The organism is Belnapia arida (assembly GCF_016773205.1).
Lineage (GTDB): Bacteria > Pseudomonadota > Alphaproteobacteria > Acetobacterales > Acetobacteraceae > Belnapia > Belnapia arida.
In genome coordinates this window covers 1-112666 of sequence record NZ_JAETWB010000015.1, presented here as the reverse complement: position 1 = coordinate 112666, position 112666 = coordinate 1, and the positions used below count along the sequence as shown (strand labels likewise).

Genomic DNA, 112666 nt, shown 5'->3' with positions numbered 1-112666 from the left:
GGGTGGAGCAGTACAAACTGCTCAATACTAGGGAGCAGAGCCGCAGTCTTGGGACGATGGCTCGGAGCGGCAGCGGCGATGGCGGGAGTGACGCCGGCAGCGGGATGAGGCGAGGAATGGCGAGGCGGCGTGCTGCGGAGCGTGGCGCCTTGAAAAGGAACGCGAGCAGCGCCGAGCGTGGCAGCACGCTCAGCGCGAGCAGCAGTATGGCGGATATGGTGCTGGCTACGACTATCAGCGCGGCTGGTGACCGTTGGCCCCGCCGTTAGGCAAAGGTTGGAACAAGTGAATAGCCGCTTTGCTCCGCCCAGCGGTTGGGGCATCCTTCTCGGAGATTAAGGGAGGACATCAAATGGCAACCGGCGCCGTGAAGTGGTTCAATGCCAGCAAAGGGTTTGGCTTCATTCAGCCTGACGGTGGCGGCAAGGATGTGTTCGTGCATATCACGGCCGTGCAGGCTGCTGGATTGCAGGGCCTCAATGATGGTCAGAGGGTCAGCTACGAGGTTGTTCGGGAGCGTGGGAAAGAAGCGGCAGCCAACCTGAAGCTCGCTTGAGGCGGCGTCACCGCGGCTGTTCACCCATACTTCCGTACCGATGGTGGTGCGCTTGAATGTAGCATGGCACGGTCCCAGCCGCCGCCCGGCAGCGTTTGACGCAAGCCGACCAGCCTGAGGAAGTGACGCCGAACCCTTTCGAGGTTTAGCCCCAACTCAGCCCTGGAGCCGTTCCTGCACTCGGATCACGCTGCGTCAGAGCAGCCTCCGGTGGCTATCTCAGAGGTGGGAATGACGGTTGGCCAGACGGCTCAATCGGGCCGCACGGAAGTGGGTCCTTGCGTCGCAGCCTTTTCACCACTGCGGGCGCGCCATTCGCTTCAGGGAAGCGATCTGCCGGAAGACCTCGTGCCGCGGCTGGGCGGGGCTGCCGACCACAGTGGCGCCCGCGGGCACGTCCGACATTACGCCTGATTGCGCTCCGATCCGCGCTCCTTGTCCAATCCTCAGATTGTCCAGCCACACCCGCCTGTCCGCCAATCTGTACGAAGTCGCCGAGCACCGCCGAGCCCGCGATGCCGACCTGCGCCACCACGACGCAGCACCGGCCGAGTTGGACGTTGTGTACGATCTGGACGAGGTTATCGAGGCGTGACGCGGCCCCGATTGTCGTGTCGCCAGTCGAGCCCCGGTCGATGGTAGTGTTGGCGTCGATCTCCACGTTGTCGCCCAGGACCACCCGCCCGGGATGGGGGACGGAGAGGAAGCCGGACGCCGTGGGAGCGAAGCTGAACCCCTCTTGGCCGATGCGGGCGCCGGGGTACACGTAGACCCGCGCACCCAGCAGCGCATGGCTGAGACTGGCGTGCGCGCCGACCCGGCAGTCAGCGCCAATCACCACGCCTTGGGCGATGGTGACTTTGCAGCTACGCCGACCGCGCAGGACGGCCAGTTCGCCTCATCGTATTGGCTGGTTGCGAACGGCTACTCAACTACTACCGCCGCTTCGGCTTTGAGATCGCGCGCTCAGCCGAGAACGACAGTGACAGCACGGAACTGGCATGCCCGCCGATAAATTGTGGCGCCTTTAATTAGGGCAGGCGACCGAATCCCGCCAAGCTACGGGAATGCCATGCTCTTGGAGTGACCATCGGTCGGACACCGCCATGCCGCACCATCGACCAGTTTGCCACCCCAACGCCTGAGGCACCATTGAGACCACACCGTTGACGTTGGATGCCTCTGCTAACATCCCGCGAGGGAGTTCCCAGTCCGGGTCAAACTGCCGGCCGCTGCTCAGCTATACGTGCCCCCAAACCTGATCCAGCAAGGCACTATGGCCGTGCCTTGGGGGGTGCTTCCTGCCACTGACTTCGATGACCTCAAAACTCTGGTCCTCTTCCCAGGCACAATACTCGTGCGCCCGTGTCATGCGGACGATGGTAGCTATATCAGGGTAGGCAGTGGTGCCGTCCGTTGTGACGCGGCTGGCAAAGTTGAGGGCCAGTTCGAGGGTAGGGAAGTATCTCTCACGAGGAGAGCCCTTCCACTCGACGACGTAGATGACCGCAAACCGCTCCTGCACTGGACTGCTCCCCTTGGGTATCTTGGACAGCGCCATACAACGCTCGAAGATACGCCGCCCGAGTAGGTTGGCTTGCATGTACAACAAATCGTTGAGTGGCTGGGTGATCACCTCTCCAACAGATTTCGTCGCTTGAGAGCGGCTCCATAGCCAGCGTCACGCTCCGGTCGTGCCGCAGCCACACCCGGATGCCCATATGGCTTTTGGAACTCGGCTCGGCTGGTCGCCAGTACCGTCGTTCGGCGTCTATAGGCGATCTAACGAGCCATGCCGGCCAAGACCGCGGCACCCTGTTGCACGAAATGCACCGTGATGATCCTCGGGCATCCCGAGACTACGGTGTACTCCATCGTGCAGTGCTCACGTCTGGCAATCTGCCGAAGGAGAGCGACGAGTTCGGACACGTCGCCTCCACCGTATGCGAAGGAGAGGCAATCCGCTTTCCGTGCGGCCTCCCTAAGTCTCGACATCAGCAACATGCGACCTCGCGTTCAAGCTGCACGGGTCTGCAGCCCACGGGTCAGCGTAAGCTCGCCTGATTGCCACATACATTCTGTGACCGCATCAACTCACCGTGGAGTGGTCACCCTTGTGTGCTTTGCACTCCACCGTGCGCGATCGCTGGCGCTACATTTTCGACGTGTGAACGACAGTGAACATCTCGCAGTGAGCAGCGCGATCGAGGGATGACGATGCAGGCTGCCGGGAGCAGAATCATCCGGCTCGTGCCACCAAGGTGCGGCGTGATGGGGGCCTCGCTCCGGGATGATGTCTCGTCTTGCGCTCGCCATCCTCGTCGCCTCAGTGGATGCCGCTACGGCGGGCAATGAAGCAATGCCATGGTGGCAGCACCGGAGGCTCGCCCAGCCCATCCCGATGACGGTGGTCGGCACGCAGTCGGTTGACGTTGGAACAGCGTCAGGGTTCTTCAGCAGCCTTGCTAGTATGGGCTTTGAATGCACGGCGGAGGACATCACCCGCTGGCGGCTCCGACGTGTCCGGGTTGAATGCTCCGGCAGTGCTGAATCTTTCCGTTACGAGGGCGGCTTTCCGGTGAGCTATGGCTCTGTAATGTTCGATCGCGTTCACCGCGACGGGCGGCTGCTAGGCGGTGCCGAATTGATAACCCACGTCAACACCGTCATCGATCACCGAGACAGCAAGCAGGACCAGTTGGCCGTGCAATCCTTGAGTGCCGATGAAGGTTCCGGGAGATAGTCAGATCGCGCTCCTGATGCGCCATCCCTCGGCACTCCCGCCAAGGACAGGCGACACCATCAGCCCGGGGTATTCGAGCGGCTGTGAAAGGCACGATCAGTGCTTGAAGCGATATTCCGATGGTGCGCCGCCTCAACCGATTAGCAACCTGTAGACCACGGCGCCGGAGGAAGGCGCCGTGCCCGCCGACTGGTGCATAAAGTCCGGCAGCTGATAGCGTGAAGGCCAAGGCAAGTACGGGCGCGAGGGAATGGCCATGGGACCGCGGCAGGAGCACATTCGCATGATGGCTCTCTACAACCAGTGGGCCAACAGCCGCCTCTATGCCGCTGCCGGGCAGATCGCGCCTGAAACCCTAGCCGAGGACCGCGGCGCCTTCTTTGGCTCCCTGCTTGGGACGCTCAACCACCTCCTCGTTACCGATAGGCTGTGGATGAACCGATTGGAAGGGGAAAGCCCCAGGAGCATCCGGCTCGACGAGGTGCTGCATCATCACTTTGAGGACTTGCGCGCGGCGCAGGTGGCGCAGGACCAAAGGCTCGTGGATTACGTCCACGGGTTGAGCGAGAAGCGCATTTCTGAATCCCTCGACTACGCCACAAGCAGCGGTGCGCCGCATTCACAGCCACTCCACCACTTACTCACCCACCTGTTCAATCACCAGACTCACCACCGCGGGCAAGCTCACCACCTCGTCGGGCTAGCACTTGGGCGCGACAAGACGCCTGTCCTCGACCTGCTCGCCTACCAGCGCTCCACAGCGCCCGTGTCGGGCGCTGTTGGTGGGCCAATTTCGCCGCCGCGATTGCGGCCCGATGATGCAGGAGTGAGCGCTGTCGAGACTCCACCGACCGGCCATGTTGTCACTGACGCTTATGCGGAAGCTGCCGACCCGGCCGGAGAGGTACGAAGCACCAAGCAGGTTCCCGCGCCCGACAGTCTCGGTGGATAGCCAGGATGACCTGGGATGCCGGCTGCACGCTGGCTAAGGTGCAACGAGCCACGAGGTGACGGCTGCGGACCCCGAGGCGTGCCCCACGACCCTCACGGCCCGGCACGCCCTCCACCCGGTATGATTACTCATCGCGGTTCCGCTCGACAGGTCCGGGGCCTCGGGTTCTCTACTGGTCCAGTCCGCGGCTACCCCGCCCGCGTTAACCTGAAGGACGTGGGTGACCTCCGCGATGCGTTGGGTTGCTGAGAACTCCTCATCGACCGTTAGGCTGGCGATAAATTCGCCACGGGCCTTCGCCTCGCTCTCAGCCTCAATGATCCGCTGCGCAGGCTCATCCCTGTGCTGGTTGGGGTAGGCGATCACCCGCACGATACCAGTGACGACGAAAGAAGCCATGGCGGCATACCCTCCGGTCAAGGCCTGACTGTGCGGAGCCCAGTCCTGCCATGTCCACGCCAATTATGGCGAATACGCTGATTCTGCGTATGAAAGGTTTGCGGGTCGCACGGCACAGACAACGATTTGAAGGAAGGGGACGGCCGGGCTGTCCCGAGCGGGATATGGTGGGGCGCCCGTCAAGGGTAAGCCGTCGAACGGCCCACCGGGCTAGCCCTTGGCTGTCACGACGACAGCGGCCTGGCCCATCATTACGGTGGGAGGGCTCGGCGTGATCTGCCTCTCACGCATGATAAATAGCACCTGCTCATTCGCCTGAACCGCGTTCTGTCGCGTGTCAAACAGGGATACTGCCGTTGCCAATTGGCGTTCGGCCTCGGTACGGGTTCAGATGGTAAAACTCGGACCAAGGTGGAAGTTCGCGCGGCCGTTGGCGGCGGGGACAGTAGTTCGGCAGCCTCTCAGATCATGCCGCTTGATTCTCCTTGTTTGGAGAGCGCCTCGGCTGCTCTAGACACATGAGCCGCGTGCGATCGGGATTGAACTGGCGTACAGAGTATATTCGCAGGTCTAATGCAGGCAGGCGCGGAGAAACCGAGCGTTGAAAAATACGAACTACACGCCACCTTCGTGTTCGAGTGCGGCTCAGTTTGTCACCTTTTTCAAAAGGTGAATGATACCATCTCCACAAGTTCATCACTTCGGCGTTTATCAATACCAAGTACTCTAACTTTCCTAGCACTAGTCCGCATCGTCCGAGGTGAGCCAACAGGGCAACATCGTCCAACCACTTCGGGCGAACAGCTTACGCGTCTCCCACCCTCAAGGAGAACCTGCGTGCAAAGCCCACTACCGCACGGCGCCGTCCCCAGCGCCGCTAGAACAGTTGTGCGGACCTCTGCCATGAGTGCGGCGATGCGACTGTCTGTCGTGACGGCCCTTGGGATATTTTTCTTGCTTGCTACAGCGATGAACCGCGGAAGCGAAGCCGCCACGCAACGCCAAGCGTCCGCCGACAGCCATCGCCAACAGCGTGGCATAGCGCACCGACCACAAATGCGTGCTCCTGCACGGAGCGCGACCCGATCTATGTCTGGCCGACGCGCTGCCGCAAAAAACAACCTCGTCGTAGCGAACCATCGTAGTCGAACCCGCCCGGTGGCAGCGTCCCCGCCCGAGGCCGATGCTGCCGTGCTCTCGTCCATCAGCCCGCACGTCCTCGTGGCGTTGCAGAGCGCTGGGGGGAGGCGCCGGGACAACCACGTACTGCTTTTTGCCCTGGCATGGCGGGAGAGCCGCTGCGACCCAGAGGCCCAGAACCCAGCTTCCACAGCGCGCGGGCTGATGCAGTTCACTCGGTCGGCGTGGCTTGAGGCAACCCGGGACCATGGAGAAGCCCACGGCTTGGCCTCCTATGTCGTCGTCCTAACTACCAATCCCGACACCGGGGAGATCACAGTCCGCGATCGGCGCTTGCTGGCTGAGCTTTTGATGTTGCGGGACGACTCACGCCTGTCCGCCGCGCTGGCGATGGCGCGCTTGGAACGCGAGAAGGCCAACCTTGCAGTGATCCTGCGGCGGCCCGTGACCCATGCTGACCTTTACATGGTGCATTTCCTCGGCGCGGATGGTGCGCGCCGATTTCTGCGCGAACTCGCTCGCGCGCCCTCTCGGCGAGCATCTGATGCGGTCGATCTGGATTCGGTCACCGCGAACCGAAATGTGTTTATTGCCAGCGATGGCCGCCATTATAGTTTGCTTGAGGTCTACAGCGAGGTACGGAACACCCTTCGGTCACAGGGCGTCATCTACGCAAGGCTACTTGAGCAATTGAACGAAACAGCGGAGGTGGCCAAGGTGGCGTCCGTCCGCTGACAGGTCGAGGCCCACCCCTACGACCTCAGGCTTCCGGCGGTTATGATCCCCTTCTGCCCGTTCCAACAGGCAAGTGGCTGTCGTCGATCATTTCAGCCCATCGCCGCAGCCTATACTCAACCGCTCGTCCGGCGATGTTGCCCGCACGAAGGGGCGAGTGGGTCATCGAGAGCGACGTGATGGGCCGGGAGCCCGAGACCGAACACACCCTTTAGTCGAACTAACTATGGTTGGCACACTTTGCGGCATCCTGCACAGTCCAGAGGACTACGATAGCAGGAGCCCCTTCAATGCCTCGTCGATGTACTTCACATCCACCGGGTTCAATCCCGGACCTCCGGCGCAATGCCCCCAGACAGAGGGAATGATGCGTAGCTCCGCATTGGGCATGTGGGCGACCTCGTACTGGCTATCTTCGGGAGGGAAGTAGAGGTGCGTTTGTCCAGGCATGACCAACGCTTTGGCCGTGATCGCGCCTAGCGCCCGCTCGAAGTCGCCTCGATAGGTCCGATTGGCCGAGATATCTGCGTGCTGCCACGTCCACAACATGGCTAAGAGGTTGTTGGCATCACGCGGCAAGAACAATCCCTCCCAGAAGCCGGTAAGGAAATCTTCCAGCGAGGCGAAGCCCATTCCCTCCATGTCCAGCCGTTCGCGGTAGAATGCTTGCGAGAACCCCCAACCCGCATAGACCCGCGCCATGGCGCGCAGGCCCTTGGTGGGCTGGCGCTCGTACCAACCACCTTGGAAGGCGGCGTCAGCGGTCAGCGCCGCCTTCACCCCCTCAAGGAACACGAAGTTGTGCCGCGAGGTTCGGGCAGACCCGCAGAACGGGGCAATGCACTCCACCATTTTGGGATAAGCCACTGCCCACTCGAAGGTCTGCTGTGCGCCCATCGACCAGCCAACCACCAGCCGCAACCGATCGATTCCAAACACCTCGGTCATTAACCGATGCTGGCAGGCCACATTGTCATGGACCGTCACGCCAGGGAAGCGAGCGCGGTCCCAGGGCGGGGGAGTGTTGCTAGGCGAGGAGGACAGGCCGTTGCCGAACATGTTGGGAACCATAATGAAGTACTTCTCTGGATCAAGCGCCATCCCAGAGCCTATCAGCCACTCATTTTCGGTATGCTGCCCAGAGTACCATGTGGGATAAACGATGGTGTTGTCTTTCGCGGCGCTCAGCCGCCCGTAGGTCTTGTAGGCCAGCTTGGCCCCACGCAGTGTCAACCCGGATTGCAGGACGACATCGCCCAGTTCAAGCACCTCATGATTAGACACGACCTTCTCCTTAAACACCGAGGTTAGCGAGCCCTTCTGCAACCCCATCGGGAAGTTGGCCAAGCAAGCAGTGCTCACCGTCGTTGTGAAGCATCTCGCCAGTGATAAATCCTGTTTCCTCCGAACACAGCAGGACCAGACGATGGCGGCACGGCGTTCCTGTTGGAGCCACTTTCTGACCGCAATGCGGTGGCCGCGGAACCGCCGAACCACCCTCCCAAGGCATGCCAGTTCCTTCCGCATAGCCTCGGCTACCGCCGCCCGCTAACGAGCCTGACCTCCACGACGAACTCGGTCGGCCTGCCCGTGTCTGTGGACGGCCAGTGCGGTCAGGCGAAAAGCAGCGTACAGCTTGGCTGCGTCCGCGTTATACATAAACTCGATTTAGAGCCAGTAGACTTGCTCGACCCCAGCAAGACCGTCATCGCGCATCGGCCTTTCCTCCCGTTATCTCTATGACCCAGCGATAGCCTCGACGAGGCGCCCAGAGTCCGACACCCACCCAAACAGCAGTTGGATGGTCAGCAGCGACGCTTCGTGGTTCGTCCGCTGCTGGTCACTGGCGATCGGCTCTGCCGTGCAGTCGGCGAGCACGACGCAGTGGTAGTCGCGGAACATCGCATCCCGGACCGTGGACTCAACGCAGACGCTCGTCGTGCAACCGCTGACGATGAGATACTTTATATTCCGATCAGTCAGCACCTTGTCGAGGTCGGTCTGAAAGAACCCGCTGTAGCGGTGCTTGGGGATGATCACATCGCCTGCCTGCGGGGCGAGCCGTGGCAGAATGTCGGTGTCCCACGTGCCCCTGACGAGGATGCGGCTCGCCCGGCCATCGGGCGCGGATACCTCCTTCCCCACCCCCAACCGTGCGTGCTTGATCGAGTGTGGTGACCCAGGTCCCCCGGTGTCTGCGAGGTCGGGGCTATGCTGCATCTTGAGATAGACGATGGGAAACCCGGCACTGCGCGCAGCGGCCAAGACCTGCGCCGTGGGCTCGACCACCCGCTCGATCGGGGTGATATCAATGCCTGCCCGGTCGAACATGCCGCCTCGAGCGCCGAAGTCGTTCTGCATATCGACGACCAGAACGGCGCATCGCCTGCGATCGATCTCGATGGGCTCGGGCTCAGCATCCAAGACTACCACGGCGTGTCTGGCTTGCATCGGCTTCCCCCGTGTTCAGCGCATTCCGGCACCAGCCCAGGCCGTCACGGCGGAGGAGCGCGGAGCATTCGCATTGCCGTGGAGATGCACCGCCTCGACCTTCTTGCGAACTTTCCTTAGTAGCACGGGCGACAGCGACCGAAAGCAGACGCCAAAGGCTAGCGCCTCGCTAGGTTCCAGAGATCGGCGAAGTTGGCGTACCTTAACGGATGATGATCTCCACCTTTCAGATTTTCGAAGACTAGCTTCGCGCAGAGGCCAGCGAGAGTATCGGTCGCTTGACGCCTCCCTCCGCAGCGAGACTTTAGTATCTCCCACGTCAACAAAGCACGCGGGAACTACATCCGAAACGGCACACGCGGACGTTGTGGGTGGCGTGCTAGCGGCTTCCGTCTGACACTACATTGTGCCCGCGGCCAGCCGTTCGGATTCCTCCGCCCTTCCCATCACCGTTGACCCACACGACATTGGGGGAGCAGCATTCCTTGCTCTGCACCGGGGCAGGGAGAGGCGCAATGTACATCAGCATCGCCCGCTACGCGGGCATGGCCGGGAAGATCGGCGAGGCGGCGTCGATGGTCCAGCAGGGGTTCGTCCCGATGCTGAAAGGCCAGCGGGGCTTCCTCGGTTATGCGGCATTCGCCAGTGAGCAGGGCGATATCGTTGCTCTCCACCTCTGGGAGAGCGCAGAGGCGCTGACGAATAGCCGGGAGAAAATTCGCGCCTGGGTGACCAGCAATCTCACGGGCTTCGACGAGCCGTCCGAGCGCTTCAACGGCACGATCGGGCCGCACGCAATCGTGGCACCGCAGAGCGGCGGCCAGGACCAGTCGCTCTACTGCATGGTGCGGAAGGCCGAGAACATCCCCGGCCCCGACAGCATGGTGCCGGTCGCCAAGGAGGTGGTCGCCGCCACCCAGAGGATTCCGGGGTTCCGCGGGGCCTACGCCTCGCGCTCCGCCGACGACCAGACACGCGAGGCGACTGTCCTGTTCTTCGACAACCGCGAGCACGCACAGGCGGCGCACGAGGCCGCCCTTGCGGTCATGCACAAGCACCTTCCGGGCGCCACCGTGCGGGTGGCGGCTTCGGGAGAAACTTCCGTGCTGGCGATGGCCTGACCGCCCCACGGCCGGGACGCCCGCGCCGCCGCAGATGTCACCATTCGAACTTGATACCCGTCGATTAGGAGTTCGATGGCTGGCCTGACACCAAGGGCCTCTCGACTATGCCCGTGCCATGGGGGACGTGATGACTCAGGACGACAAGGACGAGGAGGCAATTCGGAGAATTGTCGCGGAGATGACCGACACTTTCAACAGACACGATGCTAAAGCAGCCACACGCATGTACGCGCCGGACGCCGACTTCGTGTCCGCCCGCGGGGAGGCAGCCACGGGGTTAAGGAAGATCGAGGAGAAGCTGGCGGCCATCTTCGCCATGAGGGCCGGTGGCGCCGTCCTGACGACGCTGGACGTGAAGGTCAGGTTCGTCCGGCCGGACGTGGCGCTCGCCCATGTCCTGAACGAGCTTGGCGGGCTCGTGGCCCCGGACGGGAAGAAGCTGCCTGCGCACAGGGAACTGAGCATCCGGGTGTTTGTGAAGGACAATGGGGCATGGCGCGTCGCGGCTTTCCACAACACGATGCAAAGGCCGTTCGAGGCGCCCGCGCAGAAGGGATAACGGCGCATTGGGGACGCAGGTCCGCGCATCTCTTGCGTCTCCTGGCCCATCGCCCCGGTTAGCCACGACCAGCGAATATCGTGCAGGACGGCCAAGAGCACGCTTCCGAGCACGACATCGCCGACCACCTCGCCGCCGAGCAATGTCCCGCACCCTGCGCACACGTCTCGCCGTGACGTGGGACCAACTATGGAATCAGGATGCCAGGGCTGTTGTTCTCCCGGCTCATCGCGCGGTAAGTGTATTTGAGGATCAGTCTGCACCTCAAGTAGCGAAGGATCACGAAGCAAAATACATCACACACGCAATCGCTGTTGTTTTCGTCACCCCCGGGAGCGTACTGTCTACCCCTTACGACGAACAGAACAACAAGCAAGAAGCCTCTTGCCTGAATTGCGCACTTTGATGCGCCGACGCTTCCCGCAAGCTGAGCCTTGGCAGGTCGTTTGAATGCGGCCGGTCCGAACAAGCGCCTACCACCCTTCGGGTCACAACTGATCTCAGGGTGTGATTGCCAAAGCGACACTTCGGCGCACTGGCTATTGGGCCGGTTCTGGTCATCAGGACAGAGGAGCGAAGCGATGCCTCGAATTCATGTCCCGCGGCGGGAATTCCTAATCAGCGGCAGCGCTGCCTTCGCTGCGCTTACGTTCACCTCGGCGTCGTTTTCCGCCAAAGCCTTTCCAATGCGGCAAGGCGAGGAGGTCATTCCCTGGGCTGATCAGCCAGGACCACATGCCCGACCGCAGGTGGTCCCTAGGCAGCTTCGATGGGAAGAATTCGATACCTTCATCACGCCGAATGATCGCTTTTTCCTTGTTGGCCACTATGGATTTCCCGGCATCGATCCGCAGGCATGGCGGCTGAACGTCTCCGGCTACGTCACAAAGCCACTGACCCTCACTCTGGGTGAGATCAAGACGAGGCCACGTCACGAAGTGGTCTACACGATGGAATGCGCCGGCAACCACGGTTTTCCCTTCATGAATGGCGTTATCGGCACCGCGAAATGGGCAGGTACACCGCTGGCGCCGATCCTTGAGGAAGCCGGCATCCATCATCGCGGCATCGAAGTGGTCTTCTACGGCGCGGACATTGGTGAGGAGAAAATCCGCGACGTTTCGGTGCGAACCGCCTTTGCTCGCAGCATGTCCGTGGAGGAGGCAAAGTCATCCGACCTGCTGCTCTGCTACGAGATGAACGGACAACCGCTGCCACAGGAGAATGGCGCTCCGGTGCGGCTGATTGCGCCGGGTTGGTACGGGGTGGCGAACGTGAAGTGGCTGTCCCGAATTGAGGTACGGGACAGCCGCTACATGGGCCGCTTCATGGGGCGGGACTATGTGACGGTGCGGGAGGAGGAGGTCAGTGGCCAAAAGATCGCGGTAGAGACCTCGGTAGGCCGAGTACTGCTGAAATCTGCGCCCGGTCGAGTGACCCGGCAGGGCGGAGACTACCGCATCGTTGGCGCTGCTTGGGGCGGTGAGGTCGCCAAGGTAGAGGTGAAGATCGACGCAGGCTCCTGGCAGGCGGCGACCATCGACCGCAGCGAGGCTTCGGACTTTACCTGGAAGCCATGGCATCTCGACTGGTCCACGCCACCGCCAGGGGAACACACCATCACTTCACGGGTGACCGACGCCGCGGGTCGGGTCCAGCCCGCAATGGATGATCCGTTGATCACCAATAAGCGCACCTACTGGGAGAGCAACGGGCAGGTCACCCGGCGGGTAAGAGTGACTTAGGCGCATGTAGGTCGTCTGCTAGCAGCACCGAATTTCAACCCGCTTCTGCCTCCTGACGTATACGATTGCGGCAAGAAGATGATCAGCCTCCTCCGATACCGTGCAAGGAAGGGTGACATGCGAGTACTGGTGGTCGGCGCCGGGGCTTTGGGCGGCTATTTTGGCGGTAGGCTAGTCGAAGCTGGGCGCGACGTGACCTTCCTCGTGCGGCCTCATCGAGCCGAACAGATTTCACAACATGGCCTGCGGATCGAGAGCCAGCACGGCGACGCCGACCTGAGGCCCCGCACCGTGTTGACGGGTGGCCTGGACGGCTCGCACGACTTGATCCTGCTCGCCGTGAAGGCGTACTCGCTCGACGCAGCCATGAACGACATGGCGCCCGCGGTCGGCCCCGGCACGACGATCGTCCCCGTTCTCAACGGCATGCGCCACATCGACCTGTTGGCTGAGCGCTTCGGCGCGGGCCGGGTCCTCGGCGGCACCGCCGTCATTGCCGCGGCCCTCGGCCCGGATGGGCGGGTCGTCCAGGGAGCCATGCCCAACCATGACTTGATCTTCGGCGAGGTCGCGGGCGGCGTCTCGGACCGGGTGCGGGCCGTCGCGGCGCTCTGCAAGGAGGCTAAGTTCGCGGCGCGGGCTAGCGAGGCGGTCGTTGGGGACATGTGGCAGAAGTGGGTCGGGCTGGCGGCCCTCGCGGGGATGAACTGCCTAATGCGCGGCGCCGTCGGCGACTTCCCTGCCGCCCCGGGCGGGCGAGAGGCGGCTTTGGCCCTCCTCGCCAAGTGCAGGGCCACGGCCTCGGCGGCCGGGCATCCGCCGCGCCCAGAGTTCGTGGAGTTCGCAGCGTGCCTGCTAACGCGGGAGGGCTCAACACAGACCGCCTCGATGCTGCGCGACATCGAGGGCGGTGGTCCCACGGAGGGTGAGCACGTCCTGGGCGACCTCGCGGAGCGGGCGGAGCGTATGGGGGTGCCCACGCCCGTCCTGCGGCTCGCCCGCTGCCACGTCGCCGCCTACGAGGTACGCCGCGAACGCGAGCGGACAGCGCCATAGCGTGTCCGGCGGCCTTTTGCGGGTAATCCACCCTCCGCCCACTTCACCATCAGTCATTCATGGTGACGGGTGCGCCCGTGGAGGGAGGTGCGCGCCGCTCCTGCCGACGTGCGCTCATCCTCGGCACCTTCAGTGAGGGATGCGGCCTGCCGCTTCAACGTAGCCCACCCGTCGCTCCGGCGGTACCGGGTGCTGCCCCGCCACCCGTTCCAGAAGCAGGTGCGCGTCCTCGTCCAGCCCCGCCCTCACTGCGGCGTCGAAGAATAGCTGCTCAAGCACGTCCTGCTGCGCGTGGCTGCCGCCCAGGCGGTACATCACCCCGAGCGCCGGACGCATCGCCTCTACCGCGACCGCGTAGTCGCCCCGGCGGTGCGGCAGAACCGCCTCACAAACCGGGATGGCAGCATCGCGCAGCACCACCGCGTGGTCGCCCCGGTTCGCCCGAGCGGCCTCGCGCATCGTCCCCAGCATACGGTCCGCCGCCGCCCACCGCCCCGTCGCGGCGAGCGCCATCATCCGGTGCGGCAAGGTGAAGGGCGAGAGGTGGTCGCCGACCCGCGCCTCCGCCTTGTCGGCCAACTCCACCCAGCGGTCTCCCACCGCCACACTGCGCAACTCCAAGCGGAACAACATCGAGGCGGCGTTCTGCGCATCGACGATGAAGTCCGGCATTGCCTGCGCGAGCGGCGAAGCGAGGTCGCGGAAGCGTCGGTCATAGAGGCCCAGCGCCTCCCCGAACTCTCGCCGCTCAAGGTGGTACATCGCACGGTGCCACCAGAGGTGGTGGGTGATGGCGTTGCCCCCTCCCAGTGCTGCTCCAACCCGGAGAGGAACCGGATGCCCTCGCCCCGGCGGCCCTGCATTTCCATGACGTGCGCCACCGCGTGGGTGGCCCAGAGGTTGGCCGGGTCCAGCATCAACGCCTCGCGGCCGGACGCCTCGGCGACGACCTAGCTGCAGCACTCCTCGTGGGCGAAGGCGCGGCTGGCCAGTACGGCGCCCCAGCCCGGTACAGAGGCGGACCAGCGTGGCAGAACCCGCTCTACCCCGGCCAGCATCCGCTCCGGCATGCCGGACCAGAAGGCGACGAAGTGGTGCATGCGGAAGGCCAACACGTCGCGCGGGTGTTCGGCCAGGATGTCCTCCCACGTCGAGAGCGCCCGGCCGACCTCGCCGTCGATCCAGAAGGACAGCGCCTCGGCAGGCGCCCGCTCCCGCGGCGTCGCACGCGCGAGGTGGCGCCGGGCCTCGGCCAGCGCCTCGCGGGAACGCGGGAGGAAGGCCCCGTCGTAGGCGGTCATGGGCAGGTAGCCCCTGAGGACGTGGGCCATGCCGAACTCCGGGTCGGCGGCGAGCACCGGGGCGATCCGCTGAGCGGCGTTGGCGCGGTGCATCAGGTAGCCCTCGACGGCGTGGTCGAAGGCGCGCGCCGCCTCCTCGAAGGCGACGGTGACGGCGTGGTCCTGGGCGTCCCTCGGCATGGCCAGTCCTCCTTTCTCGCTTCTGGGGCCAGCGTGTTTCCCGCGAGCAGATTGAACCCTTACCCGTGCCTCACGGGACCATGCCCCATCCCGACCGCAAGGACCCAGGCGCCGCCAAGCACCATCGCGGCGCCAAGCGCCCTTGCGATCCACCTACCCCTGGGCGCCAGCTTCTCAGCCAGGACGGCCAGCGTGATGGCCGCGACCCAGAGCAGGTTCATCACCCCGCCGACGAACAGCAGTGCCATCAGCGCCCAGCAGCAGCCCATGCAAAAGGCCCCATGCTCGACCCCCATTCGGAAAGCGCCGCCCGGCCCAGCGCGCCAGCGGCCCATCACGAAGGCGGCCGGGGAGCGGCACAGCCCCAGGCAGGCGTCTTTGAGCGGCGTCCACTGGTAAAGCCCGGCGGCGATCAGGATCGCCCCGCCCAGGATCGGGCTCGCGGCGGCCATGTGTGGGGAGAGAAGCGCGGCTCGGTCCAGTGCCCACTGCAAGATCGTGGCCGCGAGGGCGAAGGCGGTCCAGACAGCAAGGTAGCCCGCCACGAAGATGCCAACCGACGCCACACGGTGCCCCTGCTCACGGCTCCGCCGGGCGAAGGTAGCGAAGAACAGAATTATGGGCGCCGCAGCGGGGAGCATCATGCCCACCATCATCACCGCCCACATGCCGAGCATCATGCTGAAGCGGGCCGCGCTCCAAGGCACGGACCGCAGCATGTCCATCGCACCCTGCGCCATGCCTGGCATGTCTGGCGCGTCGGCAATCCCGTGCATGCCACCTGCCATCATGGCGAGGTAGGCCCAGGACAGGCCGATTAGGCCCGCAAGCGCGGCTAGGACCGGAAGACGATCCCAGGACAGGGCGACTTCAAGCGCGCTTTGGCGGGCCATCACGGGCGCTTCGGGATACCGCTCTGGGTCAGGTGGATGCGGGCGAACTGGCCGTAGCTGTCTTTGAAGGCCAGCTTTACTCCGCCGGTCGCCGTCGTTGAGCCACTGCCGTACTCGGCCTCGCTGTACTCGAAGCCGCTGCGCAGGGAGACGCGGACACGATGGTCCTGACCGGTGAAAGGGCTCTTGATGGGCGTGCCGGTGGACTCAATCACACCCGGCACGACAATCCGCCCGTGGCAAGCGGCGGGGTCAATCTCGACCTCTATCTTGGTGAACACTGGGTCGAGCACGTTGCTCATCGTGGTCGAGAACACCTGAAAGACGGTGGCGCCGGGCTCAGTCTCCCGCCCGTGCAGTATCTCGACCAGCGCCTTGCGCTGGTCCGCATCGGCGCGCTCGTCGATAAAGAACTGCTGGGCGCCATTGCCGAGGTGAATTGGGCCGGGCCAGCCATAGGTGCCAACCCACGCGAGCCCATCGAGGCGCGTGCTCCCGAAGTGACCTCGCTCGATGCGCATGCCGGCGACGGCGCGGCAGGTGCCGTCCGTCGGCAAAGCGTTGAACTGGCATGGGCAGCCCCAGGCGCAATTGCAATTAGCGTACTCTGGACCCTCGATACTCCAATCGACGTATGCCATCGTCACGAGCCTCCAGCATCCGCGGCTGTGCCCGGCCTAGGGTTTCGAGTCCAGGCGGCCAACTCTTTTGCGGACTACACTAGAATTCTTGACCCACTAAAAGCACGCGGGAACTATGTCCGAAACGGTACACGCCGCCGTTGCGGGCAGGAACGTCTTAACGGCTCCGATCTGCAAGGTGCTGTCTGCCAGTTGGCCATCCAGCCCGTTCGTGGATGTCTGTCACCCAGCCGCCGTAGCGCCTTTGTGGCCAAGAACAGTTCATCGATGCCGCGCGTCCCGCTGAGACGATCCATGAGGAAGATGCGGGTTTGAATGAATCGCGTGGCCGTGACCGCGGACGCATGCGGTGACGATGCAGGATGGATCGACCGGGGTTTCCGAACTGTCCCACCCAGTGGCGCCGCATGGCATCACCACACGCGCAAAGTGGAACCACGGGAGGGAGGCAGCGCAATGGAGTTGAAACACGAGTTCATGCTGAGTGCGCGGCTTGAACCGCCGCTCGCGTTTGGCGCAGGGCTACGAGGCGATCGCATCTTCTTCCACGCTTTCGACGGCAGAGTGGAGGGGGAGCGCCTTCACGGCACCCTTCTGCCCGGTGGAGGCGACTGGCTGATCGCCCACCCGTCTGGCTGGGGCATCCTCGACGTACGAACGCAGATAAGGACCGACGATGGGGCGCTGATCTACGCCCATTACCCTGGCCTGATCGAGATGAACACCGCCTTCGCGGCGGCCTTCGCCAACGGCACGGCGACACGATTTGAGGACCAATACTTCCGCACGACACCGCGCATGGAGACCGGCGACCCCCGTTATGCCTGGGTTAACCACTCGCTGTTTGTCGGCGAAGGGCGCGTGATCGAGGGGTTGGGGGTCGAGTACCGCGTCTCCCGAGTTACGTGAGCAGGCTGCCAACGGCGAGGCGTACGACCTCATAGTTCACTTGCGTCCGTTGCCATTAAGGGAACTTCGCTGCCCGCGGCGGTTGGCCCCCAAGACAAACAGAAACGCGCTTCGGAGGTGTACGCGATGTGGAATTCCAGCCGCCGCACAGCCATGTCTTTCGGTCTGACAGCCGCCGCCTTGGCGGCACCCCGGTACGGCGCAGCACAGAGCGCCGGGACAGGCTCCGCGGAGCAGCGGCTTAGGGAGCGTGCCATCGAATTGCCACGGGTGGCTCCCGTCGCGGGCGTCAACAACGTCCCGTATGTCCGCACGGGCAACTTGATATTTCTTTCCGGCTTGGGGCCGAATAGGCCCGAGGGAGGGTTGGCGACAGGCAAGGTTGGGCGGGAGGTGAGCGCCGAGGACGCCTACGGGCATGCACGGCTGAGCGGATTAGCGCTGCTGGCCGTGCTGCGCGGCGCGGTGGGTAGCCTTGACACGGTGAACCGAGTAGTGAAGGTGCTGGGTATGGTGAACGCCACACCCGAGTTCGCCGACCACCCAAAGGTCATCAACGGCTGCTCGGACCTGTTCATCGAGGTATTTGGCGAGGATCGAGGGCGGCACGCGCGCTCGGCCGTAGGGATGGCGTCGCTGCCCTTCAATATCACAGTCGAAATCGAAGCGGTATTCGAGGTTGCATAAGCTCGGCTGCCGCTGCGGGCTAGGTGTCCTCAAGTACTGCATCAGCGCCCCCCGACCCGCAGGAGAAGCGGAGCTACAGTATGCGAAGTAACTCACCACCGCCGGTGCGGTGTGGGACGAAGAAGCCTGCGTTGCGGTGCGCCGAGGCACAAGCACGCCAACGGCGTGCACGAGGCACCGCTGGCGATCACGGACAAGCATCAGCGAGACGTTGGCATCCGGTTCGCGGCCTCGGGACAGACCGCCGTCCTGACGACGGCATGACCGCATCCAGGCTGGGCGGGCCGTCGTTCCGGCCGAGCTTCGGCGTAGGGGAGACGATGATGGTGGATACGCTCGGAAGGCGCATGAAACTTGGGGTGCTCGTGCCCTCAACCAACACCTCCGTACAGCCTGAGTACGATGCCATGCGCCCGCCCGGCGTCACCAACCACGTCCGAGGGTTCCGCATCCCCAATGCCCCGACCCGGACCGACGCGGAGTTCGCGCAGCAGTTGGAGAACATGCGCGCCACCATGGTGGATGCTATGGACGAGGTGCTGACCCTCGACCCTAGCCATATCATCCTTGCCACCGCAGCCGAGTCCGCGGGCGGAGTGGAAGGTGCCAAAATCCTTCGAGAGAGGCTTGAGGCCAAAAGCGGCGGCGGGTCGGCGTAACGCTAGGCGCCGACGCTATCCTGGCAGCGCTCGGTCGCTACGGCGGAGTTCGGCGGATCGGGCTTGTAACACCTTACATGCCCGTCGATGACGAGCAGGCCCGCCGCTTCTGCGATGACTGCGGCTTCGAGGTCGTGCGGGTTAAGGGGCTGCGGTGCGGTGGCCCAGTGCTGATCGCGCACCTCGGAAGCTACACTGCGGGACGCGATCGCCGAGGTAGACGGTCCGAACGTGGACGCCATTGTGCAGGTTGGCACCAATCTGCCGATGGCACGGGTGGCAGGCATAGCCGAGTTCTGGCTGGGTAAACCGGTTGCCGCCCTTAACACGGCCACCTACTGGCACGCGCTGCGGCAGTGTGGCATCGACGACAAAGTGCAGGGTTTCGGACGACTCCTGGCCGAGTTCTGAGATGGCCGGGCCGAGAATAGCACCGCGGGGCCGAGTGGCATGACCGCTGACATCGGAGCGCCCCGGCGGCGACAACCGTGGTGACGGACTATGGAGGACGCCTGCCCCTAAAAGACAGCATTCACACCGGCACGACGTGCCGCACCCAGACGTTCGGCTCGATGTAGACGGCGTGGTTCTGTTCGAGCGAGACATGCACGGGCACGAGGGCGTTCGGCACGACGACAGTGCCGGTGGCAGTGAACTGCAATCCGGTCCAGCGCTGCCAGTCGGTGATCGTCCCTGGGACCACCATGCTGGTCGGCGCAACCTTTACAATTTGGCCTCCCGCGCGAACATGCACCCGTAGCCAGGGGTCGGCGGGCAGCCCATCGGCGCCCGTGCGGCCTGTGTACTCCTCCATGGGCACGAATGGCTCCAAGTGCTTCATCGTGGGGCGCACGGGCGCGAAGATGTGGCCCAGGCCGAGTTCGGCGGCCCGCTGCCGCATGGCGTCGAGAACCATACGCGAGGCGCCCCTACCCCGGTGCGAGGGCAGCAGGGTGATCTCCAACGCGCTGAGCGCATTCGGCGCCCGACCAAGGGCGCGGTCGGCATGCGCCCATCTGACCACGCCATCCCAGCCCGCATCCGGCAGGTTCTCGCGGCCAGGAATTCCGAAGGCGAAGGGCACGGCAAAGGCCCGTCCCACCGCCACTTCGGGCCGGGCGGGATCAACCACGGCAAAGGCGGTGTCGAGGCAGGCGTCGAGGTGCGGCCGAGCGAAGAACAAGTCGGCAGCGGGGTCCTCTTGCATGAAGGCGGGCCAGAGCGCCATGAACACCTCCGAGAACACCTGCGCTCGCAGGTCGGGGCGGCCACGCAGCGGCACGAGTTCGAGCATCCAGCCCTCCTGCGGGGATGGTCGCGGTTCCCCTCGGGACCATACTAGGCAGCGCGAAGGCGCATTCGGTAACCATATCTGTTGATCCAGGGGGAGCGCAGCCAACGCTGCTATAGGAACGATGGTAGTGTCCCAAGCCCGTCAGCGGCGCTCGCCCATGATCTGCTTTCCCTCAGCGACCAGCAGGGTCGATCAGCGGTCGCCGCTCTCGATCGTCACTTCAAAGCAGTTCGGCGAGGTCAATGACCGGGCGCTGCGGCCCAGTGGAAACAGCGCTACAAGCACCGTCTCACCATGCAGGCCAGCTTTGCGATCCCGGGCGGGCTGCTGGGGAGCGCGCCTGGATCACGACCTCCGACCGGCGCCGGCTGCTCGGTGGTCGCGTCCTCGTGGCCAACTAGGCCCCTCCCTAGGCAATGTCGGTGCTGGCAAGATAGTGCGACATCCACATGCTCCACCTTGGTGCTGTCGCGCCGTCAGTCTTCAGCGACAAGGCTCCGGTACCCCGGGTGCTGTTGGATGAACCGTGCCACAAACTCGCATTGCGGGACCACTGTCGCGCCCTCAGTTCGAAGGACATCCAGCACACCGCCGACCAGTTTGGACCCGACGCCCTGCCCGGACATCTCCTTGGGCACCTCTGTGTGGATCAGCACGACCCGTTTGCCGATCCGCCGGTACTCAACGAAGGCGATGGCATCGCCGCTGCCGATTTCGAACCTGCCCAGACCGGGATTGTCTCTCACGACCAGCATCGCCGCTTACGCCTCCAACCGTGCCCTAACCGCCCCGCTGCGCGCGCTCTCCGGGCACAACGTCCCAATCCCCGGCTGGTGCCCTGCTGGCTCAGGCTTCGGTGGAGAACCTGATTAACCACTCCGATGACATCGCCTCAGCAGGCGATTGCTAGCTCAGTGGCACCCGCGGATACGGACGCAGCTTCATCCCAAACTACTCCGGGAGTATCGGCCCGGAGGAGATGGAGCACCGAGGCATTCCGCACCGCGGCATACGTGGCCACGCGATCCACGGAGAGGAAGCTCCACCCGCTGGGCTAATCTGTCCGCCGCATGTCGGGCGAACCGTAACTTTGCCTGACACACATCCCTCCCCTGCCCCACGGCTGACTTGGTACGCGGCCTGCACGCAGACCCATGGCACCGCCCCATGCCGCCGAACTTGGGGTTTGCAGCGAGCGACGTGATGGGAACGCGGGGTGAGGCGGAGCCCGCGACGCCTTGCCCCGCGAGGGCCTTGGCCCGGTTCCCCTCATGTCTGCTCGTGCCGGGTGGAACCGCGCCCTCCGCGGTTCCACCCCGGTAAGTCCACCACCTCCCTCACCCCGTCATTCAGCTATGTGGCGCGTCACCAATGGGATATGGCGTGCAATTCGCGGCACATGGCTTGGCCGCGAAATCCGCTCCATTGGGGCCGCAGGCCCCAGGTCAGGTGGTGCATGGATGCGGTACCGCTCAGCAACAAATGGACATGGAGGTCGGGTCGCGCTCGGCCGTGTCCGGGCTCTGCCCGGCTCCAGCCTACGCCCGACCCATGCCTGACCTCGCGGCCAACAGGCACCTGCGGCGCCCTCGCTTCTCCGCGCGCCTGCGCTGCGCTCCGTCGCGCATCGGCGCGTGCCCGGTCGGTCAGGCGGCTTCGCTGCATCTGAATGGTCGATTTCTCATCCACTAAGCAGGTATGATGCAGGTGTGGCCGCGAAGCGGACGCGCATCTGCGCAGCCGGTCGGATAAATAGGTCACGAGCTATTCTTATATAGACATGCGCCGGACGCGTTATCCGGCGCCCATTCATTTCAGCAGATCGAAACCCGCGCTGCTTGTGCAGCGGGCCTATTGGAGAGATGACGTGATTCGAGTTGAGGTATACGGCGGTTCGCCGGGATGCGGGAAGACCAATGAGTTGCTGGTCGAGATGACCAGCGTGCCGGGCCGCTATGTATTCGCGCTGCCGACGACGGAGTTGATCGGCGAGAAGCTGCTCGACCTCTTCCGGGAGGCAGCGAAATCCGGCACCGATCCGGTGATCCGGCCCATCCACAGCCGGGCCGAGGGCAGGCGCTCACTCGGTGTCACCCGCGAGATCACCGATGCCATAGATGAGTACTCACCACTGCCGCACGTCATCCTCGTCATCACGCACGAGGCTCTGATGCAGACCGACTTCACTTGCGCCGAGGGCGGGCAGTGGCATATGCGGATCGACGAGGTTCCCTCGGCGGCCGTCGCAGGTGAGTTTCGTATCCCAAGCTCTGCGCGGTTCTTCGAGGCATCATACGCACTCTCGCCGACCGAGGAGGCAGGTTGGCATCGCGTGTCTCTGGCCGGCAACGCCCCAACGATGGCCGACGTGATGGCGGATGATCTGGTCAAGAATTTGGCAGCCTTCCACAAGAGGTCCAAGTCTCCACAGGGCGTGTTCGTGGATGTGGCGGATTGGCGCGATGCCCGGGATCGCGGTCGGACAGTGCGTTGGTGGTCAGCGTGGACCCCTGCCGAGTTGGCACCCTTCGCTACGTCGGTCATCGCAGCATCGGGTTTCTTTCACAGCATCACCTGCCTTGCGACCCGGAAGTGGTTTGGCGACAAGGTGGAGTTCGTGCAGCGGGATTTCGGCGCCACCGCGCTCCGCACGAAGCCGAAAGTTCGCATCCGCTACTTCACACACGGCCACCGCGGCTCGACCGAGTGGTGGTTCCCTAAAGCTTCTAAGAAGCACTCGAATGGCAAGCGTTGCCTCGCCGCGGTCTGCCGTCACCTCGAAGGTGTGAGTGACCTCGGCTATTGGAGCGGCAACGCAGAAGTCGTCAACTATTTCGAGGAACGCCTACCCGGCGAGCAGGTGCGGCCCAAGGTCGCGGGCTCCAATCAGTATCGGCACCTGACCTCGTGTGCCTTCATCTACAGCAGCAAGGCGGGTCCCGAGGACGCAATCCTACTCGGCGTATTCGGGCTGACGCGGGACGAGGTGGAACGTGCCCGCGAGCAGGAGGACATCTGGCAGTTTGTGATGCGCGGCGCGATCCGCATGGCCGAGTTCGATGGCACCTACACGGTCTACCTCTATGATCTCTGGCAGGCTGAGGTGCTGGCGCGGATGCTCGGCGAAGCTGGTATCTCTGCTGATGTTACGCTGGAACCTGTGGATGAGGCCGGCATCCTCGATGTGCACCGCCCGAAGCCGGGACCAATGCCGGGCGCCAAGGCCGCTGTAGCGGGTATGGCATTCGAGCAGCAGGAGGAAGAGCGCCGCGCGGCCGATCGACTGCGGAAGCAGCGCCAGCGCGAAAAGGATCGGGCCGCGAAAGCTGCCGAGGGAACACTGCGCGCCCGTGGCCGCCCAAAGAAGTCGGGCGAGCCGGAGGTGCGGCTATGACGGCTATCATTATTCAAAGCGGCTGCTGATGCGAAAGTTGGTCGATGGTGGGGATGAGTAGGAGTATTCGTCGCTAACCTTTTTGTTTGGTCTCAGCGGGTGGCCCGAGGATCAGGCAGGCTCCTCTCCATCCACCAGGGTCCCGATCAGCCGCAGCAACTCCTGATGCTCGGGGCCATGCCCGCCCCGGGCAAGGAAGGCGCCGATGCTGATATCGCTGCTTCTCCCACCGGACGGCAGGTTAGGCTCGTGCCTGACGAACAGCCCATCCGAGCCGGGGTCACGGATCAGCGACCAGCGGTCGCCATTCGTGCTGCGGTAAAGCTCCCTGGCTTTTAGGGACATGGTTGCTCCCCAGCGTCCCCGATCAGACCATAGCCGTTGGGCTGTGCTGCCATCAGGCCGCCCTCGCCTCCTCGCGGTAGGCTCGTTCCCAGAACTCCAGGGCACGTCCCTCTGGGCACCCCTCGCGTTCCCACAGGAAGTAGGCACGTTCCCGCAGGTAGTGCTCAGGATCATGCTCCCTGGCCAGCGGGGCGCCTTGTTGTATGTCCTGGGGAGTGCCGGGCAGGTACGACGATCCCCTCCCAGTTTCAGCCGCCATACGGTCATCGCTGCTGGCTGCCTGCAAAGCCTTGCTGACCGCTTCCTTGGCTGCCCTCAGCAGAGCGGAGATGCGCTCTGCGACCGGCTCTGGGTCCTGCGGCACATCGCACCGACCGCGGTAGATGATCTGGTGGCCAGAGCCGCGGCGCCGATGGAACTCGACGGTGAGGGCTATCGAGCCATCGGCGACCACCAAGCTGCGGTAGAGGGCAGCCCCATAGTCGTCCAGGGGCGCCACCCAAGTGAACCAATCGGGAGGCTCCTCGGACGAAGGGCGCCCAATCTCCCACCAGATAGGATCGGGAGGTGTCGCAGCCTGGAGCGGGGGTAAGGACAAGGCCAGACCTCCGGTTTGTTTGTAATCTAACCTTAACGTCAAACTGCCAAGAATGGGATGCCTGCATCCCCCCTCAGCCCTTCTCGACCAATCACGCCTCCGTGGCGGAGCATGGCCGGAGCGCTTGGCCATCACTCGGCAGGCAGCAAGGCCTGCGGCCAAGGATTTACTCTTGAGACACTTTCCTGTGCGAGTTGGCTGCCACCGCTCGCGCCACCCATATCACTGGGGTGCCTGCCCGGGGAGCAATCCGCGATGGCCACAAATGCCGCCGCCACATGGAGTAAGAAGCGGTGCTGAGCGAGGAAGCTTTTGATTTCAAGAGGTGCTTCGGCGTGCCTGCGGAGCATGCTCTCCGACGATCCGATCTCCCATTGGGAGCCCGAGGGCTGCTGGCTCCCAGGCGATGGGAGCATGAGGAATACGACGGGGACGGCAATCTGGTCGCCGTCTACGAGAGTTGGGCGCGCAATGGCGACAGCCTCGGCTTTGTAAAGTACTCGCCCTTCGGCTGGGTGCTCAGCATCTCCGGCCAGTCGCCGCGCTTTCCACCTCCCAAGCCGCGCCCCCAACTGGGGAAAGCAGCGTAGCTTAATCGGGATTGCCCTGGCCGCCTCACTACCGCCGCGGGTGGCGGGTAGGGATACCCAGCCCCGCCCTGCGGCTCGTCCTCTGTCACTGCTCGGCCGGAAACGGGAAGGTTTGATGAACCGACGATCATTTCTGTGCAGCCATAGCTAACGCTCGGCGTTGGCCAGTGGTCCTGGGAAGCGGGATGTGGAATCGGGTTAGAATGGTGAATAGGGAGCAAGGCGGGGTTTCAGGGCAGCCATCAAGCGAGGTGCCGCCAGCAGAGAGTAGTCACGGAGTGCCAGCAGCCGGCAGGCACGAAGTTGCTTCTGGTGGCCCGGTAGGCGGCCCCGGATTGTGCAGTTGGCAAGAGGCCACGGTTGCTCGCCCTGGCCTGGACGACCGCGGCGGTGTGTTCTTTGCCGCCGTCGAAATGACACGCATGCCTATGGTCATGACGGACCCATGCCTGCCAGACAACCCAGTCGTCTTCGCCAATGCTGCCTTTCTCGACCTCACAGGCTATGTGCGCGAAGACATCCTGGGGCGCAACTGCCGTTTCCTCCAAGGCGCGCTCACCAGCCAGGACACGGTAAGCCAAATTCGGACCGCCCTGGCTGAGCGGCGCCCGATCGCAGTCGAGATACTGAACTACAAACGGGACGGCACCCCCTTCTGGAACGCCCTGTTTATCGGCCCGGTCTTTGGCCCAGATGGCGAACTCCTGCACTTCTTCGCGTCGCAGTTCGATGCCACGCCACGTCATGACGTGGAGGATGCGCTGCGGCAGGCGCAGAAGATGGAGGCGATCGCGCAGTTGGCGGCCGGGCTGGCGCACGACTTCAACAACACCCTTCAGGTCGTGCTTGGCAATCTCAAGCGCGCTGAGACACGCCTGCCGAATGAACCTGAAGCATTGAAGCCGCTGGAGCGCGCACGGCAGGCCGCCCGACATGCGGCGACACTCACCCAACAACTCCTGACTTTCGCCCGAAGAACACGGCTCGAAGCGCGTCCGGTTATCCTCAACACGGTGCTGTCAGAGATCGGTGAGGTGCTGTCGCGTACCCTCGGCGACGGACTGGAGCTACGCTATGACCTCGACCCACGTCTCCCGCCATGTGCCGTCGATCCAGCCCAAGTGAAGGTGGCCTTGCTGAACCTGCTGGCGAATGCGCGTGACGCCATGCCGAGTGGCGGTCGCGCGACCATACGAACTGGGACAGTGATGCTGGACGAAGCCGCCGTCCTTGCCGGGAGCGATGGAGTGAAACCCGGCCGCTATGTCGTGCTGAGCGTCGAGGATGAGGGGCCAGGAATGCCGCCAGAGGTTCTGGCGCGCTCCACCGAGCCGTTCTTCAGCACCAAGACTGGCAAGCGTGGCCTTGGCCTCGCAACCGTTCATGGTTTTGTTCGCCAGTCGCGCGGGCGGCTGGACATCGCCAGCATGCCCGGCCGTGGAGCCAGGGTGTGCATGCTTTTTCCCCTGGCGCTGAATGACACGTCGGACGCACCGCAGCCCTTCAACGACAGTGAAGCGTTACCTGACCACAGTCCGGACGGCACCGCCACAATCCTTGCCGTGGACGACGACGCGGGTGTGCTTGAACTCGCGGTGCATCAACTGACAACCCTTGGCTACCGGGTACTGTCGGCGCGGAGCGGGGAGGAAGCCCTGGAGGTACTGGGGCGAGCAGGCAGGCAGGTGGACCTGCTGTTCACTGACATCTCCATGCCGGGCGGCATGAACGGCCTTGTGCTAGCCGAGCAAGCGCGAGCGCTGTGCCCCGACCTCCGAATTCTCCTTGCGACCGGCTACAGCGATGACCTTGTGGTGCAGCAAAGGCCGGCACGGGCCGCCGCAGTGCTCGGCAAGCCATACAGCCACACTGACCTTGCAGACCGTGTGCGCGCCGCCCTGAAAAACCGCAGCGGTCGGCGTTCCGACCCGGGGCCGGCACAGGGGGCCTGAGTTAGACCAGCCCCTCCACTTCACCTGCTCAGCAAGCATTTGGTGCGCCCCGGCCCGAGAGCGAGCTATCCCCGTGGCCGGCAGGCAGACCGTTGCTACGGTCCATGATGAACGGGCACAGCGACCGGCTGCCGACCGAGCGCAACTGGAATTGTGCTATCCTTTAGTCGTGACCGGGTTTTGGTCAATCCCGCAGTCGCAGCTTCCATGGTCTTACGGCCTTTCGCTATCAGCGCTTCCAGTCGTCGATCCCCGGATCACCTTTCGGCGCTGGCCTACTGGTCACTCCTCAGAAAGCGAAATCGTCGCCAGCATCCGCCCTGCATCGTCCCAAAGTTCCGACCGCTGGCCGTCTAGCATCTTGCCTGCCCGGACCTTCGTTGTGAGAAGACTGCGTGCGGCAGCCAGAGCCTCCGCCCGAACGGCTTCGAAGCTGCAAAGCTCACACCTGCACGGTTCTTCAATCGGTCGATCACCATCGTGCGGCTTGATGATGTATCCTGCCATATCCAGAAAAGAGTCCGTCTACCGAAAGTTCGATACGACGCTACGCGAACGGCCGCACGGAAACTGCGTTCCCGCGGGGTTGATTTGGCCCAAACCGGTCGAGGACGGATTGCCAACAAACTATCTGCGCCGAGGTTCGCCATCCGAAGCAAGGATGGCATCATCATCTCGGATGGATCAGCCCCACCACTTTGCAAACGACAGGCCCTACTTCACAGAAAACTTGTCACGGTTCTGCCAGCGTCTTCCAAACTGGACGAGCAGCGCTTGGCCAACTGCCCAGGCATCTTTGCCACAGTGATAAAGGCGCGTGGAACCTTGGCAGGGTTCTGCTTGCCCCTCCTCGTAGATCAGCCAAACCCAGGGCGTCGGTGGACGGGCTTCGCGCTGCGCTTTAACAAAATACCGCCGCGGCGCAGGGCTCCCAAGCAGTGGATCAGTCTGCGATTTATTCATGAGGTATCCGGGGGGGGTTACTGGCTCCTTTGGCCGCATCGCGTAACTGGCTATAAAGTTGCTCCTTGGGATCGCGGGACCGGCTTTTCTCCTATAGCCTCTCATGATCGCACAGCCCCGAATTTGCGGATCGGACGGCACCGCTTTGTCGTAATCCAGCCAGCAAAGCCGGCCCTGCCGTCGAGGATTGTGCGCCGCCATTCCTTAGCCCGCGTACTGTCAGGCCGCACCGTATCCGCCTGCCGAGACCCGAGCGCGGCAGACCACGAGGCTGACGCCAACTCCCACCAAACTGCATGAGTCTACGCCAGCGGCTCAGCCATGGCCGCTAGGTGGTGCCAAGACGCCTCATAAGCGGGAGGGAGCAAACCGGCCCCGGCCAAAAGGTCCCTCGCCCGCTCAACCCCTTCCAGCGCTCGCATCTACTTAACCACCTTATGGTTGCGGTTCTGGTAAAAAGCGTGGCTGGAAGGATGATTAGAAACGTAGGGTCGGGCGCACAGCCCTACCGGCCTCAGAGCGGCATTGCTGGCATGCTGTGGTCCAGCACCAAAGCCAAGGCAGCAGCTAGTAGAATTACAGCAATCCCAACGAGTAATCGGTCCAGTGCGGTCATGATTGCCACTCCTGACCAGATCATCGCAGAACCGAGGATTTTAATGCGATGCCGTTACGGTGAGTGTCTGCACCGTGATCCCAGTGCCAAGACATCCCTGTTTTGAACTCCGCGAAATCTCTTGATTCAGCGCGCGGTCGGTAGCCATGGCTTGGGCGAACACAAGGGGGGTTTTCCCATCAGTCGGAACGATCCAACTTAAATGCGTTTTCTTCTTCGTCCGCGACAGGCGGAACACTGGCAGAAGCACCCATGACGCCGCCCCTTCCTGCGCCTGAGGTCTGCGTTCGACCGGGCGAGGTCATCGAGCGCCCGTTGCAGTTAGCAAGCGCCCCATGAAGGGTCTCGACGATCAGTGAGATCATCCCCGCCGACAGCGGTGAACAGCGCCAGTCCGACAATATCCGCCTAGTGTTGCGCAGCTAGGCTGTCTATTGCCGGCAGATAGAAGTTGGCGGTCAGAGCCGTCGAGAACACGGTGGCAAATAGCCCCGCGGCATGGTCGAACAGGGCAGCGGAGAGCAGGACGCCCATGAAGGCCAGCAGGTAGAAGTAGCCTTGTGGCAGGATAGGGTCGGCCGACCGGCGCAGCAGGAAGACGGCCGCAACGATGGCGACAGTTGTGGCGTAGCGCGCCCATGTCGGCCAGCGTCGCGTATGTGAGATTGCGGCGTATGTGTGATTTGTTGCAATCAGCCCGGTGGCTTGGGCTTAAACCGCTTCATTACGTACAGGGTTAGTACCGCGAAAAGGCATATGACTGCGGCAACATCGTAGGCGGCGAGCCCCACCGAAACTCCCATGGCACCCGTAGCCCAAAGGCTAGCAGCCGTTGCCGTGCCATGCACCTCGCCATGGTCCTTCAGAATGGCGCCACCGCCGATGAAACCCATACCGGTGATCACACCCTCGACGATCCTCGCCATGGCCTCAGGCTCCCCTCTGGTGATTCCCTCTGTGGCTTGGATGAAGCCACAAGCGGCAATCGCCACTAAGGGAAAGGTCCGCACCCCAGCGCTACGATCTTCTTGCTCACGGTTCCAGCCGATCAGGAAAGCCATCGCATAAGCGATAGAGAGATCACGGATATGCGGCAGGAAGGCCAATTGCCGGATGTTGGGGAGAAGATCGAATGGGTCCATGCCTGGAGTGTATCGGAAGGAATTTGGTAAAATTAGTTTTGTCAGCGATTTGAACTCAATGGACAGGGTTTTGCAGGCCGGCAAGGTAAAACCAGCGTTTTCACATCCTGAAGTCGGATGGAGAGGCAGCGGAAATGGGCTAGATAGCGCACCGCTCAGCCTCAGGCAGAATTGTTGGCGCAGTGTCGCTACCTCGCTTGCGGTCCGGTGATGCAGCAGGAAGTGCTATCAAGAGTCCATTGACTGGCCATATTGTCATTGACGCCTATGCGGAAGCTGCCGACCCGGCCGGAAGGGTAAGAAGCACCAAGCAGGTTCACGGGTTCGACAGTTTCGGTGGAGAGCAAGGACGACCTGGGATGTCGGCTGAGCGCTGGCTAAAGTGCGCCGAGCTAAGAGGTGACGCCTCTAGAGTTCAGGGCGTGCCCCACGCTTTCATTGCGTGGCGCGGGAGCGCAACTCGGCCAGCAACACTTCGCGCGCTCGCCAGGGCGGTGAGAGCAGGTGCGACGAAACTGCGGCATAGTGGCCAGCGCCTTCTCGCCGCCTCTCTCCGAACGCCTACGCTGGAGCTAATGCGGGGTGTTGATCGTGGCTTCTGGCCAAAGAAGCGGTAACAGCGGACATGATCTCACCGCGGCTATAAGGCTTCCTTACGATAATCATTTCAGTAGGTAGTAGCCTATTGCTCAGATCGCCAGCATGACCTGTGGTCAAAATCACCGGAAGCTTCTGAAAGCGCATACGGGCGACCGCCGCAAAGTCCAAGCCATCCATGCTGCCCGGCATGGAAAGGTCGGTGAGGATCAGGTCTGCCGCGACACCGCTCCCCAACAAGGCAAGTGCGGCATCGGCATCAGCGGCCGCGACGACGCGGTAGCGCAGGTCCCGCAGCGTCTCCACCAATGCCGTACGAACCAGGGGGTCGTCCTCTACGACCAGCACCGTCTCGCTCGATCCGGCTTCGGTGTCTGCGGTGGCGAAGGATGGCTCAGGGGTGAGCCGCACAGGCCGGGTGGTCCTGGGCAGCAGGATGGCGACCTGCGTGCCCTTACCCGGCGCGCTCTCGATGACGGCGGTGCCGCCTGACTGGTGGGAGAAACCGTGTATCTGCGCGAGACCAAGGCCGGTGCCTTTGCCCGGCCCTTTGGTGGTGAAGAACGGCTCAAAGGCCCTACGGCGTACGTCCTCCGGCATGCCAGGGCCGTCATCGCTGACTGCGATCCGGACATAATCCCCGTCCTGCGGCCATCCCCCGGGGGTAGCCTCGATCCGCTCAGGGTGCAACGAGATGACGATGTTTCCCGCAGCCCCGCCGATCGCATCCCGGGCGTTGATGACAAGATTGAGCAACGCGGATTCCAACTGGCTCACATCTGCGAGGCAAAGCCCGATGCCCCCCTCCGGCACGTCCGTGTGCAGCATGATCCGCTCACCTACCGCTCTGGCCAGGAGGTCGCGCATCCCGGTAATCACATCAGCCGGATCGAGAGGACGTGGATCGAGGCGCTGGCGGCGGGCAATGGAAAGTAGCTGGGAGGTCAGTCCGGCGGCCTTCGCTCCGGCCTCAAGGGCGTTGCCCGCAAGACGCGCCACATCGAACTGCTCTTCGCCAACCCGACGGCGGATTAGTTCGAGGTTGCCGGTCATGGCTTGCAGCATGTTGTTGAAGTCATGCGCAATGCCCCCCGTGAGTTGGCCGATAGCCTCCATCTTCTGCGCTTGGGCAAGCTGTGCCCGCGTGATCTCCAAGGCTTCTGCGACTTCGCGCTGCTGGGTGATGTCGCGCGTCACTTTAGCGAAGCCGATGAGCACCCCGTTCTCCCAGATGGCATCGACCACCACACTGGCCCAGAAGCGGCTCCCATCCTTCCGAAGGCGCCATCCCTCGCTGTCGTACCGTCCCTCCTTTGTGGCGATCTGCAATGCGCGCTCGGCCGCGCCTGTGGCGCTGTCCTCCTCGGTGTAGAAGCGCGAGACGTGCTGGCCAATGATCTCCAAAGCCGAGTAGCCCTTGATGCGCTCAGCACCGGGGTTCCAAGTGGTCACTATTCCATTCGGGTTTAGCATGTAGATGGCGTAATCGGCGACGCCCTCCACCAGCAACCGAAAGCTCCGCTCGCTTTCGGCCAGCGCCGTCTCGGCCCGCTTACGCGCCGTGACATCGACAAGCGCCGTGATGAGGTGGGTTGGCATCCCGTCGGGTGCGCGTTCCAGGCGTGATGAGACTAGGACATCGAGCACCGCGCCATCACGCCGGATGAGACGGCGAGGTGTATCCCGAAACTCCGCTGCGGCGGAGAACACCGCGGGAAGTGCCGCCCGCGTTGCCACGCCGCCATCCTCCTGAAACTCATCAACCAACCGGCCGATCACCTCCATCCGAGAGTACCCAAGCAGGTCGAGCCAGCGATCCGACACCTCGACGATCCGCCCTTCGGCATCGAGGATGTGCAACGGCACGGGTGCGCCGACGAAGTTTGCGCGGTGACGCGCCTCGCTCTCACGCAGAGCCTTGTTGGAAGCCTGCATCAAGCTCGGTGATGGCAAGGCGAGCGCCCTCGGCATCAGCGGCCAGAGCGCCATCGCGGTCACTACAGAGACCAGGGCGGTAGCTGCTTTGATGACACCTTCCGCACCGTAGGCTGGTACCCAGAGCGTCAGAAGATCAAGCCAATGACCGGCGCCGCAAAGAAAGATGAAGGCGGCAAACATCCACAAGACCGGTTTGAACACGAGATCGCGGCGACGCTGTGCGAACCACAGCAATGCCCAAGGAATGGAGAAGTAGGCGAGCCCGATGGCGATATTGGACAGCGCGTGCGTCCAGATCAGCCAGGGTTCCCAAAGCAGGCAGAAGCCGTGCGGCGTCAAGCCGGCAGGGTCGAACATCCAGCGGACAAGTTCAGACAAACGGCTCTGCCCTAACCCAATCACGGATGGGGAACACCAACAGCCCGTTGGAAGCGGACTTACAGGAGTTCCTATAATCCGGAACTCGGGTGCATTGGGCCGTGCAGCGCTCAAGGGCAGCAACCTGTTCGACCAAGGCCACAAGTCCTGCGGCATCACTGCCGCCATACTCGATCGTGATCTCGGCTGTTCGGTGGGCGCCCATGCGGAGCCGCCACAGGAGGGAGTTGCGGGCATCTTTCAACATGGCTCTCTCCTCGCAAGGGGTTGTGGTTTTGCAGGGATACACAACCTTAGATTGCATAACTCACGATCGCGTGCAACGGCTTTGCGCGAGAATGTTGGTTGCGAATCTATGTCGTTTTATAAGCTAGAGGTTGTGTACAATCCTACGCTGAGCCGGACAGGAGAGTGCAGCGATGCCCTTGCGGGTGCTCCTAGCTGAGGACGAGGCGCTGGTTGCCATGGCGCTCGCGGATTGGCTCGAGGCCGAGGGCCATCTGATTGTGCTGGCCGCCGATGGAATGGAAGCCCTGTCGGCCTTCCGAGAGGATGACAACTTCGACGTGCTCGTAACCGATCTTCGTATGCCACGCCTTGGGGGCGAGGCACTGATCCGGGCCCTTTGGGCCGAGCGGCCCTGGCTTCCGGTTCTTGTGGTGACTGGCTCAGCCCCTCCTGGCGGGGCCAAGGCACTGCGCCACGAAATAGGGCGTGGCGGCTCTCTCGCCTTGCTGCACAAGCCGATTGATTTTTCTGCTTTGGCGGACGCGTTACGTTGCCTAACGACCTCCGCGCCTGTGTAGGAGCCTTGAAGTGGCTGGGCAGCGTAGGTCGCGGTAGTGCTTCGGAAACCGCCATGAGCCAGAAGGAGCACTTACTCAGCGATTTGAGGGCTATTGCGCCTTTCCCGCGGAGCGGTGCTGGCGCTTCTGCCCAGGCTCAATGCCCTTTAGGTAACAACTTCAGTGGCGATGCCGCTCTTCCGCCCAGGTCCGCGCGTTAGAGAGCACGAAGGCGGAATACTCGCTTGGTCGCCCTCTCCCCTGCCCTGCTCTGCCGTACGCCACGATCCCTACGCACCTTCCACATCGCTTTCAATCGCCCGCTCCGTGTTGCACCGGGTTCACTGGACGCCATAGCTTAGTGTCCCGCGTTGAAGGCCACGTTGGCTTCCTCGAAGAGACGCATGTTTTTGGCCACGTCGTAACGCTCCTCCCGCAGTGTCTCGGGGTCCCATTCACTGCGTTCGATGCTGAAGAAGTCCCCGCCATAGACATGGATGGCCCCAGTCAGGCGGGGAATGGGATTGGTTACGGAGTGGATGATGTCCCGGCCCAGAACAGTGCAGTCTCCCGTGCGTAAGGCCTTCGCGCCTGCCGCCTCGATCTTGCGGTCCTCTACTCGGCGCCAGAAGATGTTGTCCTCGCAGCCCGTGTATATACCGATCACCGCCCAGATGCGATGATCGTGCGGCATCAGGGTCATCTTCGGTCCCCAAACGATGTTGAGGATCGTCAAGTCCGGGGCATGGTAGAGCTTGTGCACGCCTGCACGGCGGGGTTCGCCAAGACCGGCCAGGACGCTGCCGGGGTCTGATACAGCGCGCGCCACCACCTCGCGGACAGCGCGGTGTCCACCATGGTCCTGAACAAGCGCTGTGCGGCAGTCAGCCGCGAACTGGTCAAGGTCAAACATTGGCCTGCCCTCCCGCGCGAGCGCTAAAATTTGGCGAAGATCAGCGCCCCGGCTGGCAGCTAGCCTAAACCTCTCTGAGCCTCCGCAGCATGCGGGAACTACACCCGGAACGGTACACGCAATCGTTGTGCCGCCAGGGACGAGTACCTTGGCTTATCGAGGGACGAGGCTAATTACGGAAGGTCTCCCCCGTGTGAGCCTGCTCTGCCGCTGGGAGAAGATGCCATGCTGGCCAACAAAGCATCGTTGAGCCGCGTGATGGAACTGGCACACGCATTCTCGGGATCAAAGGCGTCGTTTGCCGCAGTTGAATTGAGGGTCTTCGCCGCTCTCGCTAAGGCCGGGCCGCAGGACGGTGAAGCTCTGCGCGCCGTCTCGGCATTCACCCCCAGGCTGCGCGCGACTTCTTCGACGCTTTGGTCGCACTCGGGCTTTTGAAGCGCCGTGAGGATGGCTGGTATGCCAACACGCCCGAAGGCGACCTCCACCTCGACAGGCGCCGGGAGACCTACCTGGGTGGCGTGATCGGACTGCCGGACCGGCGGAGCTAAACCCTTTGGGCTCACTGGCCGAGCCTATCCGAACCATCGTGCTTGGTCAGCGCATCCCGTTTCATTCGCGCGAGGGCGCCGCGCTGGCGACGCTCTGGTGGCATCGGGAAGACGACTGCGTATGCCTCAATCTGCTCCGACTGCCATGTGGAGCGCGACTTTGCTCAGCGCCCACCGCGGTGGTGACTAGTGACTACTAATCCCTGAGAACGACAGTGGCGACGTGACGCGCGGAAACCCGGGAAATGCTTATTGCTCTTCCGGTAAAACTCCGCTCGCCCGCCGTTGACAGGCCGGAGCGGAAGCTCCCACCTTACTCCCACCATCCCAGCCGGGGCCGAGGAAAGTAAGCGGAATCAAAGATGCGCCGGTTTTTTTGCTGCGAATCCAACCGCCGGAGCCATCCTTCCCCTCCCTTGCCGAGCCTCCCCGCCCGCCCTATCGGTGGCGAATGGACACGCCCCGCATTGGCCATAACGGCGGCCCGCCGCTCGATCCCGAGGAAAGCTGGCGCGGCTATGTCTGGCGCCGCGCGCACAAGCGCGCCTGGAAGACGCCGCCGCGGGAGATCGCGCTCCGACGGCTCGCCCGGGCCGAGGAGCCGGGGATGAGCTACAAGGACTACACGCTGGAGATCCTGGAACGCGGGCGCTACCTGTGACCGAAAGGCTGTGGTTTCGGCTCGCCGTGGCAGTGGGCGGGCTGGTGCCGGTGCTGGCCGGGCTCGGTGGGATGCTGGCGGGGCCGGCGATGTTTGGGGCCGAGTCCGGCCTGGATGAGGACAGCCACCTGCGCTACCTCTCCGGCCTGTTGCTTGGCATTGGCCTCGGCTTCTGGAGCACGCTCGGCGAACCGGCCCAGCATGCGGGGCGGTTCCGGCTGCTGACCGCGATCGTCGTCCTGGGCGGGCTCGGGCGGCTCTACGGGCTGATGGTGGGTGGCCTGCCCGGGACGCCGATGCTGGTGGCGCTCGGCATGGAGTTGGTGGTGACGCCGCTGCTCTGCCTCTGGCAGGCCAGGCTTGGGCGATGAGGCCGGCGCTCGCCGTCGGCCTTGCGGCGCTGCTCGCGGTCGGGTTCTTCTTCCGCCACCAGATCGGCGATGGCTTCACCTTGCTGCTGGGCGACCGCCATGATGCGGTGATCGAGCTTTCAATCCTTGAGCACTGGGTCAGCGTGCTGGCCGGACGCTCGGCCTGGGATCGGACGGACTACTTCTTCCCGGTGCCGGGAACGCTCGGCTACAATGACGGCTATCTTGTCTTCGGTCTGCTGCAGGCCGGGTTCCGGGCGATGGGGGCCGACCTCTTCCTCGGCGGCGAGCTGGTCAACATGACGATGCGGCTGGTCGGTTTCCTCGGCACCTATGCGCTGGGGCGGCGGGCGATCGGGCTGCGCTGGGGCTGGGCGCTGCTGGGTGCGGCGATCTTCACCATCAGCAACAACCTCTATATCCGCGGCAGCCATGCGCAGATCTTCAGCGTCGGACTGGTGCCGGTTCTGGCACTGCTGCTGCACGGGTCGGTGGTGGCGCTGCTGGAGGGGCGGCGGGGGGCGCTGCTGGGCTGGGGGGCAGGCTTCGCTCTCGGCGTCGCCGCCTGCCTGATGACGGGCTTCTACATGGCCTGGTATTTCGCCTGGTGCGGCGGGGTGATGCTGCTGGCCTGGCTGGCGGTCGCGGGGCGGCCGGCGCGGCGGCGGCTTCTCGCTGCGATGAAGGCGCAGGCATGGCCGCTGGCGGCGATCGGCGTGCTGGCCGTGGTTGCGGAGATTCCGTTCCTGTCGCTCTACCTGCCGAAGGCGGCGGAGACGGGAATGCATCCTTGGGCGGACGTGCTGAGGCACGTTCCCTCCCCACTCGACATCATCCATGTCGGCGAGGCGAATTACCTCTGGGGGTGGCTGGTGCGGGCGTTGAACGGCGCCTTCCGGCCCGGCTTCCCCTTCTGGTCGGAACTGATGACGGGGATGCCGCCGCTGCTGCTGCTGACCTTCGCCGCGGCGCTGCTCTGGCTGTGGCGCGGCGGGGGCGAGGCGCCGCCGGGACGGGTCGCGCTGCTGCGGGCGTTGGCCATCGCCGTGCTGGTGACCTGGGCGCTCACCTTGCAAGTCGGCGGCGTGACCGGATGGTCCCTGGTCTATCGCGTCGTGCCCGGGGCGAAGGCGGCACGCGTGGTGGCGCGCTACCAGCTCTTCCTCACCCTGCCGGTCGTGCTGCTGGCGATGGCGGTGCTCTCGGCCGAGGCACGGCGGCTGCCGCGGCTGGCGGTCGGCCTGCTTTGCGTCCTTCTGCTGGCGGAGGAGGCGAACGGCTATGCGCCGCTCTTCCTCGACCGGCCGCTGGAGGCGGGGCGGCTGGCGGCGGTGCCGCCGGCGCCGGCGGAATGCCGCGCCTTCTATGTCTCGGCGGCGCGGCAGGAGAGCCGCTTCGGTGAGGAGGTTGCGAACCCCTACAACCACAATACCGAGGCGATGCTGGTGGCGGCCGTGCGGCATGTGCCGACGATCAACGGCATCTCCACCTTCAACCCACCCTTCTGGCCGGCGGCGATACCGGAGGATCCGCGCTACATCGAGCAGGTGCGGGCCTATGCGGCGCATTGGCAGATGACGGGACTCTGTGCGCTCGATCTGCAGCGCTTCACCTGGAGCGGGCCGGAGTAGCTTGCGCCGGGCGCCGCGCTTGTCCATCATCCCCGCGGGAGATACGACGCACCGGCTGACACCGTCCGCCTGACGCCGCAAGGCGCGGGCAGCACGAGGTTCGCGCCATGCCTGCTCGACACGAGGTTCCCGCGACGCCGGATGCGCTCACCTGGGGTGCGCTCGATGCGCCGCTGTTGCTGACCGTCGACTCCGGCGATGAGGTGACGATTGCCGCCATGCCGGCCGACGGCCTGGCCGCCTTCCCGCCCGATGCGGCGCTGGTGCCCCAAGCCTATGATGCCGCGGTTGAGGCGGTGCGGCAGGGGCCGGACACGCATTTGGTCAACCGCCCCATCTTCGTCCCCGGTGCCGAGCGCGGCGACGTGTTGCAGGTCGACATCCTCTCGGCCTGCCAGAGGAGTTCACCGCGCACGAGGCCATCCACCCGCGCATCGACCGCGCGGCACCTGCTGCCTGCCCGGGGGGCTGGAACTGCCGCTCGATCCCTTCCTCGGGGTCATCGACGTGGCGCCGCCGGAATGGGGCTGCTGCTCCACCGATGTCCCGGGCGCCTTCGGCGGCAACATGGACAACAAGGGGCTGAAGGCGGGCACCACGTTCTATCTGCCGGTCTGCAACGAAGGCGTGCACATGTTGCTCGCCAAGCATTACCTTTGACGCGGGATCGAGGAGAACCAGAAGCATGCAGCGCAGGACATTGATCGCAGCCGCCGGCGGACTCGCCGCGCCGCTCGTCTTCCGCCATGCCGCGCTCGGCGCCGACCCCATCAAGGTGGTCAGCATCCATGACGCCTCGGGCGGGCTCGACATCTACGGCAAGCCGATGATCGCCTGCGTCGACTTCGCGGCGGAGGAGATCAATGCGGCGGGTGGCCTGCTCGGGCGGCCGGTGCAGGTGATTAACTACGATCCGCAGTCGAACATCCAGCTCTACACGCAATTCGCCACTCAGGCGGCGACGCGCGACAAGGCGGCGGCGGTGCATGGCGGCATCACCTCCGCCTCGCGCGAGGCGATTCGTCCGGTGCTGAAGCGCTACAACACGCTCTACTTCTACAACACGCAGTATGAGGGCGGGGTTTGCGACCGCAACTGCTTTTGCACAGGCTCCACACCGGCGCAGAACGTGCAGCGGTTGGTACCCCACATCATGCAGAAATGGGGCAAGAAGGTCTACATCGTCGCGGCCGACTACAATTACGGCCAGATCACCAGCAAGTGGGTGACCAAATTCTTCCGCGAGGGAGGCGGGGATGCGGTGGCGGTCGACTTCTTTCCGCTCGACGTCACCAATTTCGGCCCGGCAATCCAGAAGATCCAGGCGGCGAAGCCGGACGTGGTGGTTTCCGCGCTCGTCGGCGGCGCCCATGTCTCCTTCTACCGGCAGTGGGCGGCGGCGGGTATGAAAAGCCGCATTCCCATGGCCTCCACCACCTTCGGCGGAGGGAACGAGAGCCTGCTGCTGTCGCCCGAGGAAGGCGACGGCATCGTTTGCGCCTTTTCCTATTTCCAGGAGGTCGACAGCCCGGTGAACCGGGCCTTCCTCGATAGGTTGAGGGCGAAGCTCGGCGCCAATACGCCTTATCTGGGCGGCGAACTCGCCATGCGGAGCTATGTCGGCATGCAGCTCTGGGCGGAGGGCGTGCGGAAGGCGGGCAGCATCGACCGGACGAAGGTGATCGAGGCACTGGGCTCGGGCATCAGCGTCGACGGGCCACCGGGAAGGACGACGCTCGATTCAAAGACCAACCATGTGACGCTCGACGTCTACGTGGCGGAGGTGAAGAACCGCGGATTCAACGTGCTGCAGCATTTCCCCAACTCGCCGCCTTCCGATACGCAATCGGTTTGCGATCTGCAGAAGGAGCCGAACGCCAACAGGCAGGTGGTAGTGGACGTCAGGATCTAGCGATGGACCTCGCCCTCGCCACCGGGATCCAGGCGCTGAGCGGCATCGCCACGCTGCTCCTCATCAGCCTCGGCCTCGCCATCGTCTTCGGCATGATGCGGGTGATCAACCTGGCGCATGGCGAATTCCTGATGCTCGGCGCCTACAGCGCCGTCCTTGCCGTGCAGGCAGGGGTCAATCTCTGGGTGGCGATGCTGGTGGTGGCGCCGCTCTGCGTCGGGCTGCTCGGCGTGCTGGTGGAGCGGCTGGTGATCCGGCGGCTTTACGGGCGCATGGTGGATACGATGCTGGCGACCTGGGGGTTGTCGCTTGGGCTGGTGGGCGCCGTCACCATGGTCTTCGGTAATACGGTGGCGGGGTTCTCGGCACCGCTCGGCAGCGTGCAGATCGGCGCCTACAGCACTTCGGGCTATGGGTTGTTCCTCATCGCAGCGACGGCGGTGCTGCTGGCCGCGGTCTGGGCGGTGCTGCGCTTCACGCAGGCGGGGCTGATCGCACGCGGGACGATGCAGAATGCCGGCATGGCGGCAGCGCTCGGGGTGCCGACGGAGCGGGTCTACGCGCTCTCATTCGCTGCCGGCGCAGCGGTGTCGGGGCTGGCGGGGGCCTTGATCGCGCCGATGTCGGGCGTGGTGCCGACCATGGGCACAGCATATATCGCGCGCAGTTTCATTACCGTCATCACCGGGGGCGCGGCGATGCTGGCGGGGACGAGCTCGGCAGCGGGGCTGCTCGGCAGCGTCAACACGCTTGGCACCTTCGCCACGACGCCGGTGCTGGGCGAGGTGCTGATGCTGGTCGTCGCCATCGTACTGCTGCGGCTGCTGCCGCAGGGCATCACCGGGCGCTTCTTCCGGCGGTCGCTGTGATGGAAGCCCCAGGGACGGAAAATCGCCGCGCCCTCCTGCAGGCTGTGCTGGCGCTGCTGGCGGCGGGCTTTGCTGCTTGGTGGCTGCCGCAGGTGCTGGAGCTATTCGCTGTCATCAATGCGACGGTCTATATCGCGATGGCGCTGTTGGCGCTTAGCCTCGCGCTGGTCTGGGGCTTCGGCGGCATCCTCTGCTTCGGGCAGGCGGCCTTCTTCGGCCTTGGCGGCTATGCCTATGCCGTCGCGGCGCTGAACCTTCCGGACACGACCTATGCGGTCCCGGTCGCGCTCGGCGTGCCGATGCTGGCGGCGGCGGCGCTCGGCTATGTGATGTTCTACGGCAAGGTCAGCGATGTCTATATGGGCGTCATCACCCTGACGGTGACGCTGATTCTTTTCAACTTCATCAACTCGACCGCGGGCGACGAGTGGCGGATCGGCGCGGCGCCGCTCGGCGGGTTCAACGGGATTCCGGCGACGCCGCCGCTGAATGTGCCAGGCGATCCGGGCACGGTGCTGGCGCCGGAGCAGGTTTTTGCCGTCGCCATCGGCTGCCTCGCCGGTTGCTATGCGATCTGCAAGCTGATCCTGCGCAGCCATTTTGGCCGGGTCGTTGTCGCCATCCGCGAGAACGAGTTGCGGGCGGCGCTGCTCGGCTACGATGTGCGGCTCTACAAGCTGGCGATCTTTGCCGTCGGTGGGTTGATGGCGGGCCTCGCCGGGATGCTTTTTGCCAACTGTGTCTTCGTCAGCCCGACCATGTTCTCGCTCGCCTATTCCGGGCAGGTGATCATCTGGGTGATGGTGGGTGGCGTGGGCACGCTGCTCGGGCCGATCGTCGGCGCGATGTTGTTGCAGGCACTGACGGCCTGGGCGGGGACGCTGCCGGGGGTCAATCCGAGCCTCATCCTCGGACTGGTGCTGGTGGTGGCGGTGCTTGCGATCCCGCGCGGGTTGCAGCCGACCCTGACCACGCTGCTGCGGAAGCGGGCACCATGACCGCGCTGCTGGCAACGGAGGGGCTGACGATGCGCTTCGGCGGCGTCGTCGCGGTCGACAATGTCAGCCTCATCGTCGAGGAGCGGGAACTGCGCTGCCTGATCGGGCCGAACGGGGCCGGCAAGAGCACGTTCTTCCGTTGCCTCACGGGACAGTACCGGCCGAGCGCCGGGCGCATCCTGTGGCGGGGGAAGGACACCACCGGGCTCGAGCCGCACGCGATCGCGCGCTTGGGCATCGGCATCAAGACGCAGGTGCCCTCGCTCTTCGATGGCCTCAGCGCCATCGAGGGCGTGACGCTGGCGGTGCGGCGGAAGCATGGGGAGCGGGAGGCGCGGCGGCGGGGGATGGTGGCGCTGGAACGGCTCGGCATCGGTGCGCTGGCGGGGGCACAGGTCGGGTTGCTGGCGCATGGGCAGCGGCAGCTCGTGGAGCTGGCGACGGTGGTGGCGCCGGAGCCGGACCTCATCATCCTGGACGAGCCGACGGCGGGGATGAGCGCCGAGGAGACGGCAGGCACGGCGGCGCTGATCCGCGAAATGAGCCGCGACCATGCCGTCGTCGTCGTCGAGCACGACATGCAGTTCATCCGGGCGATCGCCGGTGGTATCACCGTGTTCCATCAAGGGCGGGTTCTCGTCGAGGATTGCGCCGCCAAGGTGCTGTCCGACCCGCGCGTGCATGACGTCTATCTCGGCCGCCCGCCGGCGCCGCAGGTCGTGGTGCCGGCATGATGCAGGTCGAGGGCCTGGTCGCCGGCTATGGGCGCATCGGCGTGCTGCATGGAGCGTCGCTTGCCGTCGAGCCGGGGAGCTGCGTCGGCATCCTCGGGCATAACGGCATGGGGAAGACGACGCTGCTGCGCGCCATCACGGGGCTGCTGCCCTGCAAGGGCGGGCGCATCCTGCTCGATGGGCAGGAGATTCAGCGGCTGCCGCCACATGAGCGGGCTCGGCGCGGCCTCGGCTATGTGCCGCAGGGACGGCAGATCTTCCCGGCGCTGTCGGTGCTCGACAACCTGCGCTTCGCCGTCGCGGCCAAGGGCGGGCGGGATGGCCAAGTGGTCGAAGAGGTGCTGGAGGAATTCCCCGAATTGCGGCGGCTGCTCGACCGGCTGGGCGGGGCGCTCTCGGGTGGCGAGCAGCAATTGCTGGCGCTGGCGCGGGCGCTCTGCGGGCGGCCGCGGCTGCTGCTGCTCGACGAACCGACGGAGGGAATCCAGCCCTCGATCAACGCGGCCATTATCGAGCGCATCCATGCGCTGCGGCGGCGCGGGCTGTCCGTGCTGCTGGTCGAGCAGAATCTCGACTTCATCCAGGCCCTGGCGGACCGCATCCTACTGATCCAGCGCGGCCGCATCACGCGGGAGATCCCGCCGACTGCGCTCGGCGATCCTGCCCTGGTGCAGGAATTCGTGGGCACGAGCGCCTGACCCAAGAACGAAGGAGGACGGCCATGCCGCTGGGAACTTTGAAGCTGCCGGGCATCGAGGAATGGCGCAAGGTCGCGGGCGAACTGGGCCTGAGTCTCTCGGATGACGATCTCGCGCAGCACCGCGCGGCGCTGACGGGCAGCTTCGCCGCCTACAACCTCGTCGACCAGATGCTGGACGAGATTCCGGAGGTCACCTTCCCGCGGACGCCGGGCCGGCGGCCGGGCGCCGAGGAAAATCCCCATGGTGCCTGGTATGTGAAGAGCACCGTGCAGGGCGCGTCCTCGGGCAAGCTCAAGGGCAAGACCATCGCGCTGAAGGACAATATCTGCCTCGCCGGCGTGCCGATGATGAACGGCGCCTCGACGCTCGAGGGCTATGTGCCGGATGTGGATGCGACGGTCGTCACGCGCATTCTCGAGGCAGGCGGCACCATCGCTGGCAAGACGGTCTGCGAATATTTCTGCTTCTCCGGCGGCAGCCATACCAGTGCGCCCGCGCCGGTGCACAACCCGCATCGCATGGGGTACTCGGCAGGCGGCTCCTCCTCGGGCAGCGCGGCCGTCGTCGCGGCGGGCGAGGTGCCGATGGCGCTCGGTGGCGACCAGGGCGGGTCGATCCGCATGCCGGCCTCGTTCTGTGGCATCTACGGCATGAAGCCGACGCATGGGCTGGTGCCCTACACCGGCATCATGCCGATCGAGCTGACCATCGACCATACCGGGCCGATGACGGCGACGGTCGAGGACAATGCGCTGCTGCTGGAGGTGCTGGCGGGGCCGGATGGGCTCGATCCGCGGCAGTACAGCACGGCGCCGGTGCCGGCCTATCGCGACCTGATGCGGGGCGGCATCGCGGGGATGAGAATCGCGCTGATCGAGGAGGGCTTCGGCCATCCGCAGTCGCAGGAGAAGATCGACGCGCTGGTGCAGGAGGCGGCGGAGCGGCTGCGCGGGCTCGGCGCGACGGTGGAGAAGGTCTCGCTGCCGATGCATCGGCTGGGCGCGGCGATCTGGCTGCCGGTCGCGGCCGAGGGGGCGACCGTGCAGATGATGCATGGCAACGGCTTCGGCTTCAACTGGCAGGGTCTATACGTCAACTCGCTGCTCGATGCGCACAGCAACTGGCGCGGGCGGGCGGATGAGCTGTCCGACTCGCTGAAGAACACCATGCTGCTCGGGCATTACATGGTGACGCGGCACCGGGGGCATTACTACGCCAAGGCGCAGAACCTAGTGCGGCGGCTGCGGGCGGCCTACGACTCCGTGCTGTCGCAATACGACCTGTTGGCAATGCCGACCCTGCCGATGGCGGCGACGCCGCTGCCGGCTGCCGATGCGCCGACCAGCGAGATCATCCAGCGTGCCTTCGAGGTGCTGCCCAATACGGCGCCCTTCGATTGCACGCATCATCCGGCCATGTCGGTGCCCTGTGGCCTGGCCGACGGGTTGCCGATCGGGCTGATGCTGGTCGGCAAGATGTATGACGAGGGCACGATCTACCGCGCCGCTGCCGCCTTCGAGAGCGGCGTCGACTGGAAGAGTCTCACGGCCTGAGGCGGGCGACTGCGTCGCCGGCGAGGAATGCCGCCTCGCCGGCGACGAAGCAGGCCAGCACACGCGGCCCTGCCGGGTCGACGATGACGACGTCACCGCGCATGCCGGGGTGCAGTGCACCTCGATCCGTCAGCCCCGCCGCCGCGGCCGGGTTGGCGGAGACGAGGGTCCAGGCCTCTGCGAGGCTCAGCCTGCCGCGGCGGGCCATGGCGAAGGGGGCTTCGAGCAGCGCGGGCCAGTGATAGTCGCTGGCGAGGATGGTGACGAGGCCGCGCTCGGCGAGCGGAGCGGCGCTGGCCCAGCCGAGATGGCTGCCGCCGCGGACGACGTTGGGGGCGCCCATTACCACCGCTTCGCCATGGGCGCGGGCATCGGCGGCGACGGCCTCGGCCATCGGGAATTCGCAGAGGCGGGCGCCGAGGTCGCGGTAAAGGGCGCGGTCCTCCAGCGTCGCGTCGTCATGGCTCAGCATGGGAATGCCGGCGGCCGCCGCCGCGGCGGCCATGCGGGCGCGGGCGGCGGGCACCTCCGGTCGGCGGGCGGCGACGCGCTCGATCAGGTCGCGGAATTCGTCGGGGGAGAGGCCGGCGCGGCCGGCATACTTCGCCAGTTCCTTGGCATTGCCCAGCTTCTTCAGGATGGACGGCGTATGGTCATTGAAGCCGAGCAGGTGGATGCGGCCGGCGGCGATGCCCGCCAGGGCATCATCGAGGGCGTCGAGATTGTCGGCTTCGAAGCGGCAATGGACGCGGAGGTCGAGGGGGAGCGGCCCGACCTCGTCCAGCGCGGCCATGAGCGCACGCCACATGCCGAGCGAGCGAAGGCCGGGCTCCCAGGACAGGGTGACGCCGAGGAAGGCGGTGGTGATGCCGCAGGCGAGGAGCTGGGCGGCGGTGTCGCGCAGCGCGAGGGCGGGCGGGAAGCCGATGCCAGGACGGGGTTGCAGCGCGCGCTCATGCGCATCGCCATGGATGTCGACGAGGCCGGGCAGCACGAGCAAGCCGGTGGCGTCGAGGCGGCGGGCGCCGGCGGGCGGGACGGCGGCGATTGACTCGCCGACGAGGGCGAGGTCGCCGGCGGCGAAGCTGCCGCCCCGCAGCACCTCGCCACCGGTGACGTGCCAGCCGGACATCTCAGCTCTCCGCTACGATCTGCACGCGACCCGAGGCATAGCAGCCGAAGCTGACCTCGACCGGCTGGCCCTCGGGGTCGAGGTTCAGGGCTTCCGTCACCAGCACGGGGCGAGTGCGGGATTGCTCGAGCAGGGTGGCCTCTTCCGGCGTCGGCATGCGGGCGGTGATGCGGGTTGCCTCGCGTCGGAAATCGGGGATGCCGAGCCGGGTGAGGACCCTGGTGATGGAGGCTTCCTCTGCCAGGAGGCCGGCAATGCCGGGAAAGCGGGTGGCAGAGAACCAATGGGTGCCGATGGCGATGGGGCGGCCATCGACCAGGCTCAGCCGCTCGGCGACGACGACGGGGCGGCCGCGGCGAAGGCAGAGCTGCTCGGCGATATGGGCCTCGGCGGGCACTTCCTCGATGCGGAGCATGCGGCCCTGGGGCTCGCGGTTCTGCCGGCGGATGGTTTCGGAGAAGCGGGTGCGGCGGCCGACGGGATAGTCCAGCACATCCTCCGCGACGAAGCTGCCGCGGCCCTGCTCGATGCGGACCAGGCCGCGCCCTTCCAGCTCCTCCATGGCGCGGCGGACGGTGTGGCGGTTGACTGCGAAGCGGGCGGAGAGCTCGGCCTCGGTCGGCAGACGGGCACCGGGGGCGAGGTTCCCGCTGGCGATCTCGCGCTCCATCGTGCCGGCGATCTGGCGCCAAAGGGCGACGCCCTGGCCGCGGGCGAGGGTGGCTGTCGTGTTCATGGAAGTTTCAACCATGGGCCTTGCCTGGCGTGTATTGTAACAAGCACCCTAGATGGCTGGACGTCTACTTGTCTAGACTTTATGATGAAGCTTATGTCCGATAACGCAATGGTAACCCAGGCGGCGCGACGCCGCTGGATGGGCGTGCTGGCCCGGGCCGATGCGGATGCCATCGCAATCCGGCTGGCGGAGGCCCCTGCCCTGCCCCGCCATATCCGGCTGCGCGGCCCGGAGACGGGGCTGGTGATGGCCCGTGGCCGGCAGGGCGGCGATGGGGCGCCCTTCAATCTCGGCGAGATGACCGTGACCCGGTGCAGCGTGCGGCTGGCGGATGGGGCGGTGGGCCATGCCTATGTCGCCGGCCGCGATGCGCGGCAGGCGGAGCTGGCGGCGGTGCTGGATGCCGCATTGCAGGATCCGGTACGGCGCCCAGCGCTGCTGTCGGCGGTGATCGAGCCGCTGGCCGAGGCGCAGGCCGCGCGGGTCACGCGCGAGGCGGCGAAGGCGGCGGCGACGCGGGTGGAGTTCTTCACCATGGCGACGATGCGATGAACGGCCTGACCCCTGGCTTCGCCGATCCGGTGCCGGATGCGCAAGCCTGTTTCCGGGCGCTGTTGGACGCGATGGCGCGGCCGGGCCGGGTGCAGCGCCTGGCGGCCCTGCCCGAGGCCCCGGCACCGCTGGCTCCGGCGGCAGCCGCGGTGCTGCTGACGCTGGCGGATGCGGAGACGCCGGTCTGGACCGATGCCGGACCGGCGGCCGAGGAATGGCTGCGCTTCCATGCCGGCTGTCCGCTGGTGGCGGAGCCAGGGTCGGCGGGCTTCCTGCTGGCGGCGGGCGGGCTGCCGACACTGACGGCGCTGGAGGCGGGGACGGAGGAGGAGCCGCATCGCTCCGCGACCTTGATCGTGCAGGTGGCGGGGCTGGAGCCGGGCGAGGGCTGGCGTCTCACCGGGCCCGGCATCGAGCGGGAGCACCGGCTGCAGGTGGAGGGGCTGCCGCGCGGCTTCCTCGCCGATTGGGCCTCGAACGGAGCGCGGTTTCCGCGCGGGATCGACCTGATGCTGTGCGCCGGGAACAGGCTGGTGGCGCTGCCGCGCACCACGCGCATCGAGGAGGCCGGCTGATGGCCTATGTAGCGGTCAAGGGCGGCGAGCGGGCGATCGAGGCGGCACATGCCTGGCTGGCCGAGGAGAGGCGGGGCGATCCGGCGCTGCCGGAGTTGAGCCTCGCCCAGATCGAGGCGCAGCTCGGCCTCGCCGTCGACCGGGTGATGGCGGAGGGGGCCTGCCATGATCGGGGGCTCGCCGCGCTCGCCATCAAGCAGGCGCGGGGCGACCTGATCGAGGCGGCCTTCCTGCTGCGTGCCTATCGCACCACCCTGCCCCGCTTCGGCGCCAGCCAGCCGGTCGAGACCGGCGCGATGCGCATCCGGCGGCGGATCAGCGCGACCTACAAGGAGTTGCCGGGCGGCCAGGTGCTGGGGCCGACCTTCGACTACACGCACCGGCTGCTGGATTTCGCCCTGGCCGCGGAAGGCAGCGTGCCGGCGCCGGCGCCGGAGGCTGCCACCGACTCAGCGGCGACGCCTCAGGTGACGGGACTGCTGGCCCAGGAGGGCCTGATGGCGCCGGAACTGCCGTCCGAGGCAGAGCCGCGCGACCTGACGCGGGAGCCGCTCGACTTCCCCGCCGAGCGGCCGCTGCGGCTGCAGGCGCTGGCGCGGGGCGATGAGGGCTTCCTGCTCTCGCTCGGCTATTCCACGCAGCGGGGCTACGGCAACGCGCATCCCTTCGTCGGCGAGATCCGCATGGGCGCGGTGACGGTGGAGTTCGAGCCGCCGGAGCTCGGCTTCCCGATCGAGCTCGGCGAGATCACCGTCACGGAGTGCCAGATGGTGAACCAGTTCGCCGGCTCGAAGAAGGAGCCTCCGCAATTCACCCGGGGCTACGGCCTCGTCTTCGGCCAGGGGGAGCGGAAGGCGATGGCGATGGCGCTGGTCGACCGGGCGCTGCGCGCGGCGGAGCTCGGCGAGCCGGTGGAAGCGCCGGCGCAGGACCAGGAATTCGTTCTGTATCACTGCGACAATGTGGAAGCGACGGGCTTCGTCGAGCATCTGAAGCTGCCGCACTACGTCGATTTCCAAAGCGAACTGGAGAAGATCCGGCTGCTGCGGCGGGAGGCCATCGGCGAATGACGGCGCTCGGCTACAATTTCGGCTATCTCGACGAGAACACCAAACGGATGATCCGCCGTGCGCTGCTGAAGGCGGTGGCGGTTCCCGGGCATCAGGTGCCCTTCGGCGCGCGGGAGATGCCGCTGCCCTATGGCTGGGGGACGGGCGGCATCGCGGTGACCGCCAGCGTCATCGGCGCGGGCGACCGGCTGAAGGTAATCGACCAGGGGGCGGACGACACGACCAATGCCGTCTCCATCCGGCGCTTCTTCGCCAAGGTGGCGGGGGTCGAGACCACCGAGCGGACGGGCGAGGCGACGATCATCCAGACCCGGCACCGCATTCCGGAGACGGGACTGCGCGAGGGACAGATCCTCGTCTACCAGGTGCCGATGCCGGAGCCGCTGTTCCGGCTCGAGCCGCGCGTCGCCGAGACGCGGCGCATGCATGCCCTGGCCGATTACGGGCTGATGCATGTGAAGCTTTATGAGGATATCGCCCGGCATGGCCATGTGGCGATCAGCTACAACTATCCGGTGCTGGTCGGCGGGCGCTACCTGATGTCGCCTTCGCCGATCCCAGCCTTCGACAACCCGAAGATGGACCGGATGCCGGCCTTGCAGCTGTTCGGCGCGGGGCGGGAGAAGCGCATCTATGCTGTACCGCCCTACACGTCGGTGAAGAGCCTCGATTTTGAGGACCATCCCTTCCGGCCGGTGCGGGCGGATGCGCCCTGCGCCCTTTGCGGCAGCCGGGAGAGCTATCTCGACGAGGTCGTCGTCGATGACAAGGGCGGGCGGATGTTCGTCTGCTCCGACACCGACTACTGCAACACCCGGCAGGCGGCACGGGAGGCGGCGGAATGAGCGCGCTGCTCGAAGCCTCGGGCCTCGCGCTGCGCTTCGGCGCCGTGCCGGCGCTGGACGACGTCTCGCTCGAGGTCTTTCCTGGCGAGGTCGTCGCCATCGTCGGCGAGAGTGGTTCCGGCAAGACGACGCTGCTGCGCGTGCTCTCCGGCATGATGCGACCGGAGGCCGGCGAAGTGCGGTACCGCGACCCGGAGGGCGGCCTGCATCTCGTCCACGACATGGGCGAGGCAGCACAGCGGCGGCTGCATCGAACGGATTGGGGCTTCGTCCACCAGAATCCCCGCGATGGGCTGCGCATGCGCGTCTCGGCGGGCGGGAACATCGGCGAGCGGCTGATGGCTGTCGGTGCACGGCATTATGGCCAGATCCGCGCCGAGGCAGACGAATGGCTGCGGCGCGTCGAGATCGATCCGGCGCGGATCGACGGCATGCCGGCGCTCTTCTCGGGCGGCATGCAGCAGCGGCTGCAGATCGCGCGGACCCTGGTGACGCGGCCGCGGCTGGTCTTCATGGACGAGCCGACCGGAGGGCTCGATGTCTCGGTCCAGGCGCGGCTGCTCGACATGATCCGGGCATTGGTCGCCGATCTCGGGCTCGCGGTGGTGATCGTGACGCATGACATCGCGGCGGCGCGGCTGCTGGCGCATCGGCTGCTGGTCATGCGACGGGGGCAGGTGGTGGAGCATGGGCTGACCGACCGGGTACTCGACGACCCGCAGCATGAATATACCCAACTGCTCGTTGCCTCGGTGCTGGCGGCATGAGTGCTGCGATCCGCACCGAGGGGCTCGGCAAGTCCTTCACCCTGCATCTCCAAGGCGGGGTGCGCATCCCCGTGCTGGAGGACGTCGAACTTTGCGTGGCGGCGGGGGAATGCGTGGCGCTGGCGGGGCCTTCGGGAGCCGGCAAATCCACGCTGATGCGATTGCTCTACGGCAATTACGGCGCGGGGGCGGGACGCATCCTCATCCGCCATCGCGGCGCGGAGATCGATCTCGCCGCGGCCGATGCGCGGCTGGTGCGGGAGGTGCGGCGGGAGACGCTCGGCTATGTCAGCCAGTTCCTCCGCGTCATCCCCCGCGTGCCGACGCTCGACATCGTTGCCGAGCCGCTGATGGCGCGGGGGGCGGTGCGAGAGGCGGCGCGGGCGCGGGCGGCGGAGCTGCTGGCGCGGCTCAACCTGCCGGCGCGGCTGCACGGTCTGCCACCGGCGACCTTCTCGGGCGGCGAGCAGCAGCGGGTGAACCTTGCGCGCGGCTTCGCCCCTGGCTACCCGGTCCTGCTGCTCGACGAGCCGACGGCAAGCCTCGATGCCGGGAACCGCGCCGTGGTGGTCGGGCTGATCCGCGCCGCCAAGGCCGCGGGTACCGCCGTGATCGGCATCTTCCATGACACCGAGGTGCGCGACCAGGTCGCGGACCGCCTCTACGAGGTCCAGCCCATGCCGGTTGCCGCCTGATGTCGGAAACCATCCTCACCAACGCGCTGCTCGTCCTGCCGGAGGATGTGGTGCCCGGCACGCTGGTGCTGCGCGGCGGCCTGATCGCCGATGTGCAGCCGGGTCGGACCGTGGCCGCTGGCGCGGTGGATTGCGGAGGCGACCACATCATCCCCGGCGTGGTCGACCTGCATACCGACAATCTCGAGCGACAGGTGCAGCCGCGGGCCAATGCGCGCTGGCCGAGCCGTTCCGCCCTCCTGGCGCATGACGCGCAATGCGCCGCAGCGGGTGTCACCACCGTCTTCGATGCGCTCTGCCTCGGCGATCTCGGCTTCGACCCCGGTCGGGTGCAAACCTTCTACGAGGGCGTGGACGATCTCGCCGCCCTCGTTCCGACCGGGCTGCTGAAGGCGGAGCATCTGCTGCATCTCCGCTGCGAGCTGCCCGCCATGGACATGGTGCCGGCGGTGGAGAGCGTCGCCGATCATCCGCTGGTTGCCATGATCAGCCTGATGGACCATTCCCCGGGCGTCGGCCAGTACCGCGACATCCCGCGCTACCGTGCCATGCGCCAGCGGCAGAAGCAGATGACGGATGCCGAGGTGGATGCCCGGATCGCCGAGCTGCTGGAGCGCCGCGCCCGGCTGCGCGAGCCGCAGCGGCGCTGGCTGCTGGACCGCATCGCCCACCGCGACCTGCCGCTCGCCAGCCATGACGATGACGACGTGGCCGAGATGGCGCGCAACGCGGAGGACGGCATCCGCATCAGCGAATTTCCGGTGACGATGGACGCCGCCTGCGCGGCGCGGGAGCTTGGCGTGACGGTGATCGTCGGCGCGCCGAACATTGTCCGCGGCGGCAGCCATTCGGGCAATGTGGCGGCGGCAGACCTTATCCGGGCCGGTGCAGTCGATGCGCTGGCCAGCGACTATGTACCGGCGGCGATGGTGGAGGCGGCCTGGATTGCTGCGGCGACCACCGGCATCTCCCTGCCCCGGGCGGTCGCCAGCATCACCGAGGGTCCGGCACGGATGGCGCGGCTGGACGACCGCGGGCGGCTGGCGGCGGGGCTGCGGGCCGATCTGGTGCGTGTACGGGCGATGGAGGGGCTGCCAATGGTCCGCGCCGTTTGGCGCGGGGGGGAGCGCGTGGCGTGATCGGCACGCCGATGCCGGAAGCGCGGCTAGCCCTCTACTGGGCGCCGGAACCGGAGGATCCCCTGCACCGGCTCGGCTCTGCCTGGCTCGGCCGGGACGCGGAGACGGGAGCGCCGCTGCCGCAGCCGGCGCTCCCGGAACTCGATATCCGCGAGGTCACGGCGGACCCGCGGGGCTATGGCCTGCATGCGACACTCAAGCCGCCCTTCCGCCTCCGGGTGAGTTGGGCGGAGGCGCTGGCCGCAGCGGAGGCGCTGGCGGCGCGGACCGCGCCCTTCGACCTTCCGCCGCTGGCGGTCGAGAATCTGGGTGGGTTCCTGGCGCTGCGGGAGACGGCGCCCTGCCCTGCCCTCCGGCCCTTCGCCGATGCCTGCGTCGAGGCGCTCGATCCCTGCCGGGCGCCGCCCGATGAGGCAGAGCTGGCGAAGCGGCGGCGGGCCCGGCTGAGTGCGCAGCAGGAGGCACTGCTGGGGCGGTATGGCTATCCTTACGTCATGGAGGAGTGGCGCTTCCACATCACTCTCAGCCGGCGGCTTTCGGCCGAGGAAATGGCGGTGGTGCGGCCGGCGGTGACGGATTTCCTCGGCGAGGCGCCGGCGATGCCGCGGCGGGTCGGCGCCATCAGCTTATTCACCCAGGCGAAGGCCGGCGCTCCCTTTCTGATCGCCGAGCGGCTGCCGCTCAGGGGATAGCGCGGAGCGCTGCCACTACCCGGGCGATGCCCTGCTCCACCGGACCCTCATTCATCACCCGGACCACATCGAGGCCGGGTGGCAGCGGGGCCTCGCGGGCGAGGCGGGCGGCGATGTCGGCCTCCGTCTCGCGGCCGCGGGCGGCGAGGCGAGCGGCCAGCACCGGCGGCGGGGCAGTGATCTCCAGCACCAGCAGGGGCATGCGCCGTGCGGCCTCGGCGAGGACGGTGCGCGAGAGGTTGGCGACCGCCACGCCGGGCGGCAAGGCGGCCGGGATGCCGTAGAACAGCCCATGCGCCTCCCACCAGAGGGCGAAGCGGCCAGCGGCGCGCTCGGCCTCGAATTCGGCGCGGTTCAGCGGTCGGTGATTCTCGCCGCCGGCCTCGGCGGCGCGGGTGATGCTGCGCTGGATGAAGTGGAACCGCGGGTCGCCGACGAGCGCGGCGCGCGCACCCTCCATCAGCGTGTCCTTCCCCGCCCCGGAGGGCCCGACCACACCGACCAGCATGCTTGCCTTCCAGACCGATCGGGCCTTCTCTGCCTGTCCGTTCGCCGTCACACAATGGCCCAGGGAGAGCGCCACAGCATGTTCACGACGCGGCCCGAGATCGCCGGCACCTTCGGCGCCGTCGCCACCACGCACTGGATCGCCTCGCAGGTCGGCATGTCGGTGCTGGAGCGGGGCGGCAACGCCTTCGACGCCGCCTGCGCCGCGGGCTTCACCCTGCAGATCGTCGAGCCGCATCTGAACGGGCCGGGGGGCGACTGTCCCATCATCCTGCACAGCGCGAAGCTCGGCGCGCAGCAGGTGATCTGCGGCCAGGGGCCGGCGCCGGCGGCGATGACCGTCGGCAAGCTGAAGGACGAGCTGGGCCTCGATATCGTGCCGGGCACGGGCTTTCTTTGCGCGCCGATCCCGGGGGCCTTCGATGCCTGGGCGCTGATGCTGCGCGACCACGGCACCTGGCGGCTGCGCGACGTGCTCGACTACGCCATCAGCTATGCGGCGCGCGGGGCGCATGTGGTCGGGCGCATCTGCGCGACGATCGAGACGGTGCGGCCGCTTTTCGAGACGGAGTGGAAGACTTCGGCCGCGCTCTGGCTGAAGGGGCTCACGCCGGGCGGGCTCTACACCAATCCGGAACTGGCCAAGACCTATGCTCGGGTGGTGCGCGAGGCGGAGGCAGCGAGCAGCGACCGCGAGGGACAGATCGAGGCGGCGCGCAACATCTGGTATGGCGGCTTCGTCGCCGAGGCGATCGACCGCTTTGGCCGCGAGTTCGCCGCGCTCGACACCTCTGGCCGGCGGCACCATGCCCTGCTGACGGGGCAGGATATGGCCGGCTGGCGTGCGGGCGTGGAGCAGCCGCTCGCCGGGCACTATCGCGGACATACCGTGCTGAAATGCGGTCCCTGGAGCCAGGGGCCGGCGATGCTGCAGACCCTCGCCCTGCTCGAAGGGTTCGATGTGGCAAGGATGGACACGGTCGGGGCGGAGTTCGTCCACACCGTCGCCGAGGCGATGAAGCTGGCCTTTGCCGACCGCGAGGCCTTCTATGGCGACCCGGATTTCATCGATGTGCCGATGGGGACGCTGCTGTCGGCGGAATACAATGCGGCGCGGCGGGCGCTGATCGGGCGTGAGGCGAATAACGAGTTCCGCCCGGGCTCGCCGGACGGACGGGCGCCGCGGACGGATTACGCGGCCGCGGTGCAGCGGGCCGGGGCACTCACCATGGCGGCAGGGACTGGAGAGCCGACCGTCTCCCGGCTCGGTGCCTCGGGCGGGGATACCTGCCATATTGACGTGATCGACCAGTGGGGGAATTTCGTCAGTGCAACGCCCTCGGCCGGCTGGCTGCAGAGTTCGCCGGCGATCCCCGGCCTCGGCTTCTGCCTTGGCTCGCGCTGCCAGATGTTCTGGCTCGACGAAACGCTGCCGAACGGGCTGAAGCCGGGCAAGCGGCCGCGGACGACGCTGTCGCCGAGCCTAATGCTGCGCGAGGGCAAGCCCTGGATGAGCTTCGGCACGCCGGGCGGCGAGCAGCAGGACCAGTGGCAGCCGATCATGCTGGCGCGGATGCTCGACCATGGCTTCGGCATCCAGCAGGCGATTGACCTGCCGAGCTTCCATAGCGAGCACTGGATCAGCAGCTTCTGGCCGCGCGGCGCCCGGCCGGGGAAGCTGGTGCTGGAGGGGCGCTACGCGCCGGCGGTGCTCGATGAGCTGACAGCCCGCGGCCATGCCGCCGAGATGGGCGGCGAGTGGTCCGAGGGACGGCTCACCGGCGCGCGGCTGGAGGCGGATGGCCAGATCCTCGCGGGCGCCAACCCGCGAGGCATGCAGGGTTATGCGGTGGGGCGGTAAGTCCCCACCGCCTTACCGTGTCCGCGGCCCGACGCGCCGCGGCGCCGGTACCCGCGCCGGTTGCGCCGCGGGCGCCTTCGCCGCCGCCTTGCGCGCCTGCTCGCGCAGCTGGGCAATAGTCGAGCGGTTGGTCACCTGCTCCGGGTTGGTCCGCACCTCCACCACCGCCGGCTTGCCGGAGGCGATCGCACGCTGCACGGCAGGCACCAGCTCCTCGGTCGCCTCCACCACCTCGCCATGGCCGCCGAAGCTGTCGATGAATTTGGCGAAATCCGGATTGGTGAGCGTGGTGGCGGAGACGCGGCCGGGATAGTGCCGCTCCTGGTGCATACGAATGGTGCCGTACATCTGGTTGTTGAAGACCAGGATGATCGGGTTGACCGAGTGGTGGAAGGCGGTGGCGATCTCCTGGCCTGTCATCAGGAAGCCGCCATCGCCGACGAAGGAGATCACCGTCCGTCCCGGATGGACGATCTTGGCGCCGATCGCGGCCGGGACGCTGTAGCCCATCGCGCCATTGGTCGGGCCAAGGAAGTCCTGGCCTTCCGAGACATGCATGAAGCGCGTCGGCCAAGTGGCGAAATTGCCGGCATCGGTGGTGAAGATGGTGTCGGGCGGCAGCGCCTTCTCCAGCGCCTGGAGCGCGACGGCGAGATTGAGCGGGCCCTCGTACTCGCCGGGCGTGGCTTGTGTCTCCCGCGCCGCGCGCAGCTCGGCGCGCCAGCCGGACCAGGCCGGGCTGGAGACAGGCGGCATGGCCTTGGCGGCGGCGGCGAAGGCATTCATGTCCGTGGTGATGCCGAGGGCCGGGCGGTAGACGCGCCCGATCTCCGACTGGTCGGGATAGGCGTGGATGATCGGCGTCCCGCCCGCCATGTCGAAGAGGGTGTAGCCTTGCGAGACTGTCTCGCCGATGCGGGTGCCGATGGCGAGGAAGAGGTCGCTTTCCTTCGCCTTCGCCACCAGCGTGGCATCGGCGCCGACGCCGAGGTCACCAGCGAATGTCGGCAGGGTGTTGTCGTAGAGGCCCTGACGGCGGAAGCTGACCGCGACGGGGATGTCGTTGGCGCGAAGGAAGTCGCGGATGTCGGCGCGGCCTTCCGGCGTCCAGCCACCGCCGCCGCCGAGCACCGCGAGCGGGCGCTTGGCGCCAGCCAGCATCGCCATCATCCGCTCCATGGCGGCGGGCGAGGGATGCGCAGGGGCAATCTGGGCGGGGCCGATATCCGGCACCGACGCCATCTCCTTCTGCATCTCCTCGGAGATCGCCACCACCACCGGGCCGGGCCGGCCGGAGGTGGCGACGTCAAAGGCATGCGCCATCAGCTCCGGGATGCGCGATGCATCGTCGATCTGCGTCACCCACTTGGCGAGCGGCGCGAACATCTTGCGGTAGTCGACCTCCTGGAAGCTCTCCCGGTCGGTCTCCTCGAAGGGAATCTGGCCGATCAGCAGCACCAGCGGCGTCGAGTCCTGGTAGGCGACATGCACGCCGATCGCGGCATGACAGGCGCCGGGGCCGCGGGTGACGATGGCGACGCCAGGCTTGCCGGTCAGCTTGCCATAGGCCTCCGCCATATGGACCGCACCCGCCTCGAAGCGGCAGGTGACGAGCTGGATGCGATTGCGCTGGGCGTAGAGCCCGTCGAGCAGGTCGAGATAACTCTCGCCGGGCACGCAGAAGGCGTGGCTGACGCCCTGCGCCACCAGCGCATCGGCCAGGATATGCCCGCCGAGCCGCGCCTCAGTTCGCCTTGCCTGCGTCATGCCCTGGTCTCCATCCCCTCTCGTAGCGCGCGACCATAGCGAGGCCGCGCGCGCGCGTCACCCTGCGCCGAGGGCGCCGCTTGCCGTACCGGCATACATCTGCCGCAGCTCACGCTTCAACAGCTTGCCGGCGGTGTTCTTCGGCAGCGACTCGGCGATGATGATGCGCTTCGGTAGCTTGTAAGGAGCGAGCAGCCCGCGCGCATGGGCTAGCAGCACGGCCTCTATATCGGGTGGCGCATCGGCGCGGGGGACGACCACGGCGGCGACGGCCTCGATCCATTTCGGGTCGGGCACCGCGATGACGGCGACCTCGGCGACGGCGGGGTGGGTGAAGAGAGCCTCCTCCACCTCGCGGCTCGCCACCAGCACGCCGCCGGTATTGATGAGATCCTTGGTGCGGTCGACGATGGCGAGATAGCCCTCTTCGTCGATCGTCGCCACGTCGCCGCTGTGGAACCAGCCGCCCCCGAAGGCGCGGGCCGTCTCCTCCGGCATGTTCCAGTAGCCGAGGAGGAGTTGCGGCGAGCGGTGGACGACCTCGCCGCGCTCGCCAGGGGCTACATCGCGCATGTCCACATCGACGACACGGGTCTCGACGTTGAGGACGGGGCGGCCGATGGAGCCAGGGCGGGCCTCGTGCTCTTCCGGGCGGAGGACGGTCGCCAGCGGGGCGATCTCGGTCTGGCCGTAGCAGTTGAAGGGGCGTGAACCGGGGAGGCGGGCGCGCAGATCCTGCAGCACGGGCACGGGCATGATGCTCGCGCCGTAATAGACCTTGCGCAGGCAGGACAGGTCGCGGGCGCCGAAATCCGGGTGCTGCAGCAGCGTGATCCAGACCGTTGGCGGCGCGAAGAAGGCGGTGATGCGCTCGCGCTCGATCAGCTCCAGGCAGGTGGCGGCGACGGGGGCATCGATCAGCAGGGTCGGGATGCCGGCGAGCAGTTGCGGCATGGTGAAGGCATGCATCTGCGCCGTGTGGTAGAGCGGCAGGGCGGCGAGCGAACGGTCCTCGCGCTGCATCTCCAGCTCGATGATGCAGCTGGCATATTCGGCAAGCAGGCCGCGATGGGACATCATCGCGCCCTTCGGGGCTCCGGTGGTGCCGGAGGTGTACATGATCTGGACCAGGTTCTCGTCCAGCACCGTCTCGCCCAGCGGCTCGTCCTGGTCCCAGCCTGGGTCGAGCGCAGCGGCAAGGATGTCGAGCGGCCCCTCCCCGGCATCGATGGTGCCACCGCGGACGCCCGTCACCGTGGCGCGGGCGGCCTCAGCCGTGGCGGCGAGCGCCGGCTGATGCAGCAGCAGCGCGGCACCCGACTGGCGGAGAACGTATTCGACCTCCTTCACCGTCAGGGCGAAGTTGATCGGCACATGCACGAGTCCGGCGCGGGCGCAGCCGAGCCAGAGCAGCAGGTAGGCATCCGAATTGCGGCCATAGGCGACGACGCGATCGCCCGGTGCGAGGCCCGACGCCAGCAGGCAGCGGCCGATGCGGGAGGCGGCCTGGTCCAGGCTCGCATAGCTCCAGGCGCGGTCGGCATAGCGGAGCGCCTGGCGCTCGCGGAAGCGGCCTGCCGCGCGTCCCAGCGCATCGCCGATGGTGTTGCGCCGGGCGCGCGCGCCAGTCTCGAGCATGAAATCCTCCCCGTCGTTGACGGGGAGTGTAGCCTAGGAGTCCAGCGTGGCGTCGAGGGTGATGCTGGCGTTCAGCACCTTGGAGACGGGGCAGCCAGCCTTGGCGGCATCGGCGAGCTTCCGGAACTCCTCCTGCGACAGGCCGGGAACCTTGGCCTTCAGCGTCAGCGCCACCGCGGCGATCTTCCAGCCGGAGCCTTCCTGCTCGAGCGACACCTTGGCGGAAGTGTCGAGCGCCTGCGGCTCATGCCCTGCGCCCGAGAGCTGGAAGGCCAGCGCCATGGTGAAGCAACCGGCATGGGCAGCGGCAATCAGCTCCTCCGGATTGGTGCCGGGGCCGTTCTCGAAGCGGGTCTTGAAGCCGTACTGGCTGTCCTTGAGCACACCGGACTGGGTGGTGAGGCTGCCGGTGCCCTCCTTGCCGCTGCCCTGCCAATGCGCGCTGGCGCTGCGATGGATACTCGCCATGGGCTCTCTCCCTTCCATGTTACGGAGAAGGAGATAGGGCGCAGCGCCGCCGGTTCCAGCCGCTATTCAGCGGCTGACACGTTTACCTGCCGTTGCTGGCCGCGCAGCAGGGCCATCTCGTTGCGAAGCATGGCAACCTCGGCGCGCAGCTCGGCAAGTTCCTCCCCCACCGGGTCGCAGGGCGCGTCGAGCAGGCCGTAGCCGGGGCTCGGCGCACGGCGGGTCGGCAGCACGTGAAGCTCCTGCGGCGGACGCGCAGGTATGCCGACCACGGTCTCGCCGACCGGCACCTCGGCGACAACCACGGCATTGGCACCAATGCGGGCGTTGTCGCCGACGCGGATGGGGCCGAGCACCTGCGCGCCGGCGCCGACCGCCACGCCGTTGCCAATGGTCGGATGGCGCTTGCCAGGCTGCCCGGACAGGCCGCCCAGCGTCACGCCGTGGTAGATCAGCACATCATTGCCGATCTCTGCCGTCTCGCCGATGACGACGCCCATGCCGTGGTCGATGAAGAGGCGACGGCCGATGGTGGCGCCGGGGTGGATCTCGATGCCGGTGATGAAGCGGTTGGTGTGCGACACGGCGCGCGCCAGGGTACGGAAGCCCATGCGGTAGAAGCGATGGGCGAGGCGGTGCAGCAGCACCGCATGCAGCCCGGCATAGCAGGTGACGGCCTCGATCCAGGTCGGGCGAGCCGGATCGCGCGACCGGATCGTGCGTGCAAGTTCGAGGATTTCCATAGGACCGCCCTTATTCGAGCCAGGTTGGCACCGGCAGGCCGCGCTCGCGCAAGAACGCCGGGTTGAAGATCTTGCTTTGATAGCGCGCTCCACCATCGCAAAGGATAGTGACGATGGTGTGACCCGGCCCCATTTGCCGCGCGACCGCGATCGCTGCCGCGACATTGATGCCGGCAGACCCGCCAACCGAAATCCCCTCATGGAGTTGCAGGTCGTAGACCTGCTCGAGCGCCACCGGGTCGGTCACCTGCACGGCATCGTCGATGAGGGCGCGGCCCTGCTCGAGATTGCCGGGCACGGTGGACGCCTGGCCGATGCCTTCGGTGATGGAGTTGCCCTCGGCCTTCACCTCGCCGGTCTTCACCCAGCTGTAGAGGCCGCTGCCCATTGGGTCGGCAAGGATGATGCGGATGTCGGGCTTCTGCGCCTTCAGCGCGCGGGCGACGCCGGCCAGCGTGCCTCCGGTGCCGCAGGCGCAGGTGAAGGCATCGATGCGGCCGCCGGTCTGCTCCCAGATCTCCGGGCCGGTCGTCGCCTCATGCGCGGCGGCATTGGCAAGGTTGCCGAACTGGTTGGCCCAGACCACCCGCTTCCCCTCGGCGGCCAGCTCCTCGGCGATGCGGCGCGAAGTGTGCACGTAATGCCCCAGGTCACGGTAGGGTTTCGGCGGGATCAGGCGCAGGTCGGCGCCGATCATGCGGAGGAAGTCGAGCTTCTCCCTCGCCTGCGTCTCCGGCACGACGATGATGGAGCGGTAGCCGCGCGCATTGGCAACAAGGGTGAGGCCGATGCCGGTGTTGCCGGCTGTGCCCTCGACCACGATGCCGGGCTCACCGGGGATGAGCTGGCCGCGGCGCTCGGCGTCCTCAATGATGCCGAGGCCGGCGCGGTCCTTCACACTGCCGCCAGGCTGCATGAACTCCGCCTTGCCAAGGATCTCGCAACCCGTCGCCGCGCTGGCACGGCTGAGCCGGATGAGAGGCGTGTTGCCGATGGCACCGGCGAGGCCGTCCACGGTTCGGGCCACGATTCGTTCGGGCGGCGTGGGGCTCATGCAATTCCATCTCCAGGCGTTCGGATGATCTGCGCGCGGTCTGGGGCTGGATTCAAGAGGGCTGGCGACATTGCGATGCCGCATCGGGCGTTTTGCGATTGACCGCGGGGGACCTCGCACAGGAACATAAGACGAACCCGGCATGAACCCTTTCCCCGACGACACCCCCTTGCCCTCGCTCGACCGCCCGGCCCTGCGCGCGGCGCTGGCGGCGCGGTCCGCACGGCACGCCAGCCCGGCTGGTGGCCTTTCGCTCTGCCCGGCGATCAACGCCGCACTGCCGGGTGGCGGCCTGCCTTGGGCGGCGCTCCATGAGGTGCTGGTGGAGGAGCCGGAAGCGGCGGCCGAGTTCTGCGCCCTGCTGTTGGCGCGAGCCGCGGCCGTGGCGGGCGGCAGCCTGCTCTGGATCGCGGCGGAGGGCTTCCCGACCGGGCTGGGCCGCTTCGGCCTCTCCCCCACCGACCTGCTCCTGGTGCGGGCGGTGCGGCCGGAGGATGCGCTCTGGGCGATGGAAGAAGGCCTTGGCAGCCCTGGCATCGCCGGCGCCGTGCTCTGCCTCGATGGGGTGGAGCCAATGGTCGCGCGGCGCTTGCAGCAAGCAGCGGGGGCCGGTGGCGGCCTGGGCCTGCTGCTGCGACGGGATATGGGTGATTCAAGCGTGGCGACGCGTTGGCGGGTCGGTGGCGGTAGCGCCGGCCTGGGCGATCCGCGATGGCGGCTGGAGCTGCTGCGCTGCCGCGCCGGGCGGCCGGGGCGTTGGGATGCCGTCTGGCGCCCAGCGGCGGAGCGACTGGAAGTGGAGGAGGACGAGGCAGAGGCGTCGCCTGCCCCGCTGCGCCGGCGGGCACGATAGAGTGAGCAGCCATCGCTTATTTGCGAATGGTTCTCAGTTGCGATAGTCTCCTCTCCTGCGTCGGAGAGAGCGATATGGCGACACATGGCCTTCCCGCCTGGCCCTGGGCCGATACTGAGACCGCCGAGCTGCCGCCGGCCGAGGCTCTGCTGCTGGAGGGCATGCGGCGATGGGCCCTGGCCGCCCGCACCGGCGCCGCGACCCTCGCGGCGATGCGGCTGCCCTTCATTGCCGAGGATGCCGTGGCGGCGCTCCGCCCGCTCGATGCGCTGATGCGGGCGGTGAGCGCCAGCGGCATGCCGGGCATCGCCTGCCTGCTCTGCCCACGGGCGACGCCGAGCGAGGCGGAGTTGCTGCTAGCCATGGCGCTGGCGCAGCGGGGCTGCCGCAGCCAGGCGCTCGGCCTGCTGCTGCGCTACGTCCCACCGGCCCAGGCCTATGCGGCGATGCCGGAGGCGCTGCATCTCGGCATCGCGCTGCGGGGCGCCGGGCTGCTGCTGCGGAACCCGCTGCGGATGCGGTGAGGTTCAGTGGCCGCCCGGCCCCGTCCGCGGCCGGGCGACGATGGCGACGCAGGGGATGGCGAGCAGAAAGAGCATCGCCATCAGCACCAGCACGTCGTTGTAGGCGAGCACCAGCGCCTCCCGCTGCATCAACCCCTGGAGGCGCCTGAGCGCAGCGAGATCGGCCGGCACATCCGGCTGGACGAGGGCGATGCGCGCCGCGAGGTTGTCCAGCCAGACGGGAACGTTGGGTCGCGCCCAACCAAGCTGCTCCGTCAGGTGCTGGCGATGCGCCGCGCCGCGCCAGGTGACGCTGGTGTTGATCGCAGCCAAGCCGAGCGCACCGCCCAGGTTGCGCATCAGGTTGTAGAGCGCCGCGGCGTTCTTGATCTCGGCCGGCGGCAGGGTGCCGAAGGCGATCTGGTTGATTGGCATGAACATGAAGATCATCGCCGTGCCGCGCAGGCCGAGCGGCACCGCCATCTCCCAGAAGCCGCTGAGGTTGGTCAGCCGTGCGATCCAAAGGCATGAGGCGATGAAGAGCAGCATGCCGAGGACTAGCAGCAGCCGCAGGTCCATCAGCTTCGCCAGCCGCCCGGCGAGCGGCGCCGAGAGGAACATGCAGAGGCCGGTGATGAAGAGCGTCTCGCCGATCTGCATCGAGGCGTAGCCGCGGACGCGCGCGAGGAAGAGCGGCAGCACGTAGACGAGGCCATAGAGCCCGACTCCGACGACGCAGCTCAGCAGGCAGCCCATCAGGAAGTTGCGGTTGCGGAAGGCGCGGAGCTGGATGATCGGCTCGGCACGGGTGAGGGCGCGCCAGAGGAAGAGTGCGCCGCAGAGGGCGCAAACCAGGGCAAGATGCGTGATCTCCGCATCGTCGAACCAGCCCCAGCGCGGGCCTTCCTCCATCACGTATTCGGCCGAGCCGAGGAAGCCCGCCATGAACAGCAGCCCCCACCAGTCGAAGCGGGCAAGCAGGCCGGGCTCCGGCCGGTCTATGTCGAGGGTGAGCCAGGCGGTGACGGCGACGGCGGTACCGATCGGCAGGTTGATAAGGAAGAGCCAGTGCCAGGAGAGCGCCTGGGTCAGCCAGCCGCCGAGGCTTGGGCCGATGGTGGGTGCCAGCGTCGCGGTGAGGCTGATGAGCACGCTGATCTTCACCCGCTCCGCGCCGGGATAGAGCAGGAAGCTGGTGGAAAAGCAGATGGGGATCATCGCCCCGCCGACGAAGCCTTGCAGCGCACGCGCGACGACCATGGCAGGCAGCGTGTCGGCCAGGGCGCAGGCGCCGGAGAAGAGGGTGAAGCCGGCGCAGGACAGCGTGAAGAGGACGCGACTGGAAATGGCGCGCGAAAGGAAGCCAGAGAGCGGAATCATCACGATCTCGGCGATGAGGTAGCTGCTCTGAATCCAGCTCGCCTCATCCGGCGCGGCGGCGAGACCGGCCTGCACCTCGGCGAGCGAGGCGGAGACGATCTGAATGTCGAGGATCGCCATGAACAGCCCGACGACCGTTGCGCCGAAGCCGATGCGGTGGCGGAGGCTCGGGCCGCTCACGGCACGGCGCGCCAGGCCCCGAGGCGGGCGGCGGCCGCGGACCAGAGGCCGCGCGTAGCGGAGGGGTCTGCACGGGTATCCACCTCGGCGGTGACGGAGAGGCCAGGGCGCAGCAGGGCAAGCTGTGCCGCCTCGGCCGGGTCGAGGACGAGGCGAACGGGAACGCGCTGCACGACCTTGGTGAAATTCCCCGTTGCATTCTCCGGTGGCAGCAGGCTGAAGAGCGCGCCGGTGGCCGGGGCGAGGCTCTCCACCCGGGCCCGCAACGCAAGGCCGGGAATGGCATCGACCGCGAGCCGCACCGGCTGGCCGGGGCGGAAGCGCGGCAGCTGCGTCTCCTTGAAATTCGCCGTCACCCATTGCCGCTCCGGCGGTGGCGCGACGGCGATGAGCTGCTGGCCGGTGCGGACGAACTGGCCGAGCTGCGCCGCGCGGTTGCCGACGATGCCGTCGAAGGGCGCGCGAATGATGGTGTTGCCGAGGTCGATCCGGGCGCGCTCGGCGGCGGCGGCGGCCTGGTCGCGCCGGGCCTGTTGCTGGACCTGCATCGCCTCCAGCACATCGAGTTGCTGGCGGGTGACGCTCAGCTGGGCAAGGGCGGCGGCGACGGCGGAATCGGCCTTGCGCTGGTCGGCCACCGCACGCTCATTGGCCTGACGGCTGGTCCAGCCGGCGCCGACGAGCGTGCCGGCGCGGCGGGCTTCGGCCAGCGCGCGGATCTGCTCGGCGCGCGCCTGCTCGAGCTGGGCCTCGGCATTGTCGATCTGGGCACGCTGCTGGGCGAGCTGCTGGCGGAGCGTCGCCATGCCGGCCACCGCCTCGGCGAGCGTGGCCTCCGCCTCCGCCAGCCGGGCGCGCCACAGGCCCTGGTCCAGCTCGATCAGCGGATCGCCGGCGGCGACGCGCTGGTGGTCGACCGCCAGGATGGCGGCGACATGGCCCTCGATCCGCGGCGCGAGGGTGGCGATATCTCCCTGGATGTAGGCGTTGTCGGTCGATTCCAGCCATCGCCCGACGAGCAGCCACCAATTCACCCAGAGCGCCAGGAACAGCAGGGCCAGAACCAGCGCCGGCCAGCGCAGCCGGCGGAGCCAGCGCCGCCGTCTTGCCGGGCCGTGACTCGCTGCGGGCATCGCGGGGCGGGTTTCGTTGAGGACGTTCATCCCGTTCCGAAAGGGCTTCCTCCGCTACGAGAAACCCATCCCCGGGCGAGGTCAATCGGCGGCGGCCAGGGTGACGAGTTCTGCCCCTTCCTCCACGCTGTCGCCGGGCGCGCAGCCGATATGGGCGACGACGCCATCGGCCGGGGCGGTGATGCGGAGTTCGGTCTTCATCGCCTCCAGCACGGCGAGGACCTGGCCGCGAGTGACGGACTCGCCAGGCTGGACAAGCACCTGGACAACGCGGCCGGGGATCGGCGCGGACAGCCGCCCGGCACCGGCGGCCTCGCCGCCCGGCGGGGCGTAGGGATCGAGCCAGCGGAGGGTCCATTCGCCCTCGGGCAGCATTACCTGCACCGCCTCGCCGTCGCGCAGGATGGGGACGCGATGGGCGGTGCCGTCCAGCACCACCTGCAAGGCACCGTCCGCCAGGCGGCGCCCCGCGAGCAGCAGGTCGCCCGCCCATCCCGCTCCGGAAGCGGTGAGGCGCAGGCGATGTACCGCCTCGCCATCCGCCAGCATCAGCAGTTGGGAGCCGGCGCCTTGAAGGCGCCAGCCATCCTGCCGGTTCCAGGGGTTCGGAGATGCGGCAGCGGATGGCAGCAGGGCGTCGAGCGCCGCGGCGGCGAGGGCGATGCGCGGCGCCGGGCCAGGCGGCGGCTGCAGCGCAGCGGCGTGGCGCCCGGCGAAGCCGGTATCGAGCTGCGCCGCCAGCATAGCCGGATGCGCGGCGAGGCGCGCGAGGAAGCCGAGATTGCTGGCGATGCCGGCGATGCGGCACTCCGCAAGGGCCGCGGAGAGCCGGGTGAGCGCCGCTTGCCGGTCCGGCCCCCAAGCGACCAGCTTCGCGATCATCGGGTCGTAATAAGGGGTGATGGCATCGCCCTCGACGACGCCACTCTCGATCCGCAGATCGGGCGCCGGCGATGGCAGGTGGAAGCGCCGCAGCGGTCCAGTGGAGGGGCGGAAGTCCCGTGCCGGATCCTCCGCATAGAGTCGGACCTCGACGCTATGGCCATGCGGCGCCGGGGCGGCGCCGAGCGGCAGCCGCTCGCCAGCGGCGATGCGGAGCTGCCATTCGACCAGATCGAGGCCGGTCACCATCTCCGTGACGGGGTGCTCGACCTGGAGCCGGGTGTTCATCTCCATGAAGAAGGCGTCCTCGCCCTCGACGATGAACTCCACCGTGCCAGCCGAGACATAGCCGACCGCCCGCGCTGCGGCGATGGCGGCCTCGTGCAGGCGGGTGCGGAGCGCCTCCGGCAGGTCGGGCGCCGGCGCCTCCTCCAGCACCTTCTGGTGGCGGCGCTGCACGGAGCAGTCGCGGGTATGGAGGTGGATGGTATTGCCGTGGCTGTCAGCGAAGACCTGCACCTCGACATGGCGCGGCCTTTGCAAGTAGCGCTCCAGCAGCACGCGGTCGTCGCCGAAGGCGGCCTTGGCTTCGCGCCGGGCGCCCGCGAGCTGGGTGGGAAAATCCTCGGCACCCAGGACCGGGCGCATGCCCTTGCCGCCGCCGCCGGCGCTGGCCTTGATCAGCACCGGGAAGCCGATGCGCGCCGCCTCCTCCGCCAGCCGCGCCTCCCCCTGCGCCTCGCCATGGTAGCCGGGGACGATGGGGACGCCGGCGGCTTCCATCAGCCGCTTCGATTCCGCCTTGCTGCCCATGGCGCGGATGGCGGCCGGCGGCGGGCCGACGAAGGCGATGCCGGCCGTGGCGCAGGCCTCGGCGAAGTCGGCATTCTCCGAGAGGAAGCCGTAGCCGGGGTGGATGGCCTCCGCGCCGCTTTCCTTCGCCGCGGCGAGGATGCGGTCGATGCGGAGATAACTCTCCGCCGCGCGCGAGCCGCCGATCGGCCAGGCGGCATCCGCCATCAGCACATGCTGCGCTTTCGCATCCGCCTCGGAAAAGACGGCGATGCTGCGGATGCCCATCCGGCGGGCCGTGCGGATGATGCGGCAAGCGATTTCGCCGCGGTTCGCAATGAGGAGCGTCTTGATCACATGCGGAACACGCCGAAGCGCGTCTCCCCGATCGGCGCGTTGCAGGCGGCGGAAAGGCCGAGGCCGAGCACGTCGCGCGTCAGCGCCGGGTCGATGATGCCGTCGTCCCAAAGCCGCGCGGTAGCGTAACAGGGCGAGCCCTGCGCCTCGTACTGGGCGCGGATCGGCGCCTTGAAGGCGGCTTCCTCCTCGGCCGGCCACTGGCCGCCCTTGGCTTCGACATTGTCGCGGCGGAGGGTGGCCAGCACGCTCGCCGCCTGTTCCCCGCCCATGACGCTGATTCGGCTGTTCGGCCAGGTGAAAAGCAGGCGCGGCGAATAGGCGCGGCCGCACATCCCGTAATTACCGGCGCCGAAGCTGCCGCCGATCAGCACGGTGAATTTCGGCACGGCGGTGGTGGCGACGGCGGTGACGAGCTTGGCGCCGTCCTTGGCGATGCCGCCCGTCTCGTATTTCCGCCCGACCATGAATCCGGCGATGTTCTGGAGGAAAAGCAGCGGGATGCCGCGCTGACTGCACAGCTCGACGAAATGGGCGCCTTTCTGTGCGCTCTCCGAGAAGAGGATGCCGTTATTGGCGAGGATGCCGACCGGATGGCCCCAGATGCGGGCGAAGCCGCAAACCAGTGTCGCGCCGTAGCGCGCCTTGAACTCGTCGAACTCCGATCCATCGACGATGCGGGCGATGATCTCCCGCACGTCATAGGGCTGGCGAACATCCTGCGGGATGATGCCGTGCAGCTCAGCCGGATCGTAACGTGGCGGCATCGGCGCGGCGAGATCGAGGCTGGCCCGTGCTTGCCGGCCCAGCCGGCCGACGATGCGCCGCGCGAGGCCAAGCGCATGCATGTCGTCCAGTGCGAAATGGTCGGCGACGCCGGACAGGCGGGTATGGACATCGGCACCTCCGAGATCCTCTGCGCTGACGATCTCGCCCGTCGCCGCCTTCACCAGCGGCGGGCCGCCGAGGAAGATGGTGCCCTGCTCTTTGACGATGATGGCCTCGTCGCACATCGCCGGGACATAAGCGCCGCCGGCGGTGCAACTGCCCATCACTACGGCGATCTGGGGGATGCCGAGCGCCGACATATTGGCCTGGTTGTAGAAGATACGGCCGAAATGCTCACGGTCGGGGAAGATCTCGTCCTGGTTCGGCAAGTTGGCGCCGCCGCTGTCGACGAGATAGATGCAAGGTAGGCGGTTCTGCAGCGCGATCTCCTGCGCCCGCAGGTGCTTCTTCACAGTGATCGGGTAGTAGCTGCCGCCCTTCACCGTCGCGTCGTTGGCGACGATGATGCATTCGCGCCCGGCGACGCGGCCGATTCCGGTGAGGATGCCGCCGGCCGGAACCTCGCCACCATAGAGGCCATGCGCCGCGAGCGGCGACAATTCGAGGAAGGGCGCGCCCGGGTCAAGCAGCCGTTCCACGCGCTCGCGCGGCAGCAGCTTGCCGCGCGAGGCGTGGCGCTGCCGCGCCGCCTCAGGCCCGCCGAGCGCGGCCTGCGCGGCGTGTCCGGCGAGTTCCGCGAGCAGCGCCCGCATCGCCTCGGCATTGGCGCGGAACTCCGCGCCGCGGGTATCGATGGAGGAAGTGAGGATGCTCATGCGGTCTCGCGGAACAGCTCGCGGCCGATCAACATGCGGCGGATCTCGCTGGTGCCGGCGCCGATCTCATAGAGCTTGGCGTCGCGTAACAGCCGCCCGGTCGGCGTCTCGTTGATATAGCCCATCCCGCCAAGGATCTGGATGGCATCGAGGGCGATGCGGGTCGCGGCTTCGGCGGCGAAGAGGATGGCGCCGGCCGCATCCTTTCGCGTCGTCTGGCCGCGGTCGCAGGACCGGGCCACGGCGTAGACATAAGCCCGGGAGGCGTTCAGCGCCGTGTACATGTCGGCCACCTTGCCCTGGATGAGCTGGAACTCCCCGATCGCCTGGCCAAACTGCTTCCGCTCATGGATATAGGGCACGACGATGTCGAGCGCGGCCTGCATGATGCCGAGCGGCCCGGCCGCGAGCACGGCGCGCTCGTAGTCGAGGCCGGACATCAGCACCCGCACGCCCTCGTTGACGCGGCCGAGGACATTCTCCTCCGGCACCTCGCACTCCTCGAAAACCAGTTCCGAAGTCGGCGAACCGCGCATGCCGAGCTTGTCGAGCTTCTGCGCCGGACGGAAGCCCTTGAACCCCTTCTCGATCAGGAATGCGGTGATGCCGCGCGGCCCGGCTTCCGGGTCGGTCTTGGCATAGACCACCAGCGTCTCAGCATAATGCGCGTTGGTGATCCACAGCTTGGTACCATTGAGGATGTACCGGTCACCCCGCTTGTCCGCCCGCAGCCGCATCGAGACGACATCCGAGCCGGCGCCGGGCTCGCTCATCGCCAATGCGCCAAGATGCTCTCCATTGATGAGCTGCGGAAGATAACGGCGCTTCTGCTCCGCGCTGCCGTTGCGGGCGATCTGGTTGACGCACAGGTTCGAATGCGCACCGTAGGATAGGCCGACCGAGGCGCTGGCGCGGCTCACCTCCTCCATCGCCACGCAATGGGCGAGATAGCCCATATTGGCACCGCCATGCTCCTCATCGACGGTAATGCCATGCAGGCCGAGCGCACCCATTTCCGGCCAAAGGTGGCGAGGGAACTCGTCGGTGCGATCGATCTCGGCGGCGAGCGGCGCGATGCGGCCCTCGGCGAAGCCGCGCACGCTGTCGCGCAGCGCATCGATCTCCTCGCCAAGCCCGTGATCGAGGCTCGGGATGGTGACATTGCCGGGCATCAGCCCTCTCCCCTGGTATAGCGGCGCCGCAGCTCGCCGCGCATCACCTTGCCGGTGGCGGTGAGCGGCAGCGCATCGGTGAAATGCACCGCGCGCGGATAGACATGCGCGGCGAGCCGCGTCTTTACATGGTCCTGTAGGGCACGCGCCAAGGCATCATCCGCGGTGACACCGGGCGCCGGGAGGATGATGGCGGTGACGGCCTCGGTGCGCAGCGGGTCGGGCAGGCCGATGACGGCGGCCATGGCAACGGCGGGATGCGCAGCGAGGCAATCTTCGATCTCGCCCGGGCCGATGCGATAGCCGGCAGAAGTAATGATATCGTCATCGCGGCCGATGAAGCGGAACCAGCCTTCCCCGTCCTGCTCGCCCTGATCGCCGGTGAGCAACCAGTCGCCGACGAACTTGGCCGCGGTTTCCTCAGGCTTGTTCCAATAGCGGAGGAACATCACCGGATCGGGCCGGCGGATGGCGATGGTACCATGCTGGCCGGGTGGCAGCACATGGCCCTCGGCATCGAGCACCGCGACCTCGTGCCCTGGCACCGCACGGCCCATCCAGCCGGGCCGCGGCGGCATCAGCGTGGCGCAGGAGGAGATGACGAGGTTGCATTCGGTCTGACCATAAAATTCGTTGATCGTGCAGCCGAAGGTCACCCGCCCCCAGTCGAGCAACTCGGCACCGAGCGTCTCGCCGCCGCTGCCGATGCTGCGTGGCCGGGCACCGAAACGTGTCGGATCGGGGACCATGCGCAGCATTTTCAGGGCGGTCGGCGGCAGGAAAGCATTGCGCACGCCATGCTCGGCCATGAGCCTGTAAGCGAACTCCGGATCGAATTTCACCATGCGATGGGCCAGTACCGGCACACCATGATAAAGGCTCGGCAGGAGAACGTCGAACAGGCCGCCGACCCAGGCCCAGTCTGCAGGCGTCCAGAACAGGTCGCTCGGCTGCGGGAAAAGATCCTGCGGCATCTCGACACCGGGCAGGTGGCCAAGCAGCACGCGATGCGCATGCAGCGCTCCCTTCGGCGCGCCGGTGGTGCCAGAGGTATAAATGATGACGGCAGGGTCATCGGCCGCCGTATCCCGTGTTGCGAAGGCGTCGCTTGCCCGCGACATCTCCAGACGAAGGTCGAGGGCGCCCTGCCCTGTCCCATCCGCACTCAGCACCAGCCGAAGCGCCGGCAGGTCGAGACCCGACAGCTTCGCCAGCCCGACCGCATCCGTTATCAGCGCTATGGCGCCGCAGTCGCGCAGCCGGTACTCCAGCGCCTCCGCCTGGAACAACTGGAACAGCGGCACCGCGATCGCGCCAAGCTTGTAGATGGCAAGATGCGCGATCGCTGCTTCCGGCACTTGCGGCAGCAGAACACCCACTCGGTCACCGGGACGGACGCCATGAGCCGTCAGCACATGGGCCAACCGGTTGCTCTCGGCTTGCAACAAATCGAAGGTGATGCGGTCCGTGCCGCCATCGGCGCGGAGATGCAGCAACGCCAGGCGCCCACTGCCATCCGCCCAGCGATCGCAGCAGGCAGCGGCGATGTTGAAGCGAGCGGGCACCTTCCACCGGAAGGCGCTGCGGATCGCCTCGTAGCTGTCCCCCTGCGGCAGCATCAGCCCGGCACCGGACGCGCATCGTCGATGACCTTGCCATCATTCGGCAATGTCCCGGGCGCGACGCATTCAACCTGGCCACGCAATTTCGTCGCGGCCTGCAAGGCATCCGCCAGTGCCGAAGCCGCCTCCGCCGGCGCCTCGGCACGCAGCACCATGACATCGCGTTCTCCATCGAGCGAGACGACGAGCCGCGCCTTACTCGCGCCCGGCACCGCACGCAGGACCGCCGCGACCTGCTCCGGCCGCACGAACATGCCACGCACCTTCGCTGCCTGATCCGCGCGTCCCATCCAGCCGCGGATACGCCGGTTGGTGCGGCCGCACGGTGACTGCCCCGGCAGGATGGCGGACAAGTCACCGGTGGCAAATCGGATCAGTGAATGATGTGGGTTGACGGTAGTGACAACGATTTCCCCGACCTCGCCATCCGGAACGGGGTCGCCGGTGCCTGGCCGAACGATCTCCACTATGACCCCTTCATCAATGATGAGGCCCTCGCGCGCCTCGCTTTCATAGGCGATGAGGCCGAGATCAGCTGTGCCATAGCTTTGCAGCACGGTAAGGCCACGCTCCGCATACCAGCTTCGCAGGCTCGGCAAATAAGCACCACCGGTGACGTGGCCGAGCGTCAGCGATGAAAGGTCGAGGCCAAGTGCGTCGCCCTTCTCCAGGATGGCCTTGAGGAAGTCCGGCGTGCCGCTGTAGCAGCGCGGCCGCAACTGCGCTGCAGCCTGGGCCTGCAACTCCGTATTGCCGGTGCCGGCTGGAAAGACCGGGCAGCCAAGCGCCCGCGCACCGCTCTCGAGCATGCTGCCCGCAGGCGTGAAGTGATAGGCGAAGCAGTTGTGCAACAACTCGCCGGCTCGCAGGCCGGTTGCGTGCAGCGCCCGCGCAAAGCGCCAGTAGTCGGGCGTCGCAGCCTCGGGCTCGTAGATCGGCCCAGGGGAAGCGAAGACGCGGGCGAGCTGATCGAAAGGTGTTGCCACCACGCCACCGAAGGGCGGGTTGGCCGATTGCTGCGCCAGGAGGTCGGACTTCCGCGTCACCGGCAGGTTGGCGAGAGGCCCGTCCGGTAGTGTGGCATAATGTGGTGCATGGGCTCGGGCATGCGCGACCTGCCGGGCCAGCGCCGTGGCCTGCGCGGCCTCGCGCTCATCCGCGCTGCGGATCTCAAGCGCGTCGAAATACTTCGCTAGAGCCACCGCTTCCTCCGCTTGTAGCTTTTGAGGTTCTTGAAGCTCTTGCGCTCGGCGCCATGACCGCCGAGGTAGAACTCCTTCACGTCCTCATTGCTCGCCAGCGCCTCGGCCGTACCGTCGAGCACGACCTTGCCCTGTTCCATCACATAGGCATAGGTGGCGATGGAAAGGGCCATTCGTGCATTCTGCTCGACCAGCAGAATGGTGATGCCGAGTTCCTCGTTCAGCCGGCGGATGATGGCGAAGACCTCCTTCACCAGCAGCGGCGACAGGCCCATCGACGGCTCGTCCATCAGGATCAGCTTCGGTCGTGCCATCAGTGCGCGACCGATGGCGAGCATCTGCTGCTCGCCGCCCGAGAGGTAGCCGGCAAGGCCGGTCCGTTCGCGCAGCCGCGGGAAGTAACCATAAACCCGCTCGATATCCGGCTTCACCTCGTTGTCGCTGCGGGTGAAGGCGCCTAGACGGAGATTCTCAAGGCAAGTCATGTCGGCGATGATGCGGCGCCCTTCCATCACCTGGAAGATGCCGCGCCGCACGATCATATGCGGGTCGACGCCATCGATCCGTTCGCCGGCAAAGCGAATCTCGCCGCGGGTGACCTCGCCTTCCTCAGTCTTGAGCAGGCCGGAGATCGCCTTCAGTGTCGTTGACTTGCCGGCACCGTTGGCGCCGAGCAGGGCAACGATCTTGCCCTGGGGCACTTTCAGCGAGAGGCCGCGCAGAACGAGGATGACGTCGTTGTAGACGACCTCGATGTTGTTCACCTCGAGCAGTGGCGCGGCCTCCATGGCGCGCTACCAGCCCAGCCAGTCGGCACGGCGGTCGAGCGTCACCGTCTTCACCTGTTCCAGTCGCATCGTGCCGTTCTGCATCAGCTCCCCCACATTGCCCTGGCTGGTGTCGCCAGTAACGCGGGCGCGGTACAGGGCGACGGTGAGCTGGCCGCGGTGATCGGCCGGGGTGAAGTTGGAAGGCGCGCAGACACCGTCGAAACCGTTCGGCACCCAGTTCTGCCGCGCGTAGAAGCCGTCACGGATGCGCTCGCCCGTGACCTGGCCGCCATTCGCCACGGCGCTGTCCATCGCCTCGGCCAGCAGCATGGCGCTGCAGATGCCGGTGAGGTAATGCACGGGACGGTAGGCAGTGCCCGTCTGGTCGGAGATGCGGCTGATCGCCTGCACACTCGCCATGCCGGGCGCCTGCTGGCCCCAGACCGCGGCGGTGCGCACCGGGAAGATCACGCCATTCGCCGCAGTGCCTGCGGCTTTCATGGCATTCTCGTCCATGCCCCAGACATTGCCCATGAACTGCACATTTACGCCGGCCGCCTGGCAGGCGCGCAGGACGGAGATATTGGAGCCCGCCGTGTTGCCGAGATAGGCGTAGTTCGCGCCTTGTTGCTTCAACGTCAGGCATTGCGCCGTGTAGTCGCCCGGTGTGAGGGCGAAAACGATGGCCGGCAGGACCTCAAAGCTGAGCTCCGCGGCCAGCGCCTCGCCCGCCGCCTTGGGCGAGTTCGGGTAGGGGTGATTGCCGCCCATATGGACGTATTTCGGCTTGCCCTGCCCGCCCCGCGCCTTCCAGTCCTCCGCCGCCCAGATCAGCATCGCCCGCAGCGAATCGGAATAGGAAGGACCGTAGAAGAAGTTGTAGGGCGCCGGCTCGACACCCTGCCGGCCGGACTTGCCGCCGGCATCGGTGAGCGCTGCCGAGTAGGAGCCGGAGACATAGGGCACGCGGTCGCGTGTGACGAAGCGCACCAACGCCTCTGTATCCGCCGTGCCCCAGCCGTTGATGGCGACGACGCGATCGCGGCTCCAGGCCTGGTATTGGCTGACGGCGCGCGGTGCCTGATAGCCGTAGTCGAAGGCGAGGGCATTCACCTGGCGCCCGGCAATGCCGTTGCGCGTGCGGTTGATCCAGGCCCAGGTATCATTGACGCCCTGCGCGAAGGGCGTGCCGACATCGCTGGTGGCGCCCGAAAGATCCATCAGGTGCCCGACCGGGATCGGCTGCGCCGCCGCTGGCAAGGTCAGCGTCATGGCGGCAGCCAAGCCGAGGATCGTCGTTCTCATTGTCATTCTTGTCCTCCCCATCAGTGCGAATACGGGTAGAGCTTCCAGTAGGATTTGATCAGCCGCCAGCGGTGTGCGAGGCCGTCCGGCTCAAAGATCAGGAAAAGGATGATCGCGGCGCCAACCGCCATCTCGCGCAGGAAGGAGATGGAGGCGCCGAGCTTCAGCGCTCGGTCGATGGCGCTGCCGGAAAGCGCATCCGCCCCGGCCTGCACGACCTCGGGCAGCAGCACCATGAAGGCCGCGCCCATCAGGCTCCCCATCACGCTGCCCAGGCCGCCGATGATGACCATGCCGAGGAACTGGATGGAGAAGAGGATGTTGAAGGCCTCCACGCTGACGAAGAGCAGGTAATGCGCGTAGAGCGCGCCGCCGATGCCGGCATAGAAGGAGGCGATGCCGAAGGAGAGCGTGCGGTAATAGGCGAGGTTGATGCCCATCACCTCGGCGCTCAGATAGTGGTCGCGCACGGCAACCAGCGCCCTCCCGTCGCGGGTACGGATCAGGTTCGCGGCGCCGAGATACATCACCACGACATAGGCCAGAACGACGTAGAAATAGCTTTCCTCGCGGTCAGCCACCCAGTTGCCAAGCGCGAAAGGCTCGGTGATGCGCCCTGCGACGCCGCCGGTGAACCACTGGGCGCGGGCGAAGAAATCCTCGAGGATGAACTGCGCAGCGAGCGTCGCTATGGCGAGGTAGAGCCCTTTCAGCCGCCCCGCGGGCGCGCCGAAGATGAGGCCGACCACCGCCGTCATCACTCCCGCAATAGGGATGCAGAGCGCGACCGGGATGTGCCAGCGCTCATGCAGCCAGGCGGAGGCAAAGGCCCCGAAGCCGAAGAAGGCGGCATGGCCGATGCTGATCTGCCCGGTGAAGCCGACCAGGATGTTGAGGCCGAGCGCCGCAATGCCGAGCGTGCCGATATTGATCAGCAGGCCAAGCTCATAGCGCCCCAGCAGGAATGGCAGCCCGCAGGCGAGAACCAGGCCGAGCAGCACGGCGCGGCGGCTGTTCCGCGTCGGGAAGATCGTCATGTCCTCCCGGTAGCTGCTGCGGTATTCGCCGGCCGGTGCGAGATCCATCAGACGCGCTCGATGTTCTTGGTGCCGAAGAGCCCGTAGGGCTTGATCAGCAGGATGACGATGAGGGCGTAGAAGGGTGCGATGGTGACCATGTTGCCCCAGTTCAGCCAACCGGCATCGAGGTACTGCGCCCAGTTTTCCAGCACGCCGACGATCAGCCCGCCGAGCACCGCACCGATGACGCTGTCGAGGCCGCCGAGGATCACGGCGGGGAAAACCTTGATGCCGTAGAACGAGAGCGCCGAGGAAACGCCGTTCACCACCCCCACCACCACGCCGGCGACAGCCGAGACCACGGCCGAGATCGCCCAGGACATGGCGAAGACCTTCGGCACGGAGATGCCGAGGGATTGCGCCACCTGCTGGTCGAAGGCCGTCGCGCGCATCGCCAGCCCGTGCTTCGAAGCGGTGAAAAACCAGGCGAAGCCCGCCATGATGAGCACGGAAATGCCAAGCGACATCAGATAGGCTGTCTGCACCTCGAGCCCGAGCAGGTTCACGCGCTCGGTGCTGAAGATCGGCGGAAAGGGCTTGGCGAAGACGCCGAAGATCCACTTCATCAGCGCCTGGAAGAAGATGCCGAGTCCGATCGTCGCCATGATGACGCTGATGACCGGCTCGCCGATCAGCGGCCGCAGCACCACCACCTGCAGGATCATGCCGAACAGCGTCATGAAGGCGAGGGTGACGAGGAAGCCGGCCCAGAAGGGCAGCTGCCATTCCGTCAGCAGCCACCAGCAGACCCAGGCGCCGACCAGCAGGAACTCGCCCTGAGCGAAGTTCACCACCTGGCTTGCCTTGTAGATCAGCACGAAGCTCATGGCGACGACGCCGTAGAGCGCACCGACGATGAGGCCGTTGAGCGTCAGTTGCAGCAGAAGCGTCCAGTCCATCGCCCTACTCCGCCGCCTGCGCCATTGCCGGCGCATCCATCGAGACCACGTGCAGTGTGGTGCGGATGCGCTGCCGCGTGCCGTCTTGGAAGGCGATGGTGGTGTCCACCGGGATCGCCCGCTCGCCGCCGTAGAGAGCGGCGATGATGTCGGCATATTTCTGGTTGATCACGCCGCGCCGGACCTTGCGGGTGCGCGTCAGCTCCTCGTCATCCGCATCGAGCTCCTTGTAGAGCAGTACGAAGTCGCGGATGCGCTGCGGCTCCGGCAGGGTGCTGTTCACCCGGGCAACCTCGGCGCGCAGCAGCTCCAGCACCTGGTCGCGGGCGGACAGGTCGGTATAGGTGGTGAAGGCGATGCGGTTGCGCTCGGCCCATTTCGATACGATGGGAAACCGGATGCAGATGATCGCCGTGAGATGCGGCCGCCCGTCGCCAAGTACCACGGCCTCCGCGACATAGGGGCTGAATTTCAGCTTGTTCTCGATATATTGCGGGCTGAAGCGGTCGCCGCGGCTGGTCGTGGCGATGTCCTTAATGCGATCTATCACTACCAAATGGCCGGCCTTGTCGAAAAAGCCGGCGTCACCGGTATGCATCCACCCTTCGCGCACATCGCCCGGCTCGCCTTGGCCGAGATAGCCGCAGAACATGTTCGGATGGCGGGTGACGATCTCGCCGACGCCGTTATGGTCCGGCTGGTCGATACGGATCTCGACGCTCTCGTCGAACGGGACGCCGACCGTGTCGAAATTCACATCAGCCGCACGGTGGATGGTATAGGCGCCGAGCAGCTCCGTCTGGCCGTAGAGCTGGCGCAGCGGCACGCCCATGGCGAGGAAGAAGCGGAAGGTGTCCGGCCCGAGCGCCGCGCCGCCCGTCGCCGCCGAGCGCAGGTTGCTGAAGCCAAGCCGGTCACGCAGCGCACGAAACAGCAGCTGGTTGGCGAGCGACGAGCGTTTGCCCCCATCAAGCGCCGCCAGTCCGCGCTTCATGGCGAGTTCGAACATATGGCGCTTCAGCGGCGAGGCATCCATCACCCGCGCCCGGACATCGGCGGCAATCTGCTCCCAGAGCCGCGGGGCGAAGAGGACGAATGTCGGGCCGATCTCGCGGAAGTCGGCCATCATCGTCTCCGGCTCCTCGACGAAGTTCACCTTCATCCGAGCCAGCAGGCCGAAGCCGAGGACGTAGATCTGCTCCATGATCCAGGGCAAGGGCAGGACGGAGACATACTCGTCCTCCGGCCCCTTCGGATCTGCGCCCATATAGGAGGCGCAATGGCGGATCAGCGCACCGCCCTGCAGCATGGCCAGCTTCGGCCGCGCGGTCGTGCCGGAGGTGGTGCAGAGGATTGCCACCTCCTCGCCCCGCGTCGCGGCGACCAGCGTGGCATAGGCGCTTCCATCCGCCGCATGCGCCGCCTCGCCACGCTGCACGAGTTCCTCGATCGGCATGAGGCGGGGGTCGGCGTGCTTCCGCATGCCGCGCGGGTCCATGTAGAAGATGTGGCGCAGCGCCGGCGCCCGACCCTCGAGGTTGAGCAGCTTGTCGACCTGCTCCTCATCCTCGGCGATCACCGCCGCGGCGGCGCTATGCTCCAGCAGGTAGGCAACCTCGTCGTCCAGCGCGTCACGGTAGATGCCGAGCGAACGGGCGCCGATGGCGTGCGCAGCGACCTCGCCCATCACCCAGTCCGGGCGGTTGTCGCCGATCAGACCGATGACATCGCCAGCGCCGAGGCCGAGTGCGCGCAGCCCGAGCGCGATGCTCCGCGTCCGCGCGTCCACGTCAGCCCAGGTGAAGCTGCGCCAGATGCCGAGATGCTTCTCGCGCATCGCCACCTCCCGCCCTGCCACCGTGGCGTTGTGGGAAAGCAGCTTCGGCAGGGTGTCGGCCTCGCTCATGGCGCGAGCGCCTCTTCCGGTTCGCTCACCACCTCATCCGCCTCGCCAAGGTAGGCGCGTCGTACATGCGGGTCGGCCAGCACCTCCTGCGGCGAGCCCTCGGCGATCTTCTTGCCAAAGTCGAGGACCATGACGCGGTGGGAGATGTCCATCACCACGCCCATGTCGTGCTCGATCATCAGCACGGTCATGCCCCATTCCTCGTTGAGGTCGAGGATGTAGCGGGCCATGTCCTCCTTCTCCTCAAGGTTCATCCCGGCCATCGGCTCGTCGAGGAGGATCAGCTTCGGGCGCAGCGCGATGGCGCGGGCCAGTTCCACCCGCTTGCGCAACCCATAGGAGAGCGTGCCGGCCGGCGCCTTCCGCACATGCTGGATCTCGAGAAAATCGATGATCTCCTCGACCTCGCGCCGATGCACGATCTCCTCGCGCTGCGCCCCGCCCAGCCAGTAGGGCATGCCGGTAAGGAAGCCGTGCCGCATCAGGTGGTGACGGCCGACCATGATGTTGTCGAGCACGCTCATATGGCCAAACAGCGCCAGGTTCTGGAAGGTGCGGCCGATGCCGATGGCAGCGCGCTTGCGCGTCGGCAAGCGGGTGATGTCGGCGCCGTCGAAGCGGATGCGCCCGGAGGTCGGGCGGTAGCGACCGGAAACGCAATTGACCATGGAGGTCTTGCCAGCGCCGTTCGGGCCGATGATCGAGAAGACTTCGCCCGCCCTGACCTCGAAGGAAACGTCGGCAAGAGCCCGAACGCCACCGAAGCGAAGCGTAACGCCTTCGGCGGCGAGGATTGTCGTGCCCGGCTCAGCCATGACTCAGGCGATGAGGCGCATTTGCGGCCACGATCGGTCCCTCCCCGGCGGGATTATGGTCCCCGCTGCTAAACGAACATATGTTCGTTTTCGGGTTGACCGCAAGAGGTTTCCAACGCCAGCCTGCACCCCGACTTGGGAGACGTCCAGCACGATGGCCCGCATCACGGGATCCAGTGGCGAGCGCACGGCGGCGGCCATCCGCCAGGCCGCGCTGCGGCTGATCCACGAGCAGGGCTTCGCTGCCATGAACCTGCGCGAACTGGCGGCCGCAGTCGGCATCAGCCCGGCCTCGCTCTACAACCACATGACGACCAAGCAGGGCCTGCTTTTCGACCTGATGCTGGAGCACATGACGGCGCTGTTGGAGCAGACCGATGCCGCCCTGGCGGCCGCCGGACCGGAACCGATGGCCCGGCTGAAGGCCTTCATCGGGCACCATGTGCTCTATCACTTGGAGCGGAAGCGCGAGGTCTATATCGCCAATTTCGAGCTGCGCGCCCTCGACCCGTCCAATGCGGCGCGGATCATCGGCATGCGGCACGAGTATGAGGCACGGCTGACCGGCCTGCTGGAGGAAGCGGCCGCAGCTGGCTTGCTCCGCCTCGGCGATGCACGGATCACCGCCTTCGCCATGCTCGCCATGCTGACCGGTATCTGCACCTGGTATCGTCCCGACGGGCGGCTATCCCCCCCGGAACTCGTCGCGCTGCACACCCGCCTGGCGCTGGAGGGCGTTCTCCGCGACTAGCGAAGGCCGTCCTTGCCGATGATCTCCGCCTTGGTCAGCCCACCGATACGGGGCAGCGGCCGCCCGCCACCGGTCAGCGCCAGGCAGAGCAGGATCTCTCCCGCCCGCGGCGCGTCCGGGATCCGCGCCTCGATGGCATCGAAATGGCTGCGGACGAACGCGGCGTCCTTGTGGCCGAGCGGCACGTCGATGGTCGTCCCCGGCCCGCCCGCCTTCTTGGCCGAGGGGATCAGCGCCGGCCCCTTGCCGAGCACGGCCCGCACCGGCGCGCCCATCTTCGGGTGCAGCAGGGCGGCAGCATGCTCCAACTCTCCCGCCTCCCCCACCACGGCGGCCTTGCCGAAGCTCTCCACCTGCTCGCCGGGGATGCCGAGGGCGGTGATGCAACGCTCCGCCAGCAGCGCCCCGAGCGCCTCACCCTGCGCGATCAGCTCAGACAGGTCTTCCTCATAGCGGCCGGCGAAGGGGTTCTCGATGACGGCGCAGGCGACGGCGCGGCGGATCGGGTGAGGCAGGTCGCGCCCCATCTCCCGCCGCGTCTCGTCCAGCAGCACCACGAGCTTCCGGATCACCGCCGCCATCACCTCAGGCCCTTCCCGCCAGATTGGCCAGCCGCGCGCCATGGCCGATAACGGCGCCGAGTGAGCCGATATTGCGCCGGTCCGCCAGCGCCGCAACGGCCGCGAACGGCCGCCCTTCCTTCAGCCGCGCGAAGGAGTCGCCGATGGAGACCGAGAAATGCAGCATGATGCTGGCATCGCGGTAGCAATCGGTGGTGCAGGCCTGGCAGCCGTCGCGCATCACCTTGTCCGGGGTGAAGTCCCAGACCGAGGAAAGCGGCTCCTTCCAGTCCTCGCAGCGCCAGAGATCGTAATTCCAGTCCAGGTAGAAATATTTGTAGCCGGCATGGCAGATGAAGCGCTCGCCCTGGCCGGTAAGGCGGCGGCGCATGTCGGCAATGGCGGCGCGAGGGTTGTGCACCGGGATCACGCCACGGGCCTGCTCCACTCCGTCGAAGGCCGCCAGCAGCTCCGCCTGCGACATGTCCACCAGCTCGCTATCCTCGGAGTAGACGAGGGAGGAGGAGCCAAGCGCTGCCTTCCGCGGATAGGAGAAGGTGACGGCGGAGAAGCCGAGCTCCTTCAGGAAGCGGCCGAGCGCCGCGTAGTCCTTTACCAGCCGGGTCATGGCGACGCTGGCGATCGGCGTCACCCCCTTGGCGGCAAGCCGGGTATTCGCCTCCCTGATGCGGGCGCAAACGCCCTTAAGCCCGCGATTCTCCTCGTGCAGATGTGCGTGCTCGCTGTCGATGGAGATGAACAGGGTGGTGATGCCGGCGGCCGCGAGGTCATCCACCTTGGGCGGCAGCAGCCAGCCATTGGTGACGAGGGTCGGCTGCGTGCCCTGCGCGGTCGCCTCCCGCGCCATGTCCAGGATCTTCGGGTGCAGTAGCGGCTCGCCACCCATGAAGGTGACGAAGCGCACATTGGCCTGCTCGCGCAACCGGATCAGGGCGGCCGGGAAGCGCTCCGCATCCAACCAGCTGCGATGCTTCACGAAGCCCTTGTTATGGGCGAAATTGCAGAAGTCGCAGGTGGCGTTGCACATATTGGTGACGGAGACGTTGCAGATCGCCGGCCCCCCGCGCGGCACCAGCCGCAGCAGGTCGAACACTCCCGATGTCTTGCTCGCCATCACCCATCCCTCGGTTCAGCCGGACGCATAGACCCGGTTTCCGCCCGCTGCCAAGCGATAAGGCCAGGTAGGCTCAGGCAGACCTCCCGCGCCCGCCGCACCAGGGCCACGGCGAGGGCCGCCGCGGCCGGCACGCCGACCAGCGCCGCGGCGCCGATGATCGCCCCCTCCTGCACCGCCAGCGCCCCCGGCAACATGAAGCCGACATTCCGCAGGGCCTGGGCGAGGCTCTCGATCACCAGCGCATCCGCGAGCGTGATAGGGTGGCCGAGCAGCCAGAGCACGCCGGCGATCTCTACCGCCCCGAGCAGCCAGGACAGGGTGTGCCATAGGGTCGCCACCGCAAGCCGTGGCCAATCCGCATGCAGTTCGAGGATCGCCGCCTGCAACCCCTGCACCCAGCCGGGATCGATGGCCGGCCAGCGCCGGGCGAGCCGGCCGAGGCCGCGCTCCAGCAGGGTCAGCGGCAGCCGGCGCTGGAACAGCACCATGGCCCCTGCCCCGGCCAGCGCGATCCCGAAGCCCGCCGCGGCAAAGCCGAGCAGCCCTGGCCCGTCCCCGACGCCCAGCAGCAGCGCGACGCCGGCCAGGGTGAAGAAGAGCTGCGAGACGGCCTCCAATGTCAGGTCGACGGTCGCCGTCGCCCCCGCCATCTGGCTGGACACCCCGTGCCGCGACAGCAGCCGCGCCGCCGCCGCCTGGCCGACCAGCGCCCCGGCCGGCACGAGGGCATTGGCCGATTCGCGGTACCAGCGGAGCTGCGCCATCACTAGGAAGGGCGGCCGCGCCGCGGGCGGCAGAAGCGCCCGCCAGGCCGCTGCCGTCAACAGGATCTGCGGGACATGCACCGCGGCTGATATGCCAACCGCCGCCGGCAGATCCGCCAGCACCGCCCCGAGCCCAGGCAACTCGCCTGCATTGAGGGCGATCACCGCCCCCAGCGCCAGGAGACCGAAGACCAGCCCGTTGCGGAGGCCCTGGCGCCAGCCGGGGATCAATGCCCGAGCGTCTCCGGCACCCGCTCGGCCGGCGGAGTGTTGCGGCTGCGGCCGCAGCGCATCACGCCGTCGATCATGACGCCACCGATGCCGGGGATGTCGCCGAGCTCCACGCTGTGCAGCAGGTCCCGCCCCGCCGTGTGCTGCGCCCGGTCGAGGAAGACAAGGTCGGCTGCCCGGCCGGCCTCGATCAGCCCGGCATCAAGGTTGCGAATGCGCGCGGTATTGCCTGTCGCCATGGCGAAAGCCTGATCTGCCTTGATGCCGCCCAGCGAGGAAAGCAGCGAGATCATCCGCAGGATGCCCAGCGGCTGGACCCCGGAACCGGCGGGGCTGTCCGTGCCGAGGATGACGCGATGGAGCTGGCCCAGGTCCCGCGCCGCCTGCACTGCGGCGATCGCCACCCGTTCGTTGCCGTTGTGGACCAGCTCGATGGCGCGGCTGCTGCGCTCGCAGAGCTCGCAGACATGCGCCTCGGGCAGGCTGGTATGGCCACCATTGATATGGCCGATGATGTCGGCATCCGCCTCCAGCACCGTGTCCTTGTCGATCAGCCCGCTGCCGGGGATGGAGGGGCCGCCGGTATGGATGGTGCTCTGGATGCCATGCTTGCGCGCCCAGGCCACCATCTCGCGCGCCTCGTAGCCGGCCTTCACCGAGCCGAGGCCGACCTCGCCCAGCAGGGTCACGCCGGCGGCGGCGAGTTCGGCGAAGTCGCTCTCCACCATGCCCTTCTCCAGCACCGGAGCCCCGGCCAGCACCTTCACCCCGGCCGGGCGGGCGTTGAAGAAGGCGCGCTGGGCGGTGATGGCCAGCGCCTTCAGCCCGACGATGTCCTTCGGCCGCCCGGGCAGATGGACCTCGCCGGCCGAGATCATGGTGGTGACGCCGCCATGGAGGTTGCTCTCGATCCAACCCATCTGGTTCTGCCGCGGCGTCCAGTCGCCGATTACCGGATGGACATGGCTGTCGACCAGCCCGGGCGCCACGGCGCAGCCATGCGCGTCAATGACGCTGTCGGCCGGGCCGCGATCGGCGAGTTCCCCGGCGCGACCGGTGGCCACGATCCTGCCGTCCTCGATCAGGATGGAATCGGCTTCGAGCACCGGGTTGGCGAGGTCGCCCGAGAGCAGCAGCCCGATATTCCGCACCAGGATGCGGCCCCGTGCCGGACCCGACGACTGTTCCACCGCCATGGCCTGATCCTCCCATGTCCCTGCGCCACTCTAGCCCTGGCCCATTCGTAAGCCTAGAAACGAAATGCGACGCGGAGGCGAGGATGGAGGAGCCGGAGGACTATGTGCTGGAGGAGCAGGTGGGCCACCTGCTGCGCCGGGCCTATCAGCGCCACCTCGCCCTGTTCCAGGGGATCATGGGGGAGGATGGGCCGACCTCGATGCAATTCGCCGCCCTCCATGTGCTGTGGCGGCGCGGCCCGCTCTCGCAGAACCTGCTCGGGCGGTCGCTGGCGATGGACCCGCCAACGGTGAAGGGCGTCGTCGCCCGTCTGATGGCCCGCGGTCTGGTGGTGCGGGAGCGCGACCCCGCCGATGCGCGGATGCTGCTGGTGGCGCTGACGCCGGCGGCGCTGGCCGCCCTCCCGGGCTGGTTGGAGAAAGCCAAGGCGGTATCCGCCGCCACCCTTGCTCCGCTGCCGCGGGACGAGCAGACGCGGCTTGGCGCCATCCTCCGGCGAATGGGATGATTTCCGTTGTGGCGGGGCGGCGGGGCTGGCAAACTCGTTAGTGACACAACGAATGGTTCGGCCCGATGAGCACCGACCGCACCGCCCTCTTCGGCGCCCGCGAGGGCAATGAGGGCATCGTCCGCTGCGACGCCTGCCCCGTGCTCTGCCGCATCCGCCCAGGCCGCAGCGGCGCGTGCAGCCGCTATGCCAACCAGGACGGTGCCCTGGTCCGCACCGACCCGCTGGTGCTGATGCAGCGCGCGGTCAAGACAGGGGGCGGGACAGTACCCTTCCTCGAAGGCTCGGAGGACTGGGCCGGCGGGCTCGCGCCGCGGGAAGAGGTCTTCGTCTCCGCCATCGGCGCCGGGACCACCTATCCGGACTACAAGCCTGCGCCCTTCATCGTCGGCTCGCGCCATGCAGGGGTCGATACCGTCACCGTCGTGACCGAGGGCATCTTCAGCTATTGCGGTCTCAAGGTGAAGATCGACACCGACCGGCATCTCGGTCCGGAGACGGCGGCCGTCCGCGTCGATGGCGAGCAGATCGGCCATGTCACCACCGCCGAATATGGCAGCCAGATGCTGAGCCTCGGCGGCGTGCGGCACCTGACCGGCGGCTCCAAGCGCGAGGGCAATGTCACCTGCGCGGCCATGCTGGCGCTTTGCAACAAGCAGGCGGTTGAGGTCTCGATAGACGGCGGGGTGACGCTGGTGCTGCAGGCCGGCCAGGCACCCATCGTCGACGGCGTGCCGGAGCGGCGCATGCGGGTCGGCTGCGGCAGCGCCGCCATCGGCATCTTCGCCCAGCAGTGGCATGGGCATGTGGACGAGGTGATCGTGGTCGATGACCACATCACCGGCGTGCTGTCCGAGCATCAGGCCGGCAAGTGCCTCGACGTGCCGCCCACCGGCATCCGCGTCCGCGGCAGGCGCTCGACGCCTGGGCGCTACTTCCAGGTGGCGCATCCAGGGGACGGCTGGGGCGGGACCGACATCAAGGATCCGCTCGCCGTCATCGAGAGCATCGACCCGAAGACCGCCTGGCCCGGCCTCCGCCTGCTGCTGACCAGCACGACGGGCGAGGACCACCTCTATGTCGAACTGGACGAGGCGCTGCGCCCCGTCCCGGTGCCGACGCCGCCCAACGTGCTGAAAACCGTCGAGCGCATCGGCGAGAATTGCGAACCGGCGATGACCTCCGTCCTGTTCATGGCCGGCGCCGGCGGCTCGCTCCGGGCGGGCGTCACCGAAAACCCGGTGCTGCTGACGCGGGAGGTGCAGCGCTCCCTGGTCCGCGTCACCATCGGCGGAGCACCCTGCACGCTCTGGCCAGGGGGCGGCATCACGGTGATGGCGGATGTGCTGCGGGTGCCGGACGGGGCCTTCGGCTATGTGCCGACGCCGGCCCTCGTGGCGCCGATGGAGTTCACCCTGCGCGCCGATCTCTATGCCCGGCTCGGCGGGCACGTGGACCATGCGGTGCCGCTGGAGCAACTCCTCGCCGAATACGGCAGCACCGCCCGGCAGGAAGCCTGGATCGACGGGAATCCATGGCCGGCGCCCTAGCCAGCTCCCGCCCCGATGGCCGGCTGCACCTCCAGGAGGGCCCGATCGACCTGGTGATCGGCTTCGAGGGCACGCGCGCCGCCATCGCCGAAGCTGCCATTCGCGCCACCGCCGCCTTCCAGGGGCTGCTCTCCGGGCTGGTCGCGGAACTGCCGCTGCTGCGCTCCCCTGTCGGCCCCGACCGCCCCGATGTCGGCGGACCCGTTGCCCGCCGGATGGCGGAGGCAGTCTGGCCCTTCCGCGCCGGCTTCATCACGCCCATGGCGGCCGTGGCCGGGGCGGTGGCGGAGGAGGTGCTGGCGGCGCTGGCCGCCACGCCCGGCCTCACCGCGGCGCATGTCAACAACGGGGGCGACATCGCCCTCTTCCTCGCCCCGGGAGCCAGCCTGCGGGTCGGCGTCGTCCCTCACCTCGCCCGCGCCGTGCCGGAGGCGCTGATCCGCATCCGCGCCGAGGACCCGGTGCGCGGCATCGCCACCAGCGGCTGGCCTGGGCGAAGCTTCTCGCTCGGCATCGCCGATGCGGTGACGGTGCTGGCGCGCGGGGCGGCGGCAGCCGATGCCGCGGCGACCGTCATCGCCAATGCGGTGGATGCCGACCATCCAGCCATCCGCCGCGCCCCGGCCGCCTCACTCGACCCCGACAGCGATCTCGGCGAACGGCTGGTGACGACCTCTGTCGGGCCGCTGCCCGCGGAGGTGGCCGAGGCGGCGCTCGACGCCGGCGAAGCACGGGCGGAGGCGCTGCTCTCCGCCGGGCTGATCGAGGGCGCCGCACTGGTACTGGGCGAGTCCGTGCGCGTCGTCGGCGCAGGGGGGCTCATACGGACAGATACTGTTCCCTGACCTCATCCGCCGCCAGCAACTCAGCGATGCTGCCGCTCCAGCGGATGCGTCCCTTCTCGATGATGGTCGCCCGGTCGCTCACGAGCTGCGCGAAATGCAGGTTCTGCTCGGACAGCAGGATGGATAGCCCTTCCGCCTTCAGCGCCCGGATCGCCTCTGCCATGCGCTCGATGACGACCGGCGCCAGACCCTCACTTGGCTCATCGAGCAGGATCAGCCGCGGGTTGCCCATCAGTGTGCGGGCGATGGTGAGCATCTGCTGCTCGCCACCGCTCATCCGCCCGCCGGGCCGGTCCCGCATGGCGCCGAGGCTCGGGAAAAGAGCGAAGAGCCGCTCGGGCGTCCAGGGCCGCAGCCCCGCCGTGGCCGGCCGCCGTCCCACCTCCAGATTCTCCATCACCGAAAGTCCGGTGAAGATCCGGCGCTCCTCCGGCACATAGCCGAGGCCAAGGCGAGCGATCTCGAAGGGCTCCCGCCCGCCAATCTCGGCACCGGCGAAGCGCACGTTGCCGGCGGAGGGCGGGACGAGGCCCATGATCGCCTTCATCGTCGTGCTCTTGCCCGCGCCGTTGCGGCCGAGCAGCACGACCACCTCGCCGCCGCCAACATCGAGCGCCACATCGTCGAGGATATGCGCCCGGCCGTAATAGGCGGAGAGCCCGGCGACCTGCAGCATCAATGGGCCCCTGTCACCGCACCGGAGCCGAGATAGACTTCGCGCACCCTGGGGTCGGCGCGGACCGCGGCCGGTGCCCCCTCGGCGATCAGCCGCCCGCGATCCAGCACCAGGATGCGGTCGGCATGGCCGAAGACCACGTCCATGTCATGCTCGGTGAAGAGTACGGCGATGCCGCTCTCCCGCGCGATCCCGGCGGTCAGCGCCATCAGGGAGATGCGCTCCTGCGGCGCCATCCCTGCCGTCGGCTCGTCCATCAGCAGCAGCTTCGGCTCATTGGCCAGCGCGATGGCGAGTTCCACCCGCTTCAGGTCGCCATAGGCGAGGATGCCGCAGGGCCGCGCTGCCTGATCCGCCATGCCGAGCCGCTCCAGAAGCGCGCGCGCCGGCGCCGCATCCATCCGCGCCACCGGTCGCCACAATTCGCCGAGCCGGCGATGGTGCGAGAGCAGCGCCATCTGCACGTTCTCCAGCACCGTCATCGAGCCGAAGGTGGCGGTGATCTGGAAGGTCCGCCCGACGCCCAGCCGCCAGACCTGCCGCGGCGCCAGCCCGGTGATGTCGCACCCCAGCAGCCGCACCGCGCCGGCATCCGGCTTGAGCTGCCCGTTCAGCATGTTGAAGCAGGTGGACTTGCCGGCACCGTTCGGCCCGATCAGCGCGAGCATCTCGCCGGGGCTTACGGCGAAGGAGACGCCCTGCACGGCGCGCACGCCGCCGAAGCTCTTCTCCAGCCCCGCAACCTCAAGCGTCGCCATGGCGAGCCTCCCAGCGCGCCCGGGCGGCCCCGGCCAGCCCCTGCGGGAAGAACAGCACCAACGCCACGATGACAGCGCCGAGGATGAGCCGCCAGAGATCGGTGAGCCTGACCAGCTGCTCCTGCAGCCCGGTGAAGGCGAGCGCGCCGATGATCGGGCCGGACAGCGTCTGTACCCCGCCCAGCAGCACCATCAGCAGCGCATCGACGCTGCGGGGAATGCCCATGAAGGTCGGAAAGACGCTGCCCTTGCCATAGGCGAATAGTCCACCCGCGATCCCTGCCGCTGCCGCCGCCAGGGCGAAGCCGAGCCAGCGGATGCGGAAGGCGTTGATGCCGATTGCCTCGGCGCGCAAGGCGCTGTCCCGCTGCGCCCGCAGCGCATAGCCGAAGGGCGCATGAACGACGCGCCGCAGCAGCAGGGTTGCGCCGAGGCAGAGCGCCAAGGCGAGGTAGTAGAAGACGAGCTTCGGCGCTGCCCACGCATCCGGCCAGACGCCGAGGATGCCGTTGTCGCCTCCCGTCACTTCCACCCATTGGAAGGCGACCGACCAGGCGATCTGAGCGAAGGCCAGGGTCAGCATCGCCGCATAGACGCCAGAGAGGCGAACGCAGAAATATCCAAAGACCAGGCCGAAGACGCCCGCCGCCAGTGGTGCCAGCGCCAGCCCGACCAGCATCGGCGCACCGAGCCATTGCGCCGCCAGCGCCGCCCCATAGGCGCCGAGACCGAAATAGGCCGCATGGCCGAAGCTCGCCATCCCGCCCGGCCCCATGATGAGATGCAGGCTGGCCGCGAAGAGCACGGCGGTGGCCAGCTCCGTCAGCACGGAGAGCGCATAGTCGCCGAGGAAGGGCGGCACCACGACCGCCAGGCCGAGCGCGGTGAGCGCCAACCAGCGCAGCGGGCCGGGTGCCGGGCCGATCATCGGCTCCGCACTCCCCTGCCCGCCCCGCGCCGCCGCCTCCGGCTTGCCGAGCAGCCCGTGCGGCCGCACCACCAGCACCAGCGCCATCACGAGGAAGACGAGGACCAGCGTGATCTTCGGCGCGATGAGGATGCCGAAGGCATGCATCTCGCCGATCAACAGCGCCGCCAGCGCCGCCCCCGTCAGGCTGCCGAGCCCGCCCACCACCACCACGACGAAGGCCTCGGTGATAATGGAGAGATCCATGTGCAGGTTGACGCTCTCGCGCGGCAGCTGCAGCGCCCCGCCGAGCCCAGCAAGCAGGCTGCCGAGGAAGAAGATCGAAGTGAAGAGCATTCGCTGGTTCACGCCGAGCGCGCCGACCATCTCCCGGTCCTGCGTCGCCGCGCGCACCAGCGTGCCCCAACGCGTGCGGTGGAAAAGCAGAAGCAGCAGGCCGAGCACCACCGGCCCGACGCCGATCAGAAAGAGTTCGTAGAGCGGGAAGCGGAGACCAAGGATCTCGGTGCTGCCGCGCAGCCCCGGGGCGCGGGGACCGAGCAGGTCCTGCGCACCCCAGACCATCTGCGTCAGCTCCTGCACGATCAGCACCACGCCGAAGGTTGCGAGCAGCTGGAACAGCTCAGGCGCGCGATAGATGCGGCGGAGCAGCAGCACCTCCACCGCCAAGCCGATCAGCCCGACCAGCAGCGCCGCCCCGACCACCCCGCCCCAGAAGCCGAGATGGCCACGCGGCAGCTGGGTGACCAAGGTGTAAGCGAGGTAGGCCCCCAGCATGTAGAAGGAGCCATGGGCAAAATTCACCACCCGGCTGACGCCGAAGATGACGGTGAGGCCCGAGGCCACGAGGAAGAGCGAAGAGGCGCTCGCCAGGCCGCTGAGGGCCTGGAGGACCAGGTTCTCCAAGGTGGCCTGCGTCAGGTCTGGGGCCGCAGGGTCCGGACGACATCGTCCGAGGGCAGATAGTCCTTGCCATCGGCATAGCGCCACTCGGCCATCGCCCCCTTGCCGTTTTTCAGCACGGTGCGGCCGACGAAGGCACCCATGGTGGACTGGTGGTCGATGGCCCGGAACTGCACCGGCCCGAGCACGGACTGGAATTGCAGACCGGTCATGGCATCGACCAACGCCTCGGTCTCGAGCGTGGGCGACTTCTTCAGCAGCGCCGCGATCGCCATCACAGTGTCAAAGCCGACGACGCTGCCGAGGCGCGGATAGTCGTTCCAGCGGCGGCGATAGGCCTCGCGGAAGGCCGTATGGACCGGCGTGTCGATCTGCTCCCAGGGATAGCCGGTGACGATCCAACCCTCCGGCGCCTCGTCGCCGAGCGGGTCGAGATATTCCGGCTCGCCAGTCAGCAAGGAGACGACGCGGCGCCGCTCGAACAGCCCGCGGGTCGAGCCCTGGCGGACGAAATTGGTGAGGTCGGCGCCGAAGGTGACGTTGAAGATCGCCTCCGGATTGGCCGCAGCCAGGGCCTGCACCGTGGCGCCGGCATCGATGCGGCCGAGCGCTGGGAATTGCTCGGCGACGAACTGAACGTCCGGCTTGGCGCGGCTCAGCAGCTCCTTGAACCAGCGCACGGCGGACTGGCCATACTCGTAGTTCGGAGCGACGGTGGCCCAGCGCTTGACGGGCAGCTTCGCCGCCTCCTCGACCAGCATGGCGGACTGCATGTAGGTGCTGGCACGGAGGCGGAAGGTGTAGCGGTTGCCCTTGCCCCAGACGAGCGCATCGGTCAGCGGCTCGCTGGCGACGAAGAGCTTCTTGTTCTGGTTGGCGAAGTCGCCGAGCGCAAGGCCGACATTGGAGAGGAAGCCGCCCGCGAGCAGCGCGACCTTCTCCGCATTCACAAGTTCGCCGGCGAGGCGGACGGCATCCTCTGGCCGCCCGGCGTCGTCGCGGAAGACGGTTTCGATGCGGCGCCCGTTGATGCCGCCGGCGGCATTCACCTGCTCCTGCGCCAGAAGCCAGGCATTGCGGTAGGGTTGGAGGAAGGCGGGCTGGGCGGTGTAGCTGTTGATTTCGCCGATGCGGATGGCCTCGCCCTGCGCCCGGGTGATGCCCGGCGCCGCCAAAGCCGCCATGCCGGCGCCCGCCAGTATCTGGCGGCGCCCGATCACCCGTCCCACCATGCTGCCCCCGGTCCCGCTGCAACTGCGAAGACGATATGGAACCGCACTACCCGTTATCGTGCAAACGATTTTCGATCCGTTGCCCCACTTTAGTGGCAGGGGCCTGAGAGCCGGAGCGCCGTGGCGCTCCGGCCGTGTGGCACCCTTCCGTCAGGCCGCCGCCACCAACCCGCCCGTCTCCGATAGGTCGCGGACGTAATGGTCAGCATCGCCGAACATCGCGTCGTTCACCGTCAAGCGCTTGAAGTAGTGGCCGGCGGCATACTCGATGGTCATGGCGATGCCGCCATGCAGCTGGACGCTTTGCTGTCCGACGAAGCGCGCCGAGCGGCCGATCTGCACCTTCACCGCCGCCATGGCCTTGCGCCGCTCCACCGGGTTGCGCTCGGCAGCGGACATGGCGGCGAAGTACGACATGGAACGCGACTGCTCCAGCGCCACCAGCATGTCCGCGGCGCGGTGCTGCAAGGCCTGGAAGCTGCCGATCGGCCGGCCGAATTGCTGGCGCGTCTTCATGTAGTCGATGGTCATGTCGTGCACCGCCTGCATGGCCCCGACCGCCTCGCCAGCCAGCGCCGCGATGCATTCATCCACCACTTGGTCGACCAGCGGCAGCCCGTCCTCCGGGTTGCCGAGCACGGCGACGGCCCGCGCGCCGGAGAGCTCGACCTCGGCGGCCCGTTGCCCATCGACGGTGCGGTAGCCGCGCCGCTCCACCCCCGGCCCCTTGGCATCGACGAGGAAGACGCCGATGCCCTTCCGTTCGCGCCGATCGCCGGCGGTGCGGGCGGTGACGATCAGCCGGTCGGCGCTGTCGCCATGCACTACATAGCCCTTGCGGCCGTTGATGACCCAGCCATCGCCATCGCGCTTCGCCGTCGTCGCCACGTCGAAGAGGTCGTAGCGCGACTGCCGCTCCACCTGGGCGAAGGCCAGCAGCATCTCGCCCGAGGCCACCTGCGGCACCAGCTCGTTGCGCAATTCCTGCGAGGCGCCATGACGGAGGAAGCCGCCGCCGATGACGACGGTGCTCATCCAGGGCTCGAGGGTGATGTACCGCCCGATCTGCTCGGCGACGATCAGGGTCTCGACCGGGCCGCCGCCGAAGCCGCCCTCGTCCTCGCCGAAGGGCAGGCCAAGCAGGCCGAGTTCGGCATACTGCGACCAGACCTCGCGGCTCCAGCCATCTGCCGACTTCATGTAGCCCTTGCGCTGCTCGAAGCCGTATTTGTCGCCGAGCAGCCGGGCCACGCTGTCCTGCAGCAGGCGCTGCTCTTCCGTCAGGTCGAAGTCCATGTTCCCTCAGAGCCCCAGGAAGGCTTTGGCCATGATGTTGCGCTGGATCTCGTTCGATCCGCCGTAGATGCTCTGCTTGCGCCAGTTGAAGTAGACGCCGGCCAGGCCGAAGGCCCAGTCGGGCGCGACATCCACTTCGTTGCTGCCGTCCTCCTCGTCCGGGTCGCCATCCGCCCAGGCATAGGGACCGGCCGCCTTCATCAGCAGCTCGGAGCACATTTGCTGGATCTCGGTGCCCTTGATCTTGAGCACCGAGGTCGCCGGATCGGGCTTCTTGTCCTTCCGCTTGGACTCGGTGGCGATGACGCGCATGACGGTCATCTCCAGCGCCTTCAACTCAACCTCGATCTCCGTGACCTTGCGGCGGAAGTCAGGGTCCTCCATCAGCGGCCTGCCGCCATCCATGCTCTCCTGCGCGATCACCTTCAGCCGGCGGATGCGCTCGCGCGAGGCGCCGACCCGCGCCTGGCCGAAACGCTCGTTGCCGAGCAGGAATTTCGCGCAGTCCCAGCCATGGTTCTCCTCGCCGACCAGGTTCTCCGCCGGGATCTTCACATCGTCGAAGAAGACCTCGTTCACCTCGTGCCCGCCCTCGATGGTGATGATCGGGCGGACGGTGATCCCTGGCGTCTTCATGTCGCAGAGCAGGAAGGAGATGCCCTCCTGCTTCTTCGCGGTCGGGTCGGTCCGGACGAGGAGGAAGATCCAGTCGGCATGCTGCGCTAGCGTCGTCCAGGTCTTCTGCCCGTTGACGACGTAGTGGTCGCCCTCGCGCACCGCGCGGGTCTTGAGCCCTGCGAGGTCGGAACCAGCGCCCGGCTCGGAGAAGCCCTGGCACCACCAGTCATCGAGGTTCAGCATGCGGGGCAGGTACTTCTTCTTCTGCTCCTCGGTGCCGAATTCGATGATGACCGGCCCGCACATGTTGATGTTGAAGCCGAGCGGCGAGGGCGCCGGCGCCTGCTGCAGCTCCTCGCGGAAGATGTAGCGCTGCGCCAGCGTCCAGCCCGGACCGCCGGCCTCCTTCGGCCATTCCGGCGCCGCCCAGCCGCGGGCGTTCAGCTTGCGCTGCCAATCCACCACCTGCTGCTTGGTGGGCGACCGGCCGGCGACCATGCGCTCGCGCGTCTCGGCCGGCAGCTCCCTGGCGATGAAATCGCGGACTTCCTGGCGGAAGGCGATTTCCTCATCGGTGAAGCGGAGGTCCATCGGGTCTCTCCTTGTCGTTCTCGGTTCAGGCGGCGCGCTTGAGGGTGGCGAAGCTGCCGCCCTCGGCCGCGAGTTTCTCGATTAGGGCGCAGGGTTGCAGGTTGCGGTCGCCCGTCGCCTCGGCGTAATGCGCCAGCTTGTCGCGCACCGCCTTGAGCCCCATTCGGTCGGCCCAGAACATGGGCCCGCCGCGGAAGGCCGGCCAACCGAAACCATTGGCGAAGATCACATCGATATCGATGGGCCGCGAGGCAACGCCTTCCTCCAGGATGCGGGCGCCCTCGTTGACCATCGGCAGCAGCAGCCGCTCGAGGATCTCCTGATCCTCGATCTTCCGCCGCCGTACCTGCATCTTCTCGGCGGTGTCGAGGATGATCTGCTCGACTTCTTTCGAGGGGATGCGCTTGCGGTTCTCGTCGTAGTCGTAATAGCCTTTGGAGGTCTTCTGGCCGAGGCGCCCGGCGGCCACCACCGCATCCGCGATCGGCGCTACCGTGCCGCGCGCCTTGCGCACCGCCGCGCCGATATCGAGGCCGGCGAGGTCGCCCGTTGCCAGGGGGCCCATCGCCATGCCGTAACCTTCCATGACGCGGTCGATATCCTGCGGCAGGCAGCCCTCCAGCAGCAGCTTCTCCACCTGCGGGCCGCGCTTGCCCGTCATGCGGTTGCCGACGAAGCCGTCGCAATTGCCGACCAGCACCGGCAGCTTGCCGATTCGCTTGCCAACCTCGGTCGCCGTGGCGATGGCCGTCGCATTGGTCGCCGAGCCGCGCACATTCTCCAGCAGCCGCATGACATTGGCCGGGCTGAAGAAATGCATCCCAATGACCAGCTCCGGCCGCTTCGTCGCCGAGGCAATCCCGTCGATATCGAGGGTCGAGGTGTTGGAGGCGAGCACCACGCCCGGCCGCGCCGCCTTGTCGAGCCGCGCGAAGACCTCCTTCTTCACCTCCATGTTCTCAAACACGGCCTCGATGACGAGATCCGCCTCGCCGACCGCCTTCTCGAACTCGGTCGTGCCGCTGAGCAGCGCACGACGCTTCTCGTACTCCGCCTGCGAGAGCCGCCCGCTCTTCACGGTGCGCTCCCAATTCGCCTCGCAGCGCTTCAGACCCTTCTCCAGCGCCTCGGCTGAGGTCTCTACGATCGTCACGGGCAGGCCGAAATTCGCCGCTGACATGGCGATGCCGCCGCCCATCGTGCCGCCGCCGATGACGACGAGCCTCTCCACCGGCAGCGGCTTGGCATCCACCGGCAGGTCGGGCACGCGCTGCGCCTCGCGCTCGCCGAAGAAGATGTGCCGCAGCGCCTGGCTCTGCTCCCCGGCGACGAGGCGCTGGAACTGGTCGCGCTCCACCTTCAGCCCCTCCTCGAAGGGCATGGTAAAGGCCGCCCGCACTGCCTCGACGCAGCCAAGCGGACTCTCCTGCCCGCGGGTCCGCGCCGTCAGCGGCTTCACCGCCGCTTCGAAGGCCGCAGCGTCATAACCGGCAATCTTGTCGGTGCGGTTCCGTGCCAGGGTGAAGCTGCGCCCGGCATTGGCCCGGGCCCACTCCACCGCCGCCTTCTCCAGCGGCCCATCGACCACGGCATCGACGAAGCCGAGCTTCACCGCCTGCTCGGCCGCGACCGGCTCGCCGCCGACGATGATCTTCAGCGCCTCCAACCCGATCAGCCGCGGCAGCCGCTGCGTGCCGCCGGCGCCGGGGACGAAGCCGCGCTTCACCTCCGGCAGCCCGACCTGCGCTCCGGGCGTAGCGACGCGGGCATGGCAGGCCAGCGCCAGCTCCAGCCCGCCACCCAGCGCATTGCCATGGATGGCCGCGACCACGGGCGCCGGCGAGGCCTCGATCGCGTCGAAGACATCGGTGAGCGAGGGTGGCACGCGCGGCTTGCCGAACTCGGTCATTTCGGCGCCCGCGCTGAAATTACGGCCCGAGCCGATGATGACCACGGCCTTCGCCCCGGAGGCGGCCTTGAGCCCCTCCAGCAGGCCGGCGCGCACTTCGGTCCGCAGCGTGTTCACGGGGGCATTGGCGATGCGCAGGACATGCACATCCCCGTCCCGGGCGTGCTCGACGAATCGGGGCGCATCGGCCATGGGGCGTTCCTCGTTCTTGGTCGTGACTGGCCGCGCATCCTGTTGCGCGGCCCCTCTCCCTGTCAACGGGACAGGTAGCAGGCTAACGGCCGATGGCGCCCGCCTGCTGGAGGCCGGCATAAAGCAGCGCCACTACCGCCATCACGGCATAAGGGCTGGCGCCCCGCAACAGCGCGATGGTGCAGAGGGCAAGGGTTGTGATCTCCATCCAGCCCGCGCCATCCGCCCGCAGCAGCGCGTAGACGCCGGCGAAGATGAGGCCAACCGCCACCGGCGCCAGCCCGCGCTCGATCACCCGCCGAACCGGGCTGTCGCCCCGCCGCCGCCACCAATGCCCGATGGCCAGCAACAGGCACGACGAGGGCACATAGAGGCCAAGCGCCCCCGCCAGCGCCCCGAGGAAGCCGGCCGCCTGCCACCCGACCAGGACGCAGATCAGCGAGCCCGGCCCCGGTGCCGCCCGGGAGATGGCAAAGAGGTCGGTGAACTGCCCGGCCGACATCCAGCCATGCACATCAACCGCCTGACGCTGCATCTCGGCGAAGATCGAGGGGCCGCCGCCGAGCGAGACCAGCGAGAGCGGCGCGAAGACCATCAGCAGCGCCAGCAGCCGCTCAGCCACGCATCCTGCCCTCGGCCCAGGCGAGGCCGATGCTGGCTGGGATCATTACCGCCACCACGGGGATCATCGGCCAGCGCAGCAGCCCGATGGCGAGAAAGGTCGATCCCACCACCGCCCAGGGCCAGGCGCCCCGCATCCGCCGCGCCGTGCGCAGTCCGGTGGCCAGCGAGTTCGCCAGCCCCGCCGCCGCGATTCCCCCCAGCACCACAGCGAAGCCCGCCATGCCCATCCCCCAGCCATAGAGCAGCGCGAGGCCGAGGATGACAAGGAAGGGCGGCCCGAGGATGCCGAGGAAGGCCATCGCCGCCCCCGGCACTCCGCGCAGTTGCTGGCCTATATAAAGGGCGAGGTTCACGCTGTTCGGCCCCGGCAGCACCTGGCCGAGCGCGACCCCGGCGAGGAAGCCCTCCTCGCTCATCCAGCGCCGGCGCTCGACGACCTCGCGGTGCATCCAGCCGGCAAGGCCACCGCCGAAACTCGCCAGGCCCATGGACGTGAAGACGCGCAGGATATCGAGCAGCCTGGCCTGCGGCGAGTCCGGTAGGAGCACCACATCCCCCGATGGTTGCGCCACGCAGTCTTCCGCCCTTCGCCGTCCCTGTCGAGGCCACCGCCTCGTCCGGCATGGCAGGTCAGTAAAGCGGCGGCGTCACCGCCCAGAGGACGACGCAGCGCAGCGGCCCGCGGTTGCCGAAGCGATGCGGCAAGGTGCTGACGAAGCGGAAAGAATCGCCTGCCTGCAACCGGCTCGCGGCGCCATCCACCTCGAGATCCAGCACCCCTTCCAGAACCGTACCGGCATCCTCGCCGGCATGCTGGTATGGCGCCTCGCCTGAGGAGCCGCCGGCCTCGATGGTGATCAGCATCAGCTCGATCTTCCCGTCGCCCTCGGGGCTCAGCAGCTCCTTAGTGATGCCCTTAGCCGAAAGGTCCAGTACGCGGCGCTGCGCTCGCCTCAAAACCCAGGACGGGCCCTGCGGCATGGCGCCGGGGTCGCTGAAGAACCAACCGATCGGCACCGCGAAGATTTCGGCGAGCTTCTGCAGCGAGCGGATCGAGGGGGAAGAGACCCCGCGCTCGATCTGGCTCAGCATGCCGACCGAGAGGCCGCTGCGGGCGGAAAGCTCCTGCAGTGTCCATTCCCGGCGCTGACGCATGCCGCGCAACCGCCCCCCGAGCACGGGCTCGCGCTCCGGCCCGGCCGGGCCTGGACCCGCAGCGGGCGTGGCGGCCATGGCCGTGGTCCTGAGGCTTTCCTCGGTCATTGAAAAAATCGCCCAGGCATTTTCAATCTGATTGCAGAGCCGCCGTGACGCGTTAAGCTACCCTCCAGCAGGTCTGGAAGCAAAGCATGCGTGTCGGCATCGAGGTCGGGGGCACCTTCACGGATCTGGTCGCGGTGGACCGCGGCGAGGTGCGCGTCATCAAGGTCCCCTCGACGCCGCGCAGCCCCGATATCGGCGCCTTCAACGCGCTCGGCGCCGCCGGCATCCCGGCCGAGGCGGTGACGGACCTGGTGCACGGCTCCACCGTCGCCACCAACGCCATCCTGGAGCGGCGTGGCGCCGACATCGCCTTCGTCGCCACCCGCGGCTTCCGCGACATCCTCTTCATGCAGCGGCACGACCGCCGCCGGATCTACGACCTGCACTACGCCAAGCCCGCGCCGCCCGTCCGCCGCCGCGACTGCTTCGAGGTCAGCGAGCGCATCGGCGCCGATGGCGACGTCATCCAGCCGCTGGACGAGGCGGCGGTGGCGCGCGACCTGCTGCCCGCCCTCGCCGCCGGCGGCTACCGCGCCGTCGCCATCTGCCTGCTCTCCGCCTATGCCTCGCCCGCGCACGAGATGCGGCTGAAGGAGCTGATCGCGGAGGCCATGCCCAGCCTCACCATCGCCGCCAGCCACGAGGTCGCGCCGGAATTCCGCGAGTTCGAGCGCGCCTCCACCACCGCCCTCTCCGCCTATGTGCAGCCGGTGATCGACGGCTACCTCGCCCGTTTCGAGGCGACGCTGGCCGAGGCAGGCTTCCGCGGCCATTTCAGCGTCATGCAGTCGAACGGCGGGCGCATGCCGGCAGCGGCGATGCGGCGCAACGCCATCTCCGCCCTTCTCTCCGGCCCCGCGGCCGGCGTCGTCGGCGCGATCCGGCAGGCGGCGCGCTCCGGCCGCGGCAACCTCGTCACCTTCGACATGGGCGGCACATCGACCGATGTCGCGCTGGTGCAGGATGGCGAGGCCGCGCTCGCCGCCGAGACGGAGGTGGACGGGCTGCCCATCCGCACGCCGGTGCTCGACATCGTCACCGTCGGCGCGGGCGGCGGCAGCCTGGTCTGGATCGACGACGGCGGCATGCTCCGCGTCGGGCCGCGCAGCGCGGGGGCCGAGCCGGGGCCGGCCTGCTACGGCCGCGGCGGCACCCAGCCGACCGTCACCGACGCCCATGTGGTGCGCGGCACGATCCGGCCGGACGCCTTCCTTGGCGGCGGCATGTCGCTCGACGCCGATGCCGCCCACCGTGCCTTCGAGGATGTGGCACGGCGTCTCGGCACCGATATCCGGGGCGCGGCGGCGGCGGCAATCCGCCTTGCCGTCGCCAACATCGTGCGCGCCATGCAGCTCGTCTCCACCGAGCGCGGCCGCGATCCGCGCGACTACGCGCTGCTGCCCTTCGGCGGCGCGGGCCCGTTGCTGGCCGCCGAGATCGCCGAGGAGCTCGGCATCCGCGAGATCCTGGTCCCGCCCAACCCCGGCGTCATCTCGGCGCTCGGCCTGCTCTCCGCCGATTACGTGAAGGTGCGCGGCGCGACGCGACGGCTGGCGCTGGATGCGGAGACGCCTTCCGTCATCGCTGCCGACTGCGCCCGCCTGCGCGCGGCGACGGAGGCGGAGTTCGCCGAACTCGGCCTCACCGGCCCGCTGGAGCCGAGCCTCGAGCTCGACATGCGCTTCGTTGGCCAGGCTTTCGAGATCCCGGTCACGGTCGACCCCGGTATGCTCGGTGGGCTCTCCGCCGCCGATCTGGCGGAGCGCTTCGCCGAGGAGCACCGCCGGGTCTATCTCCATGGCGGCGAGCCGGGACGGAAGGTGGAGCTGGTCGGCCTCCGCTTCGGCCTGCGCCGCCGCCTCGACGCCCTGCCCGAGGTGCGGGAGCGCGCCGCCGAACTGGCGCGCCCGGCGACAGCCGAGGTCGTGACCGGCGGCACCACGGTGCAGGCCCGCCTTGCCGATGCCGCCACGCTCGGCGCCGGCGAGGTGGTGCGGGGCCCGGCACTGATCGAGGGCTACTCCTCCACCACCTGGGTCCCGCCCGGCTGGAGCGGCGCGCGCGATGCCGCCGGAAACATGTTGCTGCGGAAGGAAGGCTGAGCCATGCAGCTCGATCCCGTCGAATATGCCGTCCTCAGCCAGTCGGTGATCGCGGCGGCGCGCGAGATGGGCGTGAAGCTCATCCGCTCCGCCTATTCCACCATCCTGCGCGAGGCCCGCGACGGCTCGGCCGCGCTGCTCGACGCCGAGGGCTTCACCGTCGCCCAAGCCGAGCTGATCCCGATGCAGCTCGGCAGCATCGGGCCGATCTTCCAGCCCTGCAAGGCGATGTTCCCGAAGGAGACGCTGGAGGAGGGCGACTTCCTCGTCATCAACGACCCCTATTCCGGCGGCCAGCACCTGCAGGACGTCTTCTTCTTCCACCCGATCTTCGTCGACGGCGAGGTGATCGGCTTCGCAGCCTCCGTCGCGCATCACCTCGACCTCGGCGGCGGGGCGCCCGGGCTGAACGCCGCCGCGCGCGACGTCTATGCCGAGGGGCTCATCATCCCGCCGATGAAGCTCAACATGGCGCGCGACTGGAACGGCGGCGGCTTCCAGCGCCTGCTGCGCGCCAATGTCCGCGTGCCGCAGCAGACCATGGGCGACTTCGACGCCCAGATCGCCGCCAACGCCATCGGCGTGCTGCGCGTGCAGGAACTCGCGGCGCGCTACGGCACGGCCAAGGTGAAGGCCACCATGGCCGCGCTGCAGGATTACTCGGAGCGCCGCATGCGTGCCGCCATCGCGGAGGTGCCGGACGGCACCTATCGCGGCGAGGCGCAGATGGACGATGACGGGCTCGGCCGCGGCCCCATCACCGTCCGCGTCGCCGTCACCGTCGCGGGCGATTCCATCGCGGTCGATTTCGCCGGCACCGATCCGCAGGTCGGCACCAACCTCAACTGCCCCTTCGCCTCGCTGATCTCCGCCTCGGTCTCCTGCCTCAAGGCGGCGCTGACCAGCCCCGACATCCCCTTCAACGACGGCGCGCTGCGGCCGATCACGGTCACGGCGCCGCGGGGCTCGCTGCTCAACCCGAACCATCCGGCGCCGGTGCGCGCCCGCATGATCTCCGCCTCGCGCGCCTGGAACGCGGTGATGATGGCGGTCTCGCAGGCCGCGCCGGACCGGGCCATCGCCCAGGGCTACGACACGACGACGGCCTTCTGCCTCTCCTGGCTCGGGCCGGTGGGCTGGTCGGTCTATCTCGAGGTCTATGGCGGCGGCTATGGCGCCGGCCTCGGCAACGATGGGTGCGACGCCGTCGACAATCCGCTCTCCAACTGTTCCAACACGCCGGTTGAGGCGATGGACCAGGACTTCTCCTTCTTCCGCGTCACCGGATACGCGCTGCGGCCGGACAGCAGCGGGCTCGGCGCGCGGCGCGGCGGTGCCGGCTTCAGCCGCAGCTACGAGATCCTCGCCGAGGAGGCGCTGGTCTCCTACTACAGCGACCGCTTCACCGGCGCCGCCTCCGGGCTCTTCGGCGGCGGCCAGGGCGCCTCGGGCCGGTGCGAGGTGCGGCGCGGCGACGAGGTCATCAGCCTCGACAGCAAGGTCTCCTTCCCGCTGCGCCGGGGCGACGTCGTCACCATCAGCCTCGGCGGCGGCGGCGGCTACGGGCCGCCGGCCGAGCGCCCGGCCGCGCTGATCGCGCGCGACCTTGAGGACGGCATCATCACCCGGTCGCTGGCGGATTCCTGGGCCGGCTAAAGCATCACCCCTGACAGGCGAGGCGGGACCATGAAGCGACGGCATTTCCTGCAAGCGGCCGGGGCCACCGCCTTCGCGGCCCCCTCGCTGGCGGCGGCGCAGGGTTCCCGCGTCATCCGCTTCAAGCCGAATGCGGATGCGACCATCCTCGACCCGCTCTTCAGCACCGCCTTCTCCACCCGCTACCTGGCGCTGCTCAGCTACGACATGCTCTACGGCATGGACGATGCGCTGAACCCGCAGCCGCAGATGGCGGCGGGCCACGTCACCGAGGAGGATGGCAGGCTCTGGCGCATCACCCTCCGCGAGGGCCTGCGCTTCCACGACAACGAGCCGGTGCGCGCGAGCGACTGCGTGGCGAGCCTCCGCCGCTGGGGCCGCGTCGATGTCATGGGCCAGATGCTCATGGCGGCGACCGACGAGTTGTCGGCCCCTGACGACCGCACCATCCTGTTCCGGCTGAAGCACCGCTTCCCGCTGCTGCTGCACGCGCTGGCCAAGAGCACGAGCTACATCCCGGTGATGATGCCCGAGCGCCTCTTCGCTGCCGACCCGACCAAGCAGGTGATGGAGGTTGTCGGCAGCGGGCCCTACCGCTACCTCGCCAGTGAACGGCTGAACGGCGCGCGCTCCGTCTGGCAGAAATTCGAGGGCTATGTGCCCCGCCCGGACGGCGTGCCGCAATTCACCGCCGGCCCCAAGCGCGCCTTCATCGAGCGCGTGGAGTGGCAAATCATCCCCGACCATTCGACCGCCGCCGCGGCCGTCGTCAGCGGCGAGGTCGACTGGTACGAGGACCTGCTGCTCGACCTGCTGCCGGTGGTGCGGCGCGAGCGCAACGTCGTGGTCGGCAGCACCAACCCGGCCGGCAACATGGGCATCCTCCGGCTGAACCATCTGCAGCCGCCCTTCGACAACCCGGCGATCCGCCGCGCGCTGCTCGGCGCGGTCGACCAGGCCGAGATCATGACGGCGGTCGCCGGCAACGACCCCGCACTCTGGAACGCCAGGGTCGGCGTCTTCTGCCCGAGCTCGCCCATGGCCTCCGATGCCGGGATGGAGGCGCTGACCGGCCCGCGCGACACGGCCAGGGTGCGCAGCGCGCTGCGGGAAGCGGGCTACAAGGGCGAGAAGATCGGCTTCCTCTCGGCGGCGAATTTCGGGACCATGGCGCGGCAGGTCGATGTCGCCGCCGACCAGTTCAGCCGCGCCGGCCTCAATGTGGAGGTCATCCCGGTCGATTTCGGCGTCTGGCTGCAGCGGCGCGCCAATCGCGGGCCGGTTGACCAGGGCGGCTGGAGCTGCACGACGACGCTGCTCCCCGGCCTCGATCTCTGGGACCCGACATCGCATCTCGCGCTGCGCGGCAACGGCCTCTCCGCCTGGCCGGGTTGGCCAACGAGCGAGGCGCTGGAGACCCTCCGCGCGCAATGGGTCGAGGCGCCGGACCAGCCGGCCCGGCAGGCGATCGCGCGGCGGCTGCAGGAGCAGGCCCTCGTCGACGTGCCCTATATCCCGACGGGCCAGTGGCGGGACCTCACCGCCTATCGCCGCAACCTGACAGGAATGCTCACCGGCATGCCGCTCTTCTACAACCTGCAGAAGGGCTAGGCTCCGCCCGATGACGCCCCTGCCGCCCAGCCTCTACGCCGCGACCGCGCGCCCGGCGCCGCCGACCCCACCCCTCGCCGGCGACCGGCAGGCGGATGTCGTGGTGGTGGGCGCCGGCTTCACCGGGCTCTCGACCGCGCTGCACCTCGCCGAGCGCGGCGTCGATGTGGTGGTGCTGGAGGCGAACGAGCCGGGCTGGGGCGCCTCCGGGCGCAATGGCGGGCAGGTCAATCCCGGGCTCAAGCCCGACCCGGGCGAGGTCGAGGCGGCGTTCGGGCCGGAGCTCGGTGGGCGCATGGTGCGCTTCGCCTGGGGCGCGCCGGAGACGACCTTCGCCCTGATCCGCCGCTGGCAGATCGCCTGTGATGCGCGCCAGGGCGGCACGCTGCGTGCCGCCTACCAGCCCGCGCATGCCGAGGCCGTGCGCCGCTCGGCCGAGCAAGGGATACGCCGCGGCCTGCCGGTGACGCTGCTGGAGCGCGACGCGGCGCGCGAGGCGACGGGCGCCGACCGCTACCTCGCGGTGATGCGCGACGCAAGCGGCGGCGACCTGCAGCCGCTGGACTACGCCCGCGGCCTGGCGCGTGCCGCCATGCAGGCCGGCGCCGCGGTGCATGGCGGCACGCCCGTCACCGCGCTGTCCCGCGCCGAGGGGCGATGGCGCATCGCCACGCCGACCGGGACGGTCACGGCCGACATGGTGATCCTCGGTACCAACGGCTATACCGGCGATCTCTGGCCCGGCCTCCGCCGCAGCATCGTCCCCGTCTTCAGCTCCATCGCTGCGACGACGCGGCTGCCGGAGGCGGTGGTGCGCAACGTCATGCCGATGCGGGCCTCGCTTTACGAAAGCGGCCATATCACCGTCTATTTGCGCGTGGACCAGCACAACCGCCTGCTGATCGGCGGCCGCGGGCCGCAGCGCCCGATCGCCGACCCCTCGCCCGTCGCCTATCTCATCCGCTATGCGGAGCGTCTCTGGCCCGCGCTCGGCGGGGCCGAGTGGACGCATGGCTGGAATGGGCAGCTGGCGATGACGCCGGACCACTACCCGCATATCCACCAGCCGGCGCCGGGGCTGCTCTGTTGTCTCGGCTATAACGGTCGCGGCGTCGCGCTCTCGACGGCGATGGGCGGCGAGGTCGCGCGGCTGGCAACCGGCACGCCGGCCGCCGAGATCGCCATGCCGGTGACGCCGATCCGCACGATGCCCTTCCACGGCTTCTGGCGCCTCGGGGTGGCGGCGAAGGTTTGGGAAGGCCGCCTCCGGGATCGGCTGGGAATGTAGAGGCGCTCGGCCTCGGATCGCCCAGCCTGTCCGTCACCGGGTGCGAAGATGCGCAAGCCGTGGCATGACATGCTCGGCGAAGCGCCGCATCTCCCGCTCGAAGGGCTGGAACTGGGTCAGCAGGGTGTCGATGCCCGCGGCGTGGAACTGCATCAGCCGCTCGGCGACCTGTTGGTAGCTTCCGACCGTGCCGGCCGAGGTCCCGCCATTGGTGCCGACGCTCTCGTATTTCGCCTGGGTCTTCCACATGGCGACGGCCGGGTCGGTATTGGCCTTCACATAGGCCTTGATGTCCGTGTCCTCCGCCGCCAGGTCGAGCAGCCGACGGTATTCCGCTTCGGCCTCCTTCTCCGTCTCCCGTGCGATGACGAAGGTGGAGAGGCCGAAGCGCACCGGCTCGCCCTGGCGTGGCCGCGCCCGGACATCGGCGATCAGCGCCTGCACGTTCTCCAGCGGCTGGCCGTTGATGAACCAGATATCGGCCTGGGCTGCGGCCAAGTCCCGCGCCGGCGGGGATTCGCCACCGATGTAGATGCGTGGGCGCGGCCGGTTCGAAGAGGTCGGGCGGAGGACATAGTCCCTGACCTGGAAGAAGCGCCCCTCGTGATGCACCTCCTCCCCGCGCATCAGCCACTCCACCAGGGACAGCCACTCGGCGCCATAGGCGTAGCGCTCGTCATGCTCGCGGAAGGTGAGGCCCGCATCCTCGATCTCCTTGCGGTTCCAGGCATTCACCAAGTTGATGGCGAAGCGGCCGCCGCTGATCTCCTCGATTTGCAAGGCCATCTTGGCCAGCACCACGGGGTGGTAGAGCATGGGCTTGATGGCGGCGATGATCTCGATCCGGCGCGTCTCCGCCGCGAGCGCGGCCGAGGCGGTCCAGGCCTCCAGCTGGCCGAGATCGGTGCGGTGCGGGTTCATCGTATGCTGGGCGACGAGGACGCAGTCATAGCCGAGCGCCTCCGCCTCCAGCACCAGCCCGCGGTTGCGCCGCCAGGAGGCATCATAGGGCTCCTTCGGGTCCCGCAGCGCGGCGCGGTTGCCATGGACGAGCGCCCAGATGCCGATGCGAAGCGGATGGGTCATCCTTGGTCCTCCCCGTTGCGTCCCGCGAATTCGGCGTCCCTCTTCGGGATCAGGTCATAGGGCAGCGCAAAGCCCGGCAAATCGGCCAGGCGCCGTGCCCAGCGCTGCAGATGCGGCCAGCGAGCGATCTCGATCCCGCCTTCCGCCATGAACACCATCCGGCCCCAGCAGCCGATATCGGCGATGGACGGCGCCTCCTCGCCCACGAGCCAGTCCCGCCCGTCGGCAAGCGTCCGGTCGACGACATCCAGAGCCGCCTCGGCCAACGGCATGAAATACGCCATCACGGCCGGATCCACGCTGCGGAAGCGGTGGTAGTGCCGGACCTTGGCGATGTTGGTGATGGCATCCGCCTCCCAGGACAACCACGCCCTGGCCGCCCAGCGGGCCTGCTCCGACCGGCCGCCGAACCGGCCCGTAGCCTGTGCCAGATAGTCGAGGATGACGTTGGACTGGATCACGGTCAGCCCGCGATGCCGCAGCGTCGGGACCTGCCCATGGGGATTGAGGGCCAGATAGGCCGGCGATTTCTGCAGCCCGGTTTTCAGGTTCACGGTGCGGAAGCTGAAGGGCACGCCTGACAGGGAGAGGAAAAGCATCGGCTTGTAGCTTGAGCTGCTGGTGAAGCTGCCAAACAGCACCAGGCGCTCCGGATCCTCCGCATCCGCCGTGTTCACCATGATGCCTCCCTGCGCAGGCCATCCGGCCGGCCTCATTCTGGGACAGTCCCACCGGTCCGGCCACCCTAGGCCAGCGGTCTTTTCTGGGAAGGCCCGGATCGTCCGGCACTGACCGTCCCTCGCCTGCAGGCCCCGGGTGCGCCCTGCCCCGGCTTCGCCATGCCGGCGCCATGACCTCGTCCCATCCGAAACGGTTAATGCAGCCTTCCCGGCCGTCGCGCGTTGCGAGGGCGGATCGGAGGTTGGATGAGATGAAACCGAGGTTTTGGCTCGCGGCCCTGGCGATGCTTCCGCTCTGCGGCTGCATCGTGGAGTCCACGCCCTATTACGCCGCGCCGCCCTCCAACACGGCAGCCGGCGCGGTCACCGGCGCCGCAGCCGGCGGCTTGCTCGGTGCCGCGGTCGGGCATGGCGGCGGGGCCATCCTCGGCGGCGCCGCGGCGGGTGCGCTGGTCGGCGGGCTGATCGGCAATTCGGTGGACCAACGGAGTGCCGCGCCCACCCAGGGCTACTACGCCCAGCCCCAGTATCAGCCGCAATACCAGCCGCAGTACCAGCCGCAGCCCTATGCCGATCCCTATGGGCAGCCTTATGCGGAACCGCCCCGCGACGGCTGGTAGCCGGCGCGCTTCCCCCGGCCAGCCCCCATGGGCATGATCCCCGGCAACGAAAGACCGGAGGATCGCCCATGCATCGTCGCCATCTGCTGGCGGCTGCCGCCGTCCTGCCCGCCATCGCCCGGGCGCAGCCCGCCTGGCCGAGCCGGCCGATCCGCCTGATCGTCCCCTTCCCGCCCGGCGGGCCGAACGACATCATCGCCCGGCTTTACGCCCAGCCGCTGACGGCAATGCTCGGCCAGCCGGTAGTGATCGAGAGCCGCCCCGGCGCCGGCGGCGTCATTGGCGTCGATGCTGCAGCCAAGGCGCCGCCCGACGGGCATACGCTGGTGCTGACCAGCAGCGGAGCTCTGGTCATCATCCCGCATGTCACCAATACCGTGCCCTATCGCGTCCCGCAGGACCTCACCCCGGTCAGCATCGTCACCCTGGTGCCGGAGGCGCTGGTGGCCGCGCCAGGCCTCGGCGTCAGCGATCTCGCCGGGCTCAGGGCGCTGGCGCGGCGGCCCGGCACAAGGCTCGCCATCGGCACGGCCGGGGCGGCCGGCATCTCCCACTTCGCCGCCGAGATGCTGCGCCTGCAAAGCGGGATGGAGCTTACCGTCGTCCCCTATCGCGGCGCCGCGCCGGCGGTGACCGACCTGCTGGGCGGGCAGATCCAGCTGCTCTTCGCCGACCTGCCGGTGGTTCTGCCGCACCTGCGGAGCGGTGCGCTGCGGGCCCTGGTGCTGGCCAGCACGCGCCGTAGCCCGATGCTGCCCGACCTGCCCACCACCGCGGAGGCCGGCCTGCCGGAGGTGCTGGCCGATAATTGGTACAGCTTGCTCGGCCCTGCCGGCCTGCCTGCCGCGGTGGTGGATCGCCTCTCCGCCGCACTGAAGGAGGCGAGCGAGACGCCCGGTGTCCGCGATGGCCTCCGCAAACAGGGTGCCACTGCGCATTGGACCAGCCCCGCGGCCTTCGCTGCAACCATCGCCGAGGAATCCGCCCGCTGGCAGCGCGTCGCCGACGCGGCGCATATCAGGCTCGAGTGAACAACCCCGGCCGGTGCAGGAGCAGCATCGCGCCGCCCGCCATCAACCCCCAGAAGGCGCCGCTGACGCCGAGGATCGCGAGCCCCGAGGCGGTGACGAGGAAGGTGATGACCGCCGCCTCCCGCTGCGCCGGCACCGCCACTGCGCCCTGGATCGCATGGCCGAAGGCCCCCAGCAGCGCCAGCCCCGCCACCGCCTGGATCAGCACCGGCGGTGCCGCGGCCATGAAGGCGACCGCCGCCCCCGCCAGCAACCCGAAGCCGATATAGACGGCGCCCGCCACGACTGCGGCCCACCAGCGCCGGGCCGCATCCGGCTCCGCCTCCGGGCTTGCGCAGAGCGCTGCGGTGATGGCAGCAAGGTTCACCGCATGGCCGCCCAGCGGCGCCCCGGCCAGGGAGAAGAGCCCCGTCACCGCGAAGAGCGGCCCTGCTTCCGGCCGGAACCCGTTGGCGTTCAGCACCGCCATGCCGGGGATGTTCTGCGAGGCCATGGTGACGATGAAGAGTGGCACCCCGATCCCGATCGCGGCCGCGAGGGTGAAGCGCGGCATCACCCAGGCCGGCACCGGCCCCGCCGCCGCGAGGATGCCGGGCGGCAGCTGGATCGTCGCCAGGATCACCCCGACTGCCACCAGCAGCGCCGCCGGCACCGCCAGCAGCCGGTTGATCCGCCCGACGATCGCCCAGGTGAGGATGATGGCGAGGCCCGCCACGGGCGCCTCCGCCAGCGCCCGCACCGGCGCCAGGCATAGCCCGAGCAGCACCCCCGCCAGCATGGCGTTGGCCAGCGGCGAGGGGATGGCGGCCACGGCCCGGCCGAAGGGCCGCCACAGCCCCGCCAGCACCAGCAGCACGCCGCTCACCAGAAAGGCCCCGACCGCCACCGGGAAACCGCCCTCCGGCATCGCCGAGGCCGCCAGCAGCGCTGCCCCTGGAGTCGACCAGGCGACGCTGATCGGCATCCGCCGCCACAGGCTCAGCCCGATCCCGCAGAGGCCCATGGCGATGGACAGCGCCATCAGCCCCGAGGCGGCCTCGTCCGGCCCCGCGCCCATGGCGCGCAACCCCTGCAACACGACGGCGAAGGAGGAGGCGAAGCCGACGAAGCCGGAGAGCAGCCCGGCCGCGAGGGCCGGCAAGGAGAGCATGCGATGGAGTCCCGGTCAGCGCTGGCGCCGCCGGTAAAGCATGGGTCCGGCTCTGGGACCAGGGCGTGAGCGCCGCAGGTCCGGACGCCCATGGGCATGAATCACATGGCCTAGCTGCGCCGCTTCCCCGGCTCGCCGGCCACGGCCCGCGGCGGCTGCGTCTGCCCGCTAAGCTCGCCGAGCGCCCGGGCCAGCATCGCCGCCCCCATCGGAGGGACGAAGATCTGCGTGGTCGCCGCCGCGGCATGCCGGAACTGCAACAGGATGCGGCCATCGGTGGCCTGGCTCGCCATGCAGCCGGTGGTGTCAAGCGGCGGCCGGTCGGTCGGCACGATGGCGGTGCGCAATGCATCGCCGCGCTCGAGCCGCTGCCGGTGCGCATCATCCGTCCCGGAGCGGAGGGTGACCAGCAATCGCTCCGCCACCAGCAGGGGGATGGCGAGGGCGAGCGGCCCCGCTGGCGTCTCGAGAATGATGCGGACCCCCTCCGCATCGGCCGCCACCTCGTCCGAGACGCCGATGATTGGGTGGTCGCTCATGGTGATGTCCTGGATTTCCGCATTGTTTGGGCTGGGCAGGATGCGCTTCGGCTCCCGCTCCGATCCAGTCTTAAAGTTAGGTAAACCGTCCGGGTTGCGTAAGGCGTGGAGGTTGGTGAGCCGGGTGGGATTCGAACCCACGGCCACGAGATTAAAAGTCTCGTGCTCTAATCTAGCTTCCTCTGAGAAATCTGAGCGTGGGTATTAAATCCGCTCGCAAATTCAATAAGATATGGTCGCTTGTGGTCTCAGCCTGTCCCGGGCTGTGTCTCAGACCTTGCTTACTCGTCCGCTTACTGTCAAACCAGTAAGCAGGAGGCGAACATGGCTGGAGTTCAACGCAAGCGGCTGACGGACCAAGCGGTGGCGCCGCTGGTGGCGGACCCAGCAAAAGCCTCCGCTGGTCGCGATACGTTCATCTGGGACACCAGCCTGGCGGGTTTCGGCTTAAAGATCAGTCCAGGGGGCGGACGATCGTTCGTCTTTCAGTATCGAGACGGCACCGGCCGCACACGCCGGCTGACCCTCGGCTCAGTAAAGAAGATTAGCGCGAGTGCTGCTCGGGACGCCGCCGAGAAGGCGAACAGCAGCGCCCGCGCCGGTCGCGACCCACAGACCGAGAAAGTGGCGGCTCGCCGACAGCAGAACCTCAGTGCTCATGCGCGAGAATGGCTGGAGCTTCTGCGACTGCGCGCAAAGAAGGGTGAAATGGCCGCCAGTACCATCGCGGACTATACGCGCAAAATGAACAACCACATCCTCCCGGCCTTCGGCTCGCTGAAGCCGGGGGAACTCACTGCTTCGCGCATCCGCCAGTGGCGAGATAAAACTCCGGCTAAAATACCAAGACGGGTCGGTGACCGGCATCTCGGCTCCGAGGGGATGAAAGCCGTCCTCCGCGTTCTCTCAGCCTTCTGCGGGCATCTCAGTGACCATGAAGTCATCTCGTCGAACCCTGCCCGCGGAATGCGGCAGTTCAGCACAACGCGGCGGGAGAGACACCTATCTCCAGAGGAAGTAGGACGGCTTGGCACCGTCCTAGATGACTGGCAGCACCGTGCACCGCACTGGGTTGCCGCGATCGAGCTATCCTTGCAAACCGGCATGCGAAAAGGCGAGGTGCTTAGCCTTCGGTGGAATGCCGTCAAAGATGAGACAGGATGCATAGTGCTGCGGGAGCACAAGACAGCTAGGAAGAGTGGCGAGAAGCGCATTCCACTCACTAAGCCGGTACGTCTGGTGCTGCTGCGATGTGCTGAATGGCGTCGACCAGAAAGCGAGTTCGTTTTCCCCTCTGTTGCCCATAGAAACGTGGCTTTAGTGAACGGCCGCAAGGCTCCACTGTTGACAGAACTGCAAGGCCCGATGACGGCAGGTGGCTTACAACGGGCATGGCGCGCGATCCGGAAGGCAGCCGGGCTCGACGGTGTCGACGCGGTCCGCTTGCATGATTTGAGGCACACCTTCGCAAGCGTCGCCGCCTCGAGCGGCGTTAGCCTGCCTCTGATTGGACGCAACCTTGGGCATGCCAGTGCCGCAACCACAAGCCGATACGCGCACGTGGCTGACCAAGCAGCTGCCGAAGTGCAAGCCCTAGTTGCTGGCAAGCTGCGTGAGCAACTCGCCCAGCGGAAGCCGACTGAAAAAATAGTTTCCTTCGAGAAGGCGCGCCGCGCAGGCGGCAAGCGAGATTAGAGATCCTCCGGATACGCCCGCATCGAAACAGGAACCGCTTCGCTACTCATCTCACAACGATGACGCGCGCGGGAGAAGCTCGCAGCGGGGGCTCTCCACACTCACTTGCAACGGCCCCCGCTGGTCAGACCGCTACTGCGGTATGCACGCTGACCCGGCTGGCGTCGCGCCGATGGAGGTTTCGCCTCATCGCGAGGCTAGCAGGCCCCGCCCCTCCCCCGCAGCCGAAGCAGCAGCTCCGGCGCCTCTATGTCGAGGCGCGGGGACTGACTAGCCAGTCCGGGAGGGCGGTCACGGGTAGAAACCGGACCTCCGTTGGCCCGCCCCGCCGAAGGAACCGCCCGTTCTCGCTTGCCCGCATTCAAATCTGCCGACGCAGAAAAGGCACACGGTTGAAATTTGATCTGCCCGGCGACTGTTGGATTCGAGCTCGGTGGGAGAGTTGGAAGGAAGCTAGATGTACGGCTTGAAGATCGGAGAGGTAATTCGCCGGCGTGATCTTCACGCGCGCTTTGGCGGGCAACAACAGGGCGGGATTGCAACGCCATCAGACCGCCGATTGATCCTGGCGTTTACAGGAGGGTCAGGCGCACAACACGGCTACGACGACGGCTGGGACGAAGGCGTGTTTTGCTACTTCGGCGAGGGACAGGTCGGTCCCATGGAGTTCATTCGTGGGAACCGCGCATTGCGCGACCACGTAGGCGATCGCAAGGCCCTTCTTCTTTTTAAGATGGAGGCGAAGAGCTTTGTTTGCTTCATGGGTGCGTTTGTGGTGGCGAGTTGGGAATATCGCCAACAACCGGATAGCAAAGGCCAAATGCGTCGGGCAATCGTATTTCATCTCGCTCCGGCAGTTCAGGCTGAGGCAGACCTAACTGAGGGCGCCGACGAGGGGATTCCGTTATCGGAGTTGCGCCGTCGAGCGCAAGCGAGCGGTTCGATGGCACCAGAAGCTACGGTTTCGATTGCTGCCCGCACCTCCCTAGCTCGCAGCAGGGACGTCGCTGCCTACGCATTGGCCCGCGCGGCTGGTACCTGCGAGTCCTGCGATCGTGGAGCACCATTTCTGCGCGTAGACGGTCGGCCGTACCTCGAAGTCCATCACATGAACCGCCTAACTGACGGTGGGCCCGACTTGCCGGAAGGAGTCGCTGCCGTCTGCCCCAACTGCCACAGACACATCCATTATGGGATTAGCGGGGCTCGACTTAATGAGGAGTTACTTTTGATCATCAAGGCGAAGGAGGATCGCATGTCCGCCAGTGCGAATGGTATGCAGGTGTAGCAGGGGAGCGCTCGGTCTTAGTTGTGCAGCGAGGAACAGTTCGGGCCGATTTCAGCGTTACACTCCCAATCGGCCGATCGCTAGGTAAAATGACTAGCGGCGGTAGCGAGGTACAGCTCGTCTGTCTGCTTCGATACCCGTGAGCAGACATCGAAGGAGCTTACCCAAACTTGCTCTGTCGCGAGCCTATTCGGGCAGGATAAAGCCTGAAGCCCCAGTTGGGGATCATGGACAATGAACTGCTCCGTTTTGCTCGGCTCTCTGCGGCAGTGGCGCGCCGAGTAGCTCCTAGTCCAAGCCGCTTCGCCACCCCGGCCTACGCGCCAGCCACCCTGTTCGCCCTACTCCTGCTGCGGGAGAGGCTGCGGCTGACCTACCGTGGCTTGGAGGACCTTCTGCGCCTGTCCGGCCAACTCCGCCGCGTGCTCGGCCTCCGAGCTGTCCCGGACCACGCGACGGTGTGGCGGTTCGCTCG

At 67.3% G+C, this 112666-nt stretch carries 104 protein-coding genes, 1 tRNA gene and 2 pseudogenes; 51 read left to right on the top strand and 56 right to left on the bottom strand.

The features are described 5' to 3' along the window. Positions 1-352 precede the first annotated feature (352 nt). Positions 353-556: a cold-shock protein gene (locus JMJ56_RS21785; RefSeq protein ID WP_202833881.1), complete on the top strand. Its 204-nt coding sequence runs from the start codon at positions 353-355 to the stop codon at positions 554-556. Positions 557-850: 294 nt separating this feature from the next. Here JMJ56_RS21785 and JMJ56_RS21780 read toward each other — a convergent pair. After that, a pseudogene (locus tag JMJ56_RS21780) lies at positions 851-1409 on the bottom strand (UDP-3-O-(3-hydroxymyristoyl)glucosamine N-acyltransferase); the annotation flags it as partial. Between the two features lie 1437 nt (positions 1410-2846). Here JMJ56_RS21780 and JMJ56_RS21775 point away from each other — a divergent pair. Continuing rightward, positions 2847-3299 carry a hypothetical protein gene (locus JMJ56_RS21775; protein ID WP_202833880.1) on the top strand — a complete coding sequence of 151 codons (453 nt, stop codon included), beginning with the start codon at positions 2847-2849 and terminating at the stop codon, positions 3297-3299. Positions 3300-3582: 283 nt separating this feature from the next. Continuing rightward, a complete protein-coding gene (locus JMJ56_RS21770; protein ID WP_202833879.1) occupies positions 3583-4251 on the top strand; it encodes a DinB family protein in 669 nt (222 codons plus the stop codon). A 33-nt stretch (positions 4252-4284) separates the two neighbouring features. Here JMJ56_RS21770 and JMJ56_RS21765 read toward each other — a convergent pair whose 3' ends face one another. Further along, positions 4285-4650, bottom strand: coding sequence for a hypothetical protein (locus JMJ56_RS21765; RefSeq protein WP_202833878.1), 366 nt, complete (start codon positions 4648-4650; stop codon positions 4285-4287). Between the two features lie 573 nt (positions 4651-5223). Here JMJ56_RS21765 and JMJ56_RS35570 point away from each other — a divergent pair. Together JMJ56_RS35570 and JMJ56_RS21760 are read left to right on the top strand one after the other, a co-directional pair. Beyond that, positions 5224-6003: pseudogene (locus JMJ56_RS35570) on the top strand (transglycosylase SLT domain-containing protein); the annotation flags it as partial. Positions 6004-6054: 51 nt separating this feature from the next. Continuing rightward, positions 6055-6525 carry a hypothetical protein gene (locus JMJ56_RS21760; protein WP_236038204.1) on the top strand — a complete coding sequence of 157 codons (471 nt, stop codon included), beginning with the start codon at positions 6055-6057 and terminating at the stop codon, positions 6523-6525. Positions 6526-6792: 267 nt separating this feature from the next. On the opposite strand, the gene JMJ56_RS21755 is transcribed toward JMJ56_RS21760, so the two are convergent. Together JMJ56_RS21755 and JMJ56_RS21750 are read right to left on the bottom strand one after the other, a co-directional pair. Continuing rightward, a complete protein-coding gene (locus tag JMJ56_RS21755; RefSeq protein ID WP_236038203.1) occupies positions 6793-7872 on the bottom strand; it encodes an alpha/beta fold hydrolase in 1080 nt (359 codons plus the stop codon). A gap of 390 nt (positions 7873-8262) precedes the next feature. Continuing rightward, on the bottom strand, positions 8263-8949 hold the full coding sequence (locus JMJ56_RS21750) for a cysteine hydrolase family protein (RefSeq protein WP_202833876.1): 687 nt from the start codon (positions 8947-8949) through the stop codon (positions 8263-8265). 542 nt (positions 8950-9491) lie between these two features. On the opposite strand from JMJ56_RS21750, the gene JMJ56_RS21745 reads away from it, so the two are divergent. The 4 genes from JMJ56_RS21745 (at position 9492) to JMJ56_RS21730 (ending at position 13460) form a co-directional block, all read left to right on the top strand. Further along, positions 9492-10097: a hypothetical protein gene (locus JMJ56_RS21745; RefSeq protein WP_202833875.1), complete on the top strand. Its 606-nt coding sequence runs from the start codon at positions 9492-9494 to the stop codon at positions 10095-10097. Positions 10098-10227: 130 nt separating this feature from the next. Beyond that, entirely contained in the window at positions 10228-10659 is a 432-nt protein-coding gene (locus tag JMJ56_RS21740; RefSeq protein ID WP_202833874.1) for an SgcJ/EcaC family oxidoreductase, read from the top strand. A 581-nt stretch (positions 10660-11240) separates the two neighbouring features. Continuing rightward, positions 11241-12404, top strand: a complete 1164-nt coding sequence (locus tag JMJ56_RS21735; protein ID WP_202833873.1) for a sulfite oxidase — start codon at positions 11241-11243, stop codon at positions 12402-12404. A 117-nt stretch (positions 12405-12521) separates the two neighbouring features. Beyond that, positions 12522-13460: a ketopantoate reductase family protein gene (locus JMJ56_RS21730; RefSeq protein WP_202833872.1), complete on the top strand. Its 939-nt coding sequence runs from the start codon at positions 12522-12524 to the stop codon at positions 13458-13460. Positions 13461-13589: 129 nt separating this feature from the next. On the opposite strand, the gene JMJ56_RS21725 is transcribed toward JMJ56_RS21730, so the two are convergent. From JMJ56_RS21725 to JMJ56_RS21710, 4 genes are all read right to left on the bottom strand, one after another. Beyond that, positions 13590-14222: a hypothetical protein gene (locus JMJ56_RS21725; protein ID WP_202833871.1), complete on the bottom strand. Its 633-nt coding sequence runs from the start codon at positions 14220-14222 to the stop codon at positions 13590-13592. A 188-nt stretch (positions 14223-14410) separates the two neighbouring features. After that, the gene (locus JMJ56_RS21720; RefSeq protein ID WP_202833870.1) at positions 14411-14941 is read right to left on the bottom strand and encodes a hypothetical protein; all 531 of its coding nucleotides are present in this window, start codon (positions 14939-14941) and stop codon (positions 14411-14413) included. A gap of 59 nt (positions 14942-15000) precedes the next feature. Continuing rightward, the gene (locus JMJ56_RS21715; RefSeq protein ID WP_202833869.1) at positions 15001-15834 is read right to left on the bottom strand and encodes a DUF2182 domain-containing protein; all 834 of its coding nucleotides are present in this window, start codon (positions 15832-15834) and stop codon (positions 15001-15003) included. Continuing rightward, positions 15834-16475 (bottom strand): DUF1326 domain-containing protein, encoded by a 642-nt coding sequence (locus JMJ56_RS21710; protein WP_202833868.1) that lies wholly within the window; start codon positions 16473-16475, stop codon positions 15834-15836. Before JMJ56_RS21710 ends, JMJ56_RS21715 begins: the two co-directional genes overlap by 1 nt. A gap of 456 nt (positions 16476-16931) precedes the next feature. Between JMJ56_RS21710 and JMJ56_RS21705 the strand changes: the two genes are divergently transcribed. The 4 genes from JMJ56_RS21705 to JMJ56_RS21690 all read left to right on the top strand — a co-directional run bounded on the left by JMJ56_RS21705 (position 16932) and on the right by JMJ56_RS21690 (position 19141). Then, positions 16932-17384 carry a DUF3237 domain-containing protein gene (locus tag JMJ56_RS21705; RefSeq protein WP_202833867.1) on the top strand — a complete coding sequence of 151 codons (453 nt, stop codon included), beginning with the start codon at positions 16932-16934 and terminating at the stop codon, positions 17382-17384. A 126-nt stretch (positions 17385-17510) separates the two neighbouring features. Beyond that, positions 17511-18071, top strand: coding sequence for a RidA family protein (locus JMJ56_RS21700; RefSeq protein ID WP_328702447.1), 561 nt, complete (start codon positions 17511-17513; stop codon positions 18069-18071). A gap of 260 nt (positions 18072-18331) precedes the next feature. Continuing rightward, the gene (locus tag JMJ56_RS21695; protein WP_202833866.1) at positions 18332-18730 is read left to right on the top strand and encodes a hypothetical protein; all 399 of its coding nucleotides are present in this window, start codon (positions 18332-18334) and stop codon (positions 18728-18730) included. 231 nt (positions 18731-18961) lie between these two features. Next, positions 18962-19141 (top strand): hypothetical protein, encoded by a 180-nt coding sequence (locus JMJ56_RS21690; protein ID WP_202833865.1) that lies wholly within the window; start codon positions 18962-18964, stop codon positions 19139-19141. Positions 19142-19262: 121 nt separating this feature from the next. Here JMJ56_RS21690 and JMJ56_RS21685 read toward each other — a convergent pair whose 3' ends face one another. Both JMJ56_RS21685 and JMJ56_RS21680 read right to left on the bottom strand, forming a co-directional pair. Further along, on the bottom strand, positions 19263-20024 hold the full coding sequence (locus JMJ56_RS21685) for a hypothetical protein (RefSeq protein WP_202833864.1): 762 nt from the start codon (positions 20022-20024) through the stop codon (positions 19263-19265). 476 nt (positions 20025-20500) lie between these two features. Further along, positions 20501-20779 (bottom strand): GNAT family N-acetyltransferase, encoded by a 279-nt coding sequence (locus JMJ56_RS21680; RefSeq protein ID WP_202833863.1) that lies wholly within the window; start codon positions 20777-20779, stop codon positions 20501-20503. 1166 nt (positions 20780-21945) lie between these two features. Between JMJ56_RS21680 and JMJ56_RS21675 the strand changes: the two genes are divergently transcribed. Then, positions 21946-23418, top strand: a complete 1473-nt coding sequence (locus JMJ56_RS21675; RefSeq protein ID WP_202833862.1) for a hypothetical protein — start codon at positions 21946-21948, stop codon at positions 23416-23418. A 111-nt stretch (positions 23419-23529) separates the two neighbouring features. Here the strand turns inward: JMJ56_RS21675 and JMJ56_RS21670 are convergent, their stop codons facing one another. Both JMJ56_RS21670 and JMJ56_RS34040 read right to left on the bottom strand, forming a co-directional pair. Next, positions 23530-23763, bottom strand: coding sequence for a hypothetical protein (locus JMJ56_RS21670; protein ID WP_202833861.1), 234 nt, complete (start codon positions 23761-23763; stop codon positions 23530-23532). Between the two features lie 52 nt (positions 23764-23815). After that, a complete protein-coding gene (locus JMJ56_RS34040; RefSeq protein ID WP_328702446.1) occupies positions 23816-24262 on the bottom strand; it encodes a DUF2934 domain-containing protein in 447 nt (148 codons plus the stop codon). Positions 24263-25343: 1081 nt separating this feature from the next. On the opposite strand from JMJ56_RS34040, the gene JMJ56_RS21660 reads away from it, so the two are divergent. Then, positions 25344-26903 (top strand): PAS domain-containing protein, encoded by a 1560-nt coding sequence (locus tag JMJ56_RS21660; protein WP_202833860.1) that lies wholly within the window; start codon positions 25344-25346, stop codon positions 26901-26903. A 282-nt stretch (positions 26904-27185) separates the two neighbouring features. On the opposite strand, the gene JMJ56_RS35565 is transcribed toward JMJ56_RS21660, so the two are convergent. The 3 genes from JMJ56_RS35565 to JMJ56_RS21650 all read right to left on the bottom strand — a co-directional run bounded on the left by JMJ56_RS35565 (position 27186) and on the right by JMJ56_RS21650 (position 32537). Beyond that, positions 27186-27410 carry a DUF6894 family protein gene (locus JMJ56_RS35565; protein ID WP_407927935.1) on the bottom strand — a complete coding sequence of 75 codons (225 nt, stop codon included), beginning with the start codon at positions 27408-27410 and terminating at the stop codon, positions 27186-27188. A gap of 1764 nt (positions 27411-29174) precedes the next feature. Beyond that, the gene (locus tag JMJ56_RS21655) at positions 29175-29624 is read right to left on the bottom strand and encodes an MgtC/SapB family protein (RefSeq protein WP_202833859.1); all 450 of its coding nucleotides are present in this window, start codon (positions 29622-29624) and stop codon (positions 29175-29177) included. Between the two features lie 561 nt (positions 29625-30185). After that, positions 30186-32537, bottom strand: a complete 2352-nt coding sequence (locus tag JMJ56_RS21650; RefSeq protein ID WP_236038202.1) for a hybrid sensor histidine kinase/response regulator — start codon at positions 32535-32537, stop codon at positions 30186-30188. A gap of 419 nt (positions 32538-32956) precedes the next feature. On the opposite strand from JMJ56_RS21650, the gene JMJ56_RS21645 reads away from it, so the two are divergent. Beyond that, a complete protein-coding gene (locus tag JMJ56_RS21645) occupies positions 32957-33343 on the top strand; it encodes a response regulator (protein WP_202833857.1) in 387 nt (128 codons plus the stop codon). Positions 33344-33680: 337 nt separating this feature from the next. Here the strand turns inward: JMJ56_RS21645 and JMJ56_RS21640 are convergent, their stop codons facing one another. Then, positions 33681-34235: a cysteine dioxygenase family protein gene (locus JMJ56_RS21640; RefSeq protein WP_202833856.1), complete on the bottom strand. Its 555-nt coding sequence runs from the start codon at positions 34233-34235 to the stop codon at positions 33681-33683. 225 nt (positions 34236-34460) lie between these two features. Between JMJ56_RS21640 and JMJ56_RS21635 the strand changes: the two genes are divergently transcribed. The 11 genes from JMJ56_RS21635 to JMJ56_RS21585 all read left to right on the top strand — a co-directional run bounded on the left by JMJ56_RS21635 (position 34461) and on the right by JMJ56_RS21585 (position 44216). Then, positions 34461-34673 (top strand): methyltransferase family protein, encoded by a 213-nt coding sequence (locus tag JMJ56_RS21635; RefSeq protein WP_202833855.1) that lies wholly within the window; start codon positions 34461-34463, stop codon positions 34671-34673. Between the two features lie 564 nt (positions 34674-35237). Beyond that, positions 35238-35447: a hypothetical protein gene (locus JMJ56_RS21630; RefSeq protein ID WP_202833854.1), complete on the top strand. Its 210-nt coding sequence runs from the start codon at positions 35238-35240 to the stop codon at positions 35445-35447. Then, on the top strand, positions 35444-35818 hold the full coding sequence (locus JMJ56_RS21625; protein ID WP_202833853.1) for a DUF4345 domain-containing protein: 375 nt from the start codon (positions 35444-35446) through the stop codon (positions 35816-35818). Before JMJ56_RS21630 ends, JMJ56_RS21625 begins: the two co-directional genes overlap by 4 nt. After that, complete coding sequence (locus tag JMJ56_RS21620; protein WP_202833852.1) at positions 35815-37449, top strand: hypothetical protein; 1635 nt, start codon at positions 35815-35817, stop codon at positions 37447-37449. The genes JMJ56_RS21625 and JMJ56_RS21620 overlap by 4 nt, the downstream gene beginning before the upstream one ends. A gap of 507 nt (positions 37450-37956) precedes the next feature. After that, the gene (locus JMJ56_RS21615; protein WP_202833851.1) at positions 37957-38109 is read left to right on the top strand and encodes a hypothetical protein; all 153 of its coding nucleotides are present in this window, start codon (positions 37957-37959) and stop codon (positions 38107-38109) included. A gap of 25 nt (positions 38110-38134) precedes the next feature. Further along, positions 38135-39361 carry an urea ABC transporter substrate-binding protein gene (locus tag JMJ56_RS21610; protein ID WP_202833850.1) on the top strand — a complete coding sequence of 409 codons (1227 nt, stop codon included), beginning with the start codon at positions 38135-38137 and terminating at the stop codon, positions 39359-39361. A gap of 2 nt (positions 39362-39363) precedes the next feature. Next, on the top strand, positions 39364-40230 hold the full coding sequence (locus tag JMJ56_RS21605) for an ABC transporter permease subunit (RefSeq protein WP_202833849.1): 867 nt from the start codon (positions 39364-39366) through the stop codon (positions 40228-40230). Beyond that, the gene (locus JMJ56_RS21600; protein ID WP_202833848.1) at positions 40230-41228 is read left to right on the top strand and encodes a branched-chain amino acid ABC transporter permease; all 999 of its coding nucleotides are present in this window, start codon (positions 40230-40232) and stop codon (positions 41226-41228) included. Before JMJ56_RS21605 ends, JMJ56_RS21600 begins: the two co-directional genes overlap by 1 nt. Then, positions 41225-41962: an ABC transporter ATP-binding protein gene (locus JMJ56_RS21595; RefSeq protein WP_202833847.1), complete on the top strand. Its 738-nt coding sequence runs from the start codon at positions 41225-41227 to the stop codon at positions 41960-41962. The genes JMJ56_RS21600 and JMJ56_RS21595 overlap by 4 nt, the downstream gene beginning before the upstream one ends. Continuing rightward, positions 41959-42660 carry an ABC transporter ATP-binding protein gene (locus tag JMJ56_RS21590; protein WP_202833846.1) on the top strand — a complete coding sequence of 234 codons (702 nt, stop codon included), beginning with the start codon at positions 41959-41961 and terminating at the stop codon, positions 42658-42660. The genes JMJ56_RS21595 and JMJ56_RS21590 overlap by 4 nt, the downstream gene beginning before the upstream one ends. A 23-nt stretch (positions 42661-42683) precedes the next feature. Further along, positions 42684-44216: an amidase gene (locus JMJ56_RS21585; protein ID WP_202833845.1), complete on the top strand. Its 1533-nt coding sequence runs from the start codon at positions 42684-42686 to the stop codon at positions 44214-44216. On the opposite strand, the gene JMJ56_RS21580 is transcribed toward JMJ56_RS21585, so the two are convergent. Both JMJ56_RS21580 and phnF read right to left on the bottom strand, forming a co-directional pair. After that, positions 44206-45348, bottom strand: coding sequence for an alpha-D-ribose 1-methylphosphonate 5-triphosphate diphosphatase (locus JMJ56_RS21580; protein WP_202833844.1), 1143 nt, complete (start codon positions 45346-45348; stop codon positions 44206-44208). The genes JMJ56_RS21585 and JMJ56_RS21580 overlap by 11 nt on opposite strands. 1 nt (position 45349) lies before the next feature. Beyond that, positions 45350-46084, bottom strand: coding sequence for a phosphonate metabolism transcriptional regulator PhnF (gene phnF / locus JMJ56_RS21575; RefSeq protein ID WP_236038201.1), 735 nt, complete (start codon positions 46082-46084; stop codon positions 45350-45352). 93 nt (positions 46085-46177) lie between these two features. Between phnF and phnG the strand changes: the two genes are divergently transcribed. From phnG to JMJ56_RS21535, 8 genes are read left to right on the top strand one after another with little or no spacing between them, the layout of a single operon-like run. Beyond that, positions 46178-46636: a phosphonate C-P lyase system protein PhnG gene (phnG, locus tag JMJ56_RS21570; protein WP_236038200.1), complete on the top strand. Its 459-nt coding sequence runs from the start codon at positions 46178-46180 to the stop codon at positions 46634-46636. Further along, positions 46633-47211, top strand: coding sequence for a phosphonate C-P lyase system protein PhnH (gene phnH / locus JMJ56_RS21565; protein ID WP_202833842.1), 579 nt, complete (start codon positions 46633-46635; stop codon positions 47209-47211). The genes phnG and phnH overlap by 4 nt, the downstream gene beginning before the upstream one ends. Beyond that, positions 47211-48281 carry a carbon-phosphorus lyase complex subunit PhnI gene (locus tag JMJ56_RS21560; RefSeq protein WP_202833841.1) on the top strand — a complete coding sequence of 357 codons (1071 nt, stop codon included), beginning with the start codon at positions 47211-47213 and terminating at the stop codon, positions 48279-48281. The genes phnH and JMJ56_RS21560 overlap by 1 nt, the downstream gene beginning before the upstream one ends. After that, a complete protein-coding gene (locus JMJ56_RS21555) occupies positions 48278-49126 on the top strand; it encodes an alpha-D-ribose 1-methylphosphonate 5-phosphate C-P-lyase PhnJ (protein WP_202833840.1) in 849 nt (282 codons plus the stop codon). The genes JMJ56_RS21560 and JMJ56_RS21555 overlap by 4 nt, the downstream gene beginning before the upstream one ends. After that, on the top strand, positions 49123-49893 hold the full coding sequence (gene phnK, locus JMJ56_RS21550; protein ID WP_202833839.1) for a phosphonate C-P lyase system protein PhnK: 771 nt from the start codon (positions 49123-49125) through the stop codon (positions 49891-49893). The genes JMJ56_RS21555 and phnK overlap by 4 nt, the downstream gene beginning before the upstream one ends. After that, the gene (gene phnL, locus JMJ56_RS21545) at positions 49890-50588 is read left to right on the top strand and encodes a phosphonate C-P lyase system protein PhnL (protein WP_202833838.1); all 699 of its coding nucleotides are present in this window, start codon (positions 49890-49892) and stop codon (positions 50586-50588) included. The genes phnK and phnL overlap by 4 nt, the downstream gene beginning before the upstream one ends. Further along, positions 50588-51727, top strand: a complete 1140-nt coding sequence (locus JMJ56_RS21540; protein WP_202833837.1) for an alpha-D-ribose 1-methylphosphonate 5-triphosphate diphosphatase — start codon at positions 50588-50590, stop codon at positions 51725-51727. Before phnL ends, JMJ56_RS21540 begins: the two co-directional genes overlap by 1 nt. Beyond that, the gene (locus JMJ56_RS21535; protein ID WP_328702445.1) at positions 51724-52419 is read left to right on the top strand and encodes a DUF1045 domain-containing protein; all 696 of its coding nucleotides are present in this window, start codon (positions 51724-51726) and stop codon (positions 52417-52419) included. Before JMJ56_RS21540 ends, JMJ56_RS21535 begins: the two co-directional genes overlap by 4 nt. Here the strand turns inward: JMJ56_RS21535 and phnN are convergent. Beyond that, complete coding sequence (gene phnN, locus JMJ56_RS21530; protein WP_202833836.1) at positions 52409-52927, bottom strand: phosphonate metabolism protein/1,5-bisphosphokinase (PRPP-forming) PhnN; 519 nt, start codon at positions 52925-52927, stop codon at positions 52409-52411. The genes JMJ56_RS21535 and phnN overlap by 11 nt on opposite strands. Before the next feature lie 78 nt (positions 52928-53005). On the opposite strand from phnN, the gene JMJ56_RS21525 reads away from it, so the two are divergent. Then, positions 53006-54787, top strand: a complete 1782-nt coding sequence (locus JMJ56_RS21525) for a gamma-glutamyltransferase family protein (RefSeq protein WP_202833835.1) — start codon at positions 53006-53008, stop codon at positions 54785-54787. 12 nt (positions 54788-54799) lie between these two features. Here JMJ56_RS21525 and JMJ56_RS21520 read toward each other — a convergent pair whose 3' ends face one another. The 5 genes from JMJ56_RS21520 to JMJ56_RS21500 form a co-directional block, all read right to left on the bottom strand. Further along, a complete protein-coding gene (locus JMJ56_RS21520) occupies positions 54800-56554 on the bottom strand; it encodes a thiamine pyrophosphate-dependent enzyme (protein ID WP_202833834.1) in 1755 nt (584 codons plus the stop codon). A 57-nt stretch (positions 56555-56611) separates the two neighbouring features. After that, complete coding sequence (locus JMJ56_RS21515; RefSeq protein WP_202833833.1) at positions 56612-58192, bottom strand: fatty acyl-CoA synthetase; 1581 nt, start codon at positions 58190-58192, stop codon at positions 56612-56614. Positions 58193-58225: 33 nt separating this feature from the next. After that, positions 58226-58660 (bottom strand): OsmC family protein, encoded by a 435-nt coding sequence (locus JMJ56_RS21510; protein ID WP_202833832.1) that lies wholly within the window; start codon positions 58658-58660, stop codon positions 58226-58228. Between the two features lie 62 nt (positions 58661-58722). Continuing rightward, complete coding sequence (cysE, locus tag JMJ56_RS21505) at positions 58723-59403, bottom strand: serine O-acetyltransferase (protein ID WP_202833831.1); 681 nt, start codon at positions 59401-59403, stop codon at positions 58723-58725. A gap of 10 nt (positions 59404-59413) precedes the next feature. Next, complete coding sequence (locus tag JMJ56_RS21500) at positions 59414-60457, bottom strand: cysteine synthase A (RefSeq protein ID WP_202833830.1); 1044 nt, start codon at positions 60455-60457, stop codon at positions 59414-59416. Between the two features lie 142 nt (positions 60458-60599). Between JMJ56_RS21500 and JMJ56_RS21495 the strand changes: the two genes are divergently transcribed. Together JMJ56_RS21495 and JMJ56_RS21490 are read left to right on the top strand one after the other, a co-directional pair. Beyond that, the gene (locus JMJ56_RS21495; RefSeq protein WP_202833829.1) at positions 60600-61310 is read left to right on the top strand and encodes an ImuA family protein; all 711 of its coding nucleotides are present in this window, start codon (positions 60600-60602) and stop codon (positions 61308-61310) included. Between the two features lie 74 nt (positions 61311-61384). After that, entirely contained in the window at positions 61385-61834 is a 450-nt protein-coding gene (locus JMJ56_RS21490; protein ID WP_202833828.1) for a hypothetical protein, read from the top strand. A 3-nt stretch (positions 61835-61837) separates the two neighbouring features. On the opposite strand, the gene JMJ56_RS21485 is transcribed toward JMJ56_RS21490, so the two are convergent. Genes JMJ56_RS21485 through JMJ56_RS21425 form a run of 13 tightly spaced genes read right to left on the bottom strand, consistent with a single transcriptional unit; the run spans position 61838 to position 78911 of the window. Continuing rightward, positions 61838-63373, bottom strand: a complete 1536-nt coding sequence (locus JMJ56_RS21485; protein WP_328702444.1) for a DHA2 family efflux MFS transporter permease subunit — start codon at positions 63371-63373, stop codon at positions 61838-61840. Next, on the bottom strand, positions 63370-64536 hold the full coding sequence (locus JMJ56_RS21480) for an HlyD family secretion protein (RefSeq protein ID WP_202833827.1): 1167 nt from the start codon (positions 64534-64536) through the stop codon (positions 63370-63372). Before JMJ56_RS21480 ends, JMJ56_RS21485 begins: the two co-directional genes overlap by 4 nt. Positions 64537-64587: 51 nt before the next feature. Then, on the bottom strand, positions 64588-66537 hold the full coding sequence (locus JMJ56_RS21475) for an acetyl/propionyl/methylcrotonyl-CoA carboxylase subunit alpha (RefSeq protein ID WP_202833826.1): 1950 nt from the start codon (positions 66535-66537) through the stop codon (positions 64588-64590). Beyond that, positions 66534-68141: a carboxyl transferase domain-containing protein gene (locus JMJ56_RS21470; protein ID WP_202833825.1), complete on the bottom strand. Its 1608-nt coding sequence runs from the start codon at positions 68139-68141 to the stop codon at positions 66534-66536. The genes JMJ56_RS21475 and JMJ56_RS21470 overlap by 4 nt, the downstream gene beginning before the upstream one ends. Beyond that, positions 68138-69313, bottom strand: coding sequence for an isovaleryl-CoA dehydrogenase (locus JMJ56_RS21465; protein WP_202833824.1), 1176 nt, complete (start codon positions 69311-69313; stop codon positions 68138-68140). Before JMJ56_RS21465 ends, JMJ56_RS21470 begins: the two co-directional genes overlap by 4 nt. Beyond that, positions 69313-70932: an acyl-CoA synthetase gene (locus tag JMJ56_RS21460; protein ID WP_202833823.1), complete on the bottom strand. Its 1620-nt coding sequence runs from the start codon at positions 70930-70932 to the stop codon at positions 69313-69315. Before JMJ56_RS21460 ends, JMJ56_RS21465 begins: the two co-directional genes overlap by 1 nt. After that, complete coding sequence (locus JMJ56_RS21455) at positions 70932-72137, bottom strand: phenylacetate--CoA ligase family protein (RefSeq protein ID WP_202833822.1); 1206 nt, start codon at positions 72135-72137, stop codon at positions 70932-70934. The genes JMJ56_RS21460 and JMJ56_RS21455 overlap by 1 nt, the downstream gene beginning before the upstream one ends. Continuing rightward, entirely contained in the window at positions 72128-72925 is a 798-nt protein-coding gene (locus JMJ56_RS21450) for an ABC transporter ATP-binding protein (RefSeq protein ID WP_202833821.1), read from the bottom strand. The genes JMJ56_RS21455 and JMJ56_RS21450 overlap by 10 nt, the downstream gene beginning before the upstream one ends. A 6-nt stretch (positions 72926-72931) precedes the next feature. After that, positions 72932-74212: an ABC transporter substrate-binding protein gene (locus tag JMJ56_RS21445; RefSeq protein WP_328702443.1), complete on the bottom strand. Its 1281-nt coding sequence runs from the start codon at positions 74210-74212 to the stop codon at positions 72932-72934. A 20-nt stretch (positions 74213-74232) separates the two neighbouring features. Further along, complete coding sequence (locus tag JMJ56_RS21440) at positions 74233-75297, bottom strand: branched-chain amino acid ABC transporter permease (RefSeq protein ID WP_202833819.1); 1065 nt, start codon at positions 75295-75297, stop codon at positions 74233-74235. Then, positions 75297-76190 carry a branched-chain amino acid ABC transporter permease gene (locus tag JMJ56_RS21435; RefSeq protein WP_202833818.1) on the bottom strand — a complete coding sequence of 298 codons (894 nt, stop codon included), beginning with the start codon at positions 76188-76190 and terminating at the stop codon, positions 75297-75299. The genes JMJ56_RS21440 and JMJ56_RS21435 overlap by 1 nt, the downstream gene beginning before the upstream one ends. A 4-nt stretch (positions 76191-76194) precedes the next feature. Then, positions 76195-78096 carry a long-chain fatty acid--CoA ligase gene (locus tag JMJ56_RS21430; RefSeq protein WP_202833817.1) on the bottom strand — a complete coding sequence of 634 codons (1902 nt, stop codon included), beginning with the start codon at positions 78094-78096 and terminating at the stop codon, positions 76195-76197. Then, the gene (locus JMJ56_RS21425; RefSeq protein ID WP_202833816.1) at positions 78093-78911 is read right to left on the bottom strand and encodes an ABC transporter ATP-binding protein; all 819 of its coding nucleotides are present in this window, start codon (positions 78909-78911) and stop codon (positions 78093-78095) included. Before JMJ56_RS21425 ends, JMJ56_RS21430 begins: the two co-directional genes overlap by 4 nt. Positions 78912-79065: 154 nt before the next feature. On the opposite strand from JMJ56_RS21425, the gene JMJ56_RS21420 reads away from it, so the two are divergent. Further along, a complete protein-coding gene (locus tag JMJ56_RS21420; protein WP_202833815.1) occupies positions 79066-79662 on the top strand; it encodes a TetR/AcrR family transcriptional regulator in 597 nt (198 codons plus the stop codon). On the opposite strand, the gene JMJ56_RS21415 is transcribed toward JMJ56_RS21420, so the two are convergent. The 4 genes from JMJ56_RS21415 to JMJ56_RS21400 are packed head-to-tail and all read right to left on the bottom strand — an operon-like array spanning position 79659 to position 83551. Beyond that, positions 79659-80243: an amino acid synthesis family protein gene (locus JMJ56_RS21415; protein ID WP_202833814.1), complete on the bottom strand. Its 585-nt coding sequence runs from the start codon at positions 80241-80243 to the stop codon at positions 79659-79661. The genes JMJ56_RS21420 and JMJ56_RS21415 overlap by 4 nt on opposite strands. A gap of 4 nt (positions 80244-80247) precedes the next feature. Beyond that, positions 80248-81357 carry a radical SAM protein gene (locus tag JMJ56_RS21410; protein ID WP_202833813.1) on the bottom strand — a complete coding sequence of 370 codons (1110 nt, stop codon included), beginning with the start codon at positions 81355-81357 and terminating at the stop codon, positions 80248-80250. After that, positions 81357-82355, bottom strand: coding sequence for a lysylphosphatidylglycerol synthase domain-containing protein (locus JMJ56_RS21405; RefSeq protein WP_202833812.1), 999 nt, complete (start codon positions 82353-82355; stop codon positions 81357-81359). Before JMJ56_RS21405 ends, JMJ56_RS21410 begins: the two co-directional genes overlap by 1 nt. Then, complete coding sequence (locus JMJ56_RS21400; RefSeq protein ID WP_202833811.1) at positions 82352-83551, bottom strand: amidohydrolase family protein; 1200 nt, start codon at positions 83549-83551, stop codon at positions 82352-82354. Before JMJ56_RS21400 ends, JMJ56_RS21405 begins: the two co-directional genes overlap by 4 nt. A gap of 83 nt (positions 83552-83634) precedes the next feature. Between JMJ56_RS21400 and JMJ56_RS21395 the strand changes: the two genes are divergently transcribed. The 3 genes from JMJ56_RS21395 to JMJ56_RS21385 all read left to right on the top strand — a co-directional run bounded on the left by JMJ56_RS21395 (position 83635) and on the right by JMJ56_RS21385 (position 86455). Further along, complete coding sequence (locus JMJ56_RS21395) at positions 83635-84060, top strand: MarR family winged helix-turn-helix transcriptional regulator (RefSeq protein ID WP_202833810.1); 426 nt, start codon at positions 83635-83637, stop codon at positions 84058-84060. Positions 84061-84125: 65 nt separating this feature from the next. Further along, positions 84126-85610: a 6-hydroxynicotinate reductase gene (locus tag JMJ56_RS21390; RefSeq protein ID WP_202833809.1), complete on the top strand. Its 1485-nt coding sequence runs from the start codon at positions 84126-84128 to the stop codon at positions 85608-85610. After that, positions 85595-86455, top strand: coding sequence for a UPF0280 family protein (locus tag JMJ56_RS21385; RefSeq protein ID WP_202833808.1), 861 nt, complete (start codon positions 85595-85597; stop codon positions 86453-86455). Before JMJ56_RS21390 ends, JMJ56_RS21385 begins: the two co-directional genes overlap by 16 nt. Here JMJ56_RS21385 and JMJ56_RS21380 read toward each other — a convergent pair. The 10 genes from JMJ56_RS21380 to JMJ56_RS21335 all read right to left on the bottom strand — a co-directional run bounded on the left by JMJ56_RS21380 (position 86430) and on the right by JMJ56_RS21335 (position 97445). Next, a complete protein-coding gene (locus tag JMJ56_RS21380; RefSeq protein ID WP_202833807.1) occupies positions 86430-87131 on the bottom strand; it encodes an ABC transporter ATP-binding protein in 702 nt (233 codons plus the stop codon). The two genes, JMJ56_RS21385 and JMJ56_RS21380, sit on opposite strands and share 26 nt — an antisense overlap. Beyond that, entirely contained in the window at positions 87131-87889 is a 759-nt protein-coding gene (locus JMJ56_RS21375; protein WP_202833806.1) for an ABC transporter ATP-binding protein, read from the bottom strand. Before JMJ56_RS21375 ends, JMJ56_RS21380 begins: the two co-directional genes overlap by 1 nt. Beyond that, positions 87876-89723, bottom strand: a complete 1848-nt coding sequence (locus JMJ56_RS21370) for an ABC transporter permease (RefSeq protein ID WP_202833805.1) — start codon at positions 89721-89723, stop codon at positions 87876-87878. The genes JMJ56_RS21375 and JMJ56_RS21370 overlap by 14 nt, the downstream gene beginning before the upstream one ends. 11 nt (positions 89724-89734) lie before the next feature. Beyond that, positions 89735-90952, bottom strand: a complete 1218-nt coding sequence (locus JMJ56_RS21365) for an ABC transporter substrate-binding protein (protein ID WP_202833804.1) — start codon at positions 90950-90952, stop codon at positions 89735-89737. A gap of 150 nt (positions 90953-91102) precedes the next feature. Further along, entirely contained in the window at positions 91103-92248 is a 1146-nt protein-coding gene (locus JMJ56_RS21360; protein ID WP_202833803.1) for an acyl-CoA dehydrogenase family protein, read from the bottom strand. 6 nt (positions 92249-92254) lie between these two features. Further along, the gene (locus JMJ56_RS21355) at positions 92255-93457 is read right to left on the bottom strand and encodes an acyl-CoA dehydrogenase family protein (protein WP_202833802.1); all 1203 of its coding nucleotides are present in this window, start codon (positions 93455-93457) and stop codon (positions 92255-92257) included. Between the two features lie 25 nt (positions 93458-93482). After that, complete coding sequence (locus tag JMJ56_RS21350; RefSeq protein ID WP_202833801.1) at positions 93483-95558, bottom strand: 3-hydroxyacyl-CoA dehydrogenase NAD-binding domain-containing protein; 2076 nt, start codon at positions 95556-95558, stop codon at positions 93483-93485. Between the two features lie 82 nt (positions 95559-95640). Continuing rightward, the gene (locus JMJ56_RS21345) at positions 95641-96180 is read right to left on the bottom strand and encodes a chromate transporter (protein WP_202833800.1); all 540 of its coding nucleotides are present in this window, start codon (positions 96178-96180) and stop codon (positions 95641-95643) included. Further along, complete coding sequence (locus JMJ56_RS21340) at positions 96173-96754, bottom strand: chromate transporter (RefSeq protein WP_202833799.1); 582 nt, start codon at positions 96752-96754, stop codon at positions 96173-96175. Before JMJ56_RS21340 ends, JMJ56_RS21345 begins: the two co-directional genes overlap by 8 nt. Positions 96755-96812: 58 nt before the next feature. Then, positions 96813-97445 (bottom strand): helix-turn-helix domain-containing protein, encoded by a 633-nt coding sequence (locus JMJ56_RS21335; RefSeq protein WP_202833798.1) that lies wholly within the window; start codon positions 97443-97445, stop codon positions 96813-96815. 86 nt (positions 97446-97531) lie between these two features. Between JMJ56_RS21335 and JMJ56_RS21330 the strand changes: the two genes are divergently transcribed. Genes JMJ56_RS21330 through JMJ56_RS21315 form a run of 4 tightly spaced genes read left to right on the top strand, consistent with a single transcriptional unit; the run spans position 97532 to position 104102 of the window. Then, on the top strand, positions 97532-99547 hold the full coding sequence (locus JMJ56_RS21330; RefSeq protein ID WP_202833797.1) for a hydantoinase/oxoprolinase family protein: 2016 nt from the start codon (positions 97532-97534) through the stop codon (positions 99545-99547). Positions 99548-99550: 3 nt separating this feature from the next. Then, positions 99551-101203 (top strand): hydantoinase B/oxoprolinase family protein, encoded by a 1653-nt coding sequence (locus JMJ56_RS21325; protein ID WP_202833796.1) that lies wholly within the window; start codon positions 99551-99553, stop codon positions 101201-101203. A gap of 30 nt (positions 101204-101233) precedes the next feature. Then, positions 101234-102814, top strand: a complete 1581-nt coding sequence (locus JMJ56_RS21320; RefSeq protein ID WP_202833795.1) for an ABC transporter substrate-binding protein — start codon at positions 101234-101236, stop codon at positions 102812-102814. A gap of 10 nt (positions 102815-102824) precedes the next feature. Beyond that, positions 102825-104102, top strand: a complete 1278-nt coding sequence (locus JMJ56_RS21315; protein WP_202833794.1) for an NAD(P)/FAD-dependent oxidoreductase — start codon at positions 102825-102827, stop codon at positions 104100-104102. Positions 104103-104135: 33 nt separating this feature from the next. Here the strand turns inward: JMJ56_RS21315 and JMJ56_RS21310 are convergent, their stop codons facing one another. After that, positions 104136-105188 (bottom strand): LLM class flavin-dependent oxidoreductase, encoded by a 1053-nt coding sequence (locus JMJ56_RS21310; protein ID WP_202833793.1) that lies wholly within the window; start codon positions 105186-105188, stop codon positions 104136-104138. Then, complete coding sequence (locus JMJ56_RS21305; protein ID WP_202833792.1) at positions 105185-105868, bottom strand: glutathione S-transferase family protein; 684 nt, start codon at positions 105866-105868, stop codon at positions 105185-105187. Before JMJ56_RS21305 ends, JMJ56_RS21310 begins: the two co-directional genes overlap by 4 nt. Positions 105869-106119: 251 nt before the next feature. Here JMJ56_RS21305 and JMJ56_RS21300 point away from each other — a divergent pair, with 251 nt between their 5' ends. Together JMJ56_RS21300 and JMJ56_RS21295 are read left to right on the top strand one after the other, a co-directional pair. Further along, positions 106120-106488 carry a glycine zipper domain-containing protein gene (locus JMJ56_RS21300; protein WP_202833791.1) on the top strand — a complete coding sequence of 123 codons (369 nt, stop codon included), beginning with the start codon at positions 106120-106122 and terminating at the stop codon, positions 106486-106488. 68 nt (positions 106489-106556) lie between these two features. Beyond that, positions 106557-107519, top strand: coding sequence for a Bug family tripartite tricarboxylate transporter substrate binding protein (locus tag JMJ56_RS21295; protein ID WP_202833790.1), 963 nt, complete (start codon positions 106557-106559; stop codon positions 107517-107519). Here JMJ56_RS21295 and JMJ56_RS21290 read toward each other — a convergent pair. From JMJ56_RS21290 to JMJ56_RS21280, 3 genes are all read right to left on the bottom strand, one after another. Continuing rightward, complete coding sequence (locus JMJ56_RS21290) at positions 107506-108669, bottom strand: benzoate/H(+) symporter BenE family transporter (RefSeq protein WP_202833789.1); 1164 nt, start codon at positions 108667-108669, stop codon at positions 107506-107508. The genes JMJ56_RS21295 and JMJ56_RS21290 overlap by 14 nt on opposite strands. Before the next feature lie 110 nt (positions 108670-108779). After that, on the bottom strand, positions 108780-109208 hold the full coding sequence (locus JMJ56_RS21285; RefSeq protein WP_202833788.1) for a hypothetical protein: 429 nt from the start codon (positions 109206-109208) through the stop codon (positions 108780-108782). Positions 109209-109321: 113 nt separating this feature from the next. Then, a tRNA-Lys gene (locus tag JMJ56_RS21280) sits at positions 109322-109391 on the bottom strand. 141 nt (positions 109392-109532) lie between these two features. Here JMJ56_RS21280 and JMJ56_RS21275 point away from each other — a divergent pair. From JMJ56_RS21275 to JMJ56_RS21265, 3 genes are all read left to right on the top strand, one after another. Next, on the top strand, positions 109533-110903 hold the full coding sequence (locus JMJ56_RS21275) for a site-specific integrase (protein ID WP_202833787.1): 1371 nt from the start codon (positions 109533-109535) through the stop codon (positions 110901-110903). Between the two features lie 457 nt (positions 110904-111360). Further along, complete coding sequence (locus JMJ56_RS21270) at positions 111361-112191, top strand: HNH endonuclease (protein ID WP_202833786.1); 831 nt, start codon at positions 111361-111363, stop codon at positions 112189-112191. Positions 112192-112418: 227 nt separating this feature from the next. Next, on the top strand, positions 112419-112666 hold a 248-nt coding region (locus JMJ56_RS21265), incomplete at its 3' end, for a transposase (protein WP_202833785.1).

Excerpts from the sequence above, each read along its gene's own strand:
- JMJ56_RS21275 (WP_202833787.1), top strand. The coding sequence starts at position 109,533 with ATGGCTGGAGTTCAACGCAAGCGGCTGACGGACCAAGCGGTGGCGCCG.
- JMJ56_RS35565 (WP_407927935.1), bottom strand. The coding sequence starts at position 27,410 with ATGGCAGGATACATCATCAAGCCGCACGATGGTGATCGACCGATTGAA.
- JMJ56_RS21335 (WP_202833798.1), bottom strand. The coding sequence starts at position 97,445 with ATGACCGAGGAAAGCCTCAGGACCACGGCCATGGCCGCCACGCCCGCT.
- JMJ56_RS21490 (WP_202833828.1), top strand. The coding sequence starts at position 61,385 with ATGGCGACACATGGCCTTCCCGCCTGGCCCTGGGCCGATACTGAGACC.
- JMJ56_RS21415 (WP_202833814.1), bottom strand. The coding sequence starts at position 80,243 with ATGGCGGCGGTGATCCGGAAGCTCGTGGTGCTGCTGGACGAGACGCGG.
- JMJ56_RS21700 (WP_328702447.1), top strand. The coding sequence starts at position 17,511 with ATGTGGAATTCCAGCCGCCGCACAGCCATGTCTTTCGGTCTGACAGCC.
- JMJ56_RS21440 (WP_202833819.1), bottom strand. The coding sequence starts at position 75,297 with ATGGATCTCGCACCGGCCGGCGAATACCGCAGCAGCTACCGGGAGGAC.
- JMJ56_RS21525 (WP_202833835.1), top strand. The coding sequence starts at position 53,006 with ATGTTCACGACGCGGCCCGAGATCGCCGGCACCTTCGGCGCCGTCGCC.
- JMJ56_RS21580 (WP_202833844.1), bottom strand. The coding sequence starts at position 45,348 with ATGTCCGGCTGGCACGTCACCGGTGGCGAGGTGCTGCGGGGCGGCAGC.
- JMJ56_RS21685 (WP_202833864.1), bottom strand. The coding sequence starts at position 20,024 with ATGCTCGAACTCGTGCCGCTGCGTGGCCGCCCCGACCTGCGAGCGCAG.
- JMJ56_RS21710 (WP_202833868.1), bottom strand. The coding sequence starts at position 16,475 with ATGGCATACGTCGATTGGAGTATCGAGGGTCCAGAGTACGCTAATTGC.
- JMJ56_RS21300 (WP_202833791.1), top strand. The coding sequence starts at position 106,120 with ATGAAACCGAGGTTTTGGCTCGCGGCCCTGGCGATGCTTCCGCTCTGC.
- JMJ56_RS21385 (WP_202833808.1), top strand. The coding sequence starts at position 85,595 with ATGGCCGGCGCCCTAGCCAGCTCCCGCCCCGATGGCCGGCTGCACCTC.
- JMJ56_RS21610 (WP_202833850.1), top strand. The coding sequence starts at position 38,135 with ATGCAGCGCAGGACATTGATCGCAGCCGCCGGCGGACTCGCCGCGCCG.
- JMJ56_RS21555 (WP_202833840.1), top strand. The coding sequence starts at position 48,278 with ATGACGGCGCTCGGCTACAATTTCGGCTATCTCGACGAGAACACCAAA.
- JMJ56_RS21635 (WP_202833855.1), top strand. The coding sequence starts at position 34,461 with ATGCTGGCCAACAAAGCATCGTTGAGCCGCGTGATGGAACTGGCACAC.
- JMJ56_RS21540 (WP_202833837.1), top strand. The coding sequence starts at position 50,588 with ATGTCGGAAACCATCCTCACCAACGCGCTGCTCGTCCTGCCGGAGGAT.
- JMJ56_RS21630 (WP_202833854.1), top strand. The coding sequence starts at position 35,238 with ATGGACACGCCCCGCATTGGCCATAACGGCGGCCCGCCGCTCGATCCC.
- phnG (WP_236038200.1), top strand. The coding sequence starts at position 46,178 with ATGTCCGATAACGCAATGGTAACCCAGGCGGCGCGACGCCGCTGGATG.
- JMJ56_RS21500 (WP_202833830.1), bottom strand. The coding sequence starts at position 60,457 with ATGAGCCCCACGCCGCCCGAACGAATCGTGGCCCGAACCGTGGACGGC.
- JMJ56_RS21425 (WP_202833816.1), bottom strand. The coding sequence starts at position 78,911 with ATGGCTGAGCCGGGCACGACAATCCTCGCCGCCGAAGGCGTTACGCTT.
- JMJ56_RS21740 (WP_202833874.1), top strand. The coding sequence starts at position 10,228 with ATGACTCAGGACGACAAGGACGAGGAGGCAATTCGGAGAATTGTCGCG.
- JMJ56_RS21670 (WP_202833861.1), bottom strand. The coding sequence starts at position 23,763 with ATGTCCCTAAAAGCCAGGGAGCTTTACCGCAGCACGAATGGCGACCGC.
- JMJ56_RS21495 (WP_202833829.1), top strand. The coding sequence starts at position 60,600 with ATGAACCCTTTCCCCGACGACACCCCCTTGCCCTCGCTCGACCGCCCG.
- JMJ56_RS21435 (WP_202833818.1), bottom strand. The coding sequence starts at position 76,190 with ATGGACTGGACGCTTCTGCTGCAACTGACGCTCAACGGCCTCATCGTC.
- JMJ56_RS21590 (WP_202833846.1), top strand. The coding sequence starts at position 41,959 with ATGATGCAGGTCGAGGGCCTGGTCGCCGGCTATGGGCGCATCGGCGTG.
- JMJ56_RS21310 (WP_202833793.1), bottom strand. The coding sequence starts at position 105,188 with ATGACCCATCCGCTTCGCATCGGCATCTGGGCGCTCGTCCATGGCAAC.
- JMJ56_RS21390 (WP_202833809.1), top strand. The coding sequence starts at position 84,126 with ATGAGCACCGACCGCACCGCCCTCTTCGGCGCCCGCGAGGGCAATGAG.
- JMJ56_RS21520 (WP_202833834.1), bottom strand. The coding sequence starts at position 56,554 with ATGACGCAGGCAAGGCGAACTGAGGCGCGGCTCGGCGGGCATATCCTG.
- JMJ56_RS21410 (WP_202833813.1), bottom strand. The coding sequence starts at position 81,357 with ATGGCGAGCAAGACATCGGGAGTGTTCGACCTGCTGCGGCTGGTGCCG.
- JMJ56_RS21460 (WP_202833823.1), bottom strand. The coding sequence starts at position 70,932 with ATGCTGCCGCAGGGGGACAGCTACGAGGCGATCCGCAGCGCCTTCCGG.
- JMJ56_RS21725 (WP_202833871.1), bottom strand. The coding sequence starts at position 14,222 with ATGTACCACCTTGAGCGGCGAGAGTTCGGGGAGGCGCTGGGCCTCTAT.
- phnF (WP_236038201.1), bottom strand. The coding sequence starts at position 46,084 with ATGAACACGACAGCCACCCTCGCCCGCGGCCAGGGCGTCGCCCTTTGG.
- JMJ56_RS21600 (WP_202833848.1), top strand. The coding sequence starts at position 40,230 with ATGGAAGCCCCAGGGACGGAAAATCGCCGCGCCCTCCTGCAGGCTGTG.
- JMJ56_RS21645 (WP_202833857.1), top strand. The coding sequence starts at position 32,957 with ATGCCCTTGCGGGTGCTCCTAGCTGAGGACGAGGCGCTGGTTGCCATG.
- JMJ56_RS21715 (WP_202833869.1), bottom strand. The coding sequence starts at position 15,834 with ATGGCCCGCCAAAGCGCGCTTGAAGTCGCCCTGTCCTGGGATCGTCTT.
- JMJ56_RS21320 (WP_202833795.1), top strand. The coding sequence starts at position 101,234 with ATGAAGCGACGGCATTTCCTGCAAGCGGCCGGGGCCACCGCCTTCGCG.
- JMJ56_RS21400 (WP_202833811.1), bottom strand. The coding sequence starts at position 83,551 with ATGGCGGTGGAACAGTCGTCGGGTCCGGCACGGGGCCGCATCCTGGTG.
- JMJ56_RS21745 (WP_202833875.1), top strand. The coding sequence starts at position 9,492 with ATGTACATCAGCATCGCCCGCTACGCGGGCATGGCCGGGAAGATCGGC.
- JMJ56_RS21285 (WP_202833788.1), bottom strand. The coding sequence starts at position 109,208 with ATGAGCGACCACCCAATCATCGGCGTCTCGGACGAGGTGGCGGCCGAT.
- JMJ56_RS21680 (WP_202833863.1), bottom strand. The coding sequence starts at position 20,779 with ATGCTGGTCGTGAGAGACAATCCCGGTCTGGGCAGGTTCGAAATCGGC.
- phnL (WP_202833838.1), top strand. The coding sequence starts at position 49,890 with ATGAGTGCTGCGATCCGCACCGAGGGGCTCGGCAAGTCCTTCACCCTG.
- JMJ56_RS21735 (WP_202833873.1), top strand. The coding sequence starts at position 11,241 with ATGCCTCGAATTCATGTCCCGCGGCGGGAATTCCTAATCAGCGGCAGC.
- JMJ56_RS21720 (WP_202833870.1), bottom strand. The coding sequence starts at position 14,941 with ATGCCGAGGGACGCCCAGGACCACGCCGTCACCGTCGCCTTCGAGGAG.
- JMJ56_RS21705 (WP_202833867.1), top strand. The coding sequence starts at position 16,932 with ATGGAGTTGAAACACGAGTTCATGCTGAGTGCGCGGCTTGAACCGCCG.
- JMJ56_RS21465 (WP_202833824.1), bottom strand. The coding sequence starts at position 69,313 with ATGCCCGGCAATGTCACCATCCCGAGCCTCGATCACGGGCTTGGCGAG.
- JMJ56_RS21605 (WP_202833849.1), top strand. The coding sequence starts at position 39,364 with ATGGACCTCGCCCTCGCCACCGGGATCCAGGCGCTGAGCGGCATCGCC.
- JMJ56_RS21290 (WP_202833789.1), bottom strand. The coding sequence starts at position 108,669 with ATGCTCTCCTTGCCGGCCCTCGCGGCCGGGCTGCTCTCCGGCTTCGTC.
- JMJ56_RS21515 (WP_202833833.1), bottom strand. The coding sequence starts at position 58,192 with ATGCTCGAGACTGGCGCGCGCGCCCGGCGCAACACCATCGGCGATGCG.
- JMJ56_RS21480 (WP_202833827.1), bottom strand. The coding sequence starts at position 64,536 with ATGAACGTCCTCAACGAAACCCGCCCCGCGATGCCCGCAGCGAGTCAC.
- JMJ56_RS21295 (WP_202833790.1), top strand. The coding sequence starts at position 106,557 with ATGCATCGTCGCCATCTGCTGGCGGCTGCCGCCGTCCTGCCCGCCATC.
- phnH (WP_202833842.1), top strand. The coding sequence starts at position 46,633 with ATGAACGGCCTGACCCCTGGCTTCGCCGATCCGGTGCCGGATGCGCAA.
- phnK (WP_202833839.1), top strand. The coding sequence starts at position 49,123 with ATGAGCGCGCTGCTCGAAGCCTCGGGCCTCGCGCTGCGCTTCGGCGCC.
- JMJ56_RS21640 (WP_202833856.1), bottom strand. The coding sequence starts at position 34,235 with ATGTTTGACCTTGACCAGTTCGCGGCTGACTGCCGCACAGCGCTTGTT.
- JMJ56_RS21325 (WP_202833796.1), top strand. The coding sequence starts at position 99,551 with ATGCAGCTCGATCCCGTCGAATATGCCGTCCTCAGCCAGTCGGTGATC.
- JMJ56_RS21305 (WP_202833792.1), bottom strand. The coding sequence starts at position 105,868 with ATGGTGAACACGGCGGATGCGGAGGATCCGGAGCGCCTGGTGCTGTTT.
- JMJ56_RS21470 (WP_202833825.1), bottom strand. The coding sequence starts at position 68,141 with ATGAGCATCCTCACTTCCTCCATCGATACCCGCGGCGCGGAGTTCCGC.
- JMJ56_RS21430 (WP_202833817.1), bottom strand. The coding sequence starts at position 78,096 with ATGAGCGAGGCCGACACCCTGCCGAAGCTGCTTTCCCACAACGCCACG.
- phnN (WP_202833836.1), bottom strand. The coding sequence starts at position 52,927 with ATGCTGGTCGGTGTGGTCGGGCCCTCCGGGGCGGGGAAGGACACGCTG.
- JMJ56_RS21620 (WP_202833852.1), top strand. The coding sequence starts at position 35,815 with ATGAGGCCGGCGCTCGCCGTCGGCCTTGCGGCGCTGCTCGCGGTCGGG.
- JMJ56_RS21445 (WP_328702443.1), bottom strand. The coding sequence starts at position 74,212 with ATGAGAACGACGATCCTCGGCTTGGCTGCCGCCATGACGCTGACCTTG.
- JMJ56_RS21395 (WP_202833810.1), top strand. The coding sequence starts at position 83,635 with ATGGAGGAGCCGGAGGACTATGTGCTGGAGGAGCAGGTGGGCCACCTG.
- JMJ56_RS21420 (WP_202833815.1), top strand. The coding sequence starts at position 79,066 with ATGGCCCGCATCACGGGATCCAGTGGCGAGCGCACGGCGGCGGCCATC.
- JMJ56_RS21350 (WP_202833801.1), bottom strand. The coding sequence starts at position 95,558 with ATGGCCGATGCGCCCCGATTCGTCGAGCACGCCCGGGACGGGGATGTG.
- JMJ56_RS21450 (WP_202833821.1), bottom strand. The coding sequence starts at position 72,925 with ATGGAGGCCGCGCCACTGCTCGAGGTGAACAACATCGAGGTCGTCTAC.
- JMJ56_RS21560 (WP_202833841.1), top strand. The coding sequence starts at position 47,211 with ATGGCCTATGTAGCGGTCAAGGGCGGCGAGCGGGCGATCGAGGCGGCA.
- JMJ56_RS21765 (WP_202833878.1), bottom strand. The coding sequence starts at position 4,650 with ATGGCTTCTTTCGTCGTCACTGGTATCGTGCGGGTGATCGCCTACCCC.
- JMJ56_RS21270 (WP_202833786.1), top strand. The coding sequence starts at position 111,361 with ATGTACGGCTTGAAGATCGGAGAGGTAATTCGCCGGCGTGATCTTCAC.
- JMJ56_RS21770 (WP_202833879.1), top strand. The coding sequence starts at position 3,583 with ATGATGGCTCTCTACAACCAGTGGGCCAACAGCCGCCTCTATGCCGCT.
- JMJ56_RS21695 (WP_202833866.1), top strand. The coding sequence starts at position 18,332 with ATGACCGCATCCAGGCTGGGCGGGCCGTCGTTCCGGCCGAGCTTCGGC.
- JMJ56_RS21380 (WP_202833807.1), bottom strand. The coding sequence starts at position 87,131 with ATGCTGCAGGTCGCCGGGCTCTCCGCCTATTACGGCCGGGCGCATATC.
- JMJ56_RS21775 (WP_202833880.1), top strand. The coding sequence starts at position 2,847 with ATGATGTCTCGTCTTGCGCTCGCCATCCTCGTCGCCTCAGTGGATGCC.
- cysE (WP_202833831.1), bottom strand. The coding sequence starts at position 59,403 with ATGGAAATCCTCGAACTTGCACGCACGATCCGGTCGCGCGATCCGGCT.
- JMJ56_RS21315 (WP_202833794.1), top strand. The coding sequence starts at position 102,825 with ATGACGCCCCTGCCGCCCAGCCTCTACGCCGCGACCGCGCGCCCGGCG.
- JMJ56_RS21510 (WP_202833832.1), bottom strand. The coding sequence starts at position 58,660 with ATGGCGAGTATCCATCGCAGCGCCAGCGCGCATTGGCAGGGCAGCGGC.
- JMJ56_RS21585 (WP_202833845.1), top strand. The coding sequence starts at position 42,684 with ATGCCGCTGGGAACTTTGAAGCTGCCGGGCATCGAGGAATGGCGCAAG.
- JMJ56_RS21360 (WP_202833803.1), bottom strand. The coding sequence starts at position 92,248 with ATGGACTTCGACCTGACGGAAGAGCAGCGCCTGCTGCAGGACAGCGTG.
- JMJ56_RS21375 (WP_202833806.1), bottom strand. The coding sequence starts at position 87,889 with ATGGCGACGCTTGAGGTTGCGGGGCTGGAGAAGAGCTTCGGCGGCGTG.
- JMJ56_RS21330 (WP_202833797.1), top strand. The coding sequence starts at position 97,532 with ATGCGTGTCGGCATCGAGGTCGGGGGCACCTTCACGGATCTGGTCGCG.
- JMJ56_RS21655 (WP_202833859.1), bottom strand. The coding sequence starts at position 29,624 with ATGGACCCATTCGATCTTCTCCCCAACATCCGGCAATTGGCCTTCCTG.
- JMJ56_RS21595 (WP_202833847.1), top strand. The coding sequence starts at position 41,225 with ATGACCGCGCTGCTGGCAACGGAGGGGCTGACGATGCGCTTCGGCGGC.
- JMJ56_RS21785 (WP_202833881.1), top strand. The coding sequence starts at position 353 with ATGGCAACCGGCGCCGTGAAGTGGTTCAATGCCAGCAAAGGGTTTGGC.
- JMJ56_RS21730 (WP_202833872.1), top strand. The coding sequence starts at position 12,522 with ATGCGAGTACTGGTGGTCGGCGCCGGGGCTTTGGGCGGCTATTTTGGC.
- JMJ56_RS21365 (WP_202833804.1), bottom strand. The coding sequence starts at position 90,952 with ATGGTGGGACGGGTGATCGGGCGCCGCCAGATACTGGCGGGCGCCGGC.
- JMJ56_RS21355 (WP_202833802.1), bottom strand. The coding sequence starts at position 93,457 with ATGGACCTCCGCTTCACCGATGAGGAAATCGCCTTCCGCCAGGAAGTC.